At 61.5% G+C, this 115,343-nt stretch carries 91 protein-coding genes and 1 tRNA gene (2 of these 92 running past the window's edge); 42 read left to right on the plus strand and 50 right to left on the minus strand.

All coding sequences use genetic code 11. The features are described 5' to 3' along the window. The 5 genes from LC343_RS10170 to LC343_RS10190 all read right to left on the minus strand — a co-directional run. Positions 1–795: the 5' portion of an NAD(P)-dependent oxidoreductase gene (locus tag LC343_RS10170; protein ID WP_223477008.1), read on the minus strand. The gene continues 222 nt to the left of window position 1, outside the view; 795 of the gene's 1,017 nt are visible here — the first part of the coding sequence; its start codon is at positions 793–795; its stop codon lies beyond the left edge, outside the window. After that, the gene (locus tag LC343_RS10175; protein WP_428982536.1) at positions 792–1,850 is read right to left on the minus strand and encodes a carbohydrate ABC transporter permease; all 1,059 of its coding nucleotides are present in this window, start codon (positions 1,848–1,850) and stop codon (positions 792–794) included. The genes LC343_RS10170 and LC343_RS10175 overlap by 4 nt, the downstream gene beginning before the upstream one ends. A 19-nt stretch (positions 1,851–1,869) precedes the next feature. Then, a complete protein-coding gene (locus LC343_RS10180) occupies positions 1,870–2,901 on the minus strand; it encodes a carbohydrate ABC transporter permease (RefSeq protein ID WP_223477009.1) in 1,032 nt (343 codons plus the stop codon). An 84-nt stretch (positions 2,902–2,985) separates the two neighbouring features. Continuing rightward, a complete protein-coding gene (locus LC343_RS10185; protein ID WP_223477010.1) occupies positions 2,986–4,266 on the minus strand; it encodes an ABC transporter substrate-binding protein in 1,281 nt (426 codons plus the stop codon). A 68-nt stretch (positions 4,267–4,334) separates the two neighbouring features. Further along, positions 4,335–5,045, minus strand: a complete 711-nt coding sequence (locus tag LC343_RS10190; protein ID WP_223477011.1) for a GntR family transcriptional regulator — start codon at positions 5,043–5,045, stop codon at positions 4,335–4,337. Positions 5,046–5,161: 116 nt separating this feature from the next. Here LC343_RS10190 and LC343_RS10195 point away from each other — a divergent pair, with 116 nt between their 5' ends. Beyond that, entirely contained in the window at positions 5,162–6,073 is a 912-nt protein-coding gene (locus LC343_RS10195; protein WP_223477012.1) for an alpha/beta hydrolase family protein, read from the plus strand. A gap of 19 nt (positions 6,074–6,092) precedes the next feature. Here the strand turns inward: LC343_RS10195 and LC343_RS10200 are convergent, their stop codons facing one another. After that, entirely contained in the window at positions 6,093–6,833 is a 741-nt protein-coding gene (locus LC343_RS10200; RefSeq protein ID WP_223477013.1) for a glycosyltransferase family 2 protein, read from the minus strand. 277 nt (positions 6,834–7,110) lie between these two features. On the opposite strand from LC343_RS10200, the gene LC343_RS10205 reads away from it, so the two are divergent. Further along, entirely contained in the window at positions 7,111–7,761 is a 651-nt protein-coding gene (locus tag LC343_RS10205) for a LuxR C-terminal-related transcriptional regulator (protein ID WP_223477014.1), read from the plus strand. A gap of 30 nt (positions 7,762–7,791) precedes the next feature. On the opposite strand, the gene LC343_RS10210 is transcribed toward LC343_RS10205, so the two are convergent. Then, entirely contained in the window at positions 7,792–9,996 is a 2,205-nt protein-coding gene (locus LC343_RS10210; protein ID WP_223477015.1) for an ATP-binding protein, read from the minus strand. Positions 9,997–10,207: 211 nt separating this feature from the next. On the opposite strand from LC343_RS10210, the gene LC343_RS10215 reads away from it, so the two are divergent. Further along, on the plus strand, positions 10,208–11,761 hold the full coding sequence (locus tag LC343_RS10215) for an FAD-dependent monooxygenase (RefSeq protein WP_223477016.1): 1,554 nt from the start codon (positions 10,208–10,210) through the stop codon (positions 11,759–11,761). A 19-nt stretch (positions 11,762–11,780) separates the two neighbouring features. Here the strand turns inward: LC343_RS10215 and LC343_RS10220 are convergent, their stop codons facing one another. After that, the gene (locus tag LC343_RS10220) at positions 11,781–12,503 is read right to left on the minus strand and encodes a sulfite exporter TauE/SafE family protein (RefSeq protein WP_223477017.1); all 723 of its coding nucleotides are present in this window, start codon (positions 12,501–12,503) and stop codon (positions 11,781–11,783) included. A gap of 187 nt (positions 12,504–12,690) precedes the next feature. Here LC343_RS10220 and LC343_RS10225 point away from each other — a divergent pair, with 187 nt between their 5' ends. Both LC343_RS10225 and LC343_RS10230 read left to right on the plus strand, forming a co-directional pair. Then, positions 12,691–14,139, plus strand: a complete 1,449-nt coding sequence (locus tag LC343_RS10225) for an aldehyde dehydrogenase family protein (RefSeq protein WP_223477018.1) — start codon at positions 12,691–12,693, stop codon at positions 14,137–14,139. After that, entirely contained in the window at positions 14,139–15,254 is a 1,116-nt protein-coding gene (locus LC343_RS10230) for an iron-containing alcohol dehydrogenase (protein ID WP_223477019.1), read from the plus strand. The genes LC343_RS10225 and LC343_RS10230 overlap by 1 nt, the downstream gene beginning before the upstream one ends. Positions 15,255–15,278: 24 nt before the next feature. Here the strand turns inward: LC343_RS10230 and LC343_RS10235 are convergent, their stop codons facing one another. After that, complete coding sequence (locus tag LC343_RS10235; protein ID WP_223477020.1) at positions 15,279–16,157, minus strand: LysR family transcriptional regulator; 879 nt, start codon at positions 16,155–16,157, stop codon at positions 15,279–15,281. 265 nt (positions 16,158–16,422) lie between these two features. Between LC343_RS10235 and LC343_RS10240 the strand changes: the two genes are divergently transcribed. The 5 genes from LC343_RS10240 (at position 16,423) to LC343_RS10260 (ending at position 24,175) form a co-directional block, all read left to right on the plus strand. Then, positions 16,423–19,299: a molybdopterin oxidoreductase family protein gene (locus tag LC343_RS10240; protein ID WP_223477021.1), complete on the plus strand. Its 2,877-nt coding sequence runs from the start codon at positions 16,423–16,425 to the stop codon at positions 19,297–19,299. Further along, positions 19,296–20,045, plus strand: a complete 750-nt coding sequence (locus LC343_RS10245) for a 4Fe-4S dicluster domain-containing protein (protein WP_223477022.1) — start codon at positions 19,296–19,298, stop codon at positions 20,043–20,045. The genes LC343_RS10240 and LC343_RS10245 overlap by 4 nt, the downstream gene beginning before the upstream one ends. A 5-nt stretch (positions 20,046–20,050) precedes the next feature. Beyond that, positions 20,051–20,965 carry a dimethyl sulfoxide reductase anchor subunit family protein gene (locus LC343_RS10250; protein WP_223477023.1) on the plus strand — a complete coding sequence of 305 codons (915 nt, stop codon included), beginning with the start codon at positions 20,051–20,053 and terminating at the stop codon, positions 20,963–20,965. A 388-nt stretch (positions 20,966–21,353) separates the two neighbouring features. Continuing rightward, positions 21,354–23,132 carry a sulfoacetaldehyde acetyltransferase gene (gene xsc, locus LC343_RS10255; RefSeq protein ID WP_223477024.1) on the plus strand — a complete coding sequence of 593 codons (1,779 nt, stop codon included), beginning with the start codon at positions 21,354–21,356 and terminating at the stop codon, positions 23,130–23,132. Between the two features lie 236 nt (positions 23,133–23,368). Then, positions 23,369–24,175, plus strand: a complete 807-nt coding sequence (locus LC343_RS10260; RefSeq protein ID WP_223477025.1) for an IclR family transcriptional regulator — start codon at positions 23,369–23,371, stop codon at positions 24,173–24,175. Between the two features lie 8 nt (positions 24,176–24,183). Here LC343_RS10260 and LC343_RS10265 read toward each other — a convergent pair whose 3' ends face one another. From LC343_RS10265 to LC343_RS10280, 4 genes are all read right to left on the minus strand, one after another. Further along, positions 24,184–25,098, minus strand: coding sequence for an NAD-dependent epimerase/dehydratase family protein (locus LC343_RS10265; RefSeq protein ID WP_223477026.1), 915 nt, complete (start codon positions 25,096–25,098; stop codon positions 24,184–24,186). After that, positions 25,095–26,594, minus strand: a complete 1,500-nt coding sequence (locus tag LC343_RS10270) for a tripartite tricarboxylate transporter permease (protein WP_223477279.1) — start codon at positions 26,592–26,594, stop codon at positions 25,095–25,097. Before LC343_RS10270 ends, LC343_RS10265 begins: the two co-directional genes overlap by 4 nt. A gap of 43 nt (positions 26,595–26,637) precedes the next feature. Continuing rightward, positions 26,638–27,078 (minus strand): tripartite tricarboxylate transporter TctB family protein, encoded by a 441-nt coding sequence (locus LC343_RS10275; protein WP_223477280.1) that lies wholly within the window; start codon positions 27,076–27,078, stop codon positions 26,638–26,640. 111 nt (positions 27,079–27,189) lie between these two features. Continuing rightward, positions 27,190–28,143: a Bug family tripartite tricarboxylate transporter substrate binding protein gene (locus LC343_RS10280; protein ID WP_223477027.1), complete on the minus strand. Its 954-nt coding sequence runs from the start codon at positions 28,141–28,143 to the stop codon at positions 27,190–27,192. Positions 28,144–28,352: 209 nt separating this feature from the next. Here LC343_RS10280 and LC343_RS10285 point away from each other — a divergent pair, with 209 nt between their 5' ends. From LC343_RS10285 to LC343_RS10295, 3 genes are read left to right on the plus strand one after another with little or no spacing between them, the layout of a single operon-like run. Next, positions 28,353–29,150 carry a phytanoyl-CoA dioxygenase family protein gene (locus LC343_RS10285; protein WP_223477028.1) on the plus strand — a complete coding sequence of 266 codons (798 nt, stop codon included), beginning with the start codon at positions 28,353–28,355 and terminating at the stop codon, positions 29,148–29,150. A 27-nt stretch (positions 29,151–29,177) separates the two neighbouring features. Beyond that, positions 29,178–30,869, plus strand: coding sequence for a thiamine pyrophosphate-binding protein (locus LC343_RS10290; protein ID WP_223477029.1), 1,692 nt, complete (start codon positions 29,178–29,180; stop codon positions 30,867–30,869). Further along, positions 30,856–31,629 carry an SDR family NAD(P)-dependent oxidoreductase gene (locus tag LC343_RS10295; RefSeq protein WP_223477030.1) on the plus strand — a complete coding sequence of 258 codons (774 nt, stop codon included), beginning with the start codon at positions 30,856–30,858 and terminating at the stop codon, positions 31,627–31,629. Before LC343_RS10290 ends, LC343_RS10295 begins: the two co-directional genes overlap by 14 nt. A gap of 380 nt (positions 31,630–32,009) precedes the next feature. Here LC343_RS10295 and LC343_RS10305 read toward each other — a convergent pair whose 3' ends face one another. From LC343_RS10305 to LC343_RS10350, 10 genes are all read right to left on the minus strand, one after another. Continuing rightward, positions 32,010–32,918: an SMP-30/gluconolactonase/LRE family protein gene (locus LC343_RS10305; protein ID WP_223477031.1), complete on the minus strand. Its 909-nt coding sequence runs from the start codon at positions 32,916–32,918 to the stop codon at positions 32,010–32,012. A gap of 26 nt (positions 32,919–32,944) precedes the next feature. Continuing rightward, entirely contained in the window at positions 32,945–34,447 is a 1,503-nt protein-coding gene (locus LC343_RS10310; protein WP_223477032.1) for an aldehyde dehydrogenase family protein, read from the minus strand. A 25-nt stretch (positions 34,448–34,472) separates the two neighbouring features. After that, positions 34,473–35,954, minus strand: coding sequence for an aldehyde dehydrogenase (locus LC343_RS10315; RefSeq protein WP_428982537.1), 1,482 nt, complete (start codon positions 35,952–35,954; stop codon positions 34,473–34,475). Positions 35,955–35,956: 2 nt separating this feature from the next. Then, a complete protein-coding gene (locus tag LC343_RS10320; protein WP_223477033.1) occupies positions 35,957–36,334 on the minus strand; it encodes a carboxymuconolactone decarboxylase family protein in 378 nt (125 codons plus the stop codon). Positions 36,335–36,371: 37 nt separating this feature from the next. Further along, the gene (locus LC343_RS10325) at positions 36,372–36,785 is read right to left on the minus strand and encodes a hypothetical protein (protein ID WP_223477034.1); all 414 of its coding nucleotides are present in this window, start codon (positions 36,783–36,785) and stop codon (positions 36,372–36,374) included. A gap of 1 nt (position 36,786) precedes the next feature. Continuing rightward, positions 36,787–38,451 (minus strand): GMC family oxidoreductase, encoded by a 1,665-nt coding sequence (locus LC343_RS10330; protein WP_223477035.1) that lies wholly within the window; start codon positions 38,449–38,451, stop codon positions 36,787–36,789. Positions 38,452–38,489: 38 nt separating this feature from the next. Then, positions 38,490–39,458, minus strand: a complete 969-nt coding sequence (locus LC343_RS10335) for an ABC transporter permease (RefSeq protein WP_223477036.1) — start codon at positions 39,456–39,458, stop codon at positions 38,490–38,492. Further along, complete coding sequence (locus LC343_RS10340) at positions 39,455–40,411, minus strand: ABC transporter permease (protein ID WP_223477037.1); 957 nt, start codon at positions 40,409–40,411, stop codon at positions 39,455–39,457. The genes LC343_RS10335 and LC343_RS10340 overlap by 4 nt, the downstream gene beginning before the upstream one ends. After that, the gene (locus LC343_RS10345; protein ID WP_223477038.1) at positions 40,408–41,946 is read right to left on the minus strand and encodes a sugar ABC transporter ATP-binding protein; all 1,539 of its coding nucleotides are present in this window, start codon (positions 41,944–41,946) and stop codon (positions 40,408–40,410) included. The genes LC343_RS10340 and LC343_RS10345 overlap by 4 nt, the downstream gene beginning before the upstream one ends. A gap of 72 nt (positions 41,947–42,018) precedes the next feature. Continuing rightward, on the minus strand, positions 42,019–43,194 hold the full coding sequence (locus LC343_RS10350) for a substrate-binding domain-containing protein (protein ID WP_223477039.1): 1,176 nt from the start codon (positions 43,192–43,194) through the stop codon (positions 42,019–42,021). A 289-nt stretch (positions 43,195–43,483) separates the two neighbouring features. Between LC343_RS10350 and LC343_RS10355 the strand changes: the two genes are divergently transcribed. From LC343_RS10355 to LC343_RS10375, 5 genes are read left to right on the plus strand one after another with little or no spacing between them, the layout of a single operon-like run. Next, positions 43,484–44,236, plus strand: a complete 753-nt coding sequence (locus tag LC343_RS10355; protein WP_223477040.1) for an electron transfer flavoprotein subunit beta/FixA family protein — start codon at positions 43,484–43,486, stop codon at positions 44,234–44,236. Between the two features lie 2 nt (positions 44,237–44,238). After that, the gene (locus LC343_RS10360) at positions 44,239–45,207 is read left to right on the plus strand and encodes an electron transfer flavoprotein subunit alpha/FixB family protein (RefSeq protein ID WP_223477041.1); all 969 of its coding nucleotides are present in this window, start codon (positions 44,239–44,241) and stop codon (positions 45,205–45,207) included. Between the two features lie 6 nt (positions 45,208–45,213). After that, entirely contained in the window at positions 45,214–47,223 is a 2,010-nt protein-coding gene (locus LC343_RS10365; RefSeq protein ID WP_223477042.1) for a (Fe-S)-binding protein, read from the plus strand. Next, positions 47,223–48,146, plus strand: coding sequence for an NAD(P)-dependent oxidoreductase (locus tag LC343_RS10370; RefSeq protein ID WP_223477043.1), 924 nt, complete (start codon positions 47,223–47,225; stop codon positions 48,144–48,146). Before LC343_RS10365 ends, LC343_RS10370 begins: the two co-directional genes overlap by 1 nt. Beyond that, positions 48,146–48,940 carry an N-acyl homoserine lactonase family protein gene (locus LC343_RS10375; protein WP_223477044.1) on the plus strand — a complete coding sequence of 265 codons (795 nt, stop codon included), beginning with the start codon at positions 48,146–48,148 and terminating at the stop codon, positions 48,938–48,940. The genes LC343_RS10370 and LC343_RS10375 overlap by 1 nt, the downstream gene beginning before the upstream one ends. Positions 48,941–48,943: 3 nt before the next feature. Here the strand turns inward: LC343_RS10375 and LC343_RS10380 are convergent, their stop codons facing one another. The 6 genes from LC343_RS10380 to LC343_RS10405 form a co-directional block, all read right to left on the minus strand. Beyond that, on the minus strand, positions 48,944–49,843 hold the full coding sequence (locus tag LC343_RS10380; protein ID WP_238484244.1) for a LysR family transcriptional regulator: 900 nt from the start codon (positions 49,841–49,843) through the stop codon (positions 48,944–48,946). Between the two features lie 711 nt (positions 49,844–50,554). Further along, positions 50,555–51,235 carry an SGNH/GDSL hydrolase family protein gene (locus tag LC343_RS10385; RefSeq protein ID WP_223477046.1) on the minus strand — a complete coding sequence of 227 codons (681 nt, stop codon included), beginning with the start codon at positions 51,233–51,235 and terminating at the stop codon, positions 50,555–50,557. A gap of 28 nt (positions 51,236–51,263) precedes the next feature. Next, positions 51,264–52,220: an ABC transporter permease gene (locus tag LC343_RS10390; RefSeq protein ID WP_223477047.1), complete on the minus strand. Its 957-nt coding sequence runs from the start codon at positions 52,218–52,220 to the stop codon at positions 51,264–51,266. Between the two features lies 1 nt (position 52,221). Further along, positions 52,222–53,160: an ABC transporter permease gene (locus tag LC343_RS10395; protein ID WP_223477048.1), complete on the minus strand. Its 939-nt coding sequence runs from the start codon at positions 53,158–53,160 to the stop codon at positions 52,222–52,224. A 50-nt stretch (positions 53,161–53,210) separates the two neighbouring features. Then, positions 53,211–54,704 (minus strand): sugar ABC transporter ATP-binding protein, encoded by a 1,494-nt coding sequence (locus tag LC343_RS10400; RefSeq protein WP_223477049.1) that lies wholly within the window; start codon positions 54,702–54,704, stop codon positions 53,211–53,213. Between the two features lie 91 nt (positions 54,705–54,795). Further along, on the minus strand, positions 54,796–55,866 hold the full coding sequence (locus LC343_RS10405) for a substrate-binding domain-containing protein (RefSeq protein ID WP_223477050.1): 1,071 nt from the start codon (positions 55,864–55,866) through the stop codon (positions 54,796–54,798). A gap of 378 nt (positions 55,867–56,244) precedes the next feature. Here LC343_RS10405 and LC343_RS10410 point away from each other — a divergent pair, with 378 nt between their 5' ends. Both LC343_RS10410 and LC343_RS10415 read left to right on the plus strand, forming a co-directional pair. Then, positions 56,245–56,889 (plus strand): SGNH/GDSL hydrolase family protein, encoded by a 645-nt coding sequence (locus LC343_RS10410; protein ID WP_338018585.1) that lies wholly within the window; start codon positions 56,245–56,247, stop codon positions 56,887–56,889. A gap of 48 nt (positions 56,890–56,937) precedes the next feature. Next, positions 56,938–58,029: an ROK family transcriptional regulator gene (locus tag LC343_RS10415; protein WP_223477052.1), complete on the plus strand. Its 1,092-nt coding sequence runs from the start codon at positions 56,938–56,940 to the stop codon at positions 58,027–58,029. A gap of 519 nt (positions 58,030–58,548) precedes the next feature. Here LC343_RS10415 and LC343_RS10420 read toward each other — a convergent pair. Then, a tRNA-Ser gene (locus LC343_RS10420) sits at positions 58,549–58,638 on the minus strand. A gap of 294 nt (positions 58,639–58,932) precedes the next feature. Between LC343_RS10420 and LC343_RS10425 the strand changes: the two genes are divergently transcribed. From LC343_RS10425 to LC343_RS10440, 4 genes are all read left to right on the plus strand, one after another. Beyond that, entirely contained in the window at positions 58,933–60,039 is a 1,107-nt protein-coding gene (locus LC343_RS10425) for a pyridoxal phosphate-dependent aminotransferase (protein WP_223477282.1), read from the plus strand. 32 nt (positions 60,040–60,071) lie between these two features. Then, positions 60,072–60,740, plus strand: coding sequence for a YitT family protein (locus tag LC343_RS10430; protein ID WP_223477053.1), 669 nt, complete (start codon positions 60,072–60,074; stop codon positions 60,738–60,740). 440 nt (positions 60,741–61,180) lie between these two features. Beyond that, positions 61,181–63,139 carry an ice-binding family protein gene (locus tag LC343_RS10435; RefSeq protein ID WP_223477054.1) on the plus strand — a complete coding sequence of 653 codons (1,959 nt, stop codon included), beginning with the start codon at positions 61,181–61,183 and terminating at the stop codon, positions 63,137–63,139. Positions 63,140–63,248: 109 nt separating this feature from the next. Then, positions 63,249–63,776 carry a L,D-transpeptidase gene (locus LC343_RS10440; RefSeq protein WP_223477055.1) on the plus strand — a complete coding sequence of 176 codons (528 nt, stop codon included), beginning with the start codon at positions 63,249–63,251 and terminating at the stop codon, positions 63,774–63,776. A 146-nt stretch (positions 63,777–63,922) separates the two neighbouring features. On the opposite strand, the gene LC343_RS10445 is transcribed toward LC343_RS10440, so the two are convergent. Both LC343_RS10445 and LC343_RS10450 read right to left on the minus strand, forming a co-directional pair. Next, positions 63,923–64,981 (minus strand): peptidoglycan-binding protein, encoded by a 1,059-nt coding sequence (locus LC343_RS10445; RefSeq protein ID WP_223477056.1) that lies wholly within the window; start codon positions 64,979–64,981, stop codon positions 63,923–63,925. 217 nt (positions 64,982–65,198) lie between these two features. Beyond that, the gene (locus LC343_RS10450) at positions 65,199–65,465 is read right to left on the minus strand and encodes a sel1 repeat family protein (RefSeq protein ID WP_223477057.1); all 267 of its coding nucleotides are present in this window, start codon (positions 65,463–65,465) and stop codon (positions 65,199–65,201) included. Between the two features lie 413 nt (positions 65,466–65,878). On the opposite strand from LC343_RS10450, the gene LC343_RS10455 reads away from it, so the two are divergent. From LC343_RS10455 to LC343_RS10475, 4 genes are all read left to right on the plus strand, one after another. Beyond that, complete coding sequence (locus tag LC343_RS10455) at positions 65,879–66,220, plus strand: DUF2147 domain-containing protein (protein ID WP_223477058.1); 342 nt, start codon at positions 65,879–65,881, stop codon at positions 66,218–66,220. Between the two features lie 485 nt (positions 66,221–66,705). Then, a complete protein-coding gene (locus LC343_RS10460; RefSeq protein ID WP_223477059.1) occupies positions 66,706–66,882 on the plus strand; it encodes a hypothetical protein in 177 nt (58 codons plus the stop codon). A gap of 82 nt (positions 66,883–66,964) precedes the next feature. Next, positions 66,965–67,624, plus strand: coding sequence for a DUF805 domain-containing protein (locus tag LC343_RS25255; protein WP_338018583.1), 660 nt, complete (start codon positions 66,965–66,967; stop codon positions 67,622–67,624). A 133-nt stretch (positions 67,625–67,757) separates the two neighbouring features. Next, positions 67,758–69,215, plus strand: a complete 1,458-nt coding sequence (locus LC343_RS10475) for an AMP nucleosidase (protein ID WP_223477284.1) — start codon at positions 67,758–67,760, stop codon at positions 69,213–69,215. Between the two features lie 25 nt (positions 69,216–69,240). Here LC343_RS10475 and LC343_RS10480 read toward each other — a convergent pair whose 3' ends face one another. Continuing rightward, on the minus strand, positions 69,241–69,840 hold the full coding sequence (locus tag LC343_RS10480) for a cupin domain-containing protein (protein ID WP_223477060.1): 600 nt from the start codon (positions 69,838–69,840) through the stop codon (positions 69,241–69,243). Positions 69,841–69,956: 116 nt separating this feature from the next. On the opposite strand from LC343_RS10480, the gene LC343_RS10485 reads away from it, so the two are divergent. Further along, positions 69,957–71,930 carry a BTAD domain-containing putative transcriptional regulator gene (locus LC343_RS10485; RefSeq protein WP_223477061.1) on the plus strand — a complete coding sequence of 658 codons (1,974 nt, stop codon included), beginning with the start codon at positions 69,957–69,959 and terminating at the stop codon, positions 71,928–71,930. Between the two features lie 4 nt (positions 71,931–71,934). Here LC343_RS10485 and LC343_RS10490 read toward each other — a convergent pair whose 3' ends face one another. Together LC343_RS10490 and LC343_RS10495 are read right to left on the minus strand one after the other, a co-directional pair. Next, complete coding sequence (locus LC343_RS10490) at positions 71,935–72,168, minus strand: hypothetical protein (RefSeq protein WP_223477062.1); 234 nt, start codon at positions 72,166–72,168, stop codon at positions 71,935–71,937. Positions 72,169–72,279: 111 nt separating this feature from the next. Beyond that, positions 72,280–73,272: an acyltransferase family protein gene (locus tag LC343_RS10495; protein WP_223477063.1), complete on the minus strand. Its 993-nt coding sequence runs from the start codon at positions 73,270–73,272 to the stop codon at positions 72,280–72,282. Between the two features lie 204 nt (positions 73,273–73,476). Between LC343_RS10495 and LC343_RS10500 the strand changes: the two genes are divergently transcribed. From LC343_RS10500 to LC343_RS10510, 3 genes are all read left to right on the plus strand, one after another. Then, complete coding sequence (locus LC343_RS10500) at positions 73,477–74,763, plus strand: MFS transporter (RefSeq protein ID WP_223477064.1); 1,287 nt, start codon at positions 73,477–73,479, stop codon at positions 74,761–74,763. Between the two features lie 274 nt (positions 74,764–75,037). Further along, positions 75,038–78,214: a hypothetical protein gene (locus LC343_RS10505; RefSeq protein WP_223477065.1), complete on the plus strand. Its 3,177-nt coding sequence runs from the start codon at positions 75,038–75,040 to the stop codon at positions 78,212–78,214. Positions 78,215–78,216: 2 nt separating this feature from the next. Further along, positions 78,217–79,134, plus strand: coding sequence for an EH signature domain-containing protein (locus tag LC343_RS10510; RefSeq protein WP_223477066.1), 918 nt, complete (start codon positions 78,217–78,219; stop codon positions 79,132–79,134). 24 nt (positions 79,135–79,158) lie between these two features. Here the strand turns inward: LC343_RS10510 and LC343_RS10515 are convergent, their stop codons facing one another. Further along, positions 79,159–81,861 (minus strand): hypothetical protein, encoded by a 2,703-nt coding sequence (locus tag LC343_RS10515; RefSeq protein ID WP_223477067.1) that lies wholly within the window; start codon positions 81,859–81,861, stop codon positions 79,159–79,161. Positions 81,862–82,347: 486 nt separating this feature from the next. Between LC343_RS10515 and LC343_RS10520 the strand changes: the two genes are divergently transcribed. Both LC343_RS10520 and LC343_RS10525 read left to right on the plus strand, forming a co-directional pair. Beyond that, positions 82,348–83,331 carry an efflux RND transporter periplasmic adaptor subunit gene (locus LC343_RS10520; protein WP_223477068.1) on the plus strand — a complete coding sequence of 328 codons (984 nt, stop codon included), beginning with the start codon at positions 82,348–82,350 and terminating at the stop codon, positions 83,329–83,331. Then, entirely contained in the window at positions 83,324–86,533 is a 3,210-nt protein-coding gene (locus LC343_RS10525; protein WP_223477069.1) for an efflux RND transporter permease subunit, read from the plus strand. The genes LC343_RS10520 and LC343_RS10525 overlap by 8 nt, the downstream gene beginning before the upstream one ends. Positions 86,534–86,604: 71 nt before the next feature. Here the strand turns inward: LC343_RS10525 and LC343_RS10530 are convergent, their stop codons facing one another. Continuing rightward, a complete protein-coding gene (locus LC343_RS10530) occupies positions 86,605–87,051 on the minus strand; it encodes a CreA family protein (protein ID WP_223477285.1) in 447 nt (148 codons plus the stop codon). 208 nt (positions 87,052–87,259) lie between these two features. On the opposite strand from LC343_RS10530, the gene LC343_RS10535 reads away from it, so the two are divergent. Then, positions 87,260–88,111: a polyphosphate kinase 2 family protein gene (locus LC343_RS10535; protein ID WP_223477070.1), complete on the plus strand. Its 852-nt coding sequence runs from the start codon at positions 87,260–87,262 to the stop codon at positions 88,109–88,111. A 13-nt stretch (positions 88,112–88,124) separates the two neighbouring features. On the opposite strand, the gene LC343_RS10540 is transcribed toward LC343_RS10535, so the two are convergent. Further along, positions 88,125–89,057, minus strand: a complete 933-nt coding sequence (locus tag LC343_RS10540; protein ID WP_223477071.1) for a cation diffusion facilitator family transporter — start codon at positions 89,055–89,057, stop codon at positions 88,125–88,127. 127 nt (positions 89,058–89,184) lie between these two features. Here LC343_RS10540 and LC343_RS10545 point away from each other — a divergent pair, with 127 nt between their 5' ends. Then, entirely contained in the window at positions 89,185–90,087 is a 903-nt protein-coding gene (locus LC343_RS10545; protein WP_223477072.1) for an NAD-dependent epimerase/dehydratase family protein, read from the plus strand. A 36-nt stretch (positions 90,088–90,123) separates the two neighbouring features. Here LC343_RS10545 and LC343_RS10550 read toward each other — a convergent pair whose 3' ends face one another. Next, on the minus strand, positions 90,124–90,267 hold the full coding sequence (locus LC343_RS10550) for a hypothetical protein (RefSeq protein ID WP_223477073.1): 144 nt from the start codon (positions 90,265–90,267) through the stop codon (positions 90,124–90,126). Between the two features lie 336 nt (positions 90,268–90,603). Between LC343_RS10550 and LC343_RS10555 the strand changes: the two genes are divergently transcribed. Continuing rightward, positions 90,604–91,359 (plus strand): endonuclease/exonuclease/phosphatase family protein, encoded by a 756-nt coding sequence (locus LC343_RS10555; RefSeq protein WP_223477074.1) that lies wholly within the window; start codon positions 90,604–90,606, stop codon positions 91,357–91,359. A gap of 9 nt (positions 91,360–91,368) precedes the next feature. On the opposite strand, the gene LC343_RS10560 is transcribed toward LC343_RS10555, so the two are convergent. Further along, complete coding sequence (locus LC343_RS10560; RefSeq protein WP_223477286.1) at positions 91,369–93,063, minus strand: electron transfer flavoprotein-ubiquinone oxidoreductase; 1,695 nt, start codon at positions 93,061–93,063, stop codon at positions 91,369–91,371. A gap of 276 nt (positions 93,064–93,339) precedes the next feature. Here LC343_RS10560 and LC343_RS10565 point away from each other — a divergent pair, with 276 nt between their 5' ends. Beyond that, positions 93,340–94,158: a uracil-DNA glycosylase gene (locus LC343_RS10565; RefSeq protein WP_223477075.1), complete on the plus strand. Its 819-nt coding sequence runs from the start codon at positions 93,340–93,342 to the stop codon at positions 94,156–94,158. A gap of 91 nt (positions 94,159–94,249) precedes the next feature. Next, the gene (locus LC343_RS10570; protein ID WP_223477076.1) at positions 94,250–95,497 is read left to right on the plus strand and encodes an MFS transporter; all 1,248 of its coding nucleotides are present in this window, start codon (positions 94,250–94,252) and stop codon (positions 95,495–95,497) included. Positions 95,498–95,505: 8 nt separating this feature from the next. On the opposite strand, the gene LC343_RS10575 is transcribed toward LC343_RS10570, so the two are convergent. From LC343_RS10575 to LC343_RS10585, 3 genes are all read right to left on the minus strand, one after another. After that, complete coding sequence (locus LC343_RS10575; RefSeq protein WP_238484245.1) at positions 95,506–96,372, minus strand: DMT family transporter; 867 nt, start codon at positions 96,370–96,372, stop codon at positions 95,506–95,508. Positions 96,373–96,516: 144 nt separating this feature from the next. Then, a complete protein-coding gene (locus tag LC343_RS10580; RefSeq protein WP_223477078.1) occupies positions 96,517–97,866 on the minus strand; it encodes a mechanosensitive ion channel family protein in 1,350 nt (449 codons plus the stop codon). A gap of 199 nt (positions 97,867–98,065) precedes the next feature. Next, a complete protein-coding gene (locus LC343_RS10585; RefSeq protein ID WP_223477079.1) occupies positions 98,066–99,163 on the minus strand; it encodes a CaiB/BaiF CoA transferase family protein in 1,098 nt (365 codons plus the stop codon). A 302-nt stretch (positions 99,164–99,465) separates the two neighbouring features. Between LC343_RS10585 and LC343_RS10590 the strand changes: the two genes are divergently transcribed. Beyond that, positions 99,466–100,554 (plus strand): GGDEF domain-containing protein, encoded by a 1,089-nt coding sequence (locus tag LC343_RS10590; RefSeq protein ID WP_223477080.1) that lies wholly within the window; start codon positions 99,466–99,468, stop codon positions 100,552–100,554. A 91-nt stretch (positions 100,555–100,645) separates the two neighbouring features. Here LC343_RS10590 and dtd read toward each other — a convergent pair whose 3' ends face one another. Both dtd and LC343_RS10600 read right to left on the minus strand, forming a co-directional pair. Then, positions 100,646–101,089 (minus strand): D-aminoacyl-tRNA deacylase, encoded by a 444-nt coding sequence (gene dtd, locus LC343_RS10595; protein WP_223477081.1) that lies wholly within the window; start codon positions 101,087–101,089, stop codon positions 100,646–100,648. A gap of 16 nt (positions 101,090–101,105) precedes the next feature. After that, positions 101,106–103,412, minus strand: a complete 2,307-nt coding sequence (locus LC343_RS10600; RefSeq protein WP_223477287.1) for a xanthine dehydrogenase family protein molybdopterin-binding subunit — start codon at positions 103,410–103,412, stop codon at positions 101,106–101,108. A gap of 181 nt (positions 103,413–103,593) precedes the next feature. On the opposite strand from LC343_RS10600, the gene pepN reads away from it, so the two are divergent. Together pepN and LC343_RS10610 are read left to right on the plus strand one after the other, a co-directional pair. Next, positions 103,594–106,233 carry an aminopeptidase N gene (pepN, locus tag LC343_RS10605; protein ID WP_223477082.1) on the plus strand — a complete coding sequence of 880 codons (2,640 nt, stop codon included), beginning with the start codon at positions 103,594–103,596 and terminating at the stop codon, positions 106,231–106,233. A 216-nt stretch (positions 106,234–106,449) separates the two neighbouring features. Beyond that, on the plus strand, positions 106,450–108,744 hold the full coding sequence (locus tag LC343_RS10610; RefSeq protein WP_223477083.1) for a PAS domain-containing sensor histidine kinase: 2,295 nt from the start codon (positions 106,450–106,452) through the stop codon (positions 108,742–108,744). Positions 108,745–108,771: 27 nt separating this feature from the next. Here LC343_RS10610 and LC343_RS10615 read toward each other — a convergent pair whose 3' ends face one another. The 5 genes from LC343_RS10615 to LC343_RS10635 form a co-directional block, all read right to left on the minus strand. Then, positions 108,772–109,533 carry an EF-hand domain-containing protein gene (locus tag LC343_RS10615; protein WP_223477084.1) on the minus strand — a complete coding sequence of 254 codons (762 nt, stop codon included), beginning with the start codon at positions 109,531–109,533 and terminating at the stop codon, positions 108,772–108,774. 63 nt (positions 109,534–109,596) lie between these two features. Then, entirely contained in the window at positions 109,597–112,557 is a 2,961-nt protein-coding gene (locus tag LC343_RS10620) for a bifunctional [glutamine synthetase] adenylyltransferase/[glutamine synthetase]-adenylyl-L-tyrosine phosphorylase (RefSeq protein WP_223477085.1), read from the minus strand. 82 nt (positions 112,558–112,639) lie between these two features. Further along, positions 112,640–114,049 carry a sensor histidine kinase gene (locus LC343_RS10625; protein ID WP_223477086.1) on the minus strand — a complete coding sequence of 470 codons (1,410 nt, stop codon included), beginning with the start codon at positions 114,047–114,049 and terminating at the stop codon, positions 112,640–112,642. 10 nt (positions 114,050–114,059) lie between these two features. Beyond that, a complete protein-coding gene (locus LC343_RS10630) occupies positions 114,060–114,731 on the minus strand; it encodes a response regulator transcription factor (protein ID WP_223477087.1) in 672 nt (223 codons plus the stop codon). A gap of 151 nt (positions 114,732–114,882) precedes the next feature. Beyond that, positions 114,883–115,343 carry the 3' end of a Do family serine endopeptidase gene (locus LC343_RS10635; protein WP_223477088.1) on the minus strand. Its footprint extends 1,069 nt past the window's final position, so the window shows 461 of its 1,530 coding nt (coding positions 1,070–1,530); the start codon falls outside the window, past its right edge; the stop codon is at positions 114,883–114,885.

A 115,343-nucleotide genomic window follows, 5' to 3' on the forward strand; every position in this document is an offset into this window, starting at 1 on the left:
CGCACGGAAACGCCCCGCACCTGCCATCGAGACAAAAGCATCGAAGTCCACGACCTCGGCGCGAGAGCCAAGGATGACCGAGGCGTCATCGGGGATCAGATCGAGCTTCGTACGATCGAGGAAGCCTTCGTTTTCGCTGGTGACGCCCGCCAGGATAAACAGGAAGCGGCTCCCGGCAAGGACATCCTCCAGCGTTGCCGGAATGAGACCTTCCGTCTCCAGGTAGCGGTCGGACAGCCACGGATCGTGGACCGCGATGCGGCAGCCGAATGGCCGCAGGAGCGGCGCGAGCGCGCGACCGAGATTGCCATAGCCGATGAGGCCGACCGGCGCGTCATACAGACTGTAGGCGCGCCCGTTGCCGGCGATCCCGTATTTCTCCGCCGCGGCTCGAAACAGGACGTTTGCAGCGGAGAACCCGCGCGCCAGCGCAATGGCTTGACCGATGCAATACTCAGCGACAGCAGGGGCCATGGCCGGTGCGGCGGACAGCACGTGGATGCCGCGTTTCTGGCATTCGCCATAGTCGATATTCGGCTCCCAGTTCGCCTTGACGTTGAGTATCGCCTTCAGCTTCGGCGCACGGTCGAGGCGGTCCTTTCCCATCGCGGTCTGACCGACGATGATTTCGACATCGGCCAGCACGCTTTCGACGAGATCATCCGGCGCTCGCGCGCCGAAATGCGTGACGAGTGTCGACACACGACCGAGTTCCTCCGCAACATCGGGCGTGAAGACCATCGCCTCGTTGCGCGGATAGGGATCGAACAGGATGACGGGCTTCGTGTGGATCATTTCATTCCGCTCGAGGCTATGCCCGTCGTGATGAAGCGTTGCAGGAAGGCGAAGACGAGCGTGACCGGGATCAGCGCGACCACAGTCATCGCCAGCACGTAGTGCCACTGCACGTCCAGTTCGCCCTGGAAGGCGTTGAGGCCGATTTGCAGCGTGTAGACCTCGGAGCGGTTGAGAACGATCAGCGGCCAGAGGAAGTCGTTCCAGCGCCACATCACGGAGAAGATCGCCAGCACCGCGATCGCCGGCAGGGACAGCGGCAGGACGATGCGCCAGTAGATCGACCATTCCGACGCCTTGTCCATGCGCGCGGCCTCAATCAGGTCGCGGGGGATGGTCAGCATGTACTGGCGCAACAGGAAGACGCCTGTCGGCGTCGCCGCCCCCGGCAGGATGACGGCCCACAGGCTGTTGACCATGCCCAGTTGCGTGACCACGAGATAGGCCGGCACGAGAATGATGGTAATCGGAATCATCAGCGTACCGATGACGAACAGCATCACGGCGCTACGGCCTCGGAACTCGTAGATCGCGAGACCGAAGGCGGCCATCGAGTTGATAAGAAGGGTCACCAGCGTCGCGGCGGTGGTCACAATCACCGAATTGTTGAGATAGGTCAGGAAGTTGAAGCGTTCGAGCGGCTTCGTGTAGTTTTCCCATGCGACGCGGAATTCACGGATCGGCTTGCGATTGGCGATCGGCACCTTGATCGTCTCGCCGGGATCGTCCGGATCGACCATCTGCGCGATGATACCGATACGGCGCACCTGCGCGAGTTCGCGCACGGAGCCGTCCTCCATCGTCACCTCGAACATCGGCAGCGGATCGTCATAGCCCTCCACCTGGCGCTCGATCTGTCCGAGCGGCAGGAGGGTCGGCGGAAATTCTTGCAGGCCGGCCGGCGTCTTGAAAGAAGACAATGCCAGCCAGACCACCGGGCCGAACATCAATGCCACGCCCAGCGCGAGATAGATGTAGGAGAAGACATCCGTCCAGTGCATCGACGCGCCGCCACGACGCGCCGTCAGGAACCGTGTGACCGAGCGGTCGTTCATTGTACTCGTCCCGGCCATGTCAGCCCTCGTCCTTTCGCCGCGAGGCGGCGAGTTGCAGCAGGGTCAGCACGAAGAGCACCACGCCGAGCACAACCGAGGCGGCGGCGGCCAGACCGAAGTTCTGGATCTGATTGGCGAAGCCGGTCGTGTAGATGTACTGGACGACGAATTGCGTGGCAGTGCCCGGCCCGCCCCCGGTCAGCACGAAGACCTCGTCGAAAATCTGCACCGCCTTGATCAAGGCAAGCACAATGACGACCAGCATGTTCGGCCACAGCAACGGTAGCGTGATGCGGAAGAACACGCGCTCGCGCTTCGTTCCGTCCATTTCGGCGGCTTCGTAGAGATCGGGTGGAATCGCCTGCAAACCGGCGAGCAGGATCAGCGTGTAGAAGCCCATATGCGCCCACACGGAGACGAAAATCGCCCAGAACATCGCCCAGGCCGGCGAGACGAAGAACAGGATCGGGTCGAGGCCCATCGAGACAAGGAACGCGTTCAGCACGCCGTCGCGCAGCAGGATCCACTTCCAGATCAGGGCGACGACGACCGGCGAAAGCAGCACCGGAAAGAAGAAGGCCGCGCGGAAAAAGCCGCGCCCACGAATTTCCCGGTTCAGGATAAGCGCCGTGACGAGCGAAAAAAGCACCATCAGGCTGACCTGGAAGAAGACGAAGGTGAAGGTGTTGTAGACACCGCGCCAGAAACGGTCTTCGCGGCAAGTCGACGGATCGAGGTAATTGCCGCAATCGAACAGGAAGCCATATTGCTCCCCGCCGACATAGGGCCGATTTTCCATGAAGAGATTGGTGCCGCCGGTGACCGAATAAGCGAAATTGATGAACAGCGGAACGACGACGAAAAGGCCAAAAAAGGCCAGATTCGGCAGGATGAAGAAATAAGGCATCGAGCCGATGCCGAGCAGGCGCTGCAGGGCGCGAAACGGTACGTCGAGAATGCCGAACAGCACGCGTACCGGCCACGCGGCAATCGCGTTGAGCCGGGACGTGCCGGTTTCGGCCTCGGGCTTTATCGTTTCGTCAAGCGCCATGGGTCCGCGTCACGCCGATGGGTTGGAGAGTAGCCGGGCGCGGAGGAACTGCGCCCGGGGATTTGTCAGTTGCCTCGAAAGCAATCAGCCACCGCGCTTCTTCTCGGCGATCTGCTGCTCGACATCCTGCGTCATGCGCTCGAAAGCCTGGTCGAGCGTCAGTTCGCCGACGATAGCTTCGCCCAGACGCGATATGAGCGCGCCGAACATGACGTAGTTGTAGGGATAGCCCTGGGTTTCGAACGCGATCGGCGAGATCGACGGGACGGCGCCCGCGAACGTGCTCAAGGCATGCTTGGCGCGTTCATCATCGGTGTCGAAGTCGATCCCCTTTTCCGCCAGTCCGAGATGTCCCGGAATGAACAGGGTGCGGCTGTAGAACTCGGCAAGATTCTCCTCCTGAGCGAGGTAATCCATCACCATCGCGACCTCTTCGGGATGTTCCGTGTCCTTGATCGCGACGAGTGCCGCGCCGCCAGGCATGCCTGTGCAGGCCGCCGGACCGCATGGCGCAGGGACCGCCCACCAGTCGAATGCGTCGCCAATCGTTTCGGCGAATTGCGGAATCTGCCAGGAGCCGGACATGTAGAGGACGACATTGGCGTTGGCGAAATCCTCGTTGGCGCCGAGATATTGCGACCCGGAGACCGAGCCCCAGAGCTCCTTGGCCATCGTGCCGTCCTGGTGCCAGTCATAGAGCTTCGTGGCCATCATTTTCAGGCCGTCATCGACCAGGGCAGGTTCGCCGTTCTCGTCGAACATCTTGGCGCCCATCGAGATCGCCGGTCCGGCAACGCGGTGGCCGGAGCGGTCCCAGGCCATCGGGATCGGAATATCGAGCTTGTCGGCGACTTCCTTCGACGCGGCCGCCCAGTCATCCCAGGTTGCGCCCTCGCCCGGCATCTCGACGCCGGCCTGCTCGAACAGTGTCTTGTTGACATAAGGCCCGGTCACCGTGAGCTGCGTCATGAAGCCGGAAATCGCGTCGCTGTCGGGCGCGAGCCACTTCAGGAACGGTCCGAAATTCGTGCGCCAGTAATCGGCATCCGAGAGATATGGCGTCAGGTCCAGATAGTATTGCGACAGGCCGCCGAGATCGGTGACGCGGGCCATGTCCGGCCCCTCGCCCGCGGCGAGCTGAACGCCGATACCGTCGCGAACGGCGGCATAAGGCACGACATCCAGAACCACCTTGATATCCGGATTGGCTTCCTCGAAACGGTCAAGCAGGTCACGCATGACCTCGCCTTCATTGCCGTCATTGTACCAGGTCATGCGCAGCTCGGTTTCGGCAAGCGCGTTGCCGGCCATCAGGCCGAGCGCCGCAACACCGAGAAGGAGCGTCTTGTTCAGTCGATGTGTCATTGCATTTCCTCCCTTTGTAACTTGTATACTAGTACACTAATGAATGCCGAGCAAGGCTCGACATTCGTTCATTCATGATTTTTTCCGTTCACCTCCCCGGTTTCAAAAACGGAGTCGACATGCGCGCGGATAACCGCTGCAGCGCCTTCCGGATCGCCGGCGCGAATCCGTTCCAGAAGGGCAACATGATCGCGATAGGCCTGCATCGACCGGCCCTTGATCGACGACATCAGCTTCAGCCGCCGGCGGTCGACATGCGCCTTGACCGATTGCACGAGATGCCACGAATTCGGCACACCGGCCATCCGGGCAAGCGCCTCGTGAAACTGCTCGTCATGGCGGAAGAAGGCCATGTAGTCGTCGCGTTCCCCGGCCCGCCGCTGCGCCTCGAGAATCGGCGCGAGTTCGTCTTCGTCGAGGCCGGTCTCGGCCAGCTTGCGCGCGACCGCCTCCTCGATCGCGCATCGGATGAACACCGACTCTCGCAAACGCGCCTCGTTGTGAGGCGCCACGACGGATCCCACCTGCGGACGTACGATGATCAGCCCCTCGCCGGACAATTGCTGGAGCGCGGCACGCAGTGGCGTCCGCGAAATATCGCAGAAACGCGCGATTTCGCTCTCGCTTAGCGCCGCGCCCGGCGGAAGGCGATTGTCGACGATACGGGCACGCAGGGCGTCGTAAATCTGGGGCGCGATGGAGCGCGACCGATCGATCTCGATATCGTCAAGTGCGGGACCCGGATCGAACCGTTCGGCTTCAGCGCTCAGGCGGGGCATGAATGGCCCGCCACGCGCCCGGACGGCGCCGGGAATGCGCAAAAAGGGAAACTCGGCAATTGCTCCTCCGAAAGTGCCGAAGTACTAGTATACCAGCTTATCGCGGAATCCCTCGAATGCAAGCATCAACGTTAAAACCGGTCATCGACGTGTCGCAGTTGTGGATGCTTCTCGGCATTCCTGAAGGACCGGAACGCTGCCGCGGTGGAACCGTAACCGACAGCACGGCGCAAGACGGCCATATCGAAGAGGAAATCCGCCTGGAAACGGCGGGCGGCCCGGTTCCGGGGACAATGTTCCGGCCTTCGGGCCCCGGTCCCCACCCTGCGATTCTCTACTGCCACGCGCATGGCAATCGTCACGACATCGGCAGGCGCGAATTGCGGGAAGGCCGCACTGCCCTGCCCGGCGGAGCCTATGGCCCGTTGCTCGCCGACAGAGGGTATGCCGTTTTCTGCATCGACATGCCCGGTTTCGGCGACCGGCAGACCGAGGGAAGCGAGAGCGCGCTGGCGAAGGCCGCGCATTGGAAAGGACAAACACTGTTCGGCCTGATGCTCGCGGACCTGTCCGCAGCTCTGGATTATCTCACCGAACGGCCGGACATCGATGCCGGACGGATCGCCACATTCGGCATTTCCATGGGCGCCACGCATGCCTACTGGCTTGCAGCGCTCGACGCCCGTGTCGCGCGGACGGCGCATCTCTGCGCCTTCTCCAACATCGCCGGGCTGATCGAGGCCGGTACGCATGACCTGCACGGCTCCTATATGACCGTGCCGGGACTGCTTGCCCGTTGCGACATGGGCGATATCGCCGCGATGATTGCACCGAGGCCGCAGTTCATCGGCGCGGGCGGGACGGACCCGCTGACGCCGCCCGCAGGCCTGCGGCCCGCGGTCGAAACCGTGCGCGATGCTTATGAAAGGGTCCGCGCAAACGATCGGTTGACCGTTCTCGTGTCACCCGAAACCGGGCATGTCGAAACGCCGGAAATGCGCAGAGCCATCCTCCATTTTTTTACGTAACCGGCGATCGTCTCCGAGATCACTCCGGACGGATATCCTTGTAATCCTTCGTGAAGGGCCGGCCGCGAACGGCGACCCAGACGTAGTTGATCGCGTAGCGAAGTCCGACCGTCACGAGCCCCTCGCCCTTCATGCGGCGCGCGGAAGAATAGATCGGCAGGCGGAATGTCCATTTGACCCGCCCTTCCCGGCTCACCCGGCGAGCCACGTCGGTGTCCTCGCCATAGAATTCAATCGTCGTGTCGTAGCCGCCGATCTTGTCCAGGACATCGCGCCGAACGATGAAATTGCCGCCCTGTATCATCGCACCGGCATGCAGAACGTGATGCATGACGAGGTAAACGAGATACCCGACAGCATAGAATGACCGCACCATCAGGCGGCCGATGCGGGACATGTCGTAATAGATCAGGGGACCGGACAATGCGGCGAGATCGGGATCGCGTTCGAACTCGCGCAGCACGGTCTTTACCCACCCCTCGGGCAGACGCGTGTCGGAATCGATGTTGGCGATCAATTCGCCTCTTGCCGCGACATAGCCCGCCTGACGCGCCCGGACGATACCTTTCCTGGGCTCGTAGACAACCTTGACCCCAGGCACGGCCAAGGCGCGCTCCCGCGTTTGATCGGTGGACGCATTGTTGACGACGATGACTTCGGCCTCGCATTCAACCGTCGCGAGTTCGCGCATGACGCTTTCGAGGCACGGACCGATGAAGTCCTGTTCGTTGAAGGCAGGAATTACAAAGGAGAGTTTCATGCAGGCCGCCGGCTCCGCTGGAACGCCGGTGTCCGCTCGCCGGGCACCTGCTTGCGTGCCATAGCCGACTCGACGCGCAGATGAAATCCCCGGAATTCCGATGCGACGCTGGAGCGCGCGCCGCGCCCGGGCAGTTGCTATCAGGCGACGGCCCGTAATCGGGGGTATGTCGCGGCAATCCCCGCGAACAGGGGGTGACACCGCGTGTCGGTGTGCGTTTACTTGACGCCGGCTTCGGGGGCGAAGAAAACCCCCGTCAGATTTCCGGTGGCCAGGCTTGAAACGAATACTGATACTTGAAGACGTCGCGGAGACACGGCGATGGCTTTCCCAGATCGCCTGCGCGGCATTTCCCGGCGCAAGCGTCGTCGAAGCGGACAACCTGCGCGCCGGACTTGCCGCGGCGAATGACGCGCCGGATCTGGCGCTTATCGACCTGCGCCTGCCTGACGGCTCCGGGCTCGAATTGTTGCGGCTCCTGCAATCTCGGAGTCCTCAAACCGTCTGCGTGATCACGACAGTCATGGGTGATGACGCCAATGTCGTCGCCGCACTGTCGCAGGGCGCGGAAGGCTACCTGCTCAAGGACCAGGACGAAGCGGTGCTGATCTACCAGCTTGGCCAGATCAGCCACGGCATCCCTGCCCTGTCGCCGGTCATCGCTCGCCGGATCATGAACCACTTCCGCGATACCGGCCCGGTGATCGACGAAGTGCAGCTTACCCGCCGGGAAACCGACGTGCTGGCGCTCATCGCGCGCGGCTTGCGCAACGCCGAAGTAGCCGCCGAACTCGATATCGCCGAGAACACGGTCTCCGGCTATATCAAGGAAATCTATCGCAAGCTGGGAATTTCATCGCGAGCCGAAGCGTCCTGGCACGCGACACGGCTCGGCCTGCGCGCGCAGGCCAAAGACGGTGACGGGTGACGGACGCCGGATGCCGGCGCTATCTTCGACTTATGTGGACGCGTCGGGCATAGCAATCGGGAGCGCGACCCGGATAGTTGTGCCCGAGGGGCCGGTGTCCAGCCCATATTCGCCCAGCAATGTACGCACACGCGTTTCCATGCCGGATAGCCCGACGCCTGTCGTCTCCAATGCCCGATCGAAGCCTTTGCCGTCGTCGGTGACCTCGATGTGCGCCGTGCCGTCGCAAAAGCCGATCGTGACTGTCGCACTTGACGCGCCGGCGTGGCGGATGATGTTGCTCACCGACTCGCGGACAATCGAGCGGATCGACTGAACCGTGGAGTTCGGCAGTTCTGCGAACTCGCCCTCCTCCAGCCGCCAGTCCAGACTCAACCCTGCCGCCGAGAGACGATCCGCGGTCTCGCGACGAAGTTCGGCGAGCATATCCTCGGCCGTTCTCGGTGCGCCGGCCGACGAGTTGATGATGTCGCGCAGATCGGAGATCGCCTCGCGGATCATCGCATCCTTGCGTTTCGGCTCGCTCCCATGCAGCGCACTCAGGAGCTTCGCGCCGATATTGTCATGGGCGTCACGGGCGATGCGCGCGCGTTCCTCGGCCGCGCCCTTTTCCTGGGCAAGCCGGCTTTCATATGCGTGAGCAAGCATCTGCAGAAGTTCGTCCGCGAGTTCCGTGTCGCGCCCGGAGAACAGGCGCCGTCCACCTCGTGCGTAACCGACCCTCACGGGCGCAACCACACCATACCCGGGCACGCGCAGGAAAAGGCCGTTCTCGGCAATCACCGGCTCCGCGCATTCCCCGGTCGGTTCGACGGACAGCGGGTCAAACGCCTGACGCAAGAGCCCTGTCCAGCGGTCGTTCCGGATATCGCGATCCGGTGTCAGCGCGATATCGACCACCTTCTCGAAAAAACGGGTTCGGTTCGGTTCCGGTGGCGTGAGCTGACGGGCAAGCGCATCGCGAAGCGGCAGGTAAAGCAAGGCGATCATCGCGAGCGCCAGTCCGAATGCAGGCAGGTAGTCGAGCGCGATGGTCGTGACGAGAAACAGGTCGAAAGCCACGAAGGCCAGCGCTCCGGCGACATAGGACAGGATGCGAAACGTCCATCGATCGAGATCGAAAAGCCGGTACTGGAGTATGGAAAGCGCCAGTCCCGCATAGACGATCAGCGCCAGGGTGTAGGCAAAAGCCTCGGGCGCAAAGCTCGGTTTACCGGTCAGGATCGGCACGGAATAGAAGATCACAAAGATACCGGTCGCGACCGCCAGCGACAGAGCGAACCAGCGCAGCCCGGCGCGAATCCGGGGATCGTCGCCAGCGCGCCAATATTGAACGCCGGCGGTGACAAACGAGGCGACGGCGAGCGCGCTGACGGGCAGGTATCGCCCTATATCGGGACCGGAAAACAGGTGCAGAATATCCAGCAGCCACCATGCCGCGGTCCCACATGCGATCACGATCGGAACAACAGCCGGAACGATCTTCCGGGGATAGACGAGGAACAGGATGCACAATGCGGCGACATAGGCCATGGAACCGAACGGATTAACCGTATTCAGAAGCCGGAAGAGCGGTTCCGGCAGCGCCAGTTCACGGGTCAGGTAGATCGCCGACGGATATGTCGAAAGCACCAGCGCAACGCTGCTGATGCCGAGCATGCGGGCACCGGCCATGTAAGGCCGAAGCGCCCAGACCGCGATGCCTATCACCAAGCCAGCGAAACCGACCGCAATCTGAAGCCAGTAGTCCGCCGACAACATCGAAAGCGGACGTCTTTGCGCCGGGACGATGGCCGTCCGCGTGCCATCGCGCAGGGTCATGAGGACGCGGCCAGAACGCATAATGTCCGCGATCCGGCCCTGGCGTTCGAAGAAGCGGTCCAGCGCCTCGTAGCTGGCCACGCCGTCGGGCTCCTCGACAAGGTCGCCGGCTTCGAGCATCATGATGCCGCCGTCCGGCGCGCTTGCCTTGAGGGCAATCGTCCCGCCTTCGGCGCCGGTGATCCGTACGATTACTGCGCCGCGAGACAGATGAGTCGCAGGCCCCCCCGGCGACACGTCGGCAACTTCCAGGCCCGGGCCGGATTGCGGAGCCTTCAGGGTCAGACCGAGCCAGGGCTGATCGACGGCGACAAAGGTCGCAATCGCCGCCAGAACCAGCGCCGCCGCGGCCGCCACCGTGACGATCAGCGCCGGCGCCAGCCGCGGACCAGTCCCGGCATCGTCAATCGTCATTCATCGCATCCTTGCGCACGAAATCCTCGCGTACCGATCGTCTCACCAATCTTTCTTCTCATATTGCCATTGCGCGCAATTGCGAAATGCCCCGAACGGGGCGGCACATCCATATGTGCGGCGCCCGGCTTCCAGGGCGGGGAAGAAAACCTTGTTCACAATACTGACTTGCAACTATTGATGCGTGACCGACAATCCTGGGAGGGGAAGAATGGAAACGGCGGAAGTGGCGATCGTCGGCGGCGGTCCGGTGGGTCTCGGACTAGCCATCGATCTCGGCCAGCGCGGCATCAATGTCGTCCTCTTCGAGAAATACGAAACCATTCAGCCGATCCCCAAGGGCCAGAATCTCACACAGCGCACCGGCGAACACTTTCAGGCATGGGGGATATTCGAACGGATCAAGAGCACGATCAAACTGCCACCGAAACACGGCAGCGGCGGCGCAACCGCCTATGGCTCCCTTCTCGGAGATTATCACTATGACTGGCTCGTGCGAAGCGACGTACAGCAGTATTATACGGCCTCGAACTTGCGGATCCCGCAATATGATCAGGAGGCGGTGCTGCGCGAGCGCGCAGCGGAGCTCGACACTGTAACAGTTCATTTCAATCACAGGGTCGAGCGGGTCGAGCAGACGCAAGATGGCGTTCATCTTGATGTCATCGACGACTCCGGCGCAACGCGGCGGGTCAGCGCCCTCTACGTCGTCGGCTGCGACGGCGCCCGCTCGATGGTACGCGAAAGCGCCGGTTTGACCCAATCCGTGAGGTCGAACTACCGCAGAATGGTGCTCGCAGTGTTCCGTTCCGACGACCTTCTTTCGATCCTCGAACGCTTTCCCGGCAAGTCCTATTTCAACGCGCTCAGCCCCGACAAGGAAGGCTACTGGCAGTTCTTCGGCAGCGTCGATCTCGGTCGGTGGTTCTTTCACACGCCGGTGCCGGAGGATTCGACGGAGGAAACGCTCGACCTCTCCTACCACCTCGCGCAAGCGGTCGGCCGTGAAATCGAGTTCGAGACGGAGTATCTCGGATTCTGGGATCTCCGTATCGCCATAGCCGACCACTACCGCAATGGCCGGATATTCATCGCCGGAGACGCCGCGCACAGCCATCCGCCCTATGGCGGCTATGGCGTGAATAATGGCTACGAAGACATTCGCAATCTCGCCTGGAAGCTGGAAGCGTCGCTACGCGGATGGGGCAGCAATGCACTTCTGGACAGCTATTCCCAAGAACGTCAGCCGGTCTTCGATTCCACCGCCGACGACTTCATTGCGCAGATGATCGAAAGCGACCGCGCGTTCGTCGCCGAATACAGTCCCGAAAAGGACAAGGCCGCTTTCGAGAAAGCGTGGGCCGAGCGCGCGGAACTTACGAAGCGTGACGTCGAACAATACTGCCCGAATTATGCGGGCTCTCCCATCGTGACCGGCGGCTCCGGAAAGACGAGCGCGGTCGGCCAACATAGCCATACCGCGCGGCCGGGATATCTCCTGTCGCCGAAGGGCGACGTCACGGAGCGCCTCGGCTCGCATTTCAATCTCGTGACCGTCGGCAGCCACCCGGAAGCGGTTGCCGCCTTCCGGTCGCGTGCCGACGAGCTCGGCATTCCACTCGACGTGGTCGAAATGCCGGCGACCGAGGAAACCCGCGAATGGGAAGCGGATCTGATCCTATTGCGACCGGACCGCTATATCGCCGCTTGCGGAACAGGGCCGGCGGACGCTGACGCGTTGGCGACCGCAATCGCCCGGACGTAGCCCTTCCCCCCGCCGGCAGCTACATGACCCAACCCTTGTAGATCAGACGCAGCGCAATCAGCGACACCAGGATACGGAACAGTTTCCGGAACAGCTCTTCGGAAACGTGGTGCGTTACCCGCTTGCCGGCCCAGGTTCCCGCGAAACCCGCAATCGTCGCGAGCACGATATGCGGAACATAGTCGAAATAGCTGAAGCCCAGGCTGACATAGCCGGCGACCTTCATCACATCCAGAGAGATCAGGCATGCCGCCAGCGTGCCGGTAATCTGGAGTTTCACGAGAGTCGTGCGCAGCATGACCGGCTGCAGCACGCCGCCGACCCCGAAAAGCGCGCCAAGATAGCTGTGCGCGATGCCGACGAAGAAGAACGGGTGCTTTAAGCGCAGCTTCAGATTTCCTGTCGGCATCCAGATGAGCACCAGCAGGAGACAGCCGAGCAGCATCGAGATCGTGGCTTCCGGCAGGCTGGCGAAGGTTCGCGTGCCGAGATAGACGCCAAAAAGGCAGCCGAAGACGAAGACACCGACGATGCGCCACTGGATATGGTGCCAGAAATATCCGATGCGCGCGGCAAGAGACCCGGCCGCGAAAGCGGACTGGAGCGGCACAGCCGCCGATACGGGCAACACCCAGACGCTGACCAGAAGCATGATGTAGACGCCGCCGGTCGCGAAGGCCCCATTCACGAAAGAGGCGACGAAACTGCCCAGCGTTATGGCCAGGAGCACGTAATCGATCATCGGAAACGGTCCTCGGGATCCGAACGACTGGTGATCGTCCGATTGGAAAGGCCCTTGGTCTACTCAAGGAACAGCTTCGCGGACAAGCCCCGGCGCGGACGTAACCACATGTGCCCATATCAGCGCTTTGCATCAAGGCGTGTCCGCGCTACCTGTCACGCCTGTACGTTGCATTCGGAGGGGACGCATGTCGGCGAATAAAGCTCATCATTACATCAATGGGGAATGGTTGGCGGATGCGCCGAACGGATTCTGCGACAGTATCAATCCGGCGACCGGAGACGTGATCGGATCAGCGCCGAACGGATCGGTTTCCCTTGCCGAACAGGCCGTGACGGCGGCGCGTGACGCCTTCGAAACGTCGGAATGGGCCAGCAATCCAAGGCTGCGGGCAAAGGTGCTGCTCGATTTCGCCAACAGGCTGGAGGCAAACAAGGACAGGATCGCCACCTTGATGGCGACGGAAAACGGCAAGGTGCTCACCCAGGCCAAGCACGAGGTCGCAGCGGGTTTCGGCGAAGCCCGCTATTATGCCGGCGTCGCGCGCAATGTCTTCGGACGCACCTATGAGAGCGGTCCCGGCAAGATGTCGCTGATGACGCGCGAACCGTCCGGCGTGGTCTCGGTGATCGTGCCATGGAATGCGCCGGTGACGCTTCTGGTCCGCTCCATCGCGCCGGCACTTGCCGCGGGGTGCACCGTCGTTATCAAGCCGGCGCCGCAGACCCCTTTCACCAATGCCGCCGTGATGGAGTGTTTCGCCGCGCTCGATGCCCTGCCCAAGGGCGTCGTCAATTCGGTCAACGAATACGGAACCGAGGTCGGCACCGTGCTTTCGACGCATCCAGAGATCGACGTCATCTCGTTCACGGGCTCGTCGCGAACCGGCAAGATCATCATGGCCAATGCCGCAGACACCGTGAAACACGTCTCGCTTGAACTCGGCGGCAAGGCCCCGGCGATCGTCTTCGACGATGCGGATCTCGACACTGCCGTCGCCGAGATCAAGCGCGGTTCACTGGCGCTGAACGGGCAGATGTGCACCTGCGTCAGCAGGATCCTGGTGCAGGACAGTGTGTATGACACCATGAAGGACCGCATGGCCGAGGCCTATGAGAAGGTAAGAACCGGCGACCCGATGACCGATGGGGTCGAACTCGGACCGCTGATCGACCGGCCGAACCAGGAGCGCATCCTCGGCATCATCGAACGCGCGGACGTCGAGGCGAACATGGTGGTCCGTGGCGAAGCGCCGAAGGGCGACCTCGCACAGGGATGCTATGTCACGCCGACGATGTTCGAGATCGACGACGTTTCGAGCGACCTCGTGCAGGATGAATTGTTCGGCCCGATCGTGTCGTTCGAACGGTTTACCGACGAGGCGGATGCGCTCCACAAAGCAAATGCAACCCGCTATGGGCTCGCCGCGTCCGTCTATACAAACGAATTGAAACGCGCGATGCGCATGAGCCGCAAACTGAAATTCGGCACCGTCTGGCTGAACAGTCACAACCGGCTGCTCGCCGAGGTGGAGACCGGCGGTTACCGCGAAAGCGGCGTAGGACGGCTGCACGGCATCGAGGCGATGAACGACTTCCTCGAAACCAAGCATGTCTATTACGAGGCAGAGAACTGATGCCACTGATCCAGTACCTGTCGCGAATCCCGTTCGATTTCGGCGCGATCTCCTGCCTGGGCGAAGAGATCGGTCGCCTCGGACTGAAGCGGCCCTTGCTGGTAACGGACAAGGGTGTCGCAAACGCCGGAATTCTTGAAAAGGCGCTCGCGGCGGCCTCTCCTTACACGCCTGTGGTCTATGACGGCACAAGCGAGAATCCGACCGAGGCATCGTTGCTGGAATGCCTCGATATCTGGGCCGACAAGGGGTGCGACGGTGTCATCGCGCTGGGTGGAGGATCGGCGATCGATCTGGCGAAAGCCATCGCGCTGATAAGCAGCCATGGGGGCAAGCTGGCGGATTACGACGTCAAGACAGGCGGATCAGGCGCGATCGGCAAGGTCTCACCGCAAATCGCCATCCCCACGGCGGCAGGCACCGGAGCGGAGGTCGGGCGCGCCTGTGTGATGAGCCTGCTGGACGGGCGCAAGATGGCGGTCGTGAATCTCAACATGGTCGCCGACACCGTGATCTGCGATCCCGAACTCACGATCAGCCTGCCGGCTCGCCTGACCGCCGCGACGGGGATCGACGCACTCAGCCACGGCATCGAGACGACGATGAGCACAATGGTCAATCCGCCGGCTGCCGCGATCGCCCTGGATTGTATCGCCCGGGCCGCGAAATGGCTGCCGGTGGCTGTCGAGGACGGGTCGAACCGCGAGGCCCGCTGGGAAATGATGATGGCGGCGCTGGAAGGCGGAATGTGCCTGCAAAAATCGCTCGGCGGCGCGCATGCCATGGCGACACCGCTTGGTGAATTGCATCTGCGTCACGGCACACTGATCGGCGTCTTGCTTCCGCATATTCTCCGCTTCAACAAGGAACACGCAGTCGGAGAAATCGCGCGCATCCGCACCGCGGCCGGAATGCCGCCAGAGGTCGAGGCGCATGACTGGATGCGCGACTTCATTTCTTCGATCGGCTTGCCTGCGAAACTGAGCGAACTCGGTGTGGACCCTGCCCTGCTGCCGGGCATTGCCGAAAAAGCCGCTGGCGACCACCTCTCGGCGACAAATCCGCGACCGGCCGGGGCCGAGGATTACCTTCAGCTTCTCAAGGACGCGATGTAACGGCACGTGGTGGGCGATACGCCGTCAACGTCCGGACAGCGCATCGATCAATGCGCGCTGCGCGGGCGTCAGCGCCCGTTCGGAGTGTCGGATCAGGGCGAATTCGCGTTCCGGGAGATCTACGGGAACGGCGCGCAGCCGCCCTGCCTCGATCGATGCTGCGGCCACCTGTTCGGATATGATCGTCACGCCTGCGCCGGCCTCCACGGCCTCGCGCACCGCCTCGTTGCTCGGCAGAACGAGCACGATGCGCAAGGCATCGAAGCGCACGCCCGTCCGCTCGCAGAGTTCCTCCAGCACATGACGCGTTCCCGACCCCTCCTCGCGAATCACCCACGGCAGGCTCGTCATGTCCATTCGTCCGCCCGGTGCGATCTGCGCGGAAGAGCTGGATGAAACGACAAGCATCGGTCGGTCAGTGTCGATGACCTGGCGGATCAGTACACCATGGCCGGTCGGACCCTCGACAAGGCCGATATCCACACGACCGGCCATGACCGCATTCTCGATGCCCTGAGTGTTCCCGATGGTGATGTCGAGGCGAATACCGGGATAGGCCTCGTGATAGGTGGCGAGCCGCCTCGGAAGCCAGTGATTGGCGATGGTCTGGCTGGCGCCGACGGAAACAGTTCCCCGTGCAATGCCCGAAGCCTGTTCGAGCACGGCACCGGCGATTTTGGCGCGTTCCAGGACTTTCCGCGCTTCCGGGAGGAAACGCCGGCCCGCTTCCGTCAGTTCAATTCCGCGGCCAACCCGATTGAAGAGCCGCACGCCCGATTGGCGCTCCAGCGATGAAATCGCGGCCGATGTCGCCGATTGCGTCATCCCGATCGCCCGCGCCGCGCGCGTCACATGGGATCGTTCCGCGACCGCCACAAAGACTCTGAGTTGATCGAGTGTCATCCGTTCTCTCGCAATCAATCACTTTCTTCGATTGAACCTACCAAAATTATTCGCTTGTTCAATGAAATAGAAGCCGCCATCCTGATTCAGGAAAGGTGCTCAACGTGTCGAAAAAGAAGGGGAAATCGGGTTTGTTCGTGCGCCTAGGACTTTGGTTCGGCAGAGCATGGTCGTCCCTCACGATGAGAAACCGGTATCGGCCGGAGCTACATTACATGCGCGGCCGCCCCGCCGACCGGACCGACAAGAACGGGCAGCATCGTCCATGAGTCTGGACGAACCACCCGGGCAGCAACCGGCTCCATCTACAGCCAGACTTGACCCCTCGCCGAAAGTCGCCGACGAGATCGCGAAAACCACATGCTACATGTGTGCCTGCCGGTGCGGCATCGATGTTTTCCTGCGCAAGGACGCCGATGGCACCAAAAAAGTGAGCTACATCCAGGGAAATCGCGATCACCCGAAGAATCGCGGCGTGCTTTGCGCCAAGGGTTCGGCGGGGATCATGCAGCATTACTCCCCCGCACGGCTGCGGAAGCCTCTGCTGCGGACCGGCCCGCGCGGATCGGGCGAGTTCAAGGAGATTTCCTGGGACGAAGCGCTGTCGATCGCGACCAAATGGCTGGGCGAGGTTCGAAGCAGGGATCCGAAACGACTGGCCTTCTTCACAGGCCGCGACCAGTCTCAGTCGCTGACCTCCTGGTGGGCGCAGCAGTTCGGTACGCCGAATTACGCGGCTCATGGCGGATTCTGTTCGGTGAACATGGCAGCGGCCGGCATCTACACGATGGGCGGCGCGTTCTGGGAGTTCGGCACGCCGGACTGGGAACGCACGAAGATGTTCATGATCTTCGGCGTCGCCGAGGACCATGACTCCAATCCGATCAAGCTTGGCCTCAGCCGACTGAAGGAGCGCGGCGTCAAGATCGTCGGCGTCAACCCGGTACGCACGGGGTATAATGCGGTGGCGGACGAATGGGTCGGCATCACGCCAGGAACGGACGGGCTTTTCGTCATTGCCCTGATCCACGAATTGCTGCGCACCGGTTCGGTCGATATCGCCTATCTCGCCCGCTACACCAATGCGGGATGGCTGGTCATCGATGCGCCCGGAACGGCGGAAAACGGCCTGTTCGCGCGAGACGAGGAAGGGCGCACGCTCATCTTCGACCGCAAGAGCCATACTGTTCGACCGAGCGACGACGTCGATGCGGTCCCGGAATTCGACACCGAGGTCGAACTACCCGACGGCCGCAAGGCGCGGCCGGTGTTCCGCATCATGGCGGAGACCTATCTCGACCCTGCCAACGCGCCCGATCGGGTGGCCAAACGGTGTGGCATCGACGCGGGGACGATCCGCCGGTTGGCCGCCGAACTGGCCAGCACCGCCTTCGAGGAGGAGATCGTCGTCGAGCAGCCATGGACCGACTGGCTCGGGCGCAGGCACGAGACGATGATCGGGCGGCCGGTCAGTTTCCATGCCATGCGGGGCATATCGGCCCATTCCAACGGCTTCCAGACCTGCCGCGCGATCCATCTGCTGCAGATATTGCTCGGCTCCGTCGAATGCCCGGGGGGATTCCGGTTCAAACCGCCCTACCCCAAGCCAGTCGACGCGCACCCCAAGCCGCATGCGGGCTGCAAACCGGACTCGCCGCTGGACGGGCCGCATCTGGGCTACGTGCTCGGCCCGGAAGACCTGCTGATCGACGAAGAAAACCAGGCGCTGCGCATCGACAAGGCCTATTCATGGGACGCGCCGCTGGCCGCCCACGGACTGATGCACATGGTGATCTCCAACGCCGTCGCGGCCGATCCCTATCCGGTCGATGTCCTGTTCCTCTACATGGCGAACATGGCGTGGAATTCGTCCATGAACACCGGCGGCGTCATGGAGATGCTGACGCGCACGGACGAGAATGGCGAGTATGTGATCCCGAAGATCATCTATTCGGACGCCTATTCCTCCGAAACCGTCGCCTTTGCGGACCTCGTCCTGCCGGATACGACCTATCTGGAACGCCACGACTGCATCAGCCTGCTCGACCGGCCGATCTCCGAACCGGACAGCCTCGCCGACGCGATCCGCTGGCCGGTGATCGAACCGGACCGCGATGTGCGCGGCTTTCAAAGCGCGCTGATCGACCTCGGTGCGCGGCTGGGCCTCCCGGGCTTCGTTACCGAGGACGGCACCGCGACATATCGCGACTATGCCGACTATATCGCCAATCACGAGCGCCGGCCGGGTGTTGGGCCGCTCGCCGGATGGCGCGGAAACGGCGACAGCCACGGGCGCGGCCCTGCCAATCCGGAACAGGTCGATCGCTACCGTGAAAACGGCGGTTTCTTCGAGACGCATATTCCGGAGGAAGCGCAGTTCTTCAAACCTTGGAACGCCGCCTACCAGGACTGGGCCGTTGAAATGGGCCTGTATGACAAGCCCGCGCCATATCTCTTCCAGCTCTACAGCGAACCGTTGCAGAAATTCCGGCTGGCGGCGGAGGGTTTTGGCGACAGGCAGCCGCCGGAGCATGCGCGCGAACGGATCGCGACCTGCTTCACGCCGCTGCCGCAGTGGTACGCGCCGCTGGAAGAAGCAGCGCTCGATACTGATGAATTTCCATTGCACGCGATCACGCAACGCCCGGCCGCGATGTATCACAGTTGGGGTTCGCAGAACGCCTGGCTGCGCCAGATCCATGGCGAAAACCCGCTCTACGTACCCGAAAGCGTGGCCGATTCCGCCGGCCTTGCGGACGGCGACTGGGCTTGGGTGATTTCGCATCACGGGCGTATCTGCGTGCCGATACGGCGCATGGCTGCGGTCAACGGCAAGACGCTCTGGACGTGGAACGCGATCGGCAAGCGCAAGGGCGCGTGGGCCTTGCAACCGGACGCACCGGAGGCGAAGCGCGGATTCCTGCTCAATCATCTGATCCATGAGTTGCTGCCGCCGAAGGGTGACGGTCTGCGCTGGTCGAATTCCGACCCGATCACCGGGCAGGCCGCGTGGTTCGACCTTCGCGTCCGTATCGAGAAAGCGGATGCGCCGCCCGATGTCAGCCAACCCGATACGGGTACGCAGAAATCGCCGGTCGGCACGGGGCCGGACGCCCTCGCCTACGGAAAGGCATGGACATGACCAGCCTTCCCCAACCCGGCGCAAAGAAGCTCGGCCTCGTCATTGATCTCGATATCTGCGTTGGCTGCCACGCCTGTGCGGTCGCCTGCAAGGAATGGAACACGAGCGCCTATGGCGCGCCGCTTTCGGACCAGGATCCCTATGGCGGCCAACCCGAAGGCACGTGGCTCAACCGCATCCACTCCTACGAGGTGAAACCAGAGGGAGAGCCCGCGCAGCTGGTGCATTTTCCCCGGAGTTGCCTGCATTGCGAGGATGCGCCCTGCGTCACCGTCTGCCCGACCGGCGCGAGCTACAAGCGCGGCGAGGACGGCATCGTGCTCGTCGATGAAAGCATGTGCATGGGCTGCGGATTGTGCGCCTGGGCCTGCCCCTATGGCGCGCGCGAAATGGACATGGCCGAAGGGGTGATGAAGAAATGCACCCTGTGTGTCGACCGCATCTACAATGAGAACCTTCCGGAAGAAGACCGGGAGCCGGCCTGTGTTCGGACATGCCCGGCCAAGGCGCGTCATTTCGGCGATCTCGGCGACCCGGATAGCGCTGTCTCCAGAATGGTGGCCGAACGGGACGGATACGACCTGATGCCCGACCAGGCGACGAAACCGGTGAACAAATATCTTCCGCCCCGCCCGAAGACCGGCTGTGACAACGGCGCGGCACCCGACAATCTGGCGCAACTGGCCACGGTGGAGCCGTCCGGCCTGCTCGGCTGGGTCGACAAAGCCCTGGCAATGCTGGAGTAGACCGCATGCATCCCGCCGTCTCGCTTCTGCTTTTCACCACCCTTTCCGGCGCCGGATTCGGCCTGATCGCCTGGACGGGCCTCGGTTTCGGGCCGACAGGCACGTGGTTCGCATGGCTGGACGCCTTCGTGGCGGGACTTCTGGTCACTGCCGGACTGTCCGCATCGGCGATGCACCTGAGACGTCCGGACCGGGCCTGGCGCGCCTTTTCGCAATGGCGGTCTTCGTGGCTGTCGCGCGAAGCCGTGCTCGCAGCCGCGACATCGGCCGTCTTCGGGGCCTATGCACTGATCTGGATATTCACCGGTGCGCGTCTGCTTCCGCTCGGCATTATCGCCGCGCTGCTTTCCGCGATCACGGTGTACGCGACGTCGATGATCTACACGCAGTTGCGCACGGTACCGCGCTGGGCGACGCCACTGACACCGGCTGTCTTCCTGGCCTTCGCGGCGGCCGGCGGTGCGCTGGTGCTTTCGGTGCTCGAGGGGGGACGCAGTTCCCCGATCGCTGCCATCGCCCTGGTCGCGCTGGTCCTCGCCTGGATCGTCAAGGTGGCATGGTGGCAACGCGCCATGAAAACGACGCGCGCGAGTGCCGGCGCATCGCCGGAGCAAGCCACCGGGCTCGGCAATATCGGTGCCGTGAGCCGGTTCGAACTGCCGCATACAGGCTCGAACTACCTGCTTCGCGAAATGGTTTTCCAGGTCGCACGCAGACGCGCCCGCGCGGTCACGCGGCTCGCTGTTCTTTTCGGTGCGTTGGTACCGGCGGTGCTTCTGCTCATCTTCCTCTCTTTTGCCCCAAGCCCGGCCTTGCCGGTTCTCGCCCTCGTCTCGCATTTCGCGGGCCTGCTTTGCGAGCGCTGGTTGTTTTTTGCGGAAGCGGAGCATGCCGTTGGCGCCTATTACGGCGCGCGCTGACGATCGCGCTCGGTGCACGGCGTTCCGGATTGTACGAGAATTCGCTTCGCCAGCCGCGCTTGAAGCCGGAAAAGCGCCTCGTTCCCGCAAAGTAGTTGCAGACATCGAATATCCGCGATTGAAACCGCGTCCGACTTCTCATAAAAATGGAATTGAATTTCAAATTGGGAGGAATACCGCCGAATGCGGAGAACGGTGCCAAAATAGTCGCGATCAAAGATCGCTGCTTGATATGGCGCGATCCTGCCATCTGCCCGCCATCTGGTAAGCCACGCGAAACGGGAGCGGCCAATTCCTGCACGGCGCGTCATGCCGACATCGGTGAGACCGCCTGGCGACGGAGCCGCCGCCCAGAGCTACACATCTCAAAGACGGGGAATACGAAACAATGAAAATGACCACGGAAGAAGCATTCGTAAAAACACTCCAGAAGGCCGGGATCCGGCATGCCTTCGGGATCATCGGTTCGGCCATGATGCCGATTTCCGATCTTTTCCCGAAAGCCGGCATCACCTTCTGGGACTGTGCGCATGAAGGCAGCGCCGGCATGATGGCCGACGGATACACGCGCGCAACCGGCAAGATGTCGATGATGATCGCCCAGAACGGACCCGGCATCACCAACTTCGTGACGGCCGTGAAGACCGCCTATTGGAACCACACCCCGTTGCTGCTGGTCACGCCCCAGGCCGCCAACAAGACGATAGGCCAGGGCGGATTCCAGGAAGTCGAACAGATGAAGCTGTTCGAGGACATGGTGGCCTACCAGGAAGAAGTGCGCGACCCGACCCGCGTGGCAGAGGTGCTGGCCAGGGTCATTTCCAAGGCAAAGGCACTCTCGGCGCCGGCGCAATTGAACATTCCCCGCGATTTCTGGACCCAGATCGTGGATATCGACATCCCGGCCCCGCTCGAGTTCGAACGCAGCTCCGGCGGAGAGAACTCGGTCGAGCAGGCGGCGGCGCTGCTGTCGAAGGCCAGGAACCCGGTCATCCTGAACGGCGCAGGCGTCGTGCTTTCGAAAGGCGGCATCGATGCTTCGAAGGCGCTCGCCGAACGCCTCGATGCGCCGGTCTGTGTCGGCTATCAGCACAATGACGCCTTCCCAGGCTCGCATCCGCTTTTCGCCGGACCGCTTGGCTACAACGGCTCCAAGGCCGCGATGGAACTGATCAGGGAGGCCGACGTCGTGCTCTGCCTCGGCACCCGGCTCAATCCGTTCTCGACCCTGCCCGGATACGGGCTCGAATACTGGCCCGCAGACGCGGAGATCATCCAGGTGGATATCAATCCCGACCGTATCGGCCTGACCAAGAAGGTCAGCGTCGGGATTGTCGGCGACGCGGCGAAGGTCGCGAATGGCATCCTCGCAAGGCTGGCGGACAATGCGGGCGACGTGGGCCGCGACGAGCGCAAGGCGCATATCGCGATGACAAAGAGCCGCTGGGCGCAGCAGCTTTCCAGCATGAACCACGAGGATGACGATCCCGGCACGACCTGGAACGAACGCGCCCGCGCCGACAAGCCGGAATGGATGAGCCCGCGCATGGCCTGGCGCGCTATCCAGACAGCATTGCCCAAGGATGCCATCATATCCTCCGACATCGGCAACAACTGCGCCATCGGCAACGCCTATCCGAGCTTCGAAACGGGCCGGAAATATCTCGCTCCGGGCCTGTTCGGCCCCTGCGGCTACGGCCTGCCGGCCATCGTCGGCGCGAAGATCGGCTGTCCGGATGTACCGGTAGTCGGCTTCTCGGGCGACGGGGCCTTCGGCATCGCGGTCAACGAACTGACCGCAATCGGCCGCGGCGAATGGCCGGCGATCACGCAGATCGTTTTCCGCAATTACCAGTGGGGTGCGGAAAAACGGAACTCGACGCTTTGGTTCGATGACAATTTTGTCGGCACCGAGCTCGACGAGGACGTCAGCTATGCCGGGATTGCCAATGCATGCGGCCTCAAGGGCGTCGTCGCGCGGACGATGGACGAACTGACCGCGGCGCTGGCGACGGCAATCGAAGACCAGATGAACAATGGCGTGACCACGCTGATCGAAGCGATGATCAACCAGGAGCTGGGTGAACCGTTCCGCCGCGACGCGATGAAGAAGCCCGTCGTCGTGGCCGGCATCGACCCGGCGGACATGGCCGATCAGACAGCCTGATCCCGGCACCGACCCGCAGCAGAACGGCGTCCGGCGGGAGTTCCGCCGGACGCTTGTCGTTTCGCCTGTGTTTCCGCTCTTCCCGTTCCGCCGACAGATTGCTCCCTTGCTCCCGAAAGGCTAGACACGCCCGGCTTGGCGGAGTTGTCCGCCCCGCATTTGTGGCAAATCCACAAAACAGATGAAGCTACAGCGTTTTGTTATTAGTATCGCTGCGAAAAGACCGGGAAACACACGTGGCAAGACGCAAAACCGAGCAGGACCTGGCAGACGGCGACAAGGATTATCGCTTCAACACCTCACTGGCACGCGGCCTCTCGGTGCTGAAGGCATTCGGACCCGACAACCGCCCCATCGGCAATGCGGAAATCGCGAAACGCGTCGATTTGCCGAAGGCGACGGTGTCGCGCCTGACTTTCACGCTGACGGAACTCGGCTACCTCACCTATGACGACGATATCGGGCGTTATTCGCTCGGGCCGGCCGTTCTGTCGCTCGGCTATGACGTGCTGGCGCAGATGGAAATCGGGGACATCGCGCGACCGTTCATGCAGGAACTGGCCGAATATGCCGACGGGTCGGTTTTTCTTGGCATGCCGAGCGGGACCGAACTGGTCTATATCCAGGCCTGCCGCTCACCGGTTTCGATGACGATCCGGCTGGGTATCGGCTCTCGCATTCCGATGGCGAAGACGGGGATGGGGCGGTCTTATCTGGCGGCACTGCCGGAGGATGATCGCGCGGCGCTTCTGGAACGTATGGCTCACGATTTCGGGGACGAATGGCCGGAAATCGAACGGAAACTCCAGACCGCGATAGAGGACGCCACGGCGCGGGGCTTCGCCATCGCGGAAGGCGACTGGATCACCGAATCCAATTCGGCCGGCGTCGCCATCAAGAACGCGGCCGGCTACCCTGTCTATGCCGTCAATGTCGGTGGCCTTCGCTCGATCATCACGCGCGAGCGCCTCGAGGTCGATCTGGGTCCGCGCCTCCTTGCCGTCGCACGGCAGATCGAACACGCCGCACGCGCGGTGATGTAACGTGGACGTCAGCCGGCGAGAGCGTTTCGCCGGAAGATTTCGACGGTTTCGGCGACCCCCTTCTCCAGCGAGGTATCGGGCAGCGGGCCGATGATCCGCTGTAATGGCTCCGTCTCGAACCCCGCCACGGGCGACAGCCGGCTATCATCGGCCAATGTGATGCGCGCATCCGGAACGACGCTCGTAATCGCGGAGAGGATATCCGACGTGGTCTCAACCCGAGACGTCAGGTCGGACAACAGCGCACCCTCCCAGTCGGACGCAGCGGCCCGAACAAACATCTCGGCGACGTCGCCGGCATATTGAAAGCAGCTCTCCGTCCGGAATGGCATCTCGTAAGCTTCGCCCGACGCGGCGGCGCGGATCGCCGTCGTGATCGCCGAGGTTTCGCCCTGATCCCGACCCACGCCATAGACGATATGCGGCCGCAGACCGAGGCTCGGAACACCATGATCCTCCCAGTAGAGGCGCGCGATCTCCTCGTCCGTTTTTTTGTAGACGCCGTAGAGATTGGCCGGCGCATTAGCCTCGCCACGCGGTTTGGCGGCGATCGAGCTCGTATAGATGACGCGCCGCACGCCTTGAATGCGCGCCGCCTCCATTATATTCAGGTGGCCGATGATGTTGACCTTCGCGCCGAGGACCGGATTGCCCCGGCACTGGGGTATCTGCAGTGCGGCGAGGTGAATGATGGCGGAGGGGCCGGTTTCCGACACGATCGCCTCGACAGCGCCCCCGTCTGTCACGTCGCAACTGCGCCATGCCATGCGGTCCATCGGCGGATCGGGTAGCAGCGCTTTCAGGCGGCTGAAGTCGCGGTCGATATCCGTGGCGACAACATCATGGCCGGCGGCGACAAGCCGGGCAATGATCCATGCACCCAGAAACCCGTTGGATCCCGTGAGAAGAACAGGGCCGGTCATTGAGGGTTCTCCCGTGATGCGCGGTGACGTTCCTTCAGCCATCGCAGGATCGGCCAAAGCACCATTGTGGCTGTGAGCAGGAACAATCCGAGCGCGATGGGCCGTTCGAAAAAGGCGAGAAAGCTGCCGCGGGTCAGAAGCAGCCCTTGCCGCAGGGAGTTCTCGATCGTCTCGCTCAGCACCATGCCGATTACCAGCGGCGCAAGCGGAAAACCTCCGCGCCTGAGCAGGAAGCCCCCTACTCCACCGAGAAACGCGATCACCAGATCGAGCGGATTGCCGCGCACGCCGTAGGCGCCGACGATGGCGATCACCACGACCATGGTCATCAGCAGCGGTTCGGGAATGCGCAACGCCCGCGTGAACAGTTGCGCGCCCAATGCGCCGCAGAAGAACATCATGATGTTGACCACGACCAGGATGGCGAAAATCGCGTAGACGAGGTCGAGATGATGCAGGAAGAGCTGCGGGCCCGGCGTCAGACCGTGGACGATGAAGGTACCGAGCATCACGGCGGTGACCGGATCGCCCGGAATACCGAGTGCAAGCGTCGGCACCATGGCCGAACCCGTCACGGCGTTGTTCGCACTCTCCGCCGCGATGATGCCGGACGGCTCACCCTTGCCAAAATTCTCGCGGAAGCGAGAACTGCGCCTCGCCTCGGAGTAGCTGATGAATGCTGACGTGGTCGCGCCGGTGCCAGGCAAGGCACCGACGAAAGAACCGATCATGCAGGATTTCAGAAGCGTCCCAAGACGTGGCTTCCATTCCGCGAGAGGCGGCAGCCGAAAGCCCACATTGTGAACGACCTGTGGCTTCGGTTTGTGGTTATCCGCGACACGCGTGAAGACCTCGGAAAGCGCAAACACACCGACAATGGCCGGGATCAAAGAGATACCGGCGCTCATCTCGAAGCTGCCGAAGGTGAACCGCATGTCGCCGGTCACGTGGTCCGCGCCGACCGTCGCCAGAAACAATCCGATCGCCCCGGTCAGAAGTCCTTTCGCCATGGCGCCGCGCGAAACATTCGCGATACAGATCAGCGCAAAGACGCCGAGCGCGAAGAACTCGATGGCGGTGAAATTCAGCGAAAAGGCCGCCAATTGCGGCGCGGCGAGGATGAGTACAGCAACGGAAAAGAGACCGCCAATGGTCGAGGCCGCGGTCGCCCAGCCGATCGCCAAATCGGCCTCTCCGCGTTGCGCCATGGGAAACCCGTCCAGAGCCGTCGCGGCCGCCTGCGGTGTTCCCGGCGTGTTGATGGCTATGGCGGTGATCGAACCGCCATAAACCGAGCCGCAATAGATGCCGAGCATCAACGCCAGGGCGGGTATCTGATCCATGGAATAGGTGAAGGGCAAAACCATCGTGATACCGATAACCGAGCCCAGGCCGGGCAACACGCCGACCATCACGCCGAGCACGGTCCCGGCGAGCATCGCAAAAAATGTGGCCAGGGTCAGGACGTGGCCGAGACCTTGCGCGAACAGTTCCATCAATCAGATCTCCGGTCGCGGCAGAAGCGTTTCTTTTCCATGTTCAGAAAGTATCGAACCACGGTGATGACGGCAGGATGATCAGGAAGACTTCCTCGAATACGTACCAAACAGCGAAGGTGTAGATGACAGCCAGCCCCAGTATGATCGGCACGCGCCGGTAACCCATGATCCAGGGAAGCACCACGGTGAAAGCCAATGTCGAAATGACGAAGCCGATACGCGTTATCGCCAGCGTGTAGAGCCCTGTCGCCACGAGCGCCGCGATCGTCCAGCCATAAGGGCCGGGCTCCTCCTCGTCGCGGCTTTCGGCGCGTGCCTGAACGAGCACGATGATCGACAACAGCAATACCGCCCACAGGATGATCCGTGGATAGAAGACAGGTCCTCGCCCAGCAGTCATGAACGATGTCTCATACGCCGGATCGAAAGTATGCCAGACAAGAAAAATCCCGGCGAAGAGAATCCCCGCCGCCGTGAACATCGCCACCGATAAGCCGCTTTTTTGCACGTCTCGCCTCGTCCCAGGAAAGGTCCCCGACTCAACCGGCGGATGCTGCCTCAGAGACGCACCCGCCGGTTGGCCCGAAACGTTTTACTTGCCGAGACCGGCACCAACGAGGAGTTTTTCGTTCTTGTCGAATTCCGAACGAACGAACGCCTCGAATTCCTCGCTGCCCATGAAGGCAACCGGTTGGCGAAGCGTTTTCATGCGCTCGGTGAACGCGTCCGAATGAATACCCTCTTCGCAGGCCGATTCGAGCGCTGCACGGGCCTCGTCCGGAATGCCCTTCGGCGCAACGATTCCGCCCCAGATCGGGAAGTCCATCGGAACGCCCTGATCACCGGATGTCGGAAGATCCTCGGCGCCATCGACACGCTCGGAACTGAACATCGCCAACGAGCGCACCTGATCGCCATTCTGCGTCAGGAACGAAATATGGGCGACGAACATGTCCACCGATCCATCCAGCATCGCCTTAAAGGTCGGCGCGCTTCCCTTGTAGGGAATGAAAGTGAATTCAGCGCCCGTCGCCTCGGCAAGTCCGAGACCCGCAACATGCGGAATGGAACCGACCGCCTGGACGCCATAGTTCAGTTCGCCCGGATGCTCCTTCGCGTAAGCGATCATGTCCTGAAGGTCCTCGAAGGGCGAATCCTTGCGCACGACCAGCGACGACGGCGCTGTATAGGCGAGGCAGATATAGTCGAAACTGTCGGGATTATAGGGCAGTTCGCGCAAATGCGGCTGGGTGGTCATCGGGCCGACAGGCATCATGCCGACCGTATATCCGTCCGGCCGCGCGCGGGCCGTTTCCGCGGCTCCGATGGTGCCGCCCGCGCCGGCCGTGTTCTTCACGACGATCTCGCCTCCCAGCGCCGCGGCCATCGGCTCGGCAAGGGTGCGTGTGGTGATGTCGGTACCACCGCCGGCGGCGAAAGGCACGATAATGGTCACAGGTTTCGCCGGGAAATCCGCCGCATGCGCGGACAGGCCCGTACCGACGGCGGCAACAAGCGCCGCGAGCGTAGTCAAAACAGTCTTCATTTCATTTCCTCCCTTTGGTCGTCTGCCGGCCTGTTTTCGTGGCCGCTGCCGGGGCGGTTGGCTCCGCTCCTTCTTGCTTCCACCTGACGTTAAGGCGGAATCGGATTTTTTCAAAACATAATTTCAAAAAAATTTGAAATTGAATTCCAAAAGTCGTAACGCTGGATATCAGGACGCGTTTTCCGCGCCCGACTTGGGAGGAAAATCTGATGCTGAACCAACAGGAACTTGACACTTATCACGAGGACGGACTCGTGATGGCGGACTACCGCCTTCCCACTGATGTGCTGGACAATCTGCGGGGTGCCGTGGACAAACTGATCCACGATCATCCGAATGTCCGTCCGGAACAGCTTTCAGGGCCGCACAACCCCTGGGGACAATCCGCGCAGCTGATGGGGAATGTCGACTTCCTCGAATTCTGCCAGCACCCCGATATCCTCGATATGGTCGAGCAGGTTATCGGACCGGACATCATCCTCTGGGGTTCGATGCTGTTCGCCAAACCGGCCGGAGACGGCAAGGCCGTGCCGTGGCATCAGGACGGACGCTACTGGCCGATCGAGCCGCTGGAAACGGTGACCGTGCGCGTGGCCATAGACGGATCCGACCTTGAAAACGGCTGCATGCAGTACATTCCGGGCTCGCACAAATCGCGCTCGCTGGAGTTGCACGAGATCGACATCCGCGACGACATGGCACTGGGCCAGCGCATGGCGGAAGTGGACGATTCCAAGGCTGCCGACTGCATTCTCGCCCCCGGCCAGATTTCGCTGCACGATGTCTACACCGTACACGGTTCGGCACATAACCGCTCGACCAAGCGGCGTGCCGACTATGCGATTCGCTACATGCCGGCGACCTCGCTCTACGACCGGTCGGACGATCATCCGGCGACCGTCTACGCCCGAGAGAACTCGCCCAACATGAACTACACGAAGCGCCCGATCTGGCTGGTTCGCGGACAGGATCGCGCCGGCAACGACTTCAGCGTCGGCAAGGGCTGAGGCCCATCGCAAGGAAAAAGAACAGCAATGACAAAGACAAATGAAGCTGTGGTCCGGACTCTGGTCGAGTCCGGCGTCAACCGCGCCTTTACGCTGCCGGGCCTGGGCATCACATGGTCCCTGCCCGCATTCCACGACGCCAAGGCCGATTTCGATGTGGTTCTGACCCGCAACGAGTGGATCGCTTCCATCATGGCGCAGGTCACCGGCCGCCTGACCGGCAGGCCGGCGGTTCTGATGGGACAAGGTCCCTGGGTTACGACGATCGGCGGCATAGGAATACTCGAGGCGCACTTCTCGGGGTCGCCCATGGTCGTCCTGACAGAGACCTCGGACTATGACGGCTACGGTCAGATGGGCGTCTACCAGACGATGACCGGAGATTACGGCGGCGCAGACGCGATGGCTTCGCTAAAGCCAATCACGAAATACTGCACCTATGCGACGACGCCCGAGGAAGCCGTCTACGGCACACAGATGGCGGTCAAACACGCGGTCCTGCCCCGACAGGGGCCGGCCGCAGTGGTCATGAAGACACCGATCATCCGTGCCGAAATGCCGGAGACCTCGAAACCGAAGCTCTATCCGTCGCAGGGATATTACGCATACACGCCGTCGCGGCCCGATACCGGCGCCGTTTCGCGGTTGGCCGAGATGATCGACAAGGCCGAGCGTCCGCTGATCATCGCGGGCAACGGCGTGCTTTCGTCAGGTTGCGGCGCGGCATTGCAGGAACTGGCCGAAGCGGCCGGCGTCGGCATCGCCACGAGCTACAACGCCAAGGGCGTAATATCCGAAAACTCCGACATCTGTGTCGGCATGATGGGAACCTGGGGACACCGCGCAGCCAACCGCGCGGTCGCTCAAGCCGACCTCGTGGTCATGCTGGGCGCCTCGATGGGGCCGGACTACACGCGATTCCGCGAGGAAGGATTGATCCGACCCGGCGACCAGACGCTGGTGCAGGTGGATATCGATCCACGCAATGCGGGTTGGGTCTATCCTGTCGATCTCGCCATCACAGGCGACGCGAGCGACGTCGTTGCGATGCTGGCCGAACAGGGCCTGTCGGGAGCAAGGCGCGAAACACGCGTAGGAGCGCTGACCGACGGGAAGAAACGCAACGGCTATTTCGATCTGCCCGACCTGCCGTCAGCACAGGGCACGGTACATCACTCCGATGTCGTGCGCGGCCTGCAATCCTTTCTCGGGCCGGACGACCTTCTGGCGCTCGACGCCGGGTCGAACCGGATCTGGGCGACGTTCGGGCTCAGAATGCCCTATCCCGGCCAGCTCCTTGTGCCCGGCGGTACCGGCGCGATGGGCTGGGGCGGACCGGCCGCGGCGGCGGCGAAGCTCGCCCTGCCCGAAAAGCGCGTTACCTGCCTTGCCGGCGACGGTGGTTTCATGATGACGGTTCAGGTGATCCCCACCTGCGTCCAGCAGAACCTGGACGTGGTGTTTCTGGTCTCGAACAATTCCGGCCTCGGCATGGTTCGCGACAATCTGGGCGACAAGCGTCTCGCGGTCGATTTCAACGAAGTGGACTTCGTCAAGGTTGCCGAGGGCATGGGCGGCAAGGGACTGGCCGTCTACCATCCCGACGAAATCCGTGATGCACTCGATGAGGCGCACAAGATGGGCGGACCCGTCGTCGTCGACGTGAAGGTCGATCCCGATGCCAGCCACCATCCGGCGGTCGACAATGAACCGCTTTAAGAACCAAACCGCCCTGGTCACCGCCGCTGCAAGCGGCGTTGGCCGCGGCGTGGCCCTCCGGCTCGCGCTCGAGGGCGCGAAGGTCACGGTCTGGGACCGCGACACGGCGAAGCTCGACGACCTTTCGGGCGAAGTCGCCGCCGCCGGACTTCCGGTAACCGCCGAGGTGGTGGACATGACGGATGGCGATGCTGTCGTTGACGCCGTCGCGCGGATGGCCGACCGCAACGGCAGGATCGACGTGCTGGTGAACAATATCGGCGGTTCGCTGCACACGCCCTTCCATTTCCTCGAACAGAGCGACGAGGACTGGGCGCGGGTCATGGACGTAAACGTGTCCGCATGCGTGCGCACGACGCGGGCTGTTCTTCCGCACATGATCGAGGCGGGATATGGACGCATCATCAATATGGGGTCGAAGGCGGGCCGCTTCGGCAGCCTGTTCGCCGGAGCGAACTACAGCGCCTCCAAAGGCGCGATGCAGGCCTTCACGCTGCAGATCGCCCAGGAATTCGGGCCGCACGGCATAACCTGCAACACGCTGTGTCCCGGTGCGATCATTACGGAGCGCGTCGAGCGGTTGCTCGCCGAAAGGCAAAGCGCAGAGGAGCGCGCGCGCGTTCTGGAGAGCATTCCGGTCCGCCGCCACGGTCGCGTGGAGGATGTCGCCGCGGCGATCGCCTATCTCGCATCCGAGGAAGCCGGTTTCGTCAACGGCGCTTCTCTCGACCTGAATGGCGGGCAAGCGATGGTCATCTGACGGCTGGCCGCCCGTAAGGTTCCGCCCAAAGGCCGGAAACGTGCAGTAAGCTGCTTCCGCAGAGGATGCGCCGTGTTGGGTCCTCAGGATGCCGGAAAGCAGTTTAGCAAACCGATCCCGACGTCGTTCCGTTCCGTCGCGAAATGACCCGCATCGAAGACCCGCGCGGACTAAGAGGGCGAACTGGTTCGGGCGCTATGGCTAAAGGCGCATCCACTGGCTGCTTGAGCAGGACGGCTGGTCTGTCCGTCTCAAGCACGTGAAGCGCATTTGGCGGCGTGAAGGGCTCAGAATCCGCATAAACGGCCTAAGCGGGGAAGGTTCTGGTTCAATGGCGGCTCTCTGGCCATTGGAAGGCCAGGCAGGATGGGCAGCGCCGATCAGGACGGATATGGCAGGCCGGTCGTGTTCAAAAACACCGAATAGATCCCGGTCGTCGCCGTTATGAACAACCTGTTGTTGCGCGCGCCGCCAAAAGTGACGTTTGCGACAACTTCGGGAACCAGGATTTTTCCGATCAGTTCGCCCGAGGGTGTCAGACAGTGAACGCCGTCCCAAGCGCTGACCCAGAGATTACCGGCTGTATCGACCCGGAACCCGTCCGGAATTCCGGGTGCGATTTCCGCCAGGACCCAGGACGTGCCAAGTTTGTCGCCGTCAACCTCGAATGCCCTGATGTGATGCGGTGCGCTCCGATCCGTCAGCCAGCCGGAATCGGCGATGTAGAGCAAGCTTTCGTCGGGCGAAAACGCCAGACCGTTCGGCATATCGAAATCGTCGGCGACGACCGTCACGTCGCCGCTGTCGGGGTCGATCCGGTAAACGTTGCAGGTCTCTTGTTCCTGCGCCGCCTTTCGCCCGACATAGTCGGAGATGATGCCGTAGTTCGGATCGGTGAACCATATGGATCCGTCCGATTTGACGACGACATCATTGGGGGAGTTCAGCCTCGCCCCGTGGGCACTGTCGGCCAGCACGGTGACATGGCCATCATGCTCCGTGCGGACAACACGCCGTCCGCCCTGCTCGCAGGTCACCAGGCGCCCTTCCCGGTCGCGCGTCGACCCGTTCGGATTGGACACTCCGGCACGGAAAACGGAAACCGCGCCGGTCTCCTCCTCCCATTTCAGCATTCGGTCATTGGGAATGTCGCTCCAGATCAGGCAACGCAAATCCGCGAACCAGACCGGCCCTTCCGCCCATCGGTTTTCGCCGTGGAGCTTTTCGAGAAACGCCACCGGGTCGATGAGCGAATTGAATCTCGGATCGATGATCTCGTAGCAGTTCATGCCGTCCTCCCTTTCGCACCTGCCGGTTACGGCAGGCGCATCGCGACTGTCTTCGTCTCCGTGTAGAGATCGAGGGCCTGGGCGCCGAGGTCGCGGCCCCATCCCGACTGCTTGAAGCCGCCGAACGGCATCGTGACGTCGTTGAAGTTGTGCGTATTGACCCACACGGTCCCGGCCTTGATCTTTGCCGCCAGGCGGTGAGCCTTGCTCAGATCGTTGGTCCAGATCGCCGAGGCGAGGCCGTATTCGGTATCGTTGGCCGCACGCGCCACCTCGTCGAGACCATCATCGTCGAAGGGAATGGCGCAGACGACCGGGCCGAAGACCTCTTCGCGCATGACGGCCATGCTGGAACGCACATTGCCGACAATGGTCGGCGAGACGAAATAGCCTTCCCGGTTGGGAGCGAAGCCGCCGCAGACGATCTCCGCGCCGTCGTCCCTGCCCTCTTCGAGAATGCGGAAGATGCGCGACTGTTGCTTTTTCGAGACGACCGGGCCGAGTTGCGTGGCGGGATCGATACCCGCGCCCATCTGCATGGCCGCACCCTGCTCCGCGACACCTTCGACCACGCGGTCATAGACATCGCGGTGGACGTAAAGCCGGGTTCCGGCCCCGCAACTCTGGCCGGCATTGAAAAAGGAACCGCTCGCCGCGCCGGCAATCGCCATATCCAGATCCGCATCGGGGAGAATGATGGTCGGTGCCTTGCCGCCGAGTTCCAGGCTCACCTTTTTCAGGTTGCCGATGGCCGCCGTGGCGATGGCCCGGCCGGTCGCCGTCGAGCCGGTGAACGCAATCTTGTCGACGCCCGGATGCGCAGACAGCGCCGCTCCGGCCGTCGCGCCATATCCCGTCACAACGTTGAGCACGCCTTCCGGCAGGCCCGCTTCCATTGCAAGCTCGGCCAGCCGCAGAGCGCCGATGGGCGTCTGCTCCGCCGGCTTCAGCACGATGGTGCACCCTGTCGCCAGCGCGGGCGCCACCTTCCAGGCCAGCATCGCCAGCGGGAAGTTCCAGGGAATGATCTGCGCGGTGACGCCAATCGGCTCGCGGCGGGTATAGGTGTGCCAGTTGCCGGGCGCAGAAACCGTCATGGTCTCGCCGTTGAGCTTGGTCGCCCAGCCGGCGTAGTAGCGAAACACATCGGCGGTGAATGGCACTTCGCCGTTCAGGCTGTCGCCGATCGGCTTGCCGTTTTCCAGCGTGTTGATCGTCGCCAGTTCGCCGGCATGATCCAGGATCAGGTCGGCCAGGCGCCAGATGATCCGGCTGCGCTCCGACGGCGACATCTCGCTCCACGGACCTTCGAAGGCGCGCCGCGCCGCCATGACCGCGGCATCGACATCGGCCTTGTCGCCTTCCGCGACGCGGCCCAGGACTTCGCCGCTGGACGGGTCCTCCACATCCAGCATCTGCCCGGACACCGGCGGTACTTGTTTCCCGCCAATGAACAGCATGTGGTCGCGGCGGACAAAAGCCTCCCCGTCGCCCGACTGGCCGGGCGCTGCAACGTCTTGAATTATCATCGTTATCTCCCTTGGGCTTACGGCCCTAGCGTTGAACGAACGGCGCAGGAATCGAGTTTTCCATGTCGATCCAGACCGATTTCTCCTGCAGATATTCGCGAATGGCCGTTTGGCCGTTTTCCCTGCCGAAGCCCGATTGCTTCATCCCGCCGAACGGCGACAGGGGACTGGTGGCGCGGTACATGTTCACCCATACGGTGCCCGCGACGAGCCGCTTCGGCAGGCGCAACGCGCGCCCGACATCCTGCGTCCACACACCGGCCGCGAGGCCGAAAATGGTGTCGTTGGCAATGCGCACCGCATCGTCCTCGTCCTCGAACGGGATAATGGAGAGTACCGGCCCGAAGACCTCTTCCTGGGCGATCCGCATTTGCGGGCTGACATCGCCGAAGATCGTCGGCTGGACGAACCAGCCATTGCCCTCCGGAACGCCGCCGCCGAGCAGGCATGTCGCGCCTTCCGACTTGGCGATGTCGATATAGTCGAGCACCTTCTTGCGCTGCGGTTCGGTCGTGATCGGCCCGACCTGGGTGTCCTCCAGCAGCGGATCGCCGATCCGCGCCGTCCGGGCAAAGCCGACGAGCCGCTCAACCACCTCGTCATAGACGGAGCGTTGAACCAGCGCGCGCGAGCCCGCGATGCAGGTCTGTCCGGACGCCGCGAAAATACCCGACACGATGCCTGGTACGGCGCTGTCCATCTTCGCGTCGGCGAACACGATGTTGGCCGACTTGCCGCCGAGTTCCAGCGTCACCTTCTTCAGCCCCTCGGCCGCGCCGCCATAGACCTTGCGGCCGGACGCGTCACCGCCGGTGAACGCCACTTTGGCCACCTTGGGATGCTTGACCAGCGCCTCGCCGATCTCGTGGCCGAAACCAGTGACGATGTTGACGACGCCGTCGGGAAATCCTGCCTTCTCGAACAACCGGCCAAAGGCCAGCGCCGAAACAGAGGAATACTCAGACGGTTTCCAGACCACCGTATTGCCGGCGGCCAGCGCCGGCGCCAGCTTCCATGTCGCCAGCATCAGCGGCGAATTCCACGGCGTGATTGCGGCGATCACGCCAAGCGGCTCTTCCAGCGTGTAGTTGAACACGCCGGGCTTATCGATCGGGATGACCCGGCCCTCGATCTTGTCGGCCAAGCCACCGAAGTATCGGAACCATTGCGGCATGTAATTGAGCTGCATCCGCATTTCGCTGATCAGCTTGCCGTTGTCGCGGGTCTCAAGCCTGGCCAGGTTTTCGGCTTCCTCGGCCAGCAGATCGGCGAAGCGGCACAGCAACAGCCCACGCTTCGACGCCGTCATCGACCGCCACTCACCCTGAAAAGCCACCTCGGCGGCTTCCACCGCGTCGGCGACATCGTCGGCCGAAGAACGCGGGACACGCGCCCACGTCTCCCCGGTATAGGGATCGTGGCTGTCGAAGGTGCGCTCTGTGCGGGAGCCGGTCCACCGGCCCCCGACAAGCATGTCGTAACGTTCGACAGGCAGTTGCTCACGCATGGTCAGGCTTCCAACTCGGCCAGCGCCTCTTTGGCGGTGCGGAAGCTGTCGACGCCCGCCGGTACGCCGGCATAGATCACGACCTGAAGCAGCACTTCGCGAATTTCTTCCTTGGTGACGCCGTTACGGATCGCGCCTTTGACATGCATCGTAAGCTCATGCTTGCGATTGAGCGCGCTGAGCATCGCGATGTTCAGCATCGAACGCGTCTTCTTGTCGAGCGTGTCCCGGCCCCAAACGGCGCCCCAGCAATACTCTGTGACAAGCTCCTGGAGCGGAAGATTGAAATCATCCGCGCTGGCAATCGACTTCTCGACGAATTCCGCGCCTAGCACGGATTTGCGGATTTCGAGGCCCTTCTCGAAGGTTTCCTTGCTCATGTCGTTTGTCTTCCTTTCAATGTGTCGGAGATGAAATTCAAAGCCCCGGGGTGGGGCGATAGGTCTGGCCGCGGGCGATCACTTTCGCCAGCGATCCGTCCACGAGGTAGGGTTGCGTCGCTTTGGAATCGTAGGTGACGCTTTCCTGGCCGGGATAGCCGATCAGTTCGCGAACCTTCTGGTCCATGTAGTAGGTACAGACCGCCACGGTGCTGAGCGCGTTGAACGCCTCCGCATCGCCTTCGGCCATCTTCTCAAGCGCGCCTTCGGCGCCATCCTTCAAATCGACGGCGACGGCGCGCTCGAAGCCTTCCTTGAGGTCGATGCGAAAATCCAGTGCGGCCAGCGCAGTGTCATAGGTGCAGACCTCCGAATAGGCCGGCATGTCGCCATGTCGCGGGATCAGGAAATCCGCCAGCGCGAGAAAGGTATCGCCATGTTGCTCACTCATGTCATGCCACCTTCTGGTTGCGCCGCTCGGCAATCATGCGGCGGGTGTTTCGCAATGCGACGGCCATGATGGTCGCAGTCGGATTGGTCGCGCCCGATGTCGGGAAGGTCGATGCATCCATCACGTAGAGATTCGGGACGTCATGGGTTGCCCCCCACTGGTCCACCACCGACTTGCGCGGGTCGTCGCCCATCACGGTGGTTCCGATCAGATGCCAACCGCTTTCCCGGACCGGCGTGCTGACCAGCGTCTCGATCGCGCCGGCCGCATTCACGCTCTCGAGGCACCGCTCGATGTTGAAGTTCAGCAACCGGTTGGAGTTTTCGTTGACCTGATACTTGATCTGGGGTGCCGGCAGGCCGTCGCTATCGACGAGATCCTTCGACAGCACCACCTGGTTATCTTCCTCTGGCAGGTCTTCGCCCACGATGCCCCAGATCAGCGAATGTCCGAAACGCCGGGCAACGTTTTCATGCAGGTTCTTGCCCCAGAAATCGCGGAAATCTCCATCTTCGGACACATAAACCTTCGACCCGATCGCGCCGGAGACCCCAACAGGTCCTCCGGAGGGCATGCAGTTCCACTTCGATCCCCGGAGGAATCCCCGGCTCTCGTCGGTTTCGTAGAATTCGAGCGAGTAGATCTGCTGGCCAAACGGCCCCCGCCAGCTGTCGAGCGGATCCTCGAACGAGGCGAGCACGCTTGCGAACGGGTGCATCATCAGCCGCTTGCCGACAAGGCCGGAGGAGTTGGCGAGACCGTCCTCGCCGCCCGACATCAGCAGCAGCCGCGGTGTTCCGACACCGTTCGCGCACAGAATGACGACCTTGGCCTTCTGGCGCCGAGTCCGCCCGTTGCCGTCGATATAGACGACGCCAGTGGCAAGGCCGTCGGCATCGGTCTCGATCTCGCTGACGCGCGCATTCGTTACAAGAGTGGCGCCAGCCTTCAGCGCCAACGGCCAATGCGACCGGTCGGTGGTCGATTTCGCCCCTTCGGGACAGCCGGTCAGGCAAGTGCCCCTGCGCACACACGGATTGAGCTGACCGAACGATTCCGACGGGATGGCGTTGGACCCGGGCCACCAGTGCCAACCCATCTCTTCCTGACCCATGATTCCGCGATGCCCTACGCTGCCCATCGGCAGGGCGGGAAACGGATACGGGCCGCGTGGTGGATAGGCGGGGTCTCCGGACAGACCGGACACACCGACCTGGCGTTCGATTTCGAGCTGGAAGGGCAGAAGATCCTCATAGGTGAACGGCCAGTCGTCGGCCACGCCATCCATGCTTCGAACCTTGAAATCGGACGGGAGGAAATGCATCCACTGCGCGCCATAGAGGTTCGCGCTTCCCCCCACGCCGGCATACATGAGCGGATTGATATCGGTCGTCGAGGTATCGACGGGATAGTCGCGCGGATTGTCGCGCACATTCGGATTGGGGTGCCAGAGCTTGGTCGCCACCAGCTCGTGCTCCGGGCGCGCACCGGTATAATCATCGTAGTCGGGCCAATCGCCCTGCTCCAGCACGACGACCGAGATACCGGCCCGCGCCAGTTCGAGCGCAGCCACGGATCCCGACGGCCCCGCCCCGACGATGACGACGTCAACCTCCTCGTCGCGCCGCGGGCGGCTTCGTCTCGGCTCCAGTTTTTCGACAGACATCGAAAGTCTCCTCCAGTTCAGGTTTGTTTCGGCGGCGGTTACATCAGCCGCTGACGATAGAAGGCGGCCGCCCCGATGATGATGACGCCCTTGATGACCTCCTGCATCTCGATCGGAAAACCGAGCAGCAATACGAGGTTGCTGATAACGACAAGTACGACGACGCCGAGAAGCGCACCGACGATCGTCCCGCGACCGCCGGAAAGCGCGACGCCGCCCATGACCGCGGCCACGATGGAGTCGAGCTCATAACCCTGCCCCACCCAGTTCGAGACAGTTCCGACATAGCCGAGCAGGAACAGCCCACCGATCCCGGCGCAAACCGAACTGAGAACGTAACAAAGGATCGTGATCCGCTCGGGAGAGGTTCCGTTCAGGAATGCGGCACGGGGATTGGTGCCGACCATGTAGATCTGACGCCCGATGCGCGAACGGTGCAACAACACGCCGGCGAATACGGCAAGGATCCCCAAGGCGAGCAGATTGACCGGGATTCCGAATACGCGGCCTGACGCCAGCCATGCCATCCCCGGTGGCAAAGTAGAGATGGGCGCGCCGCCGGTGTAGGCGAACCGGGCGCCTTGCAAGATGATCATCGTGGCAAGTGTCGCCAGGAACGGGCTCACACCGCGCTTCGCAATCAGCCATCCATTCAGCAAGCCGACCATGGCCGAGAGGATGATGGCGGCCACGAAAATCAAAGGAATGACGCTGTCGTCGGTGGCCTTGAACGCCGTGGCGAGGACCGCAACCGTAGCCATGAGAGAGGCGACCGAAAGATCCAGGCCGCGGACCAGAATTGCAAAAGTCTGGCCAATGACGACCATCCCCAGGGGAGCCGCGATGGTCAACACGTTTACGAGATTCTGAGGCCCGAGAAATGCCGGCGAAGTGACCGCGGCAATTATCAGGAGCAGAGCCAGGAAGACAATCAGCCCGTATTTCTCGAACATGCCGGCCATCGACATGCCTTCGCGCCTGATCGCGGCGTTATCTACCTCGGTCATCCGCCCCTCCTGTCGGACCGGTAAATGCCGACTGCAATAATGATGATCAGGCCTTGAACAACCCACTGCCAGTAGGATGAAACACCAGCGAAGTTCAGAAGGTTGTTAAGGATCGAAACCAGAAGGACGCCCAGAAACGTTCCGAACACGCCGCCACGACCGCCGGCGAGAATGGTGCCGCCCACGATTACGGGTGTGATGGACTGCAGCGTCAACGGCAGACCGATGCGCGGATCGCCTACCCCGGTCTTGGCCACCAGGAACAACGCGGCAAGCGACGTGCAAAAACCGGCGAGCGCATAAGCGAGTATCTTCACGCGCCTGACCGGAACGCCATTGAGGCGTGCCGCTTCCTCATCGCCGCCGACGAAATAGAGCATCCGTCCCGTCCCCGTGCGTTGCAGCCAGACCCCCGCGATCGCGAACGCGGCAACCAGCGCATAGGCGGTTATCGGGATGCCCATGAAGTTATTGTATGCGATATCCTCGAACACGATCGGTACAGAGCCGCCTGGCTGCTTGCGGTACATCAGCGTCAGTCCGAAAATGACGGACGACATTCCCAGCGTGACGATGAGAGGATGCACCCGGAGGAAAACGGACAACGTGCCGTTGATGGCCCCGATCCCCGCGCCGAGCATCATTGCTACTGGCACCGCAACCCATATCAGGTCCGGCCGCCAATCCAGGAAGGATGCGACAAAGACGGTAATGGCTCCGGCCAATGCGCCGATCGAAAGATCAATGCCGCCGATCAGAATGGTGAATGTCTGGCCAAGGCTGACAAGACCGAGAACGACCATCTGCTGAAACAGGAAGGAGAAATTGCGGACAGTGAGAAAGCGATCGGAGATCAGCGTGCCCGCCACGATTATGATCGCCAGCAAGAGCAGGACGACCATATAGTTGGGAAGCAGACGATTCCTCCGCATTGTCGCGACTATAGCGCTCATGCTGCCGCCTCCCGTTCCGCGTCGCTCGCCCTATTGGGCGCGGCGACGGCGAAATGCATGATGCTGTCTTCCGTGATCTCGTCGCCTGCGACCTCCCCGGTCACTTCGCCATGCGCCATGACGACGACCCGGTCGGACATACCCACGACCTCGGGCAACTCCGAACTGATCATCAAGATCGCCAGTCCGCGTTCCGCCAGTTCCCTGATGATCCGGTAGATTTCAACCTTGGCGCCGACATCGACGCCCCGGGTCGGTTCGTCGAGGATTAGCAGTCGGTCCGCAATGCGTGTCCAGCGGGAAAACAGGATCTTTTGCTGATTGCCACCCGACAGGGCTCCGACGCGCGTGGACACGGTCGGGGTCGCGACCGAGAAAGCCTTGACCTGGCCTTCCGCCATTTCCCTTTCGCGCCCGTTGTCCACGAGCATACCTTTACTGACGTCGCTCAGTGCGGGCGCGAAGATGTTCGCCGCCACGGACATGTCCAGGAAAAGCCCCGAACCTTTCCTGTCCTCGGTCAGGTAGCCGATGCCGCGCCCAATGGACACGGACGGCCGGTGACCGGCGATGCGCGAGCCGTCGAGCTCTATACTGCCGTGATCGATTGGTGCGATTCCGAAAATGGCGTCGGCGACCTCGGTGCGCCCGGACCCGACCATACCCGCGAGACCGACGATCTCGCCGGCGCGTACGTCGAGGCTGACATCGCGAACCCGCTTTCCCGACGCCAGATTGCGCACACGCAAGACCGGCCCTTCCGCAGCTTCGGTGTTGGCGCTCGCCTTCGCCGGAAAAATCTGCGTGATCTCGCGGCCGACCATCATGTTGATCATGCGGCTTCTCGTGAGTTCCTCCACGGGAGCCGAACCGACAAGCTTGCCGTCCTTCAACACGGTCACACGATCCGCGATATCGAAGATTTCCTCGAGGCGGTGCGAGATATAGACGATTCCGATTCCCTGCGAGCGGAGATGGCGCATCCGGTCGAAAAGCAGATCGACCTCCTTGCCGGAAATGACCGCAGTCGGCTCGTCGAGAATGAGTAGCTTGACCTCGCCGACGAGCGCCTTGGCGATCTCGACCATCTGCTGGTCCGCCAGGGCAAGTTCGTCGATGCGGGCAGACGGATCGATGCTGATGCCAAGAGACTTGAGGATGGTCTTCGCTTGCCTCGTCCGCTCCCGCGCTGACAGCAGTCCGAGCCGCCCACGCGGCTGATGATCGACGAGAATATTTTCCGCGACGGTCAGTTCGGGAAAGAGCGCGAGTTCCTGATGAATGACATGAATTCCAGCGTCGCGCGCTTCCCTGGGATTACGCCATTCCACTTCCCTGCCCTGATATTTGATAGTTCCACCGTTTGGCCTGATCGCACCACCGATCACATTGGTGAGCGTCGATTTGCCGGCTCCGTTCTCGCCCAAAAGCGCATGAACTTCTCCTGGCACGACGTCAAAGCTAACCCGATCCAGCGGCTTGACGCCCGGATAGATCTTTTCGATCAGAGTCAACTCGAGTACAGGCTCGACCATTTTCGACTTTCCCGCAAAATTGTCCCGGTTGTCCTTCCGGCGAAACGCCGGAAGGATTCGACCGAATTTTGCTTACTTCGGATACTCGGGATCGAACGTCGCGGGATTGTATCCCTCGGGCAAACCGTTGCTCGGCGAGAGGTCACCCGGATCATCCATGCTCACATGATCGAGCAGGTAGCGGTCGGCCTTGACGGAGGCTGTTTCCGCATCGGGCGACGTGACAATCTGCATGTTGACCTCGACACGGGACGGCACCGGCACGCCGTTGAGCACATCGAGCGCGGTTTCGACACCGGTAATGCCCATTGATGTCGGATAGTCGATCCCCATCATCGGCACGTCGTATTCGTGCGCGAGTTGGTACATGCGCGCCACATCGCCACCGGTCATCGGAGGGATTTCGCCCTTGCCGTAACCCGCGTCCAGATAGGCTTCGATGGCGCCGTATCCCTGCAGAGCGCTGTCTGCGAGCACGCCATCGATCTTGTCGCCGTACTTCTGGATCAAGGCGGCCATGGTCGCCTTGCCGGTCGCCGGGTTCCAGTCGGTATATTGCATTTCCAGAACGTTGATGCCCGGATACTTCGAAAAGACCTCCTTGTTGGCCTTGATCCGGATTTCGGCCGGGCTGGCGCCGGCGATGCCGGGGAGCATCACGATGTCGCCTTCCCCGTTCAAATACTCGGCCATCCACTGGGCTTCCATCCGGCCCACAACGGTGTCGGATGCCGTCACGAAGGTAATGTAATTTTCGGGGCTCGACACCTTCCGGTCCACCATCACCACGGGGATGCCTTGTCGCATCGCACGACCCACGACGCTGTCCAGAGCTTCCTCGGTCGCCGGTGCGATAAGAAGCAGATCGACTCCCTGGCTGATCAGGTCCTGAATATCGGAAATCTGCTTGGCCGGATCATCATTTGCGTCCGTTACCAGGAAGCGTTCGATCTGGTCGGAATTCTGCCCGGCAGACCAGAGAATACCGTGTTGAAACGCGACGCGCCAAGCGTTCGATATGGAGGCGTTGGAGAAGCCGATGGTATACGGACCTTCCTTCTTCCACTTCGCCGTATCGACCATCTCGTTGAAGTTCGGGTTCCAAAGCCACGTCCGCGGAACGCCCTCATAGCCTTTTCGCCCAGCGTCCTGTGCAGACGCCGGAACCACTGCCAGCACTCCCGCGACCAATACGCCGGCGATACCTGCGGCGAAGACCGCTTTTGTCTTATGACGAATTGAATTCATTGATTTTTCTCCTCCCGGAAATCCGGTTCTCATGAATATCGGCAGCGTCAGACCGCCTCAAAATCCGAAGATCTCTGACATTCCTCCAAAGATGTGGAGCGACGCCTGGGCAACGCCTCACAGGCAAAAAATAGCTATCGATACCCGCATCAGGTCAATCTGCAATCCGGTAATATCCGGTATTACCCGACGCCTGCTGGTCGCGGCGGAAAACCGCGTTTAGCCTCCCGAGGAAAAGGCATTGCATTCGCTCTTTCGGCGTTTGCGGCCAGGAATTTGGGAGGAAGAAATGAGGATTCTCGTCATCCTTCGGATGATGCCTGATCCGGCGTCCGAACTGGAATTGAATGAGGACGGTCTGACCCTGGACCGGGAGTGGCTCGACTTCAAACTGAACGATTTCGACGACCAGGCCCTAGAGGAAGCAATCCTTCTGAAAGAGGCCACCGGTGCCGAGGTGACGGCGGTTGGTGTCGGGGAAGGCTCCCGCAGGACATTGCAGATGGCGCTCGCGCGCGGCGCCGATCGGGCCATCGAGGTCGAAACGGACCCGGATGCGATGATCTGTTCGCGCACCATCGCGAAGGGGATCGTGAAGATCATCCGGGATGAAAACGCCGACCTGGTGCTGACAGGCGTTCAGACCCCGGAAGACCTCTACGGCCAGCTGGCGCCGTATCTCGCAGCGTTTCTGGACTGGCCGTCCCTTTCGGGCACGAGCCACGCCGCGCTGTCGGGAAATTCGCTTTCCGTCGCCCAGGAACGCGGAGGCGGACGCACCGCAAACTACGAAATCGCACTTCCCGCCGTTCTCGGCGTTCAAACGGCATCCAAGGCGCCCCGCTACGTTTCGGGAAGTAAGCTGCGTGAAGCTGCCAAGACGCCTATCGAAAGCGCTGAGATCGAAGCTCCGCCGCTTGCTCCCTCCGGGCAACTGGTCGAACTCGCGGCGCCTCAAAGCAATGGCGGCGGCATATCGCTTGGCAGCACGGCAGATGAAGCCGCAGCCCGCCTGATCGATATTCTCGCCACGGAAGCATGACCATGAAAATCCTTGTAGTCGCAGAAACCCTTGACGACGGAATCGATCCGGTCAGCCTGGAACTGCTCACAGCGGCGCGCACTGTTGCCGAAACGACCGATGAGGTCGTCGCAATTGCGTTCGCCGAAACGTCCTCCACTCCCGCAGAATCTCTTGGAAGCGCGGATCGGTTGATCTGCGTCGAGGGCGCGAACACGGATACGCTGACGCCGGAAGCGATCCAGAGCCATGTGCTGGAGATCCTCGAGTGCGAAACGCCGGAGCTTGTTCTTGTCGCCTATTCCGCGATGGGCCTCGACTTGGCGTCGTGGCTTGCGGCGCGCGCAGAGATGGGTCTCACCGCCTACGTCAACGCATTGGAGCACGAGGAGGGCGGCAAGATCGTCGCGCACTCCCAGCTCTATGGCGGCAAAATGCTCGCGCGTACCGAATTGGCATTGCCGAACGTCTTGTCGATTACGCCCGGCAATTTCCCGGAAGCACCCAGAACCGCCGCTGAGAAGGTCGAAGCCTTTGAGCCAAAGCCCCTCGAAAACTGCCAAATCCAGCTGAAATCTCTGCAATCGCCCGAACTTGAGGGCGTGAACCTGACGACGTCGGATCGGATCCTCTGCATCGGCCGGGGCATTTCCGACGAAAACGGCGTCGAACAGGCGCGGCAACTGGCGACGCTTCTGTCGGCGGATCTCGCCGGAAGCAGACCTGTCGTGGACGGCGGCCTGCTTGAGAAGCGCCGTCAGGTCGGCAAATCGGGACAGAAGGTGAAGCCCAAGCTCTACATCGCACTTGGTGTATCGGGCGCACCGGAACACCTTGAGGGCATGGCGGGTTCCGAAAAGATAGTCGCCGTCAACACCGATCCGGATGCCCCGATCTTCAATGTCGCCCATTATTCGGTGAATTGCGACCTGTTCGATTTCATGCAGGCACTCGGCGACAGGCTCGAGGAAAGTCCGGCGGAAACTGGGTAACCGGGCATGCGCGACACTGCAATCCTGTGGGCTCTGACCGGCTCCGCTGTTGCCATCACACTTTGGCGAAGCCGGTTTCTGATCGCTCCTCTCGTCGCTGCCGGCAGGCCGGTCGAAGACCGCACCGGTCATCCCGGCAGGCGCTTATCCGGCGTCCTGGCTGCGGTCGGACTTCATCGCAAACTTCTGCAACGCCCGGTTTCCGGCGTGCTTCACGCGATGATCTTCTCGTCCTTTCTGGTCCTGCTGACGGCGATCGTTCAGGCGTTCGGGAGCAAGCTCTTCCCCGGTTTCTCGCTTGCTGCGGTGGGCGGGGAAACCTGGTTCCGGCTGATGCAGGATATCTTCGGAGTCGTGATGCTGCTGGGCGTCACCCTGGCCATCTGGCACCGCTACTATCTGAGGCCCGCGAGATTCAGGGGCTCCAACAATGCCGACGCGACCTGGATCTACGTATTGATCGCGGCAATCGTCGGCTCGATGTTCATGGAAAGCGCGTTTGCGATCCAGGCCCACGGATCGACTGCCTGGCGGCCCGTCTCAGGTCTGATCGCTCAGGCACTCGGTGCCGCCGGTTTGAACTGGCCGGCCGGCGAAGCCTTTTTCTACTGGGCGCATGTTATCGCGATCCTCGCCTTCCTCGTTTACATCCCCGGCTCGAAACACCGGCACATGTTTCTGGCGGCGCCGAATATCTTCCTGCGGAACCTTGAACCGAAAGGCATGTCGCCGGCGGTCCCCGCCGATCGCGAGCAGCCGGGGGTCAATCACTTTTCCGATTTCGGCTGGAAGCATAATCTCGACCTCCTGACATGTACGGAGTGCGGACGTTGCCAGGCGGCCTGCCCGGCCTATGCGGCCGGTTTGCCGCTAAGCCCGAAATTGCTGATCACCGATCTGCGCGACGCGATGATCGACCCGTCATGCACGCACGAGCCGATCGTTGGCGGCGCGATTTCACCGGAAACGCTCTGGGCATGCACGACATGCCGTGCCTGTGTGGAAGCCTGCCCCGTCGAGATCGAGCACCTGCCGAAGATAATCGATCTCCGCCGCACCCTCGTCGAAGCCGGTACGATCAATCCCGGCATGCAGGACGCCTTCACCAATCTGGGCAATCTCGGCAATTCCCTGGGACAGCCGTCGCGCCAGCGCGCACGCTGGACCAAAGGCCTGCCCTTCAAGGTGAAGGATGCGCGAAAAGAGCCGGTGGATGTCCTCTGGTTCGTCGGCGACTACGCGTCTTACGATCCAAGAGTGCAGGAGGTCACCCGCAAGATCGCGATGCTCCTCCATTCGGCCGGCGTCGACTTCGGCATTCTCTATGACGCCGAACAAAACAGCGGCAACGACGTCCGGCGCGCAGGCGAAGAAGGTCTCTTCGAAATGCTCGCTCAATCGAATATCGACGCGCTAGAAGCGGCCGACTTCAATCGCATCATGACCACGGATCCGCACACGCTGAATGCATTGCGGAACGAGTACCGGTATCTCGGCGCAAACTATGATGTCGTTCACTACACCACCCTGCTCGCCGAACTCGCGGAAACCGGTAGCCTCCGGATCAAGAAGACCGCGGAAGGCGGGACAGCGACATATCACGATCCTTGCTACCTCGGACGCTATAACGGCGAGTTCGATGCTCCGCGCACGCTGATAACTTCAGTCGGCCTGAAACTGCACGACATGCCTCGATGCCGCGAAAACAGCTTCTGCTGCGGCGCCGGCGGCGGCCGCATCTGGCAGGATGACGAAGGTGTCGTGGAACGCCCAAGCGAGAACCGAATTCGCGAGGCGCTGGATATAGAAGGCGTTTCGGTCTTCGTCACCTCCTGTCCGAAAGACAAAGTGATGTATTCGGCCGCGGTCGACGCGCTGGGCGTCGGAGATCGCATCATCGTTCGCGACATCGCGGAAATCCTGGAAATCGAAACGGATAATAACACAGCACCGTCTGCAGATGCGCACGGCGGAAACGAACGGCGCGTGGCGCGGGATAGGAAGGAGACATCTTAATGAGCAGCAAGAAGATCGGTTTTGTCGGCGTGGGGAAAATGGGAGCGCCGATGGCTCTGCGCCTTATCGCTGCCGGCCACGAGTTGGTGATTCACGACAAGAATCTGGCCGCAGTCGAGATGGTGACCGAAAGCGGGGCAAAAGCAGTCGATTCTCCGAAGGCCGTCGCAGACGAATGCGAGATCGTCATCGTCAGCCTCCCCAACCCGCAGATACTGGAAACCGTTGCGCTGGGCGCCGACGGTCTCGCGCACGGGAAGACGATACGAATTCTCATCGATCTCTCGACGACTGGTCCGAAAACAGCCGCGCACATCGCCAACAACCTCTCCGAAAACGGCGTCAAAATGATCGATTCACCCGTCAGCGGCGGCTTGAAGGGTGCGCGCGAGGGGACGCTCGCTGTCATGAATTCGGGACCGCAATCCGCGTATCAGGAAGTGAAGCCGGTTCTGGAAACCTTCGGCCGGCTGTTTTATCTCGGCGAGATCGCGGGTGCCGCGCAGACCATGAAGCTCGCCAACAATCTACTCGCCGCCTCCGCTCTCGCCGTCTCCTGCGAGGCCGTCGTCATGGGCGTCAAGGCGGGCCTGGATCCGAAGATCATGCTCGACATCATCAATGCGGGAAGCGGCCGCAACAGCGCCACCGAGGACAAGTTTCCCAAATCCATCCTCCCCAGGACTTTCGACTTCGGCTTCGCGACAGGCCTGTCGTTCAAAGACGTGCGCCTTTGCGTCGATGAAGCCGAGGCCATGGGGGTTCCCATGGTCGTCGGCAGCGCGGTCCGGCAGATGCTCAGCATGACCAACCAGGTCTATGGGCCTGACAGTGATTTCACCTCGATGATAAAGATCGTCGAAGGTTGGGCCCATGTCGAGGTCGGAGAAGCGCAACCGGAAAGGACCGAGGTCCAGGGCTGATGGGTCAAGAACACTACGAGATCTATGCCGTCCGTTATGGTCATGATGGACGGCGGTCTTCGCAAAACTTCCTGGGCGGAGATCCCCACGACACCGATATGCCGCTGGACTACTTCGTCTGGGTGATCGCATCGCCAAAGCGCAAGATCGTGCTGGACACCGGCTATTCACCCGAATCGGGCGAGAAGCGCGGCCGCAAGACCATTCGTCCGGTCAATGAGGGCCTTGCCGCGATCGGATGCGACCACACGGCCGTCACGGACGTGATCATCTCGCATCTCCATTACGACCACGCGGGCAATCAGGATCTTTTTCCTGAAGCGACATTCCACCTGCAGGACGCCGAGATGGGATACGCGACGGGGCGCTGCATGTGCCACCACGCGATCAACCACCCCTTCGACGTCGACGACGTCACCGCCATGGTAAAACGTGTCTACCGGGGAAAGGTCTGCTTCCACGAAGGCGACGAGGAGTTCGCGCCCGGCATTAGCTTGCACCACGTCGGCGGTCATTCGCAGGGGCTGCAGATCGTCCGGGTCGAGACCGCGCGCGGACCCGTTGTGCTCGGATCCGATGCCGCGCATTTCTATGCGAACATGGAACGCGGGATACCGTTCCCGGTATGCGACAGCCCGGCCGACGTGCTGGAAGGCGTTACACGCATGCGCAAGCTTGCAGCCAGTGACGACCACATCATTCCCGGGCACGATCCGCTCGTCACGGCCCGGTATCCTTCCGTGTCCGCCGACCTGCCGGATATCGTGAGGCTGGACCTGCCACCGGAGAAATAGCAGTCACGGCCGCCACGGGAAGGTGGATATGATATCCCGGATTTCCTGGCGGACCGTGCGCATCAGCGCACGAAAGGTCGGAGACATCGGTTTGCCGGTGCTCGTCGCCAGAAGCAGTTTCCGGGTCATTGCGGGCTCGAATCGCCATACCCTGACCTTGTCTGCCTGGACCAGCGAATGCACGGTCGCATAGGGGAGTATCGTATAGCCCTCCCCCTCCTCCACCAACAGCAGCGTCGAAGGCATTGCTTCCAGCTCCAGCTCGATCTGGGCAACGATGCCTTCCTTCGCGATCGCGCTGTCGATAAGACGGCGCAAACCGTGCGGACGGCTGGGTAAAATCATCGGAAGCCTTTGGAGGACGTCGAGCTTCACCGTTTGGCCCTCGGGGCCATCCTTGGATTGAAACGGGCCGATCAGGCAGAGCTCGTCCTCGACGAGCGGCTCGGTGACGACCGACGGGATCGTGGGCGGATTATAGAGAACAGCCGCATCGATACGCCCTGCAGTGAGCCATTCCAGAATATGTCCCGAGAAGCCCTCGATCACGCGAGGCGTCACATTCGGGAACTCGTTCTTGATTTTCTTGACGAGAGGAACGGTCAGCACTGTTCCGACCGATGGCGGCACGCCCAATACGAGCTTGCCTTGCGGGGATTTTTGCATCGCCGAGACGATGTTCTTGGCATCCGCCGTCCTGTCGAGAATTTCATCGACGAACTCCTTCATCAGGACGCCCGCCTCCGTCAGCAAGACGCCCCGCCCTGTCCGATAGAACAGCTCTACGCCGAGCTCTTCCTCCAATTGCCGGATGTACCGCGTAACCATCGGTTGAGTGACTGACATTTCAAGGGCGGCCTGCGAAAGGCTGCCAACCCTGGCGACCACCTGAAAAGCAGTCATTTGTCGAAGTTCCATAGTTCTATTCTAGCACCCAACCCCTTGAAAGGGAAAGGAATTTTCCAGAAAACACCAGAGGTACACATCTACTCTCTCGCTGCATCAGACGCAGGAAAACAACTATCAAATTGCAGTAAATGCGTTATCGCCAAGGATTGGAATTTACGTTGGGTCAATTTGACCTTGTTTGTTCAGCGTCAAGCACCTCAAGCGTTGGGAAACGCGACTTTCTTACAGCGATTCCTGGCAATCATCACTTGCCGCCAGCACACAGAAAAACCGTGTTCACTTCGATTGGTGATGACGCATCGAAAATAGAATGAAGGCTGTGGAATGAATGCTGCAAATCGCTGGGCTCATTGAAGCCACCATGTGACGATTGCCGTGATTGTGATTGCGGCCATTAAGACGTTAGCGCGCCTGTCATAACGCGTGGCAATGCGCCGCCAGCTCTTGAGGTTTGTGAACACATCCTCGATTGTAGAGAGTTGTTTGTATTAGGTTTTACAAGACGCTGCAGGCCATCTTTCAAGACACAGATGACGTCCGAAATGATCCGGCGCTCATCCACCCGCGCCACCCTGTGCGACTTCGGGAAGAATGGCACGATCTTCGACATCCGGCGGGCGAAAGCAGAAATGAATCAGGGTGGCAAACTCCTTTGCCACCCTGATCCACACAACGCCAATCAACGCCGATTAATGGGGCCTGAGCCTACACGGCCTCGGCTGGAGTCCTGGCGAAAATCTCCTTCACCTTCGAAGCAATCGCCACGCCGAGATCGATATTGTTTTGCGTCGTGAAATGAATCCCGTCGCAGCCATCGGTCGTGATGAAGTCGCTCGCGTCGACGAAATCGATTTTCATGAAATCAGCCATGGCCCGATATTGCTGGCCGAGCTCGGCCGTCTTCTCATGTCCGCCGCCGAACATTCCCTGGAAGTATGGATGAGGCATGGGCGTCAGCGGTGGTGGCGCGATCACGAGGCATTTGGGCGCAGGATATGTTGTGCCGACACCGCCGCCGCCTGTCAGCACCTGGCCGACCAGCTTCGCCATGCCATAGGCGATGTCATAGGGGGTTCGGTTGAAGAACGGCTTGGTGTCGTTGGTGCCGAGCATGATGATCACCAGGTCGAGCGGCAGATGACTGGCAATGGCCGACGGCAGATACTGGCTGCCGTTGAGGCGTGGATCGTTCGGATCGTCGGCGCTGGTCGTGCGCGCGCTCAACCCTTCCTCGATGATGTGGTAGCCTTGTCCGAGTTCCGCTGCCATCGCCCCTGTCCACCGCTTTTCGTAGGGATAGCGCAAGGTAGGCGATCCCTCCACGACCGGGATCCAGCCCCAGGTCAGAGAGTCGCCAAAACACAATACGGATTTCTTGTCGGACATTGTTTCCTCCTCGTTTCAAAACATCTGGTCAGTTGGATCTGGCGGTTCTCACGCCGTAGAAAATGGCGGCGAGCAGGATGATCAGCCCCTGCGCGATCAGTTTTCCGGGCTCGTCTATGCCGAAGGTGGTCATCACGACGAATAACAGCGCGAATGACAGGACGCCGAAGAACGGCCCCCAGACGCCTCCCTCCCCGCGCCCGAAGACAACGCCGCCAAGGATTGTCGCGGCGACCGCGAGGATCGGCAGGTCGAGCCCGACGCGCACGCTGCCGACCGCGATCGAGGCGGTCTGAACCAATGCGGCAATGGCGGCGATGAAGCCGGCGATCATGTGGGCGAGGATCACCGTGCGCTCGACGGGAACCCCGGCAAAGTGCGCCGCCTCCGCGTTTTCGCCGACCGAGGTCACGTAGCGGCCAAACACCGTCTTCGACAGGAACAGCGCCATGATGGCGGTGAGGAACACCCAGAAGATAACCGGTGTCGGCACCGGCCCCAGCTTGGTGTTGTAGATGTCGTTGAACACGGAAGGCACGTCGCCCGGCGGCTTGCCGCTCGACAGGAACTGCACGAACCCGACCAGGATGATGCTGACGGCCAGCGTCACGATCACCGCCGAAACGCGGCGCTTCGCGACCATCACGCCGTTGAAGAGTCCGATCAGCGTGCCGGTCGCCAGCGCCAGCGCGACGAAAAAGGCGACTGATGCGCCGGGAAACAGGCCGGACGATATGAAGTAGTTGACGAGCAGGATCACCCCGCCCCCCGAAAGATCGATGCTCTTGACCCGCATCACCAGCAGCTGCCCGAGAACCAGAACGCCGAGCGGCGCGACCTGGCGGATGAAGATGCCCAAGATGTTGGCGTTGAGCATATGCGGACGAGCGATCCACAGGATGATCATCAGAATCGCGAAGACGAAATAGGCGGGCGGAATCCGCGTGACTCGCTGGACGACGGCGTTGTTCAGGGCAGCAGCCATGTCAGAGCCCCATCTTCTTGCGCGATTGCAGGCCGACGACGAGCAGCAACAGGCTGCCCTTGATCGCCGTCTGGATGAAGGGTGAGACGTTGGTCAGGTTCATGCCGTTGGAAAGAAGCGCCAACACCGCCGCGCCGATCACGGTTCCCTGCAGGCTGCCTATGCCGCCGGAAAGCTGGGTGCCGCCAATGGCGACCGCGGTGATTGCGTCGAGTTCAAACAGCAAGCCGACATTCGGATCGCCGGACACGATCCGGCCGGCGAGAAACACGCCGGCAAGCGCGGCGAAACAGGACGAACACACATAGGCGAGCACGACCGTGCGCTTGTCGGCGACGCCGAAATTGCGCGCGGCGTCCTGGACCCCCGAGGCGATACCGCCGCCGATCGCAAACAGATGCAGGCCGAACCGCGAACCATGCAGCAGTTTCCAGGCAACCAGAATGACGAAGAGACCCCAGTAGACCGGCATCGGAACTCCGAGGAAGGTTTCCGACACCGCCCAGATGACGACATCCGGCACGGTCCCGCCTGAAACCGGCCGCAGGATCCGGGTGATGCCGAGGATGATGTACTGCATCGCCAGCGTCGCGATGATGGGGTGGACATTCAGCCGCGTGACGACGAAGCCGTTGGTCGCACCGACAAGCGCGGCGAGGATGAAGACCGCGGGAATGAGAACATAGCCGGGCCCGTCAAGCGCCAGGATCGCGGTGGTGAAGCTGATCAGCGACCCGACTGACAGGTCGAGCCCCCCGACGACGACGACGAACATCTGGCCGATGGCCGTGATGACCAGCGGCATCGCCTGCGCGACGAGATTGAGCAGGTTTTCCGGATTGGCGAATTGCTCCGTCCGTACGGCGAGAAAAACGCAAATAATGACCGCGAGGACCAGCGGCAGCATCCACATGCCCTGCCGGCTCTGACTTCCGGTCATCAGTCTTCTTATACTCCGGCTCATACTTCTCCTGCCCGGTCTTGCCGCCGTCACGCGCTTAGCGCGGCGTCGAGGATGTCGTGCTCGGTCGCCGATGCCGCCGGCATTTCCGAAACGACGGTATTGTCGTGGATGACGTAGATGCGGTCGCACAGTCCGATCAGCTCGATCGTCTCGCGCGAAAGGACGAGCACCGCACCACCCTTGTTTGCGAAGTCGCGCAGCAGCCCGTAGATTTCGGACTTCGCGCCGATATCGACGCCGCGCGTCGGCTCCTCGATCAGGAGAATGTCCATGTCCGCGGCGAGATAGCGCCCGAGCAGGACCTTCTGCTGGTTGCCGCCGGAAAGCGAGCCGACGATGGCCGACGGACCGTCCGCCTTGACGTTCATGCTGGCCATGACATCGGCGACTGTGTTGCGATGCCCTTTTGCGACCGACAACTCACGCGCCCTGGCATGCAGCCCGATGGCGATGTTGTGCTCCACCGGCAACCCGAGGAAGAGGCCTTCCTCCTTGCGGTCTTCAGGAACGAAACCCACGCCGGCCGCCTGCAGCTGGCGAATGCCGCCCTCTTGTCCGACCGGCAGGGAAAGCCCCTTGCCCTTGATCGTGACGGTGCCGCCGAAGGGCTGGAACTGGCCAACCAACGCGCGCAGGAATTTCTGCTGGCCCTGCCCCTCAAGCCCGGCAAGCGCGACGATCTCGCCCTTCGAAACATGCAGCGAAAAGGCTTTCGAGGCCGTGTCGATCCTGAAATTTTCGACGGACAGGATTTCATCTCCGGCCGCCTTCTCGCGCGGCGGAAACAGGTCCTGCAACTCGCGACCGACCATCATTGCGATGAGCGACGCCGGCGTCATTTCGGAGAGCGGCCGGGTGCCGATGAGCTTGCCGTCCTTCAGGACGGTCACCGCGTCGCAAATGGCGAATATCTCGTCCATCCGGTGGGAAATGTAGACGACCGCCTTGCCCTCGTCGCGCAAACGCCGAATGTGGCGGTTCAGAACCTCGACGTCGGCGGCGTTCAGAGCGGCCGTTGGCTCGTCGAGAATGAAGATCGAGGCGTCTGCCTTGATTCCATGTGCGATTTCAACGAATTGCCGCTCCGCGATCGACAGTTCCGAGACAAGCGTTTCCGGATCGAGTGTCAGGCCGAGTTCGCCGAGCGCGTTGCGCGTCTCCGCGTTCATCCTGCGGTAGTCCACCGTACCGAACCGCGTCACCGGCTCGCGGCCAAGGAACATGTTCTCGGCGATCGTCAAGTTGGCGAGAAGCGATAATTCCTGGAAAACAGTGGAGATGCCGGATTCGAGCGCCTCGCCAGGGCTGGCGAAGGCGATTTCGAGACCATCCTTGCGGATCGAGCCGCGGTCAGGCTGATGGACGCCTGCGAGAATCTTCATCAGAGTGGACTTGCCGGCACCGTTCTCGCCCATCAGCGCGTGAACGCTTCCCGGCAGTAGTTCGAGCGATACCCGATCGACAGCAAGGTTGCCGCCGAACGACTTCGATATGTTCGACATCTCGATTAGATTGACCAACACCGGCCTCCCCGGAAAACTCGTCCATGCCCCGCGATCGCGACCGCCGGACCCGAAAGTCCGGCAGCCACCATCTCCCGGGAGGAGACTATTACTTGCCGTAGAGTTCCTGCAGCTTTTCTTCAGAGAGCTCGGTCGGCCACCACACATTCGCCGAGAGGTCGGGACGGTAGTATTCCTTCGCCTTCTCGACAGTCCAGCCATCGGGGTTGTAGTCGTAGTGCTTGTACAGCTCCTTGCCTTCCAGCAAAGCAACAGCCGCACGGACACCCGCGGCGCCCTGGGCCGGAGCATATTCCGCCGAGATCGAATCAAAACCGTCGGCGATCCACTGGCCGAAATAGCCATTGTTGCCCTCGCCCGAAATCGGCGGGATCGGCGTGCCGAACTGCTTGAAGACATCGACGCAGGCGCGCGTCATATCCGCGCCCGAAGACCAGATACCGTCGACACTCGGATTGTTCAGATAAAGGGTCTCGCAGAGCTTCTTGGCCTTGTCGTACTGCCAGTCGCCGTGCTCCTCGGCGAGAATTTCGATATCCGTTCCCTCCAGAGACTGCTTCAGCCCGTTGTAGCGATTGGTGTCCTCCGGATGCCCGGCAAGACCGCGAAGAACCCAGATTTTGCCGTCGTTTCCGACCTTTTCGACAAGCCAGTCGCCCATCACCTTGCCAAAATGCTCCGCGCCACCCTGAATTTCGGTGGTGAATGCGTCGCTCTCGATACGGCCTGTATGCAGTACGACCGGAATTCCCGCGGCGACGGCCTTCTCGATCGATGCGTTCGCGGATGTCGAGGTCACCGGCTGGACAATGATCGCGTCCACTTTCTGGGCGATCAGGTCCTCGATATCGGCAACCTGCTTTTTCTGGTCGAAGGCAGCGTCAAGCAGGATGAACTTGTTGATACAGGAGTTCTTGGCGGCAGCTTCTTCGGATTCATGAGCGACCTGAACCGTCCAGGTGTTGGCGTTGACGCCGAAGTGGCTCATGCCGATGACCCAGCCGCAATCCTTCTTGTATTTCCCGCCCTCGACCATCGGATTATCGCCGGCGCGCGGCGTGACGCCGTCCATCAGGTTGACATCCTCGGCCAGAGCCGCGCCGGAAAGAAATGTCGCGGCGAGAAGCGCTATCGCCGCCGCTGTTTTATTGAGTCTCATAAGGTCTTCCTCCACATTTCAGGCTCCATCAGATCGCCTTTCGAAAGCCGCTGACGCCCGATAACTCAGCCGGCTCGCGTCGCGGACGCCTTGCCAAGGCAAGTCGCCACACATCGATTGCGGGTTGGGGCCACAAGACAAAGAGCTTCCCCGCCGCGGCAATACCGTCGCCGCGGTTTGGACTTGCACCGAGTGAATTGGGACCTCCCCCGGCCCTCATTCAACACGTTCCGGCTTGCGTGTCAATAATTAGTCAGATTGAATGATTATCTGTGAAGCTTGTCTCGAAAGCGATGCGATGTCATGAATGCAATCCTCGAGGCAGGCCGGACTTTCGGCGAACCTGTTGCTTTTTTTAATCTTTTCAGGGCGATACGCATCATGCGAACAGTTCTGTGTTACGGCGATTCCAACACGCATGGCCAAGCACCTGGCGGAACGCCGCTCGACCGTTACCCTCTTTCGAAGCGTTGGCCCGGTGTTTTGGCACGCGAGCTCGGCGCCGAATGGTACGTCATCGAAGAAGGCCTGAGCGGCCGCACGACCGTTCACGATGATCCGATCGAAGGAGCAATAAAGAATGGCCGGACTTATCTTCGACCCTGCCTGATGAGCCACGCCCCGGTGGATCTCGTGATCATCATGCTGGGGACCAACGACCTGAAAGCGCGCTTCGGCCAGCCGGCCTCGGAAGTCGCCATGGGAATCGGATGCCTGATCCACGATATTCGCGAACTGGCGCCGGGACCGCATGGCCGGACGCCGGAAATCATGGTCGTTGCCCCTCCCCCGATGCTCGACGACATCAAGGAATGGGAGCAGATATTCAAGAACGCGCAGCCGAAATCCAGGGAGCTCAACCTGCAGTTCGAGATCATGGCCGACTCACTGGAGGTCCATTTCTTCGACGCTGGGTCTGTCTGCGAATGCGATCCCCTGGACGGTTTCCACATCAACGATTCTGCGCATCTGGCACTCGGTGAGGCGCTTGCGCGTGAAGTGGAGGCAATCGGCTGGAAATGATCGGTTCGAACATCAGGTTTTCGGAAGCGAAAGAAACGGTGTGCGGCCATGCCTGACATGCGCTTCGCTCCCCCCAATCCTTTGCGTATCGCCGACCGCGCGACCGGCCTGAATGCCGTCAGCGTACGCAGTTACAACGAGCGTCTGGTGCTTTCGCTTCTGCTTCAGAACCAATCGGTGACCCGGCTCGAAATAGGCGAACGGACCGGCCTTTCCGCGCAGACAGTCTCCGTGCTTGTGCGCTCTCTGGAGCAGGAAGGGCTTGTCGCCAAGGGCGAGGCGCAGAAGGGCCGTGTCGGACCGCCGACCGTGCCGATTTCACTCAATCCGGAAGGCGCGTTTTCAGTCGGCATCAGCGTGGGCAATCGCCAGACCGATGTCGTGCTGATCGACTTCATCGGCGCGGTCCGTTTTCACGCCACATTGCCCAATCCGGAACCAGGGGCAGGCAGCAATCACTCGGAATTTCTGGACACGATTCGGAATGCTGTTTCCATGTTGCCCGCAACCGCGCGTGTGCGGCTCGCAGGCGTCGGGCTGGCACTGCCGCAAAGCGTCTCGAAAGGGCGCGACGAAGAACCCTATTTCCGGGCGCTTCAGGAAGAGATCGAGGCAACGCTCGGCATTTCGGTTTTCGTCCAGAACGACATCACCTCCGCCGCAAGCGGCGAAAGCATGTTCGGCGTTGCCAAGCAGCTCACCGACTACATGTTTTTCTATCTAGGGGCCCGCTTGCACGGCCGGCTCGTCCTCAACCATCAAATACATGCCGGCAATTCCCCGATCAGCTTCGATGTGGGGATCGCTTCACTCGAGAAGGTATTGTCCGAACACGGGGAACCCCTCGAGCCACTGTGGGAACGTGCTGGTCAGTGGCCCGATTATGGCGGGCTTGTCAGCGCATGGGAGGAACAATTGATCGAGCAGTTGCGGCAGTCCCTCGCCGCTGTGAGCCAGTTCGTCGAATTGGAGACTGTTGTCCTTTCTTCCTACGCACCGAAGAGCGTTTGCGAGGACATCTGCCGCAAGCTGCAGGACGCGGTGCCAGGTGTCAGAGCCATTGCCGGCACCCTCACGCCTTCTCCTAAAGCTGTCGGTGCTGCCAGCTTGCCGTATAGTTCGCGATTCATGGTCGAGTGAATCGCGGCTACATTTTTCGGCTAAACATCCCTGTTCCCGAAATTCGAGACCCGGGCGCTTGGTCGGCTGAACTGCACCGTCACCCGCGATCATCGAAGATAAAAACGAATTCGCGGCGCCGCGTGCTCGCCATCCTCGTCCGGGCAACGATCACATAACCACTTCGAGATGTCCGTTTTCTGCCCGACCCCCATTCGCTCGGCTCGCACCGCAAGCAAATAGTGCGATTGCCATTTGTGATCTCTCTCGAAAGGAGATTCTCGCGATAGCGGCGTTACAAGTGCCAGATTTAAAGTGAAGGTGGCCAGTACTCGAGGACAGTTCTCGTATTCAGGATATGGAAGCACATAACGTCCTCACGGCATCAGGGCCGCGGCCCTCGTCCGAAGTACGCTTGTTTTCCAAGCTTGCTCATGAGCTGCCTATTGACCCTGCTTACGGCAGTTGGAGTTCGCACTCCTAACGACAATCGAGGGAAAATTAATCTGTCAGAGAACTACATAAACCAAGGCAAAAAAATGGCGGAGAGGAAGGGATTCGAACCCTCGAGACGGGTTACCGCCTACTCCCTTAGCAGGGGAGCGCCTTCGACCACTCGGCCACCTCTCCATGCCATGAAATCCCTCAGGATTTCGGCCTGACCGACTCGATTGCATCGTGACCGCAAGGCCGCGCGGCAACGCTATCGGTGGCAGGCTCTTTGCCACGTCCGCAGCGGGACTGCAACACCTGATCGGCTGGCCGACGCGACGCTTTTTCGCCGGCCTTTCCTGTACCATCGAGGAAAACCGGACGTTTCCATCGCAACGCAGCGTCATCGGGGCAGAAGGGGCCGGCCTGCGCATGCCAACTGCGCTTGACAGATGCCGAAAGTCCGGTTTGCTGGCGGGATTGAAACCGGAGATGTGCATGCCGAAAGCCAATCCGCTGGTTGCTTCCCTCCCCGCAAGCACACCATTTGTCGGGCCGGAGCGGCTCGAACGCCAGAACGGACGCCTGTTCAAGGCCCGCATCGGCGCAAACGAATGCAATTTCGGAGCCTCCCCGAAAGCCATTGAGGCGATGGACCGCGCGGCGCGCGAGGATGTCTGGAAATATTGCGACCCGGAGAACTGGGACCTGCGCCAGGCGCTCGCCGCCCATTGCGGCGTCACACCCGATGAGATCGTGGTCGGCGCAGGTATCGATAATCTGCTCGGCACCACCGTGCGCATCTTTTCCGATGTCGGCGATGCGATCATCAATTCCGACGGCGCCTATCCGACATTCAACTATCACGTAAACGGTTACGGAAGGCGGCTCGTCACGGTGCCCTATCGCCATGACAAGGAGGATCTGCTTGCCCTTTCGGAGGCCGCGCGGCGCGAAAACGCGAAGATCGTCTATCTCTCCAACCCCGACAATCCGATGGGGACGTGGTGGGACGCAGCCGCGATCGAGGGTTTCATTGCCGGGTTCCCATCCGAAACGCTGCTGATCCTCGACGAAGCCTATGGCGAACTGGCCCCGCCGGGTGTCCTGCCGCAGATCGATACCGGACAGGCGAATGTCATCCGCATGCGCACCTTTTCCAAGGCCTATGGACTGGCCGGACTGCGCGTCGGCTATGCGATCGGGCCTGCCGAACTGTGCACGGAATATCACAAGGTGCGCGACCACTTCGGCGTCAACGTGATGGCGCAAAAGGCCGCGCTCGCCGCGCTGGCGGATACGGAATGGCTGGCTCAACTGACCACGCAGTTCGAGGCTGCGCGCAGGCATATCGAACGGATCGGCGTCGCCAACGGTCTCGTGCCAATCCCCTCGGCGACGAACTTCGTGACGCTCGATTGCGGCCGTGACGGCGATTTTGCGATGCGCCTGCTGCAAGAGCTCAACGCGCGGGACGTGTTCATCCGCAAGCCGATGGGACCGGGTATCGACCGATGCATCCGGGTGAGTTGCGGACTTCCGCACGAACTCGACTATCTGGAGGCCGCCCTGCCCGAAGCATTGCAGGCGGCGGGCTAGCGCGCGGGGCGATTGCGGTCTACTTTGCTGCAATGCAAAAAACACCCGAAAACGCGAATTCCGCCGCACCCGAGACGCAGAATCCCGCCCTAGCAGGTTTCCGGAAATCGCGACACAGCCTCGCCGAGGACGTATTCGCGATCGCCATCGGCACAGCGCTCGTTTCTTTCGGTGTCTTTCTCTATCAGCAGTCGTCGCTGGTGCTTGGCGGGCTCGCCGGTGTCTCGCTCATCCTGGACTATCTCACACCGTTCGGCTTCGGCGTCATCTTCTTCGCGATCAATCTGCCGTTCTGTCTCTTCGGCGTCGGGCGGCTCGGATGGGGCTACATCATCCGCACCTTCGCCGCCGTCACCGCCATGTCGTTGATGGTGCGGTTTCTCCCCCAGGGTATCGATATCTCCGGCGTTCATCCGCTGGTCGCATCGACGATGGGCGGCGCGATGATCGGGCTGGGGCTGCTCGCCCTGTTCCGGCACGGCGCGGGGCTCGGCGGCGTCAATATCCTCGTCGCCTTCCTGCAGGAAAGGTTCAATCTGCGGGCCGGCTATGTGCAACTCGGCATCGACCTGGCGATCCTCGCTGCAGGCAGCCTTGTCGTATCGCCGGTGCAATTGCTCTGGTCGATCGCCGGAGCGGTCATTTTCAACATGATCCTCGGCGTCAACCACAAGCCGGGCCGCTACATGGCCTTCAGTTAGGCCTGCCCTGCCTCTCAGTCCCCACGGCCTCGATCCCTCCGTGAAGTCATGCCGCGGGATCCAGAGACATTCAACATCGCGGCCGGGCATTCCGATGCGTCCAGGCGACTCTCGCGCGCCTCGGGGGCCGCCGAAACAACGTGACTGGTCAGCCGTAATTAAATAAAAAGCAGATCTGTTTTCGGTTGCGCAATTAACAGCTGCGCTCTATCGTAATTTTTTTCTACCCAAGAAAATATTTTTGGATAAATACTAGGCGGTTCACCTCTTCTTCCGCCTTTTTAATTTTATCGATTCTTCTTTTTTGTCTCCATGATTTCACGTGCTTTCTTCTAAAAGACGTACTCTAACTCATTCAGGACAAAATCATGAACATTATTTGGGCCTTAGACTCCTCGGCAGATGCCCTGTTCAGGAGATGCGACCGAGTTGAGTCCGGGGTGAGCGCACCATCCGCGCTGCGAGATGTCGGAGATTTCGAGGCGCGTTTCCGACGCATGCGTTTCGCGGCGGGCGCGATAGCGGCTCTGGTTCCGTTTTCGGCGTTCAACGTCCCCGGCGCGCAAGCGCAGGATCTGGACAGTTTCGCGATCCTTGCCGGCTCGGGGATCACGAATACCGGTGCGACAACCATTTACGGAAACATCGGCTCCAGTCCGACCGGCAGCTACACCGGATCCGGAAGCGTGACGCAGACGGGCTCCGTATATCTGGCAAACGCCGTCGCCGCGCTGGCGCAAAACGAACTGACCACACTCTACAACTATCTCGAGGGACAGCCGACCTCATTGGGTGGAGACCTCACCGGTCAGGAACTCGGCGGCATGACCCTGCTTCCAGGCGCATATAATTTCGACAGCTCGGCCGGCCTTTCGGCGGGCCAGACGCTGACGCTCGACGGCAATGGTGATCCAGATGCCACGTTCGTCATCAATATCGGGTCGACGCTCACCGCCGGAAGCGGATCGACGGTTCTGCTTCAAAACGGTGCGCAAGGCGGAAACGTGTTCTTCCGGGTCGGAAGCTCTGCAACACTGGATACATCAGCCAATTTCGTCGGGCAGATTGTTGCCTATACAAGCATCACGCTCAACACATCGGCGGACATACTGTGTGGCGCGGCCCTCGCCCGCAATGGAGCGGTTGCCCTGGATTCCAATACGATCGGGATCTGTGTCCTGACGTCGGGAACCTTCGTAGACTCGCTGGACGATATGGACGATTCGACGGAGACGAGCGGCAATGCCACGAGCGTTGCCGACGCGCTGGACGACTATGTCTCGAATGGCGGAATCCTTCCTCAAAGCTTCACCATTCTTGCCGCACTCATGACGCCCCAGGAACTCGCCGACGCTCTCGAGCAAATGGCCGGTGAAACAGCCACCGGCGTGGCCCCTACGGGCATGCAGGCCATGGATTCCTTTCTCGATGTCGCCCTCAACCACCGAAGCTTTCCAACAGCGCCCGCGACTCCGGCTGCACCGACGGGTCCGGCGACTGTAAGCGTTCTGGGCTACGTATCCCCTACCGACACTGCTTCGGACCAGCCGTTTCGTTCCATCGACGCCGACCGTCCGCCGCCAAGCTTGTCGACCTGGGCGGGCGGCTACGGCGGTTACCGCGAAGCCGGAGGCGACGCGGTGGCAGGTACACATGAGCGCACTTCGCGCGACTACGGGCTGGCGCTGGGCGTCGATTATCACTTCGACAACAACACGACGATCGGCATTGCCGTCGCAGCAGGCCGGTCGAGTTTCGAAATTGGAGAACTCGGCAGCGGGAACGCGGACACCTATCATGTGGCGCTTCACGCCCGTACCGAAACCGATGCCGTTTATCTCGTCGGCGCGGTTGCCTATGGCTACAGCGACGTTGACACCAACCGGACCGTCACGATCGCCGGAACAGACAGCTTTAACGCCAATTTCGCGGCAAATGACGTGGCCGGGCACATCGAGGCGGGTTACACGCTCGGCTGGATTACCCCCTATGCCGCGCTTCGCGCCCAAACCTTCCGAACGCCCGCCTATAGCGAAGTGACGGTTGCCGGCGTTTCGACCTACGCTCTCGACTACGAAGCGCGCACCGCGACCTCCATTCGCAGCGAACTGGGCGTCGGTGTGGAATGGTCCCCCGACACGACGCTGACGCTCAGCGCGCGGGCCGCATGGGTTCACGAATACGGATCGGACACGGACGTCGCCGCCCAGTTCCAATCGATCGCGGGAGCCGGCTTTGACGTCGCAGGTGCCGAGTCCGACACAGATTCCGTGCAGGTTTCCGCCGGAGCGGACGTGGGTCTGTACGAAGGCCTGTTTCTTGCCTCGTCGATTGGCGGCAGGTTCGGCGTCAATGCCCAGGCATATTCGGGCAATATCAAGCTCGGCTACAACTGGTAGGTTCCGCAGCGGGCGCCCATCACACGCGCCCGGGCTGACAGTCAGGAACAAGCGTTCAGAGCAATGCGCCGGATCGGGTGACCGATGGGCCGGACAACGAGGTTATGTCATGCGTACAGTCCGCCAAAGCATCGGCGCGCCGGCACTATCCGGCGTTCTCGGAATGGTGCTGAGTCTCGCTCTTCCGCCCCTCGCCGCAGCCGGCGTGCAGGTCGCCTTCGAGGACAATGTCAAATCGGGCACGATCGTTATCCGCACGCGAGAGCGTCGGCTTTATCTCGTGCTCGGCGGCGGTCGCGCCATTCGCTATGTGGTCGGCGTCGGGCGCAAAGGCTCGCAATGGGCGGGAAAGTCGGCCATCGAGGGCAAATTCATACGTCCCAACTGGGCTCCCCCGGAATCCATCCGCCGCGAGCACCCCAACCTGCCTAAACTGATCGCCAGCGGTTCTCCTTCCAATCCCATGGGTGCCGCAGCGATGACGCTTTCCGGCGGCTCCTATGCGATCCATGGCACCAACTCGCCGAAATCGATCGGCGGCTTCGTGTCACATGGATGCATCCGTATGTACAATGCGGATATCATGGATCTGCTCGACCGGGTCCGGGTTGGAACGCCGGTGCTCGTGACACGCTGAATGTGCGCATTCCGTGCGTGCGCGGGCCGGCTCGGTGCCATTGCTCTGGTCGATAGCCGGCCGGTGCGGTCATCTTCAACATGATCCTCGGCGTCAACCACAAGCCGGGGCGCTATATGGCCTTCAGTTAGGCCTGCCCTGCCCCATCAGTCCACGGGAAACTTTTCTCGGTAAGCGGCCAGGACTATCGGCGCGGTCAGGACTGTCAGGTTCTCGGGAAACTCCCTGCCCGTAAACTCCCGGCATTCGAGAGCGGCGGTACGGGTCTTTTCACCGGCAATACCGTCGACGGGCCCGGCGTTGCATCCGAGCGCATTCAGATGCGCCTGCAACTCGCGAATGACCTCCCTGTCGTCGGGGCCATAAAGGCTGACGCCGCTATCGATTTCGATATTGCGCATCATGAGCGTGATGCCCTCCGGCTGAATGTCGGTGAACTGCGACAGCTTTCCGAATTTCTTCCATTCCGGTCCAAAGCCCGCCATGACCGGACCCAGCGCAAAGAGGAATTTCTCCGGGTGTTTCTCCACGTTCGGTTCGCACTGGTTGGTGATGTAGCAGTGCGGCGCCTGGTTTGTCGCCAGCCCCTCCGCCAGGTGGATCGTTTTGCCGTTGCAGGCGACGCGTATCCAGCCCCGGTCGTCATCCGCCCAGCGGATCTTCATCGAGAAACTGTTCCATTCGCCGAAACGGTCGGGTCCGAAGCATGTTTGGTCGAGGAAATAGGCTCCGCGCAGGCTGTCCAGCTTCAGCATGTAGATGAAGTTGTGCAGCAACGGCCCCTCCCAGGAGGCGATGCGCAGACGGCTGTCATGGTTTTGCAGCGGCCATGTCTGGCCGACGCCGAGGAACCCCCATGCGTGCGGGTTTTCGTAGCCGCGATAGCGGAATTCCTTCTCGACGAAGATATCGAAACGATACTCGACCGTGTCGCCAAGCCGTTCGGAAAAGCCACGCGATAGGATCGAACGCACATTGCCATTGTGGCAATCGGTCTCGCCGCGCCCGTCGCCATAGGGCACGTCGCTGCATTTCCTGTCGAAGATACGAAAGGTGGTGACGCCGTCTTCCGTCACCGGATCGACCGGATTGAACTTGTGGTCCTGCAACCCCGCCGGGTGCGGATCCGCGACCGTACCGACGCAAACCGCCAGCAACGAGAAAATCACCGGCACGATCCGGTAGAGGACCGACTTCATTCCCATCGCAACATTGCTCCGCACGCTTCCGGTGCGTCGCAAACTAAGGCGCTTTCCCGTGGGAGATCAACGCCTTCTGCGGCAGAGTCATTCACGTTTTTCCCGATACCATGAACGAGGCGGCGCGGACCGCAGTCCATCCCCATGAGCCTGCGGCCCGCCCCGTCCCGATGCACTGTCCGGGAACGTCGCCGCAACCTGCGGCGATGGCATCAGTATCCGCTCAGTGGCAGGTCATCCACTCGCGCGCTTCGCGCAAGGCGGCCGCGAGGTCCGGCTTCGACATCGTTTCCGCGATTTCCGCGCGCAAAGCGGCGGCGCGGGCGCAGCCCTTGATCGCGGCGATATTGAACCACTTGTGTGCAGCGATCATGTCGACCTCGCATTCGCGGCCGGTCGCATACATGAGACCCATTTCAAAAAGAATGTCGGCATTGTTGGCGGCGCCAAGAGCCGCCATGTCTGCATTTTCCATTTCGATGCGTGCCATTGTCTTTGTCCCCGTTCATTCCTGTTTCAACTCCCGAGACCGCTTTTTTCGTTTGATGTCGCGGGTCGGTGCGATAGGCCCAAGAATGACGCTGCCGGCTGAATCGCTCGCTAAAAAGCGTGCTTAATTTCGGGCAAACAAAGTTCAAACTCTTCGTAAACTTGACTCTACGTTAACGCACTAACCTGCTGTTTTTATTTGTTTTAGAGGAAATATTATCGGCAATTTCCACCTGCGCGCTAAAGGCTTTGTTCACCGTGAAGGACGAAGCGCCAGGCGAATCTACACTAGCCGGCCGGTGGAACGCGTGGGCGCCAACGGCAAAAACCGCGCCTTGAATTCGGAATTACTTTTACGTAATGGTAAGCGACTTTGGCGCGGCATCGGGCCGGCCAGGTTTTCGGGAGGAAACAATGATCCGACAAATCTTTCTTGCCGGCGCCATCGCCGGGCTAATCGCCACGCCGGCACTTTCCGCTGAGGCCATCGAGGGAACGTGGCTGCGCCCGAGCACAGGAACGCTGGTGAAGTTCGCGCCTTGCGGCAGCGCCTATTGCGGCACCGTGCTCAACGGAAGTTACAAGGGCAAGTCGATCGGTAAGCTGTCCGGTTCAGGTGGCAACTACAAGGGCAAGATCACCGATCTGGCCGCCGGGAAAACCTATACCGGCAAGGCGAAGGTGAGCGGCAACACGATGGACCTGAAGGGCTGCGTCCTCGCCTTCTGCAGAGGCGAAAAGTGGAACCGTAAGTAACCCGAAACTCGACCGATTTGCGCAGGGCGGCCTTCCAGTCGGAACGCCGCCTTTTTCTTTGCCATGTGTCATTAGTCCAGGACAGCCTTCCACAGGTTGGCCGGGCAACGAAGTGTCAATCATCTTGAACCGCACATGAACGACGCCGTCAGCGACCATTCAGCGTCGTGAGGCGATCATCTCCCGAAATCATCATTCGGGGGGCCGATCCATGCTTATGCGCCGATTTACCGTCATATGTTTCCTGGCCGCGTTCGCGGGCGGAGGGCTGGCGATGCTGATACAGGAAACCGGACGCTCTCCCTATAGCTGGCGCGCGGAAACGGCACGCGTCTGTCCGCTGGGTTTCACACCGGATTGCCTGCGCCTGATCAATTGAAGTCTCTGGCGACGGTCTCGCAGATGAATGCACGCTGAACGGCTGTCTCAGCACAGGTTCAGCGGTGATCGTTCATAGTCGCGTCAACGATTGAAGGGACACGACCATGACCACCAGACGCAACCGCTACCAGGCACTCCGAATCGCCGCCCGCGCCGGTATTCTTGCGCTCGCGCTGATCGGCCCGCTCGCCGGTTTCGCGGCCGCGCAGGACGACGGATTTCACCGCGGCAACTCGGGCGCCGGTTTCGTGCTTTACGTCTCGCTGATGCGCAACGCCTGACGCGCGGCGCTTTACGCTTTCGCGCGATCCGACTACCCTTGCAACAGGCTCCATGGGGGACATGGAGGGAGCGAGGCATCCTATGACAGAGAAAATCTGGTTCTACGCGATCAACGGCGAACAAAAGGGCCCGATCGACGGCGCCGAACTCGATCTCTTGACCGGCGTCTCGACCATCGGGCCGGATACGCTCGTGTGGCGCGATGGCATGACCGACTGGCAACCCGCCTCCGAGGTTCTGCCAGACATCCATATTCCGGAAGGCTGGCCGAAACGCGCGGCCCCTCCTCCGCCACCACCGCCTTCCGCGGCGCCGGCTCCAACGGACATGCCCGCATCCGAAGGCGCGCCATCCTACGAGGAATGGACGGCCACGGACCATCCGACCGAATTCATGGATTGCGTGAAGACCTGCTTCAACAAATACGCGCATTTCCGCGGACGCGCCCGGCGTCCGGAACTCTGGTACTTCGTCCTCTTCAACTTTCTTGTCAGTATCGGGCTGAACATCGTCGATGGGATGATCTTCGGCTTTGGCAGCGACGTTTCGCTGTTCGGCGGTCTCTATTCACTTGCCGTGCTGGTGCCGTCTCTCGCCGTCGGCGCGCGCCGCCTGCACGATATCGGCCGGTCAGGCTGGTGGCTGTTGGTCGCCCTCATACCGCTCATCGGCTGGATCATCCTGATCATCTGGTATGCCAGCCGCGGCGATGACCGAGACAATGAATATGGACCGGCCTGAGCGGCAGGGCGTCGAAACGCATTCGATCGACAATCGCCATTTTCCTGTAGTGATTTCGCCTTTATAAGGCGACATGACCATACAGACTCTTGAAACACTTCCGCAAAATCCCGTCTCGAGCGCTGGCTGCGACATGCCGCCCGCCCAGGAGACGCAATCCTTCACCAACGCAAAAGATGCCGTTGCGGCGCTGCAGGCGCTTTACGAGCGCAACACGGCCTTTCTGCGCGCCCGCTTCGAGGCGGTCACGCGCGGCGAGGAACAATCCGCCCGCGTTCGCGCCTTCTATCCGATGCTCGAATTCGAGACCGATAGCTATTCCAACGTCGATTCGCGTCTCGCCTACGGCCATGTCGTCGCGCCGGGGCGCTATATCGGCACGATCACCCGACCGGATCTCTTCGACAACTATCTCGAGACGCAAATCGCCCTGATCATGCGCAATCACAACGTGCCGGTGAAAGTCGGTGAATCGGATACGCCGATCCCGCTGCACTTCGCCTTCCTCGAAGGCACTTATGTCGAACAGGGCGACGCCAACGCCTCCAAGCCGTTGCGCGACACGTTCGACGTGCCGGACCTGAACACGACGAATGACGAGATCGTCAACGGCGATTTCGAACCGCAGCCGGGCCACCCATTACCGCTCGCGCCGTTCACCGCGCAACGCGTCGACTACTCCCTGCACCGCCTTTCGCACTACACAGCGACCAGCCCGTCACATTTCCAGAACTTCGTCCTGTTCACCAACTACCAGTTCTACATGGACGAGTTCTGCCAGTATGCGCGCGATATCATCGCCAAGGGCGAAGGCGGCTACACGGCGTTCGTGGAGCCCGGCAATCTCGTCACGCAAGCGGGCGATAAAGAGCCCGTTTCCGGTGTCAATCCGGCACGCATGCCGCAAATGCCGGCCTATCATCTGAAGAAGGCCGACAATTCCGGCATCACCATGGTCAATATCGGCGTCGGCCCCTCCAACGCCAAGACCATTACCGACCATATCGCCGTTCTGCGCCCGCATGCATGGCTCATGCTCGGCCACTGCGCCGGATTGCGCAATTCCCAGGCGCTCGGCGACTATGTTCTGGCGCATGCCTATGTCCGCGAGGACAATGTGCTGAACGAGGACATCCCGCTTTCCGTCCCTGTCCCACCGCTTGCAGAGGTGCAGGTGGCGCTGGAGCAGGCTGTTGAGGAAGTGACTGGATATACCGGCTACGAACTGAAGAGGATCATGCGCACGGGAACGGTCGCGACGATCGACAATCGCAACTGGGAACTGCGTGACCAGCGCGGTCCGGTCCGCCGCCTGTCGCAGTCGCGGGCCATCGCGCTCGACATGGAGTCGGCGACCATCGCGGCCAACGGCTTCCGCTTCCGGGTCCCCTACGGCACGCTGCTATGCGTTTCGGACAAGCCGCTGCACGGGGAACTGAAACTGCCGGGCATGGCGACGGATTTCTACAAGCGCCAGGTTGCCCAGCACCTGATCATCGGCATCCGCGCGATGGAAAAGCTCGCCCAGATGCCGCCTGAGAGGCTGCATTCACGCAAGCTCAGGAGCTTCAACGAGACGGCCTTCCAGTAAGCCGGAAATGCGAGAGTGTCGGGCTCTATTTGAGCCCGGCCAACCGCGCGATCTTGCTGGCGCCGCGGTCGATCAGGTTCAGCAAATAACGCGGCGGACGCCGGTTGAACGCAATCTTGCGAATATAGCGAGGAACCTCCCAAACCGCCGATGTCCCGGCGGGGAAGAAAATGCTGACGCCGGGCTCGGCGCGAAAGACGTTCCCCTCATCATCCGTGATGATGGCTTCTCCTTCGAGAAAGAGCACTGTCTCATCCCATCCGTAGTTCCAGCGGAACCGACCGGCAGTGCATGACCAGTGTGCGCTGTTGGCGCCGCCAAGCGTGCCCTGCGAGAGATATTCACAACGCGCCTTCGGCTCACCTTCCAGAATCCATTCCGGGCGGATCGGAGACGATTTCAGCGCTGCCTTGTCGAGCGTCGCAGCCTGAATGGCAGGCTTTCCCGCGCGGACTGGCGAAGCCAGTTTCAGCTTATTGGCCGGTGCGCTGACGAAGCCGCGAATTACTGTCGGCATGTTTCGATCCCCCAATCGATTTCCGTGAAATCTTACTGCACCGACCTCGCCTAATTCGGCGTCAAGAACATTGGTAAATTGCAATTTAACGACGGGATGACATGACATCGGCGAGGCTGCCGCCCGCAGCTCCGGACGGGGCGCCCTTCCCGCCGAGTCAATATGCTGCTTTAATGCCGTAAGGTAAGATCGGGGCAGTAACGATTTACGGGGTGCGAGGCCGCATGACGTTGACCATGCAGTTTCTCGGAAGCTTCAAGGCCGAGACCGGCGGCAAGCATCTCCATATCGCATCCAAACGTGGCCGCGCCCTGCTCGCGTCATTGGTGCTCGCACCGGAGATGAGGTTGTCGCGTCAGAGCCTGACGGCCCTTCTTTGGCCCGACAGGGACGAAGCGCAGGCGCGCGCCTCGCTGCGACAAGAGCTTTCGACGCTGAAGAAAGCGCTGGGCCCCACGGGCAGCGAAATACTTACATCCGATACCGACTCCGTTTCGATCGCGACCGGCGCTCAGGTCGATTGCGATCTGTGGACGATTCTGAAGGACGATGCCGCGCCGGAAAACGCGATGACGCTCTTTCGCGGCGAGCTGCTGGACGATGTCGACCTGCCGCTGGAGAATTTCGAGGAATGGCTCGCAAGCCAGCGCCGCGTCCTACGCACCAGGCTAATCGAACTCGCGGAACGGCACCTGAAGGCAACTGTCGGCAGCGCGGACTGGCCAGCTTCCGAAGCCTGCGCAACTCGACTTCTCGAGATCGACCCATTCAACGAAACGGCGCTTGAGGCCCTGATGCGGGCCGCGGCGGCGAATGGCAGGCGCGCACAGGCGCTCTCCCTGTTCGAGGATTTCTCAGCCCGGCTGGACGACGACTTGCAAGCCAAGCCCGGCGCGGCTGTCGCCCGTCTGCGCTCGGAGATTGCCGGCGGAGACGCCCCCGGCCCGACTGCAGAAAATGCACCACCGGCGAGCCCGACCGCGTTTGCCGACAGACCGGCAGTGCTGGTGATCGCCGTCGACTGCCTTTCGACCAGCGAAGACGACCGGATGCTGGCCGACGGCCTGACCGAGGAAATCCGTACGACGCTCAGTTATTGGCGCTGGTTTCCGGTGATCGGACCTGAGAGCATCGGATGGAAAACCGCGCGAAACACGGATATCCGCGAAGCCGCGAGAACGGTCAGGGCTTCTTACGCGGTCACGGGAAGCCTGCGGCGACACGGTGACCGCGCGCGGATCACGGTCAGTCTGATCGACACGACCTCCGGCCAGTCGATATGGTCTCAGAATTTCGATGGCGATCTGGAAGATGTTTTTTCCTTCCAGGAAGATGTCTGCCGTTCGGTGGTCGCTCAGATCGAGCCGCAAATCGCCCATGCCGAGGCGGAGCGCGTCACCCGGACACCGCCGGCGGACCTTGCGGCATGGCATCTGGTCGCCAAGGCCGATGAAATCGACCGTCTCGGCGGGCCGGGATACGGGACGCCGGAAAGCAATGCCGCGCAGTTGCCGCTACTCCTGAAGGCCACGGAACTCGAGCCCGGCTATGCCCGGGCCTGGTCTCGAATTGCAAGATACCACTGGCGCAATTTCATCATGGGCTGGCGCAGCGATCGCGAAGCCTGTGCCGCAGAATCGGGAGAAGCCTCACAACGCGCCATCGCGCTCGACCCGGCCAACTGGGAGGCGCATGCCTTCCAGGCTCTCGTGCAAGTCTTTGCCTACAAGAACTACAAAGCCGGCGAGTATCATTGCCTCGAAGCGGTTCGCCTCAATCCGTCTGCTGCGCTCGCGCGCCAGGTAACCGGTTGTACGATGGAATGGCTCGGACGCCCGCGTATCGCTCTCGACAATCTGGAAATGATCTTCCGGCTCGATCCCGATCCGAGCGCCAAAGCCGCGATCTATGGCGACATGGCCACATGCTACATGCTGAACGGTGACACCGAGCAATCCGTCGAAGTCGCGAAGCGGCTGCTGGAAATCGGCGGCAGTTACTCACGCGGACTGCAGCGATGCGCCGCAACTTTCGGCCATGCCGGAGAAATGGAATTGGCCGCTGCGACTGTGGCGAAGTTGCGGGCAGCGCACCCTGACTTTAGCGAAGACTATGTGCGCTCGACCTACCCATTCAGCAGAACGGAGGACCTCGAATTCTTCATCGAGGGCCTCCGGAAGGCGGGCTGCTGGTCCTGAGAGATCAATCGGCGCTGCGAGGCGTGAACTGGCGCAGGAATGCGTCGTCCTGCTGGCGTTTCGTGATGCCCATGTCGCGCAATTGTTCCGCGGTCAGATCCTTGAACCGGAAGTAGCCGATGAAGGCTGCGTTGAGATCGCGAAGCCAGCGGAACGGCGACGGGATAATGGGCTGGATGCGGCCGTTTTCGGTCTTGGCGATTGAGGTATCGATGGTGGAAAGCGTGTTGGTCTGCATCGGTTCTCTCCTTGCTGGAACTGGACCCAGCTTCGTGCAGGACCGCAAATCCCGCGCAAAAACGAACCGGTACAGACGCCGCGCAAGCGCAAAAAACGCGTAAAAAAGCGATCAGGCTGCGGTAGCGGCGGGTCGGGCGCGCCACCACTGCGTCAACGGGCGCTCCAGATAGTGCCAGGACAGCGCCGCAGCGGCGACGCTTGCGATCGAGACGACGATTGCGAGGGGCAGCGGATCGAAATAGTCGTGCAGCGCCAGTTCCCAAGGCGACTGCCAGAGATAGATGCCGTAGGAGATCGTCCCGAGATAGACCATGGGTCGTGCGGACAATGTTCGCGAGATCGCGGATTGCTCCGCCAAGAGATGCAGGATCAGGACCGCCGTGGTGACCTCGACGATGGTCACGCCCAGGATCATCGCGACGGTCACCGAGGAATTGATGCTGAGTTGCACCGCGAGTGCGATGGCGCATCCGATGACAAGTGCCCTGCCCGGTCGCCAGTCGACGAAGGAGATCAACGCCCCAAGGACAAGGCCGGTGAGCCGGTCGTCGAACCGGAAATAGGTGCGGGTTGTATCTTCGAACATGAGCATGTCGGCGACACGCCAGCCCCACAAGGCCATGAATACCGCAGCCAATATCAGGACGGCCGCGCGATCGCGTTTTCCGGCAAGCCAGACGGCGACGAATGGCCAAAAGAGATAGAATTTCATCTCCACGGCGAGCGACCATGTGTGTCCGAAAGTCTTTTCCGCAAAGCCTGTCGCCGCAACGTAGTCCATCAAATAGGCGGCCGAGTACGCCGCGCCCCGGTACTCGGTATGCCCCAGGAAAATCTGCTGGACCGCCATAACGACCAGCAACATGGCAAAAAGCGCGGGCACCAACCGGACGATACGCTTTCCCAGAAAGCCCGCGAAATCGAAGGAACCGTTCGCGCGCTGTGCCTGCACGATGATGCTTGTGATCAGAAAACCGCTCAGGACGAAAAAGACATCCACCCCGTAAGACCCGCCCCACGCCATGGGCAGCTTGCAGTGGTACGCGATGACCGCGAAGGCGGCCACGGCACGCAGACCGTCAAGTGCAGGGTTGTATTTCAAAGGCGTTTTCCGGTTGCAGCTTGCGGACCTGCTGGTATCGGCGGCAGGAGAGACCCGCCCGGCGGAACCTCGCACAAACCGGTAAACATCTCGCTACAATCGCAGATTGTATTTTCGCGACACCGAAAGGGCGGTGTATTCCGGACGCTTCAAATTGCGCAAACCACGTTCTAGGGTGGCGCAAATCAATCGCCGGACACAGTCATGCCTTTCCTGCCCCGCGCCGTCTATCCGCTCATGATCGGTTCAGCCCTGCTGATGTTCGCGGGCGGCGTGAACGGTCTGATCCTGCCGTTGCGCGGCAGCCAGGAGGGGTTTTCCTCCTTTGCGCTCGGCCTGCTCGGTACGGGATGGGCGATGGGCTACATCCTGGGCTGCCTCGTCATGCCGCGAACCGTTGCCCGCGTCGGTCATATCCGTGCATTCGGCGCCATGACGGCACTCGCCGTGGTCTCGGTGCTGGCCTCGCTGCTCGTAATACAATCCTGGGCCTGGGTTCCCTTGCGCGGGGTCGCCGGATTCGCCTTCGCCGGTGCGGCGATGATCGTGGAAAGCTGGCTGAACGAGCGCGCCGAATCCGCCTCGCGCGGCAGGGTTTTCGGGCTTTACACGATGGTCAATCTCGCCGCGACGACGCTTGGCCAGCTTTCCCTGACGCTCGGACCGACATCGACCCATCTGTTCTTCGTGCTCGCCGCCATTTTCTATGCGCTCGCGCTGCTTCCAAGTGGGCTTTATGCCAGCCATCAGCCCAATCCGCTGGTCGGTGCATCGCTCGATCTGCCGACGCTCTGGCGCAACTCGCCCGTTGCCGTCGTCTCGGTCATCCTTGTCGGCGTTTCCAATTCGGCTTTCGGGACACTCGGCGCCGTCTATGCCGACCGGATCGATCTCGATATCGCGACGATCGCCTTCTTCATGAGCCTCGCGATCCTCGCCGGCGCGGGCGCCCAGATTCCGATCGGCTACCTCTCCGACCGGATGGACCGCCGTCTCGTTCTCGTCGCGATTGCCGGCGTCGCATTTCTGGTCGACCTGTTCCTGATCGTCGTCCAGCCCTCCAGCGTGCCGATGGCGCTCGCCGCTTCGGCCGTGTTCGGCGCATGTATCTTCTCCATGTATCCGGTCATCGTCGCGCATGCGAACGACCACGCTCCGGAGAATTATTTCCTGCGTACGTCCGGCGGCCTGCTGCTGCTGTTCGGCGTCGGTTCGATCGCGGGTCCGCTGCTCGCCGGCGTGATCATGTCGGCAGCCGGCCCGTCGGGATTGTTCATCACGACGGCCCTGACCCATGTCACGCTGATTGGCTATGCGCTCTGGCGTATCCGCCAACGCGCTGCACCGACCCAGGAGAACAAGACCGACTTCGTGCCGGTGACATCGGCGCGTTATTCGACGATGGAAACGGCTTCACTCGACCCTCGCGCCGAAGAAGAGGAGATAGAAGAGCAGCGTGTGGAGACGCCCACGGAAGACGAGAATGGCTAGTCGTGCGAACAAACGTTCGCGCTGCCCGGAAACCACGGGTCGGAGCTTGCGTACTCTCCCTGCGCGCCACAGGGCATGTGAGCAGTGTGCGCAAGAGCACGGACAAGCCATAAATCCGCCGCGGCGCACTGTTTTTCGTTAAAATTGTGGGCTATACGCGCCATATTTTCAAAGGGCGGTAATACGGTGGGCAAGTCGGGCGATTCTGTTCGATGCTCTCTGCAGGGAGGTATTTGATGAACAGGGCTGGGGTGGCTTCATGCTGAATTGGACGATGAGTTCCGGCTTTGACATCGTGATCGTAATTCTCGCCATCGTGGCCGGCCTTGGGCTCACCGGGTGGATCGTCAGACGGGCCGCGCGTGATGTCGATGACCTGGAAAAGGCCGCCTCCGTCATTCTGTCCGCCTCCCAGGAGGAATTGCCTCCCAGGGAAGCTTTTTCCGCCCAGTTCGAAACAGTTCATGAGAAGCTGAAGACAAACGATACGATCGGAAGGGCGTGGCAGCGCTTCTCATCGACGATCGTGCCTCTCGAAGCCGATGACGGCATCGAGAAGGAAAAGACCCTGGTCTCGCGGTCCACATCCCCTGCCCGCTATTTCACGCTGGAAAGCCTCGGGCTCGAGAACACTTCCGTCAACATGGTACCGGCGGCCTTTTTGGCAGTCTTCGCGCTGATCGCCGGCGTGGGGCTGGCAGGCGCGCTTGGCGGCATCGCGGCAGCCTTCGCACCGGCCGGTGCGGATGCCGGCGTTTCCGGCGAAATGATGCGCGCGGCAATCGGCAGCGCAGGGGTGAAGCTCTTCTTCATCGCCATCGTGATCGCGCTGTTCATGGCGCTCAGACTGGCCGTGTCATGGTCTCGCAACGCCAAGGCGAGCGCGGTCCAGCATTTTTGCGACGCCCTGCTCGACCGCATCTATTTCGAGAATGCCGAATCCGCCGGTACGAGACGGCAAGATGCGATGCACTTTCAGACCAAGAGCCTGCAAAGGTTGGGCGAAAAGCTTGCGACGTCGATCGGCGGAACCACACGCGACGCCATTGTCGAAGGCTATATGGACGTGGTCTCGCGCATGGAAACACTGACCAAGCGCTACGACGATCTCGTCTCGGCGGCGCAAAAAGGCGCGAAGGAGGCGGTCACCAAGGCTTTCGACGAGTCCGTCGAAACCAGCGCCGATATCGTGGTCAAGCGGATGGAAGCGGTCGCAGAGCATCTGTCGGCCATTCCCGAGCGAATGGAGCAGGCATCGCGCTCACTCGAAACCGCCGGCGCGAATATCTCGTCGGAGCAGCAGCGCTTCGCCGCAGATCTCCAGGCGACCGCGAACCAGAGCGTCGCTTCGGCTGCGAGCGCGGTTGCCGGCAATGTCGAGGAAACCATCCGCGGCGTGTTGGCGGAGACCCACGAGGTGTCGGCCGCGGTTTCGGAACGCCTCGGACGTCTCCCGGACCGTATCGAAGAGGCCGCCCGTACATTCGAAACGGCGTCGAGCCAGATGATCGAAGTCCAGGGCACGGTCGCGGAAGAAACGCAGGCACGCACCAAGCAGGCCGTCGAGGCCGTGACGGGGATGATTTCCGATGCCGTGGGTGAAGTCGCGAAAGCGGTTGACGAAACCATCGCGAATTCGCTGCTGCAGACGACGCAGACGTTGCGCGCCGTCGGCGAGGACATGACGCTGTTGCCCGACCGGCTTTCCGGTGTTGCACGGGCACTCGAACAATCCAGCGACCGCATCGCCGAAACGCACGCCCAGATCCTTGCGGACCTCAAGATGGGTGCGCGCGAGATGACAACGACAGCGGCCGACACGATCATCGAGCGGGTCAACGAGAACACGACCGGGTTTATAGACAAACTCTACGAGGCAAACGACGCGTTCGAAGCCCGCACGGAATCGCTTTCCGGCCTGTTCGCCGCTATCGAGCGGACCAGCGACCAGATCGCGCAAACCCATGCCCAAACGCTTGCCGACTTCAAGACCAGCGCCAGCGAGATCACCGCTGTTACCGCCGACGCCATCGCCGCGCGCGTCAATGAAAACACGGATACATTCGTCCAGAGACTGAACGAGTCCAATGACGCGTTCGAGGCGCGCGCCGAACGGCTATCCAGCCTGTTCGCCGCTATCGAGCGCACCAGCGACCAGATCGCGCAAACCCATGCCCGGACGATTGCTGACTTCAAGACCAGCGCCAGCGAGATCACCGCGGTGACGGCCGACGCCATCGCCGCGCGCGTCAATGAAAACACGGATACATTCGTTCAGAGACTGAACGAGTCCAATGACGCGTTCGAGGCGCGCGCAGAACGGCTATCCGGACTCTATTCGACGCTGGAGCAGGCCAACGAACGGATCGCGGAAACGCACACCCGTTTCATGGCGCAGATGCAGCAATCAACGCGCGACATGACAGCCGCAACGGCCCAATCGGTGTCGCGCCATATCAACGAGAACACGGAAGCCTTCCTCGCGAAGCTCAACGAATCCAATACCGTGTTCGAGGAACGGGCCCAGGCGCTCACCGGGCTTTTCGCGACCCTTCAAACGGCCAGCGACAGGATCGCGGCGACGCATACGGGCTTCATGGAGCGCATGCATGAGGGCGCGCGCGAACTGACCGAGGCCACTGCCGATACGCTTGCACGTCATGTCAACGAGAACACGCTCGGCTTTGTCGACAAGCTCAATGAATCCAACGCCGCCTTCGAGGAACGCGCACAGGCGCTGACGGGGCTGTTCGCGACGCTTCAGAAGGCCAGCGACCGGATTGCCGAAACCCATACGCGCTTCATGGGTGAAATGCAGGACAGCACCCGCGACGTCATCGCGAAGACGACGAGCACGATCGCAGCCGAAATCCAGAAAAACACCGCGGATGTGGTTTCGCGGCTGCGCGAATCCGACGATTTCTTCGCATCGCGCGTCGAGGCGCTGGCATCGGTGCTGCCGCAGATCGATCAGACCGGGCGGGCGCTTGCGGAAATCATGGAGCGGGTCTCGGCTGAAAACGGGCGCGTCGGCGTAGAATTGACGGAACTGGCCGGCTCGCTGCGGGACGCGACGGGCAGTATCAAGCAGTCCGCAGACCGGTTCTCGAACAACCTGCTCGAGGTCCAGCAGTCGCTCGACGATTTCCAGAAGCTCTCGAAAGAGACCGTCGAAACGGTTGGCACGTCGCAGCGGAACTTCAAGGAATCCATCGGCATGCAGGCCGAGCTCTGGCAGCGCCATGTCGAGCGGTTCGACGATGTCGACCGGAAACTCGGCGACGTCTTTGCCGAAATGGCTTCGCAGATCGATACGCAGACACGGCTGATGCGCGACCAGGTGGCTGAAATGGACAGTTCACTGGCTACGGCCGTGACACATCTCGGCGAACTCGTGGAAGAGCTCAACGAAACGCGTTCGGGCTCGGGTGAAACCGGGACCTATCGCTGACCATGGCCAACTTCACCGGACTGAGAGAGCGGCTGGATAAACACCTCGGCCAGACAGTGCCGGGAGGGCAAACAGCGGCTCCCATTCCCGGTCGTGTGAAGGATGTGGCCAAGAGATGGGCGCGCAAGCGTGCGGCAGCCCGCATTCCCGAGCAGGGCCGCAGGCGGCGCCTGCGCGAGACGGCGCGGAAACTCAAGGAAGGACTGGGCGCGGAAATTCCGCTGAGCGACATCCGGCTTTCCCTGTTTCACATGCGTGACGAGGACGCCTTCACGTCGAGTACCATTGCGCGGCACCGGCTTGTCACCGAAGCGATGACGCGGCCGGGCAAGACACCCGTCAACGTCCTCTTCAACGCCTTCTTCCATATTTTCGAACGGGGCAGCCCCGAGACCGATCGGATCTACCAGCACCTGCGCAAGAACCAGGCGTCGCTGCGGATCAGTTCGCGGGAGTTCGTGGAGAAAACGAAGTTTTTCGACGGCGGTTATGGTCTGGACACAATCATCGACAGTGTCGATCTGAGGAACCCCGTTCGTTCGCTTGCCCGCTCGGGCCTTAAAGACGACGTGCAGGATTCATTGTACGGACTGGCGATCAAATGCGCCCTGATCGAACGGACGCTCGCGCATGTCGATCTCGACGCACAGCCGCTCAAGACCATTCTGGGATGGATCGAACTGGGCGAACGCAGGCGCCCGGACCTTGAATGCGCCTATTACGAAATCCTGCTTTCGCCTTTCGTCGCCCGAGACCCCTCGCCCGATGTGAAGAGAACGATCAGCCGTTTCCTGCTCGGCCATTTCGGCGACCCGCGTTCGGTCTCGTGGCCGAAACTGAGAGAGGATACGGGTCGCCTCAAGCGGGACGCTTGCATGAGCGTAATGGTTCGGTGGCTCGACACGGGAATCCTGCGCTAGACGAACACGCGAGCCGGCAGAAGCCTAGATGGGCCGGTCCGGCGGAATCGGCACAATGTCCGGGATAATCGGGCGTCCGGGCTCCGCGTCAGCGACGGCTGCAGTTTCAGGCACCTCTTCAGCTGACGTATCCGCGGGCGCTTCGGAAGGCGCAATGGCGAGTTCGGGTTCTGCAGCCGGCTGCTCTGCCGGTGCGGGCGCAGGTTCCGGCGCAGCAGCTTGAACCGCGGCTTCTTCGCCCCAGGCTTCAGTGGCCGAACGGAACACCTCGCCGCCCGTCGCGCCGGTCACGAGACGCAGTGTCGAACGCCGTCCGCTGAAATAGACAAACGGTATCTCGATCAGATCGGGATTGCTCATCAAGCTGGCGTGCAATTCGCGCGCCGCGGGAACATCCGCGAGAGCGAACAGGAAGATATTGTCGGCGATCTTGACGATGGAACCCACCAGAGGCTGGCTCCGGTCCTGCCCGCTCTGTACGAAGGTAATGCCTTCGACAGAAGAAATCTCGCTGCTGGAAACACTGTCAGCCGGCGCGAAGACCAGTTCAAACAGGTGCGAAGCTGGTAGCGTTTCATCGAGATTGCGCCGCAAGGTCAGCGTCGCGCGCAGGCCCTCGCCCGGTATCGTGATCTCGCCGCGAATGGCAGGCTCCGCCGCAGCACCGGGACTCGGCGCTGACTGGATCAACGACCAGACGACATTGCCGGTGGCAACCGGTTGCTGCCCACCCGAGGTGGCGAACAGGAACGCCTTCTCGCCATCGATGGCGGCCACCGCCGGTTCGGCGGCAGGTTGTTCCGCGGTCTCTTCCTGTGCGACCGCAGCGGCTTCCGCCGTGTCCGTTTCGGAAACTGTTTCAGTTTCAGCGACTTGCGTCCCGGCGGATTCGTCGGCGAGCGCCGGTTCTCCCACCGCATCGCCTTCGCCGGCATCCGTCGTTGCGCTGCGCAATGAATCGGAGGATTCACCGGCAAGCCCGGCGACAAACTCGACGACCCATCCGGCAGTGGACTTGGCCTTCGCCGCATAGCGCGACGTCATGTCGGGAAGCGCAAAGGCGGTCGCGATCACTCCTACGATCAGCAAGACCAGCAATATGGCAAACATCCGGCCCGACCCGCCACGTCGGCGGGGCCTGTCGTCTTTCGCACGGACCTGCTGGGCAGCTACCGGACCGGCCGGTTCATCCATCGCGAATTCCTGATCGAAGGCATCTTCCGGCAATTCGAAGGAATCATCCATCGCCCAACGATCGACCTCCGCGGGCGCGGGGTTCGCGCGGCCGTGATCGGCGTAGTTCTCATCCGTATCATCGTCGTCATACTCGACGCGTTCACGACGTGCGGGGCGCTGCGGTTTCTTCGCCGGCTTGCTGCGAATCTGGTGCCGGGAGGTGTCCGCAGCGATCAGATCCTGTACGGCCTCCTCGACTTCATCGTCTATCGAGCGCGGTGCAACGAGGTCTTCCTCGGGAAAATCGAAGTCCAGTTCTATGTCGTCTTCGGGAACAGTGAGTTCCTGGACGGCTTCCTCGACCTCGTCGGCAATCGTGCGTTCCAGATCGAATTTCTCGGGCATTGGCGGCGCGGCCGGGCGCACCGGTTTCTCGACCTTGCGAACCTGTGGCTGCTCGTCATCCGCGGACCAGATATCTTCCAGTTCACTGATGAAGCCGCCCTTATCGGCACTGTCAGTTGCGGCGTCTGTATCGACGGCCTTGGACGACTGTTCCGACTCGACCTCGCGAATCGCCTGGTTGAGCCTTTCGATATGCCCGTGAACGGTATCGAAGTCCGGTTGGGGCGACAAAGCCTTGAGATAGCGGACCAACGCGTTGCGTGCTCTGCGATAGATGATCTCGCGCGTCGCCGAGTCGCGCATGTCCTCATTGCTGACAGCCTTGAGCAGCATGAGTTTGACGTCGAATTCCGGCTTCTCCGACTTCGTTTGCGCTACACCGGCGGGCTCCGGCGCCGATTCAGGTTGCGGAGCGGGTTCGGGTTGTGGAGCCGGTTCAGGTTGCGGAGCTGCAGCCGTCTGCTCCTGCTTCGGTTCTTCAACGGGTTCCGGATCCGGCGTCGCAGCCGATTTTGTTTGCTGCTCTTCCTCAGGCGTGATCGGAAGCGCCAATTCGGCCGTCAATGCGGACTGGAATTCCGCAAGCGGATCGCTTTCGCCGGCTTCCACCTTGAGAGCCTGGCTGGCGGAGCCGCCGATCGCGGTCGTGCGCTGCGGCGTGTATTGCGGCTTTTCGTTGGTTGTGTTCGCGACCGGCGCCTCGGGTGCCGATGGTGTCTTCGCGACTTCGGGATGCGGCGCAGACGGGGCCGTATCGGCCGGCGTCGGCTCATTCGCGCTGGCGGCGACAACAGGCTCCCTGCCGGCGGGCTCCGGATTCTTTCGGATAATCGGCGTTACGTTGCTTTCCGGCGTATAGGCCGGTTTTACAGCGGAAGGCTCGGGTCGTGCAGGTGGTTCCGGCTGTGCGGCGGGCGCAGGCGGCGCCGGTTTCGCCGGGACCATGAGTTGCTCCGCCTCAAGGTCCAGAATGGCGTTTTCCAGCTCCTCCATCGTGTCGTAAATTTCGGCTTCGCCGGCCGAACGGGCGTCGAGTTGGCGCCTTATCGTCTTGCGCACTTTCTCATAGGCCGATGCCCGCGACAGCGGGGTATTTTCAGAAAGCCCCTGAATAGCGACGCGAATGTAATTGGCAAAATCCGACACGGAAATCCGATTCTCCGTTTCATGTCAGACATACAACGGAAACCCCGGAATTACCCGAACCGCGTACACCCGTTAAAATACAAGGCAAGCCCGCCCGTACCGATGATTACGCCATCTGGACCAAACGATCAAGAAACGGCCGGGCTCGCATAACAATAGGGAACCGCGTCCAGAATCATTCCGAAACCGCGACTCCAATCGCGGGGACACTAGCTCTTTTCATTTGCCGCAACAAGATTCGGGAATATCGAGGCTTTTTTGGGGTTTGACCGCGTTTTTTCTGGCCGCACGCTGATTTCGTCCACAAAGCATGTGGATTTGATGCCGTCTCCTTGATCGCGGTCATGGACCGCGTTCCGTTCGCGCGTTCTTTTGGCCCCCACTTGAAATGCGAAGCAGCAACATATATTGAAGTTCGCAAATATACTAAATCAGGAATGTTTTCATACCCGTCAGGGCGTGACAACCAGAAAGCAGGACTTGAACATGCGCGCGACACTTGCCGCCATCACATCCGCAATGGCGCTGGCTTTGATGCTTCCGCCCGTCGCGGGAGCCGAAACCTTCACGCTCGAACCAACCGACGTGACCGAATGGAAGGCTGTCTATGCCCGCATCGAGGCGCGAGACCGTATCCCCGCCCGCGCAAGGCTCGGCGGCACGCTTGTCGAACTCTCGGTGACCGAGGGCGATCTCGTCGAATCGGGGCAGAAACTCGCGCGGATCGTCGATGAGAAGCTCGACTTCCAGATGAATGCGATCGACGCGCAGCTTCAGGCACTTAATTCGCAGCTCGTCAACGCACAGTCCGAACTCTCCCGGGGCGAGGAATTGCTTCAGCGCGGCGTTACCACCGTGCAGCGGCTCGACGGTCTGCGCACCCAGGTCGAGGTGCTGACCAACCAGATCGAGGCGACGCGTGCCGAACGGCGGGTGCTCGAGCAGCAGGTTTCCGAAGGTACCGTGCTCGCACCATTGTCCGGTCGGGCGCTGGACGTGCCTGTCGCAGCCGGAGCGGTCGTGGCGCCCGGCGAATCCATTGCCACCATTGGCGGCGGAGGTTTCTTCCTGCGTTTGGCCGTGCCGGAGCGCCATGCAGGAAGCTTCCGCGAAGGCGATACGATCCAGATCGAGACTGACGAGACGGTCGAAGGCAAGCTGGCGCGCGTCTACCCGCAGATCGAGAATGGCCGCGTGATCGCCGATGTCGAAGTCGAGGGCCTCGACGATGCGTTCGTCGATGCACGCGTGCTGGTGCGTCTCCCGGTCGACACGCGCCCTGCCCTGCTGGTGCCGCAAGACGCGGTCGAAACCGTCTCAGGGCTCGATTTCGTGACGATCACGGAGGGCGGTGAACCCGTCAGGCGCACCGTAATAACCGGCATTCATCACATGGTGGATGGCAAGGACATGGTCGAGATCGTCACCGGTCTCGAAGGCGGCGAAGACGTGGTGACCAACGATGAGTGACGGACAATTCGACGGACGGCTCGGCATTGCCGGGCACCTCACGCGCGCGTTCATCGTCTCGCCGCTGACGCCGCTCTTCATCATCGCCGCTCTTGCGGTCGGGCTCGTCGCGCTGATTTCGCTTCCGCGCGAAGAGGAACCGCAAATCTCCGTGCCCCTGGTGGATATCCACCTGCAGGCTCCCGGCCTGAAGGCCGAGGACGCGGTGAAACTCGTCACCGAGCCGATGGAAACCATCGTCAAGGGCATCAACGGCGTCGAGCATGTCTACAGCCAGACCAGCGACGACTACGCGATGGTCACGGCCCGCTTCCTTGTCGGCACATCGTCCGACGCGGCCATTTTGCGCGTGCATGAGAAACTGCGCGCCAACATGGACCGTATTCCGGTCGGCATAGAGGAACCGCTGATCGTCGGGCGCGGCATCGATGATGTCGCCATCGTCTCGCTGACGCTCTCACCGGAACCGGGCCTCGACATCACCGCGAACGACCTGACCCGGGTCGCACGCGAACTGCGTGCCGAGGTCGCGAAGATCGAGAATGTCGGCCTGACCTATCTCGTCGGCGAGGCACCGGAAGCGATCCGTATCGCGCCCGATCCTGAGCGGCTGGCGCTTTACGGCGTCACGCTGCAGCAACTCGCCGGCAAGGTGCAGTCTGCCAACCGGACCTTCTCAACGGGCAAGCTGCGCGACAATGGCGAGCAGATCGATCTTGTCGCCGGCGAAACGCTCACCGCGCCAGCCGAGGTCGCAAACCTCCTGCTGACGTCCCGCGACGCCCGTCCGGTCTACGTGCGCGATGTGGCGACCGTCGAATATGTGTTCGACACCTCGGACCAGATCGTCGCCAACGTGACGCGCAACGAGGCAGGCGAAATACAACGCACGCCCGCCGTGACCCTGGCGGTCGCGAAACGGGCCGGCGCCAATGCCGTGGTGGTGGCTGAGGAGATCCTGCACAAGGCGGAGGAACTGGAAGGGCACCTGATTCCGGATGGCATCGAGGTGCAGGTCACCCGCGACTATGGCGAAACGGCCAACGAAAAGGCCAACGAACTGCTTTTCCACCTCGGCCTCGCCACCGTTTCGATCATCGCGCTGGTGCTGTTCACTATCGGCTGGCGGGAAAGCATCGTGGTCGCGATCGTCATCCCCGTGACCATCCTGCTGACGCTCTTTGCCGCATGGATCATGGGTTACACGCTGAACCGCGTTTCGCTGTTCGCGCTGATCTTCTCCATCGGTATCCTAGTCGACGACGCCATCGTCGTGATCGAGAACATCGCCCGGCACTGGGGAATGAGCGGCGGCAAGCACCGTGTCGCGCGCGCCATCGAGGCCGTCGCGGAAGTCGGTAACCCGACCATTGTCGCGACGCTGACCGTGGTGGCCGCATTGCTGCCAATGCTGTTCGTGTCCGGCCTGATGGGGCCGTATATGAGCCCCATCCCGGCCAACGCGTCGGCGGCGATGATCTTTTCCTTCTTCGTCGCGGTGATCGTTACCCCGTGGCTGATGGCGAAGATCGCGGGCGGCGCACCGGTTCACGATCACGAGGGCCCCGGACATCAGCCCGGCGGCAAGCTAGGCGGTCTCTACACGCGCTTTGCGCGGCCGATCCTGGCAACCAAGGGACGCAGCCTCGCATTCCTCCTGATCACGGCGGCGCTGTCCTTCGGCTCGCTCGCCCTGCTCTACACCAAGGATGTGACCGTCAAGCTGCTGCCGTTCGACAACAAGTCGGAACTGGCCGTTGTCATCGACATGCCGGAAGGCTCGTCGGTCGAAGAAACGGATGCCGTCGCCCAGGTCGTGGCGCGGACCGTCACGCAACTGCCGGAAGTGGTTTCGGTGCAGACCCACGCGGGAAGCGCCTCGCCGTTCAACTTCAACGGCCTCGTGCGTCACTACTATCTGCGCGCGCAGCCCAATTTGGGCGACCTGCAGATCAACCTGACGCCGAAAACCGAGCGAGACCGGGAAAGCCACGATATCGCGCTGGAAATCCGTGAGCGGATCAGCGAACTCGACGTACCGGAAGGCACCAGCCTGAAGACCGTCGAGCCGCCGCCCGGGCCGCCCGTGATCTCGACGCTCCTCGCCGAGGTGTATGGCCCGGATGCGGAAACCCGTCGCATGGCGGCCGCGAAAATCCGGGAGGCCTTCGAGGCCGTGCCGTTCGTGGTCGATGTCGATGACAGTTTCGGCACCCAGGCACGTCGCCTGCGCGCCACGATCAACACCGACGACTTGGAGTTCTTCCAGGTCCAGGAAAGCGACGTGTTCGACACGCTCGCAATCCTCAACGGTGGTTCGACCGTCGGTTACTCGCATCGCGGAGATGGCCGCCATCCGATCCCGATCCGTGTCGAACGGGCGAAGGGCGACCGGGTTCTCGATGAGCGATTCATGTCCACACCGATCCCGGCCAATGTTCTCCCCGGCGCTCGCGGCGTGGTGGAACTGGGCGACGTGATCGATGTCGAAGAGGAAAAAGCGTCCTATCCGGTGTTCCGCCACAACGGACGCGATGCCGAGATGGTCACGGCCGAACTCGCCGGCGACTACGAAGCGCCGCTCTATGGCATGATCTCGGTCACGGAAGAGCTGGAGAAAATCGACTGGCCCGAAGGCACCAAGCCTTTGATCAAGCTGCATGGCCAGCCGGATGACGAAAGTGTCGTGACGCTGTTGTGGGACGGCGAATGGGAAGTGACCTGGGTGACATTCCGCGACATGGGCGCCGCCTTCATGGTTGCCCTTCTCGGCATCTACATCCTCGTCGTCGCGCAGTTTGGCTCTTTCAAGCTGCCATTGGTCATCCTGACCCCGATCCCGCTGACCTTCCTGGGCATCATGGGCGGCCACTGGCTGTGGGGCGCGCCGTTCTCGGCAACATCGATGATCGGCTTCATCGCGCTTGCCGGCATCATCGTGCGCAACTCGATCCTGCTCGTCGACTTCATTCGGAATGCCGACACCGAGGGCAAGACGAAGATCGATATCCTGCTGGAAGCCGGCGCAATCCGCTTCAAGCCGATCCTCCTGACCGCGGTCGCGGCGATGATCGGCGCGGTGGTGATCCTGGCCGACCCGATCTTCCAGGGGCTGGCGCTGTCGCTGCTCTTCGGCCTGCTGTCGTCAACGCTGCTGACGGTGCTCGTGATCCCGGCGATCTATCGCGTCCTCAGGACCTGACATCGCGCCAGAACAGACGAAAAAGGCCGCCCGCTTCATCGCGGGCGGCCTTTTCAATTCCGGCGAGGAGATTACTTCTCCGCGATCGGCTCCACCTCTCCGTAGAGTGGCACGGTCGAGATGGCCATCTTCGCGGAGCCGTCCTGTACCTGGCGGGAATGCGACAGATAGATCAGCGTGTTGTTATCGCGATCGTAAATCCGCTTCACGACGAGTTTCTTCCAGATCAGCGAACGCGAGCTCTTGAAGATCTCTTCCCCGTCTTCGTCCAGGTCGATATCCCCAATCTTGATGGGGCCGGTCTGGCGGCAGGCTATGGAGGAATTGGACGGATCCTCGAACCAATTGCCCTTCTGCAGACGGTCGATCAGGCCGCGGTCGAAATAGGCAACGTGGCATGTCACGCCATCGACTTCGGGATCGGCGATCGCCTCGATGACAATATCGTTGCCGAGCCAGTCGACACCGACCTCTCCGACCTGCTCGGCGGAGGCAGCGGACGGGGCCATGACCGTCATGGCAAGGCCAAGAAACGTGTTTCGTAAAATCTTCGACATGTACGGTCTCCGGGTAATGGAATCGTCCATTATGTTTGTTCGCGCCGCCTCTCCCGCAAGGCCGAGGCGCTTCTTTGTGCCGCAGGCCCGCCATCCGGCAGTCCGTCTGCCTTGTTGCGATGCATCAAATCGGCATAGTCTCCATAGGACATAGAGAGGGCGATGGGGCATGAGCAAGAAATCCGGCGGCATGAAATCCCGGGACGGGACGCCCAGACTGGCCGATGTGGACCTTACGCTTCACCTCGGCCGATCCGCCTATGAGAACAAGCTGACCAAACTTCAGCATCTCCTCACACAGATCCAGCAAGCCTACCTCTTTTCGGGGCAGTCGGCGGTTATCCTCTTCGAGGGCTGGGATGCGGCTGGCAAGGGCGGCACGATCCGCCGTATCTCGGCGGCGCTCGATCCGCGCAGCTTCAAGGTCTGGCCTATCGGCGCGCCGCGAAAATACTATCTCGAACGCCATTTCCTGTTGCGTTTCATGGAGCGGATGCCGCCGAATGGCGCGATCACGATTTTCGACCGCTCGTGGTACGGTCGCGTTCTGGTCGAGCGCGTGGAAAACCTCACTCCCGAAAAACGCTGGAGAAGCGCCTACAAGGAGATCAACGACTTCGAGCGCATGCTCCATGACGACGACACGCGGCTGGTGAAACTGTTCTTCCACATATCGCCCGAGGAACAGCTGGCGCGGTTCGAGGAACGATTGAAAAACCCTCTGAAGCGCTGGAAGCTCTCCTACGAGGATTTCCGCAACCGCAACCGCTGGGACGACTATGCCACCGCGATCGACGAGATGTTCGAGCGGACCTCCACGGATTACGCCCCCTGGCATCTGATCCCGGCCAACGACAAGAAACACGCAAGGATCGCCGCGATGAAGACGATCACCAGCGAGTTGAGCAAAGGCGTCGACCTCGAGCCGCCATTGCTGGACGAGACCGTCCTCGACGCGGCGAAGGAGCACATGGACATCACCCCTTCCCTCATCGAAAGCCTGGCAGGCCGAACAGAATAGACGCTCCGCCGGCTTATCCGTGACCGTCGCCGATCCGATCGGGATGGTCGCAGGCATGCAGGCTGCACTCCATCTCCAGTGTCGAATGGCCGATGCCGAATTTCTCGGACAGCATCGCCTTGACCCGAAGCTTGATGTCGTCGGCGTGATCCCATGCGCCGCGATCAATCACCAGATGGGCATCGAGCGCGTTGTCATGTTCGTTCATCTGCCAGAAATGGGCGTGATGGATGCCGGCGACGCCTTCGACGGCTTCCATTTCGCCGATGACGGCATCGGTGCGGATATCCGGGGGACTGCCGAGCATCAGGATGCGGATCACGCCTCCGATCTCGGCGAATGCCTGCCAGAGGATGTATCCGGCGATCAGCAGGGTCACGAGCGGATCGATGAGCCACCAGTCGAAGAGCAGGATCAGCGTGCCCGCGACAATGACGGCAACGGAGCCCAGCGCGTCGGCGACATTGTGGAGGAAGGCTGCGCGAATGTTCACGCTCTCCTTCGACAGGGCGAAGGTGAGTGCCGCCGTAACGACATCGACGACGAGCGCGATGGCCGCAATGATCACGACGGTCCAACCCGCGACATCCTGCGGATCGAGGAACCGCATCGCCGCCTCGTAGACGAGATAGACCCCGATCACGATCAGCGTGGTGTAGTTGATCAGCGCGGCGACGATCTCCACGCGGCCATAGCCGAAGGTCATCGCCGAATCGGAGGGACGGCGGGCGATCTTGCGGGCCGCGAATGCGATGATCAGCGAAATCGCGTCGGAGAAATTGTGCAGGGCGTCGGCAATCAGGGCCAGGCTGCCGGCCAAGACGCCACCCACGACCTGCGCGACCGTCAGGGCGAGATTGACTCCGACGGCCAGCGCCACGCGCATGTCTCCCGCCTCGGGATCGACGTGATGGTGGTGATGGCCGTGCTTGTGCCCATGCGCCATGACAGACTCCTTTGGTTCCTCTGTCCCGCAGAGATAGTGTCTCTAGCGACTAGAGCTTCAAGAGGAAAAATAGACGGTTGTCCGATCACGGTTCAATGTTACGAAGATGACCGCGAAGGAGAGATTGATGTCAGCAAAGAAGCGTATCCTTTTCACCGGCGGATCGGGCAAGGCAGGCCGGCATGTCGTCCCCTACCTGCTCGACAAAGGCCATCGGGTGGTCAATGTAGACCTGACGCCGCTCGACCATCCGGGCGTCGACAACCTGACGGCCGACATCGCCGATTCCGGCCAGATGTTCAACGTGATGAGTTCCTATGCGAATTTCGACGAGCTGGAGCCCGGCAACGGCGTGCCATCGTTTGACGCGGTCGTCCATTTCGCCGCCATTCCGCGAATCCTGATTAATCCCGACAATGAGACGTTCCGCATCAATACGGTCGGCACGTACAATGTCATCGAGGCGGCGGTGAAGCTCGGCATCCGCAAGATCGTGATCGCTTCATCGGAAACGACCTACGGCATCTGCTTCGCCGACGGGAAGCGCGATCCGGTATCGCTGCCGCTCGATGAGGAATACGACGTCGATCCGATGGACAGCTACGGGCTTTCGAAGGTCGTCAACGAGAAGACCGCCCGCGCCTTTGCGCTGCGTTCCGGCTTCGATATCTACGCGCTGAGGATCGGCAACGTGGTCGAGCCGCACGAATATGAGCAGAACTTCCCGACCTATTTCGCCAATCCAGGAATGCGGAGGCGCAATGCATTCTGCTATATCGATGCGCGCGATCTCGGCCAGATCGTCGATCGCTGCCTTGCGACCGACGGTTTGGGCTTCCAGGTTTTCAACGCCGGCAACGACACCAACGGGATGAACATCCCGACAGCGGAGCTGGCCGAACGCTTCTTTCCCGGCGTGCCGCTGACCCGCGAAATGGGGGAGAACGAGGCACTGTTCTCGAACAGGAAAATCCGCGAAGTTCTCGGCTTCGAGGAAGAGCATGACTGGCGGAAATATGTGAAGGGCTGAGGCAGTACGCAGCCGCTCAGCACGTCTTCCAGACCTCTACGCGTCCCGCGCTCGCTCGGCTTCATGCCAAACGGCGGGGACCGCGCCGCCTGACGTATCGAGGCGCTGCCAATTGCCGCGCGAAAAGTCGAGAACAAGCCCCTTAAGCTCGTGTACGTGGCGCACTGCCAGTTCCGACATCCGCCCATCCAGGACCTGCCAGATGGCAGGCTACAACAATACCGTGACACTCAAGGTCGGATATTCCTACAAATTCGGACGATAGAGCGCGCCACACTGCGGTCATCGTTCCCCTGCTAATGCACGTCGGCAACAGCAAGGAAAACGGTGCGCGTGTTCAGGACAGTCTTCGTTCGGCTTTCGGCAGCTGCGGTGATATTGCTCGCCATTCCGACCGGCTTGTCACTGCTCAACCGGTTGGCTCCGCAATTCGATTCCCTCGCCCATTTCCGGCTCCATCTCGCAGCCGCGCTCACCGCCGCCGCGATACTGGCGGCATTTCTCGGCGCGCGGAGAATGGCCATGGTCGGCGGACTGACCGTTGTGGCCGCGCTGGTTCTCACCTATCCCTATCTTCCGGGTCTTTCGCCGGGCTCCTTCTCGAGCGCCAATGCGTCGCCCCGCAGTTTGCGGGTGCTGCAGTTCAATACCTTGTATGACAATACGCAGACCGATCTCGCCGCCCGGGTCATCCGCGCCGCAGACCCGGATGTTGTTTTTCTGCAGGAGGTCACGGACAGCCCCAAAGCGCTGATCAACCTGCTGAAGAACGACTATCCGGTACAACTGCGTTGTGGCGATTCGGCAATCGGCGGCGCGACGGTGATCTCGCGCCTTCCGGCAGCCAGGGACAAGATCGACTGCGTCGAAAGTTTTGCCCTGTCGGCGATCCGGCTCGACCTCGGCGGCGAACCGATAACCTTCGCGAGTTACCACGGTTTCTGGCCTTGGCCGTTCAACCAGCAAGAAGGGATCGACAAGCTGTCCGGACAACTCGCCGCCCTGCCCCATCCGCTCATTCTGGCTGGTGACTTCAATGCCACGACATGGAGCGAAGGCGTTCATCAGATTGCTCGGCTCACGGACACCGCGCCGGCTCCGGGGGTACGCGCGACCTGGCTTTCGTCGCATCTGCCGAACGCGCTGAAACCTCTGATCGGCCTGCCGATCGATCAGATCATGGTCTCGGACGAATTCACGATCACCAGCATCGAGACATTGCCGTTTGCTGGAAGCGACCACCTGCCTGTGGTCGCCGATATCGCGTTCTAAGCGCCCCTCTTACATATTCGGATAGACCGGCCCCTCGCCGCCCTGCGGCACCGTCCAGTTGATGTTCTGGTTCGGGTCCTTGATGTCACAGGTCTTGCAGTGGACGCAGTTCTGGGCGTTGATCTGGAAGCGGACCGCATCGCCCGGCTTGCGGTCAGCGTCCGCCGGGACCGAGTTGCCGTCGGCATCGATCCATTCGTACACGCCAGCCGGGCAATAACGGGCGGAAAGTCCCGCGAATTCAGCATATTCGGAGGATTTCTGAAGGTCCATGTCCTTGACCTTGAGATGGACCGGCTGATCCTCCTCATGGTTGGTGTTCGACAGGAACACCGAGGACAGTCGGTCGAAGGTCAGCACGCCGTCGGGCTTCGGATAGGCGATCGGCTTGAACTTCGACGCCTTTGCCGTGGCAGCGTAATCCGGCTTGCCGTGTTTCAGCGTACCGAGCGGCGACCAGCCGCCGGTGATCTGCGCGATCCACATGTCGATGCCGCCGATACCGACGCCGAGAGCCGTGCCGAAACGCGACCAGAGCGGCTTGACGTTGCGCACGCGTTTCAGGTCCTTGCCGATCTCGCTGTCGCGCCACTCGTTCTCATAGGCATCGAGCGCGTCGTCATTGGCCTTGCCAGCCTTGAGAGCCTCCGCCACCTTGTCGGCAGCCAGAATGCCGGACAGCACCGCGTTGTGCGAGCCCTTGATGCGCGGCACGTTCACGAAGCCGGCCGAACAGCCGATCAGAGCGCCGCCGGGGAAGGAAACCTTCGGAACGGACTGGAATCCGCCTTCGGTGATCGCGCGCGCACCGTAAGCGATGCGCTTGCCGCCCTCGAACGTGTCGCGGATGGCGGGATGTGTCTTGAAGCGCTGGAATTCCTCGAAGGGATAAAGATAAGGATTCTGGTAATTGAGGTGCAGCACGAAGCCGACCGCGACCAGATTGTCCTCAAGGTGATAGAGAAAAGAGCCGCCGCCGGTCTTCATGTCGAGCGGCCAGCCGAAAGAGTGCTGCACCAATCCCTGGCGGTGCTTCTCGGGGCGGACCTCCCAGAGTTCCTTGATGCCGATGCCGAACTTCGGATAGTCGCTTTCGGAATCGAGCTCGAACTTCGCGATCAGCTGCTTGGCAAGCGAGCCGCGCACGCCCTCGCCGATCAGCGTGTACTTGCCGTGCAGTTCCATTCCGCGCGCATACATAGGGCCGGGCGTTCCGTCCCGTTCGATGCCCATGTCGCCCGTCGCGACGCCCTTGACCGAGCCGTCCTCATTGTAGAGCACCTCAGCGGCGGCGAAGCCCGGATAGATCTCGACGCCCAGCGCTTCCGCCCTGCCCGCCAGCCAGCGGCAGACATTGCCGAGCGAGACAATGTAGTTGCCGTGATTGTTCATCAATGGCGGCATGGCGAAATTCGGCAGGCGGAGCGACCCCGCAGGGCCCAGGAACAGGAACTGGTCGTCGGTAACCTCGGTCTTGAAGGGATGATCCGGATCATCGCGCCAGTCAGGGATCAATTTGTCGATCCCGACGGGATCGACCACCGCGCCGGACAGGATATGCGCACCCACCTCGGCGCCCTTTTCCAGCACGACCACCGTCATTTCCGGGTCGGCCTGTTTCAGCCGTATCGCCGCTGCAAGTCCCGCCGGGCCCGCCCCGACGATCACCACGTCGAATTCCATGCTTTCGCGCGGTTCGTTCATCGGATTAGCGGTATCATTCATGTTCTGTCTCCACTCCATGCCGTGGCATCCGGCGCTCTTGGGCGGTCCTGCCTCGGGTCGGCGCCGAATGTATCCGCCTGATTTCCCACCGCAAGCGCCGAACAAGCCATTTTTCCGTCAATTTATTGACCTGAACGTAAACGTCAATGACGAAGACGAACGCGTTCGTGATTGCGACGAAGTCCTGTAGTCCTCAGGGCCGCTTCCGCGTAACGACCGCTTGAAGCCGCCCGCGCCGTCTGCGAAAGGTGAGGCATGGTAAAGGCGACGGACATGACGCGGGGCGAACTGGAAAGCCTGCTGCGCTTTTATGCGGAAAGCGGGCTCGATTTTCCGCTGTCCGACGACGCGCCGGATCGGTTCGAGATTTCGACGCAGGCTGCGGAACAACCCGCCCCCAGACAACAAACCGCACCGCCTCCGACGGCGCCGGCGCGACTACCGGCCATGCCGGATTCGGATGTGATCGCGCTCGCGGCCAAGGTCGCAGCCGGTGCGGAGACACTGGACGACCTGAAAAAGGCCGTCGAGGCTTTCGACGGCTGCAATCTCAAGCTCACCGCGCGCCACACGATTTTCGAGGGCGGCAACCGCGACGCGCCCATGATGATGATTTCGGATGCGCCCGGGCGAGACGACGATGCCAGCGGAGATGCGATCACCGGACCGGAAGGACAATTGTTTGACCGGATGCTGGCGGCCATCGGGCGGTCGCGTGACGATTGCTATCTCGGCTTTGCGGTTCCGTGGCGAGTGCCTGGCAACAGCGCGCCTTCTCCGCTGCAATCCGCGATCTGCAAGCCGTTCGTGGAGCGCCAGATCGAACTCGCCCGCCCCGCCTTCCTGGTCCTGCTCGGAAACGGCGCAGCGCGGATCATGCTCGGCGCGTCGGCGGATATCCTCAATTTGCGCGGCGTGTGGAAAGCGGTGCGGACGGCTGGCGGGTTCGAAGTGCCGGCGATCGCCACGCTACAACCGCGCTACCTGCTAGAACAAACCGCACAGAAACGCTATGCTTGGGCCGATCTCCTGAAGATACGGGACCGGCTCGAAACGGCAACGCCGGATTCATGACGGCGTATTCGAGGCATCATTCGTCGCCTCTCTTTCATGCGCCTTTCACCCATCCGCGTTAGGCGTGCATCGGACAAGCCGGAGACTCACAATGCTTCAACTCGTCGGTCCGGTCGCGGGACTGCTGACATCGACATTTCTGCTTCTCGCCGGCAACGGGCTTGTCGGCGTGCTGCTGCCGATCCGCGCCGCGATCGAGGGCTGGAGTCCGTTCGTCATCGGCTGGATCGGCTTCGGCTATGCGCTCTGCTTCACGGCGGGCTGCCTGTTCGTGCCGCGCATGGTGCTGCGCGTCGGTCATGTGCGCGTCTATGCGGTCCTGGCAGCGGCCCTCGCCATGTCGATCCTGATGCATGCGCTGGTCGTCCACCCCGTCGCGTGGATTATCACGCGGGGCATCGGCGGTTTCGCGCTTGCCGGCACCTACATGATCGTCGAGAGCTGGCTGAACGAGAAAGCGCCGAATGAAGAGCGCGGAAAGATATTCTCGGTCTACATGGTGGTGACCATGATCGGCCTGATGAGCGGGCAATTCCTTCTCGCGGCGGCCAATCCGGCAATGGCGACGCTGTTCATGGTTTCCGCGATGCTGTTCGCCGCGGCCGTGATCCCCACCGGACTGTCCAACGCCTCCTCGCCGAAACCGCTGGCCCAGGTCTCACTCGACCTGCGCAAGCTGTTCGCGAACTCGCCGCTCGCCTTCGTCGGGGTCGCGGTGACAGGCGCGGCTTTCGGCGCCTACAGTTTCCAGACGCCGGTCTTTCTTCAGGCGGCCGGGCTGACGCAGGCCCAGATCGCCACGACCATGGCGCTGGTCATGATCGGCGGCATGGTCTTCCAGTTTCCGATCGGGCGGTATTCCGACCGGACGGACCGCCGCCATGTCATCATCGCAACGACGACGGCCGGGGTCGTGCTGGCCACGCTTCTGGCGATGACGGCGGGGACGTCGCTGACCATGCTGTTCGTGTTGATGTTCCTGTTTGGCGGCGTGCTGATGCCGCTCTATTCGATCATCGTCGCCCATGCGAACGATCATGCCTCGCCCGACGATTTCGTCGAAGTGTCGTCGGGGCTACTGATCATCTACGGCGTCGGCTCGATGGCCGGACCGGTGATCGCCGGCGGCTTCATGAACGTGATCGGCCCGGCGGGGATTTTTGCCATGATGGCGCTTTCGTTCCTTGCCTTCACCTTCTATGCCGCTTGGCGTCTGACCCGGCGCGATGCGGTGCCGCAGGACGAAATGACCGACTTCACCTACGCGCCGCCGAACGCGTCGGCGCAAACCCCGGAAGGCATCCAGCTCGATCCGCGCGCAGAGGAAACCGTAACCTGAAATCTGCGTCAGCCCTGAGGTGTCACGGCCCGTCGCGCCTTGCCGCGCTCGAGGCCAAGCCGGTGCTCGCGATATATGATGAAGATACCGGAGCCGGTAACGATGGCCGATCCGATGATCGTCGCCCAGCCGGGCACTTCGGTGAAGACGAAATATCCGATCACGATGGAAAGGATGACCGAGGTGTATTCGAACGGCGCGATTGTCGACACCTCGCCGTGGCGATAGCTTTCGGTCAGCAGGATCTGACCGAGACCGCCAAAGAAACCTGACAGGACGAGGGAAATGGTCTGCGTGGGCGACAAGGCTTCCCAGCCGAAGGGAATCGTCACCAGCGAAAACACCGTGGCGGTGACCGAGAAATAAAGGACGATGGTCGCCGTCCTCTCGGTGTCGACCAACCGTCGCACCAGCACGGTTGCGAGGCCCGCGATACAGGCCGACGCGAAGGTCGCCAGGACCCCTATGGCTTCGTCCCCGCCAAACCCGCCATCACCGCGGAAGAGCTGAAGTTTCGGCCAAGAGATCACGAGCACGCCGACAAGGCCGGCGATGACCGCTCCCCAGCGGTAGCGGCGCACCACCTCGCCCAGCAACACGGCCCCGAGTATCACCGTCACCAGAGGGCGCGCATAGCCGATCGCCGTCGAATCCGGCAACGGCAGGCGTGTCAGGCCAATGAAGCCGAGCGCCATCGCCGTAACACCGACAAGGCCGCGCATGATGTGGCCGACGGGATGCTTCGTCTTCCATGCGCCGGCGAGTTGCCCCGCGATCACGAGATAAAGGACAATCGGCAGAATCGCGAAGAATGAACGGAAGAAAACGATCTGTCCGGCAGGCAGTTGCCCGGCATATTTGATCGCCGTCGCCATTCCCATAAATGCGCAAACGGAACCGACCTTCATACCGATGGCCAGAAGGGGGCGGGATTGTGGAAGAGAGGAACCGTCGGGTGACATTCACCACGGTTCGTAGCGCCATAAACTCCGCGATGGAAGCCGTCACATGTATCACGGCTAGCCGTTCAGTTGGTCCGGATCCTTCTCGCTGAGCAGATCACCCTTGGCGGCATGCGTTCGTTCCTCGTCGATCTTGCGGGTCACAGCCTCGTCGGGACTGGTGTCGTTCACAGCGGACGTCTCCTCGGTTTCCGCGACAGGCGTTTCCTGAGTGTCGGCGACAACGGGGGTTTTTGTCGTCGTATCCGGCGCGGACATGGTGCCCTCGCCGGCCATGCGAACCCGATAGGTCGGTTCGGGCAATGTAAAGCCATTGGCCTCGAGTTCGCGCTTGGCAAGCCGCATCGCCTCCGACCGCGCCTTCAGGAAGCTGGTCTGGTTCTGGTCTATCCAGGCGACGAATGTGAGATTGATCGTGGAGTCTCCGATCTCCTCGATCCAACCGTCCGGGCCGGGATCGCTCAAGACGAAATCGAGCGCCTTGATCCGTTTGAGGACGATCTCGAGCGCCTTGTCGGAATTGCCTTCCGGCCCGATGCCGAGCTTGAACACAAACCGCCGCTGCGGATTGCGGCTGTAGTTGGTGATGTTGCTCTTGAAGACGGCGGCGTTGGGGATCCTGATATGGTTTCCGTCGGGGTCCATCAGGATCGTGGCGCGCGAGGTCAGCGCGATGACGAACCCTTCGTAGCTCTCGATGCAGATATAGTCCTTCGGCCGGAATGGCTGGCGGACGGACAAGAGGATGCTGGCGATATAGTTCTCGACCGTATCCCGAACCGCGAAACCGATCGCCAAACCGACGATGCCGGCAGCACCCAGGATCGTTCCAAGCAGGGCCGTTGCGCCCAGGATGTCGAGCGCCATCACCGCGCCAAGCACAAAGAATGCGAGCCGGACCATCTGCCGGAGCAGTTCCGCGATGAAGGCGTTCGGCGCGATGCGGCTCCACGGCCAATCGCGCCGGGCCGCCAGCCAACCGACCATGAAGATCGCGCACCAACAGACTATGGCGACAGCGAGCAGAGGCAGATACCCGATCGCCTGCACAACGCGGTGGGCCAGCCGCTCATAAACGGGCGAAAGACGCCTCGAAAGCGAGGTCACTTCCTCGATCTGGTTCTTGACCGCGACGACACCTTTCACGCGCGAGGCTATCGCTCCTGCCTGGTCGGCAAGCGCAATTTCGCGGACCTTTCCGCGCAACGTGACGACACCCGAACGCACGGTCACGAATACGGTCTGGAGACCGTCGAGCTGGTCAAGGATCGCTTCGATCCGCGCATCGATTTCGCTGTCGCCAATCGTCTGGTCGCCCGTTTCGATGAGGCCGTTTTCCTGCCCCCAGGCAAAGGTCGCGAACAGGGAGACAAGCGCGGCGAACAGCAGAGTGATAAATTTTTGCAAGGGAGTATCCCGGAAGATCGAACCGAATCCGGGGCGACGTTATTTCGTCGCCGGCGTGTTGTCAGCCATTTTGGCGCCTGCCCAATACACAAAGCGAGGTGAGCAGTCGCGCTTTTGCGGAGAGCGAGGCGTCGCAGTTGCATTCGGCGGTTCGGCCACAGCCATGGAAGACCGGGGGGTTCTGCCGCTGGACGGGCCGCTATTGGCCGCGCAGACGTTCCAGTTCCGCCAGGATTTCCGCCGTATGCTCGCCGCGCGCAGGGCTGGGCCGAGGGCTCCATTCCGGCAAACTCGAGAAGCGCGGAGCCGGCGCGGCCTGCAAATGCCCGTCGGTCTCGTGCCAGACCGACCGGGACGCAAGATGGGGATCGCCGGCCGCCTCGCCGGGATCAAGGACCGGGGCGACACAGCAGTCCGTATCGCGAAACAGTTCGGTCCAGTGCGTTCGGGTCTCCCGAACAAAGATGGTCGACAGTCGTTCCTGAAGAGTAGGCCACAGGGTCTGGTCGAACTGGCGGACGAACTCCGGATCGTCGGCGAGGCCCATCCGATCCAGAAACTGCCCATAGAATTTCGGCTCGAGGCATTGCACCGATACGAAACCGCCGTCGGATGTGCGATACGTCCTGCTCCAATGCGGACCATCGAGCAGGCTGCCGCCGCGCTGAAGCGAGAAGACGCCGCTGCCCGAAAGCGACATGAGCAGATTCATCATATGCGCGGAACCATCGACGATCGCGGCATCGACCACTTCCCCCTCACCGGTCGATTTCGCCCGCAGCAATGCCGCAAGCATGCCGATCACGAGGTAGAGCGCCCCGCCACCGATATCGCCGACCAGCGTCGGCGGCGTGACCGGCGCTTCCCCGGGCGGTGACGCGTACCAAAGCGCGCCGGAGAGCGAGATGTAGTTCAGGTCGTGGCCTACGCGTTGCGCCAGCGGCCCCTCCTGCCCCCAACCTGTCATGCGCCCGTAGACAAGCGCCGGATTGTCGGCACGGCATTCATCGGGACCGAGCCCCAGGCGCTCCATCACGCCGGGCCTGAACCCCTCGATCAGCCCATCGGCCGAGGCGATCAGCGAGCGGGCCGTGACTATGTCTTCAGGGTCCTTCAGATCGAGCGCGATCGAGCGCTTGCCGCGATCCAGCAAATTGCGTTCCGCAGCAACCGACGCACCGGCGACATCCTTTCGATGAATCGTTACCACATCGGCGCCGAGATCCGCGAAGGTCATCGCGGCAAACGGACCTGGTCCGAGCCCTTCGATCTCTATGATCCGGATACCTTCCAGCACTCTATCCTCCCCGCTTCCCGCCATTGTTTCCGCGAGTGCGGCAAAACGAAGCGAGTGTCCCGGCAGTAACCCAACTTTAAAGTGTACGCCCTATTTCGTGGCCGGCGCAAAGGCCGTGATCCAAACGATAAAATCTGTCTTTCGTATCAGAATGTTAACATTAAACTGCAAAATTTAGCGGGTTGGTTCGGGCAACGACCGCATGATGCGGTCATTCGACGATCCTGTCGAGATCATGCCGACAATGTGCGTTTGTACCCGCGCCGCTCCCATTGCGGCCCATTCTCGCAGAAAACAGTTCCATGCTTCAGAATCCGAAACGCTCGCATGACGACAAAAGGACCGAAGATACCGGAGCACCCGCCGATCTCGAATTCGAACGGGCCGTCTCCCTTTCCAGCAGGGCGCTGCGCTATGCCGAGACCTACAAAACGCCGCCAACGCCGAAGAACTTCGACGTTTGGTACGCATTCGCCTCAGGCAGGCCCGAGGCTTTGTGCCGTGAAATCAGCGAAATCATCGAAAAGGACGGCTCAATCGACTCCTACGAGTTGAGCCAGCTCCATTCGGAATATCTCGCCACCGGCGAAACCGAACGACGCCAGCAGGAAATGCTCGGCTATCATCTCGACCGCGAGATGGACAAGGCGATGCAACGCGTGCACAGCCACCTCGCGACGAACGAGCATTATTCGGGTTCGCTTAAACGGGGAGCGAACGAGCTTTCCGCGGCCGCAACACCGGCGCAGGTTCGCAAAACCGTGGAAGTTCTGATGATGGAAAACGCGCGGATGCGCGCCGAATCCGTCAAGCTCAACCGCGATCTCGAACAGACGCGCGTTCAAGTCCGCAAGCTGCGCACGAGCCTTGAAAAATCACGCGAGAACGAGTTCCGCGATCCCCTTACCAACGTGTCGAACCGACGCTACTTCGAGCGCGCCCTGACGCGGCTCGTGACGGAAACCCGCAGCACGGGCAATCCACTCTGCCTTGTCATGGCCGATATCGACCATTTCAAACGCATCAACGACACGTTCGGGCACCAGGTCGGAGACGACGTCCTGAAATATTTCGCGGCCCTGCTGATGAAGAACGTGAAGGGCCAGGACCTTGTCGCACGCTATGGCGGCGAGGAGTTCTGCATCATTCTGCCTTCCACGACGATCGGCAATGCGCAGCGCCTCATCACGCACATCATGGCGCAACTGGACAGCGCAAACCTTGTGATGTCACGCGGCAAGGATCCGATCGGCAAGGTCACCAGTTCATTCGGCATCGCTCATCTGCAACCCGGCGAGACCGGGGATCAGTTGGTGCAGCGCGCCGATGCGCGCCTCTACCAGGCCAAGCATGCCGGCCGCAACCGGGTTATCTGCGACCCCTCCGCGTAGGCTCCCCAAGAGTACGATCCGTACTTGAACGTAGACGGCAAGGAGTTCGCCGGTTTGCGAACAAGCCGTCGAGACGCTCTTACCCCGGACCTCATTTCGAATCCGTGTCGAGCCAGATCGTCACCGGCCCGTCATTGACCAGCGCGACCTTCATGTCCGCGCCGAAGATGCCGTTGGCGACCGAAACGCCACGGCTCTCCACCTGTTCGGAGAAATGCCCGTAAAGCCGCCGACCCTCGTCGGGCGCGGCCGCGGCGGAAAAGCCAGGACGGTTGCCCTTGGTCTCGGCAGCCAGCGTGAACTGGCTGACAATCAGAGCCTCTCCGCCAATATCGAGCAGCGAGCGGTTCATGCGGTCCTGCTCGTCGCGGAAGATGCGCAGATTGACGGCCTTGCGAGCGAGCCATTCGGACTGCGCCTCCGTGTCATCACGCATGGCGCAAACGAGAACGAGCAAGCCCGTCCCGATCTCGCCCGTTACCGCACCGTCGACGGTGACGCTCGCCTGCGAAACTCTCTGGACCAACGCCCGCATGGATCAGCTCCGCCCCTTAGCCGTTCAGCGCTGCCCATACCTTCTGCGGCGATGCGGGCATGTCGATGTGTCCGATGCCTTTCGCGCGCCACAACGCGTCGGTGACCGCGCTCACCACCGCGGGCGTCGATCCGATGGTCGCCGCCTCTCCCGCGCCCTTGATGCCGAGCGCATTGGTGGTCGATGGCACGTTGCGGGTGTCGAATGCGAAATTCGGGAAAAAATCCGCGCGCGGCATGGTGTAATCCATGAAGGTTGCGGTCAGAAGCTGGCCGCTCTCGTCATAGACGGCATCCTCGTAGAGCGCCTGGCCGATACCCTGCACAACGCCGCCATGCACCTGGCCGAGCAGCAGCATCGGGTTCACGGTCAGACCGTAGTCATCGACCATCGTGAAACCGACAATCTCCACCACGCCGGTCGCCGGATCGATTTCCACCTCGCAGATGTGGCAACCATTGGGATAGGTCGCCTCATCCTGCTTGAACTCGCCATCGGCTTTCAGGTCGGCCGGGTTGGTGGCAGCCGCAGCGATATCGGCGAAGGAGACCGACTTGTCGGTTCCGGCGACGACAGCCTGGCCACCGACCAGTTCGATATCGTCGGCGGATGCTTCCAGTTCGTCCGCGGCGAGCTTGCGGATCTTTTCCGCCAGCGCCTCTCCGGCATAGTAGGCGGATACGCCGCCAAGCGGGATTGAGCGCGAGCCACCGGTACCGCCGCCCTTCGCAAGCCGGTCCGTATCTCCCTGGATCACGGTGACCTTGTCGACATCGAGTCCGAGCGTCTCGGCGACGAACTGGGCATAGGCGGTAGCGTGACCCTGGCCGTTGGACTGCGTCCCGATATCCATCGTGATGGTGCCGTCGTCGAGGAGTTGCACATAGGCGGGCTCGGACCCGGCGAAGGCGCATGCCTCGATATAGTAGGACATGCCTATGCCGCGCAGCTTGCCGTTTGCCCTTGAGGCCTCCAGCCGCTCCTCGAACGCGGCCCAGCCGGCGTTTTCCATCGCCTGCTCCATACAGGCTTCGAACTCTCCGACATCGTAGTTGCGACCACCCTGTGTCAGGTAGGGCATCTGGTCGGGCCGAATGAAGTTGCGCCGGCGCAACTCCTCGCGCGGCAGACCAAGGTCACGCGCACAGGCGTCGACGAGCTTTTCGATCAGAAAGGCGGCTTCCGGGCGTCCGGCGCCACGATAGGCATCTACGGGAGCGGTATTGGTGAAGACGCCGGTCAAGTTGAAGTCGAGTACCGGGATATCGTAGACGCCCGTCGCCATCATCGCGCCAAAATAGGGAATCGCGACGCCGAACTGGTGGGTATAGGCGCCCATGTCTGCGATCAGTTCGATGCGCAGCGCCAGGAACTTGCCATTTTCGTCCATGGCCATCTCGGCATGGACGGTGTTGTCGCGACCATGGGCATCGACGAGAAAATGCTCGGTCCGGTCACCGACCCAGCGAACCGGCTTACCCAGGCGCTTTGCCGCTTCGAGAACCAGCGGATATTCGCGATAGACGAAGCCTTTGGGTCCGAATCCTCCGCCGACATCGGGCGTGACGACGCGCAAATCGATATCGCCGCCGAAAATGCCATCGCGTATGATGTTGCGCTGGCCATGCACCCCCTGCGAACCGCAGGTCAGCGTGAAACGATTGGCGTCTTCGTCGTATTCGCCGATTGCCGCCCTCGTTTCCATGTAATTGGAGACGAGACGGTTCTGCACGAAGTCAATTGACGTGACATGGGCCGCGTTGGCGAAGGCCTTCTTCGCGGCGTCCTGATCGCCCGTCGCAAAAAGATATGCGGTGTTCGAGCCGGCTTCCGGCCAGACAAGCGGCGCACCGTCTTCCATCGCACCGGTCATCGTGGTGACCGCATCATCACTGTCGAAATCGATCTCGATCAGTTCGGCGGCATCCTTGGCCTGGTCCAGCGTGTCGGCGACCACAAAGGCGATGGCGTCGCCGACATGGCGCACGCGGTCGGAGGCCAGCACGGGAATCGGACGGTAAGGCGCCTTCGTGCCGTCGGGGCCGGGCTGCATGCCCATCGCGGTCAGCGTACCGAGATGAGATATGTCATCCGCGGTGAGGACGAGATGGACGCCGGGCGCCGATCTCGCATCCTCAACGGACGTAATACGGAACGCGGCATTGGCGATCGGCGAACGGACGACGAAGCTTTCCAGCATGCCGGGCTTGCGGATATCCGAGGTGTAGCACCCCTTCCCCCGAATGAAGGCGTCGTCCTCCTTGCGGTGGACAGCGGCTCCGATAAGCGACTTTGCTCCGAATTTGGGCGGTGCGACATTCATCTTGATTTCATCCCTCTGATCCGCCATGTCCAAGGCATCGCATGTGAACATCGGCTGATTTCGCGTTTGGGAACATATGCGATGAAACCCGAATGTCGAGCATTTGGCTCGTCACCGTTACAAGTTTCGCCGCTCGCGCCCATGGCCGGTTGCGAGAAATCCCGTCAGACAGGAATGCTGCATGCGCACCGAAACCGGAACCGTCATCCGCCTCGAGGATTATCGGCCGAGCGATTATCTCATCGAAACGACCGATCTGTCCTTCAGCCTGCAGCCGGACGCGACCGTTGTGCGCGCCAAGCTCGGCATCCGGCGCCGTGAGGGCGTGCCGGCGGATGCGCCGCTCACGCTCGACGGCGATGAACTTGTTCTGAAAGACCTGCGGATCAATGGCGAGACGCTGGCAGAGAACGGCTTCACAGTATCGCCCGACAGGCTCTCTATCGGTGAATTGCCGGAGAGCGACACGTTTACCGTCGAGATCGAAACGGCGCTCGATCCATCCGCCAACAAGCAGCTGATGGGTCTCTACCGCTCCAGCGGGACCTATTGCACGCAGTGCGAGGCGGAGGGATTTCGCCGCATCACCTATTTCCTCGACCGTCCGGATGTCCTGTCGGTCTACACGGTACGTATCGAGGCGCGCACCGAGGACGCGCCGCTTCTGCTTTCCAATGGCAACCGGATCGAGGACGGCGTCCTCGACAATGGCTGGCATTATGCCGTGTGGCACGACCCCTTCCCCAAGCCGTCCTACCTTTTCGCGCTGGTCGCGGGCAATCTCGGCGTCGTCCGCGACAGTTTCACGACCATGTCGGGTCGCGACGTGGCATTGGAAATCTATGTCGAGCACGGCAAGGAACCCCGCGCGGCCTTTGCGATGGACGCGTTGAAACGGTCGATGAAGTGGGACGAGGAGGCGTTCGGCCGGGAATACGATCTCGATGTCTTCATGATCGTCGCCGTCTCCGATTTCAACATGGGCGCGATGGAGAACAAGGGGCTCAATGTCTTCAACGACAAGTATGTCCTTGCCGATGAGCGCACCGCGACGGACGCCGACTACGCGAATATCGAAGCGATCATCGCGCATGAGTATTTCCACAATTGGACAGGCAACAGAATCACTTGCCGCGACTGGTTCCAGCTTTGCCTGAAGGAAGGGCTGACGGTTTTCCGCGATCACGAGTTCTCCGCCGACATGCGTTCGCGCACAGTCAAGCGGATCGCCGAGGTGAAACTCCTGAAGGCGCACCAGTTCCCGGAAGACGCCGGGCCACTCGCCCATCCGGTTCGGCCGCGCCGCTACTCGGAGATCAACAACTTCTACACGGCGACGGTCTACGAAAAGGGCTCCGAAGTGGTGCGCATGATCCGCACCATACTCGGGCCGGAAAAGTTCCGCGCCGGTCTCGATCTCTATTTCGACCGCCACGACGGCGAGGCTGCGACGATCGAGCAGTTCATCAAGGCGTTCGAGGACGCGAGCGGTAAGGACCTGTCGCAATTCGCGCTCTGGTACGAGCAGCCGGGCACACCGAACCTCATCGTTTCGAACAACTACGACGCGGCGGCGAAGCAATTCACGCTGACAGTCGAACAACGTCTCAAGCCGCCGGTCGAAGGCGCGCCCCACGCGCCGATGCACATACCCGTCAAGTTCGGTCTTGTCGGCGCGGGCGACATGGAATGGAATGGCGTATCGGGCGCGGATGTGACCGGCGATGTCATCCATATTACCAAGCCGAAACACGAGATCGTCTTCGAAGGGATTGCGGAACGGCCGGTGCCTTCGCTTCTTCGCGGTTTCTCCGCGCCGGTGACGATCTATCCCGAGCCGGACGATGGCGAACTCGCCTTCCTGGCCCGCAACGACCCCGACGAATATGGCCGCTGGCAGGCCCTTTCGGCGCTCATCGCACGCCAAATGAAACAGGCGGCTTTCCGGACGGACGACGATTCCGGCGACGTGCTGGATCTCGCCACCTGCGATATTCTGACTCAGATCGCGTCGGACGACAGTTACGAACACGCATTCCGCGCCTTCTGCCTGACGTTACCCGGCGAAAACGACATCGCCCGTGAAATCGGATCCGATATCGACCCGGACGCAATCCACCGGGTGCATGCCGCCGCGTCGAGGCAACTCGGCAAGGCCGGCGAACGCATATTCGCCCGCCTGTTCCATGGCCTCGAGGCCAACGGCCCCTACTCTCCCGACGCGGTCAGCGCCGGCAAACGGTCGCTGCGCAACATCGCGCTTTCCTATCTTTGCCATGCCGCCGGCGATATCGAACTCGCCGCCAAGGTCTATGGCGATGCCGACAACATGACGGACCGCGCGCACGCGCTTGCGCTGATGGTGCATCTCAAGCCCAAGGCCGACGAGACCCTGGATGCCCTGGCCGCCTTCCAGCAGGAATTCCGCGCCGAACCCATCGTGATGGACAAATGGTTCATGATTCAGGCCACGGCTCCGGGTGCGAAGACGCTCGATTCCGTCAAGGCCCTGACCGGAAATCCAGGCTTCGCCTGGGACAATCCGAACCGCGTGCGTGCATTGATCGGGGCATACTCGACGGGAAATCCGACCGGGTTCAACCGCGCGGACGGGGAAGGCTATCAATTCCTCTGCCAGGCGATCGGCCGCATCGATGGCTACAATCCGCAGGTCGCGGCACGTCTTCTGACCGCGATGCGTTCCTGGAAGAACCTCGAAGCCGGACGGCGCGAACTGGCGCGCGGTGCGATGGCCACGCTGGCTGAGCGCCAAAATCTTTCGCGCGATGTGCGGGATATTCTCGACCGGACGCTGACCTGATCGGCCGCCCCCGGCCGGGCCAGCGATAAAAATCTCCCCTACCGACTGGACAGCCCGAATCACTTTTGATTCATTATGGGTGATTCGGGAGTGCGGTATCCGGATCCTGTTTCAGGACAAGAAGTTAAAGGCGGCCTTTGTGCGGGGCTGTAACGGTAGCCTACGGCGCCGAGGGGATAAGTGTTGTCAATTGCGGGAATAGACGGCTCTACGACAATGACCGGCCATGCACGGTTTCTGGCCGGTCCCGCCTATGCGCGTCTGGAGGCGATGGAGCCGCTTCTCAAACGCTCCATCCCGATCCTCATCACGATTTTCCTGGGTGTCGTTTTCCTCGCACGCGCAATGTCACTGATCGCCGACCGATCCGAGACGATCCATGACGGCCAGCTTTACCTGTCGCTGATATCCGGTGTCGCGAATTCAGCTGTCGAGAGCGCGCGCCATTCGGGCTTCGCTCCGGAGACCGCGTCGCAGTACGAGCACATTCTTGCGCGCGCACTGCCCGAGGAAGCCACGCTCAACGGTCGGTTCATCCTCGTTACGGACACGAAAGCCACGGTCATCGCCGCACGCGGACAGGATGCCGGCTTATTGAACCAGAACCTGCGGCAGCGACTGCACGGCGAACAGGCCCTCTTCCTTTTCGGCGCGGGCGCGGGCGTGCAGCCAGTGACGCTCGACGGTGAAACCTATATCGCGGCATTCGCAAAACTCGACGGCGGCAACGCCGTCATCGCGGTCATGCAATCGCAGGGTGATCTTTTCTCGCAGTGGCGCAAGCGTGTGTCGCTCAACGTGACGCTGTTCGTCGCCAGTTCATCGATCCTGATCATCCTGCTCTATGCCTATTTCGGACAGGCCGCGCGGACCAAGGAAGCCGACGAGACCTATTGCGAAACCCAGAAGCGCGTCGATCTCGCGCTGACGCGCGGGCATTGCGGGCTGTGGGACTGGGATCTCGCGCGCGGACGCATCTACTGGTCGCGCTCGATGTTCGACATGCTCGGCTACGCGGCAAGCGAGGATATCCTGTCCTTCGGCGAAGTGAAGGATCTCATCCATCCCGAAGACATCGATCTGTTCGACCTGGCCCAGCGCGCCGCCGCGCAGGAAATCCGCAGGGTCGATCAGTTGTTCCGCATGCGCCACGCCGCCGGCCACTATCGGTGGATGCGAATCCGCACCGAACTCGTGGAGAAAGGCGGTAGCGGCGTTCACCTGATCGGAATCGCCGTCGACGTCACCGAGCAGCACCGGCTGGAAACCGAGAACGCCATCGCGAACGACAATCTGCGCGCGGCCATCGAGAGCACATCGGAATCCTTCGCGCTGTGGGACAGCGACGATCGGCTCGTGATGTGCAACACCAAGTTCCAGGAATATAACGGCCTGCCGCCGGAAGCCGTTCAACCAGGCGCAGAGCGCTCGGCTATCAATTCGATGATGCGCCAACCCGTCAGCGAAAGGCGCATTCCCAGCCCGAAGACCCAGCACCAGGCACAGACCTTCGAGCGCCAGATCGCCGACGGGCGCTGGCTGCAAGTCAACGAACGACGCACGTCGAGCGGCGGAACGATTTCGGTTGGCACCGACATCACGCAGCTCAAGCTGCATCAGGAAAGACTGATGGAGAGCGAGCGCCGCCTGATGGCGACGATCGACGATCTGTCGGTCGCGCGCAAGGCATCGCAGCAAAAGGCCGGCGAACTCGAGGAACTGAACGCGAAATATCTGGAAGCGCGCGACCGGGCGGAAGCGGCCAACAAGGCGAAGTCCGGTTTCCTCGCGAACATGTCACACGAATTGCGCACGCCGCTGAACGCGATCATCGGCTTTTCCGAAATTCTCCAGTCGGGAATGTTCGGGCCGCTCGGTTCGGACCGCTACGAAGAATATGTCAGCGACATCCACGCATCGGGCGCTTTCCTGCTCGGCGTGATCAACGACATACTCGACATGTCGAAAATCGAGGCCGGGCGGATGCAGCTCGAACCCGAGACACTCGACCTCGCGCCGCTGATCGACGAAACGCTGCACATGATCGCGATACAGGCACAAGAAAAGAACATCGCCGTTGAACAGTCCATCGGCGAGACTATCCGCATCTTCGCCGACAAGCGTGCCATGAAACAGGTGGTCATCAACCTGCTCTCGAACGCAATCAAATTCACCGGCGAAGGCGGCCGCATCCGCATTCGCGCGAAATCGGTCTCGGGAGCGGTTCAGATTTCAATCGAGGATACGGGCTGCGGCATTCCGGCATCGGCTCTCAAACGGCTCGGGCGCCCATTCGAGCAGGTCCAGAACCAGTTGACGCGCAATCACTCCGGCTCCGGGCTCGGCCTTGCGATTTCTAAATCGCTGACAGAGCTGCATGGGGGATCGCTGAAAATCCGCTCGAAGCCGAACAAGGGCACGATCGTCGCCGTCCGCATCCCCTCCGACGTCCGCGAGACGGGCGATGGAGCGAACAAAAAACAGGGGCCGCACGAGACGGCCCCTGCCTGACTGGAGATCAGGAAAACGATAGCGGGATCAGTTGCGATCCCATCCCTTGCCGCCAGACCGGTGGAACTTTCCACCGCGATCACCCCGGTGGTGATCGCCACCGCGCAAGTTCATTTCATCCTGTTCGATCGCGCCGGACTCGTCGATATCGAGACGGGAGAACATTTCCTTGCGCTGGCTTTCGATCTCGGCGGTGGAAACCTGACCGTCATTGTCAGTATCAAAGCGCTGGATCATGCGTTCGGCGCGGCGAAGCAGCATCTGGCGCTGCATCTGATCGGCCAGTTCCACGGCGGTGATGTTGCCGTCGCCGTCAGCATCCGCATCGGTGAAGGTGAACGGCGATGTCGCCGCGAATTCCTCGAGCGTCACGGTGCCGGAATTGTCCTTGTCGGCCTTCTGGAACATGATCTCGAAATTCGGGCCTTGCCGACCTTCGCCGCCGAAACCGCGACCGCCGCGATTGTCCATGCCATGGCCACGTCGACCGTTCTCATTGGAAGCCATCTGGCGGCCCCATTTGCCATGTCCCTTGCCACGGAAGTCGCCATCACGCGGCCCCATGCCCTGGGAGCCCATGGCCTGCTGACCCATGCCCTGAGGAGCCATGCCCTGCCCGCCCGGAGCGCACGGCGCATTGCCGTTGGCGCCCTGCTGAACCTGGCAGTCCTGGTTGTTGCGCGGCGCCGGCTGGTTTCCGCCTGCGTTCTGGGCGTAGGCAGTCGAAAGTGCGGTGGCGGACAGTGCAACGCCGGCCACAAGCAATACGATCTTGGAATTGGTTTTCATGACAGTCGTCCTTTGCATCGTTCGTCACCCCCGATGCGTAGAAATGCCGACCCGCGCTTCCCTTCACGGTTCGGAACGCGGATCCCCAAGGACGGAACGGAATATCTCCGCCACATTGTCTTCGGTCTCCGCAATGTGCGCCCGCAAGGTTTCCAATGTCGGAAATCCGACGGCCGCGCACAGTCGATCGATCAGTCCTTTCGGTGCGGTTTCGGGGTCGAACCCCTTCTCCGAACACAACCGGACAATCTGCATGATCGCCGTGTAATCGGAAAAGGCGCGGACAAGGAGATCCTTTGCGTTTTTGTCCAGTCCGTCATCTTCCGATGACTTAAAGATATGCGCGGCGTCGCGTCCGTTCAAATTACGATTTGGTAAGCCGGACAAGACCATGAACTGCGCGATAAAATCGACGTCCGTGAGACCGCCTTCCGCCAGCTTGACGTCCCAAGGCGAACGAGCCGGCTTCTCCTTCAAGAGACGACGACGCATGGAGACGATGTCGGATTTCAGTTTCTCGATATCGCGGGGCATCTCGAGGATTGCCGTCAACTCGGTTTCCGTCTTCTCGCGCAGGCCCGGATCGCCCGCGACGGTGCGCGCCCGGCAAAGCGCCTGGTGTTCCCACGTCCATGCGTCCTCGCGCTGATACTTCGAAAAGCCCCGGAACGATGTCGCGAGTGGCCCCATATTGCCCGACGGGCGAAGGCGGAAATCGACCTCGTAGAGAACGCCTTCGGCGGTTGGCGCGGTCAGCGCGGCCATGAGGCGCTGTGTAAGCCGCATGAAATACATCGAGGCCACGAGCGGCTTTTCGCCGTCGCTCTCCGCGTCACTGGGCGCGTCGTAGAGCAGAATTAGGTCGAGGTCGCTGCCTGCGGTCATTTCGCGCGAACCGAGACGCCCCAGTCCGATGACGCACACCTCGCCCCCCTCGATGACGCCGTGTTTCTCGGCGAGTGCGTCACGCGCCGCTTCGAGCGCATATTCGACGATCAGTTCCGCGAGATCGGCGAGAGCCTGTCCGGCCCGCAAGGGCTCCAGGCTGCCAGTCAGAAGCCGTACCCCGATCAGGAAGCGCTGCTCGGAGGCGAAGATACGCAAACGGTCCAGCGTTTCCTCGTAGGCGCGCGCCTCGCCCAGAAAGTCTTCAAGTCGCCCGCGCAGATCCTCCTTCGCGGGAACCCCCGTGAAGAACGCCGGATCGAGCATGCCATCGAAAACCAGCGGCTTTGCGGCGATGATCGCTCCGAGCCGTGGCGCCGCCGACAGGATCAGCGCCATCAGATGGATCAGCCGGGGGTTGGATTGCAGCATGGAGAAGACCTGGATACCGGCGGGAAGCCCGGACAGAAACCGGTCAAAGCCGATCACCACATCGTCGGGCTGGCCGCTTTCGGCGAAGGTCTTCAGAAGAAGCGGCGTGATCTCGGTCAGCCGGGAGCGAGCCCGCTCGGATTGAACCGCCCGATACCGGCCCATATGCCACTGGCTGACGACCCGCCAGATGTCGCCGGGGCGCGAATAGCCCATGCGGGAAAGTGTCTCGACCGTATCCGGGTCCGACTCGCCGCCGGTAAAGACGAGATTGCCTTCCGAGCCGAGTTCGGCCTCGTGTTCGAACAAGGCCGCATAGTGGGTCTCGACCGTTCGCAGCGTTTCCAGCAAGTCCGCACGAAACGTTTCTGCGTCCTCATATCCCAGCATCCGGGCGACACGCTCCACGCCCGCCGGGTCATCCGGGAGCTTGTGGGTCTGTTCGTCGGCGATCATCTGGATCGCGTGCTCGACACGGCGCAGGAAGACGTAGCACCGGCCAAGCACCTCGGCCGCCTGCTGTTCTATGCAGCCATGCTCGGCGAGCGCATCGAGCATGGCGATCGTGCCGCGCCCGCGAAGCTCCGGCACCCTGCCCCCGAAGATGAGCTGCTGGGTCTGGACGAAGAACTCGATCTCGCGGATACCGCCGCGCCCCAGCTTGACGTTATGCCCCTCGATCGCGATCGACCCATGTCCCTTGTGGGCATGGATCTGCCGCTTGATCGAGTGGACATCGGCGATGGCTGCGTAGTCCAGATGCTTGCGCCAGACGAAAGGACGCAATTCGTAGAGGAAACGCTCCGCGGCGTCGATATCGCCGGCGGCGGGTTTCGCCTTGATCATGGCCGCGCGTTCCCAGTTCTGGCCGCGCGCCTCGTAATAGACGAGCGCCGCCTCGACCGGGATCGCCAGCGGGGTGGAGCCGGGATCCGGCCTCAGCCTGAGGTCCGTGCGGAAAACGTAACCGTCGCCCGTGCGCTCCTGCATGATCCGCACGAGACGCCGCGTCATCCGCCCCATGGTTTCGCCGATCATGTAACGGTCGGGCCAGGACAGCCCCGCCGGATCGGGGTCGAACAGCGCGATCAGATCGATATCCGAGGAATAATTCAGCTCATGGGCTCCAAGCTTTCCCATCGAAAGCATGATCCATCCCGAGCCGGCCTCCGGCTCATCGGGATCAGACAGGGTCAGCTTGCCGGTATTGTGGGCATCGCGCAGGATGAAGGCGATGGCAGCGCCCAATGCCGTTTCCGCAAACCGTGACAGCCATGTGGTCGTTTCACGGACATGCAGCGCGCCGGCGATGTCGCCAAGCGCGAGCAGAAGATGGAGCACCGCCTTCTCGCGGCGCAAAGCAGTCATGGTTTCGGCTTCGCTCGATGCGATCCCTTCTCCATGGCGCATCGTTTCGGTGCGCCTGAGTATCGCCTCCAGGGCCTCGGTCAGGGGAACATCGAACAGGCTTTCAAGAACGTCCGTCTGCCGCTCGATCTGATGACCGAGGAAGGGAGACAGCACCATGACCGCGACGAGGAACTCGGACAATGCGCCGCCATCACGAACAGCCTCGCCCAATCGGACAGCATCCGCTTTCTCGCAAGCTGCGAGAAGGATGCCCTGCGCTTTCTCAGCCGCCGCCGCATCGCCGGGATGAATCGTCTTCGCCGGTTTTCCAAACCAGGCCGTGCCGTCGTCCGCCAAGCGCCCCTCCGCAATATCACGAGTCTCGTCAACGGTTTGGAGGACGAAGCCGCGAAACCGATTCAAGTCTGTGGGGACCGGTCTAAGACCTTGCGACGGGGAATGACAAGATGACTTTCAGTCCGGGCTCGCCATCTTTCAGGTCGAGCGATCCGCCATGCAGGCTCATGATCGCGGAAACGAGACTGAGGCCCAGCCCGGAGCCGGGCTTGGTGCGGCTTTCGTCGAGACGCACGAACCGGCCCTTGACCCGTTCCTTGTCCTCGTCGGCAACACCCGCCCCCTGGTCAGCGACGGAAAGTCGGACCGTGTTCGTCGCCTTGTCCACGGATGCCGAAATAATGATCTTGCCCCCGGCCTTAGCACCATATTTGATGGCGTTGTCGATCAGGTTGGTCACGGCCTGTCCGATCAATTCCCGGTTTCCGGGGATCGGCAATGGCCCCTCGACCTCGTTGACCAGCGCCATGCCGGCGTCCTCGACAAGCGGTTCGTAAAGCTCACACACCTCACCGGCAATTGCCGCCAGATCGACTTCATCCAGCTTCTGTTTCGAAAATCCGGCCTCGACACGACTGATCAGCAGCAAGGCGTTGAACACCTTGATGAGCTGGTCCGCCTCTCCGATCATGTCCTCGAGGACGGTCCGATATTTCACATCATCGCCATCACGGGCCAACGCGGCCTCGGCCCGGTTGCGCAGGCGGGTCAACGGCGTTTTCAGGTCGTGGGCGATGGAATCCGAGACATCCCGCAAGCCGTCATTCAACTTCGAGATCTTCTCGATCATGGTGTTGAGACTGGCCGAAAGCCGGTCGAACTCGTCATTGGCCCCGGTTACCGGCAGGCGGCCCGACAGATCGCCCGCCACGATGCGCGCGCTTGCCTCCGAAACACGGTCAATGCGCTGCAGGGCGCGCCGCCCGACGAAGAACCAGATCAGGAACCCGCCGAGCGCCATGACGCCGAGCGCCGTGATCAATGCCTGCCGCACGATTTCACGGAATCGCTGCGGTTCGCCAAGATCGCGACCGACGAGGATGCGCATGCCATTGTTGACGACGATTACCTGGGCCAAGGCGTGCGGCGCCTTTTCCCTGTCCTCGATTACATCGACATCATCGCCGAAACGCGCATAGACGAAGGGGTTTTCGGTCCACCCCTCCTTGTCCAGGACGCCGGGCTCCAGCGCGATCACGTTGCCGGAAAGGATGCGACCGGTGTTGTCGGCGATTATGTAGAGATTGGCGCCGGGGCGGCGCGACCGGCGGTCGATTTCGCGCACGAGAACGCGGAGTCCTGCCCTGCGATAAACCTGGCCGAGATCACGCACCTCATCGACGACCGCATTTTGCGTCTCGTTGACGAGAAAGCGTGCCGCCGAACCGGTCATGTAGAAGACGAGAAATACCGCGCAGGCGGTGAAAAGAACGAGATAGAGCGCCGAAAGGCGCGCCGCTGTGGTGTTGAAGACTGCGAGCAGGCGTTTCATCGCGGCGGGCTCAGTCGCGCATCATGTAGCCCGCACCGCGGATCGTATGCAGGAGCGGCTTGTCGAAACCCTTTTCGATTTTCGAGCGCAGGCGCGAGATGTGCACGTCGATGACGTTGGTCTGCGGATCGAAATGGTAATCCCAGACATTCTCCAGCAGCATCGTGCGGGTGACCACCTGGCCGGAATGACGCATGAGATATTCCAGCAGCCTGTATTCGCGCGGCTGCAGGACAATCACCTGGTCGGATCGCTGAACCTCGTGGGAAAGCCTGTTCAAAACGAGATCGCCGACCTGGTAGCGCGTTTCATGCTCGACGCCATTCTGACGCCGCAACAAGACCTCGAGACGGGCGAGCAGTTCAGAGAAGGCGTAAGGCTTTGTGAGATAATCATCGCCACCGGCGCGCAGTCCGGTAACCCGGTCATCGACTTCCCCGAGCGCGGACAGGACGAGCGCGGGGGTCATGTCGCCCTTGGCGCGCAGCGACGAAATAACGGAAAGCCCGTCGCGCTTCGGCAGCATCCTGTCGACCACGAGCGCGTCATAGGTTCCGGTATCGGCCATCGCATAGCCGTCATCGCCATTGTGGGCGACATCGGCCGTATGGCCGGCCTCGTCCATCGCCTTCTTCAGGTAGGCGGCGGCCTCGGTGTCGTCTTCTATGATCAGGACTTTCATGGGACGTTTATCGCGCGGTGCGACGGCAAAGAAAAGCCGGGGCGTAAGGAGAGGGTTGGCGACGGCAGGTTGAGGGGGAAGGCCTGCCGCCGCCAGTGTTGTCTGCCCGGGGGGATGACATGGTTCGTCCGGGCAGCCAAACAGTTTGGGATCAGCCGCGGCCGATCGGCATGGCGACAAACCGGGTGGTGTCGTCACGTTCCAGCAAAATCAAGGCCGCCTTGCGTCCCGAGTTCGCGACGTCGTCGAGGGCGTCTTCGATCTCCGACGCGGTCGTGACCGCCTCGTTGTTGACCTCGACGATCTTCTCGCCGGCGCGGATGCCGGCATCGGCTGCCGCGCTGTCCGGATCGACATCGGTGACCACAACGCCGTTGCCGTCCTCGGCCGGCGCAACCGTCAGACCGAAATCGGCAAGCGCGGTTTCGGACGCCTGATCGGGTGTGGACGGCGCTGCCGCAGCGGTCTTGGCGCCAGGCAGTTCACCGAGTTCGACGGATACGGTACGTTCCTTGCCGCCGCGAATGATCGTCACTTCGACTTTCGTGCCCGGATCGAAACCGGCGATCTGGCGCGCCAGTTCGCGCGGACCTTCGACCTCGTTCCCGTTCA

The sequence above is a fragment of the Oricola indica genome (assembly GCF_019966595.1).
Taxonomy (GTDB): Bacteria; Pseudomonadota; Alphaproteobacteria; order Rhizobiales; family Rhizobiaceae; genus Oricola; species Oricola indica.

What these genes read in the sequence shown, in the direction of transcription:
- LC343_RS10475 (WP_223477284.1), top strand. Translation starts at nt 67,758, where the DNA reads ATGCCGCCCGCCCAGGAGACGCAATCCTTCACCAACGCAAAAGATGCC.
- LC343_RS10225 (WP_223477018.1), top strand. Translation starts at nt 12,691, where the DNA reads ATGTCGGCGAATAAAGCTCATCATTACATCAATGGGGAATGGTTGGCG.
- LC343_RS10250 (WP_223477023.1), top strand. Translation starts at nt 20,051, where the DNA reads ATGCATCCCGCCGTCTCGCTTCTGCTTTTCACCACCCTTTCCGGCGCC.
- LC343_RS10240 (WP_223477021.1), top strand. Translation starts at nt 16,423, where the DNA reads ATGAGTCTGGACGAACCACCCGGGCAGCAACCGGCTCCATCTACAGCC.
- LC343_RS10425 (WP_223477282.1), top strand. Translation starts at nt 58,933, where the DNA reads ATGTGCATGCCGAAAGCCAATCCGCTGGTTGCTTCCCTCCCCGCAAGC.
- LC343_RS10555 (WP_223477074.1), top strand. Translation starts at nt 90,604, where the DNA reads ATGGCCATGGTCGGCGGACTGACCGTTGTGGCCGCGCTGGTTCTCACC.
- LC343_RS10190 (WP_223477011.1), bottom strand. Translation starts at nt 5,045, where the DNA reads ATGCCCCGCCTGAGCGCTGAAGCCGAACGGTTCGATCCGGGTCCCGCA.
- LC343_RS10525 (WP_223477069.1), top strand. Translation starts at nt 83,324, where the DNA reads ATGAGTGACGGACAATTCGACGGACGGCTCGGCATTGCCGGGCACCTC.
- LC343_RS10395 (WP_223477048.1), bottom strand. Translation starts at nt 53,160, where the DNA reads ATGACCGGAAGTCAGAGCCGGCAGGGCATGTGGATGCTGCCGCTGGTC.
- LC343_RS10540 (WP_223477071.1), bottom strand. Translation starts at nt 89,057, where the DNA reads ATGGCGCATGGGCACAAGCACGGCCATCACCACCATCACGTCGATCCC.
- LC343_RS10375 (WP_223477044.1), top strand. Translation starts at nt 48,146, where the DNA reads ATGGGTCAAGAACACTACGAGATCTATGCCGTCCGTTATGGTCATGAT.
- LC343_RS10290 (WP_223477029.1), top strand. Translation starts at nt 29,178, where the DNA reads ATGACAAAGACAAATGAAGCTGTGGTCCGGACTCTGGTCGAGTCCGGC.
- LC343_RS10630 (WP_223477087.1), bottom strand. Translation starts at nt 114,731, where the DNA reads ATGAAAGTCCTGATCATAGAAGACGACACCGAGGCCGCCGCCTACCTG.
- LC343_RS10415 (WP_223477052.1), top strand. Translation starts at nt 56,938, where the DNA reads ATGCCTGACATGCGCTTCGCTCCCCCCAATCCTTTGCGTATCGCCGAC.
- LC343_RS10270 (WP_223477279.1), bottom strand. Translation starts at nt 26,594, where the DNA reads ATGGAACTGTTCGCGCAAGGTCTCGGCCACGTCCTGACCCTGGCCACA.
- LC343_RS10520 (WP_223477068.1), top strand. Translation starts at nt 82,348, where the DNA reads ATGCGCGCGACACTTGCCGCCATCACATCCGCAATGGCGCTGGCTTTG.
- LC343_RS10500 (WP_223477064.1), top strand. Translation starts at nt 73,477, where the DNA reads ATGCCTTTCCTGCCCCGCGCCGTCTATCCGCTCATGATCGGTTCAGCC.
- LC343_RS10305 (WP_223477031.1), bottom strand. Translation starts at nt 32,918, where the DNA reads ATGAACTGCTACGAGATCATCGATCCGAGATTCAATTCGCTCATCGAC.
- LC343_RS10510 (WP_223477066.1), top strand. Translation starts at nt 78,217, where the DNA reads ATGGCCAACTTCACCGGACTGAGAGAGCGGCTGGATAAACACCTCGGC.
- LC343_RS10545 (WP_223477072.1), top strand. Translation starts at nt 89,185, where the DNA reads ATGTCAGCAAAGAAGCGTATCCTTTTCACCGGCGGATCGGGCAAGGCA.
- LC343_RS10295 (WP_223477030.1), top strand. Translation starts at nt 30,856, where the DNA reads ATGAACCGCTTTAAGAACCAAACCGCCCTGGTCACCGCCGCTGCAAGC.
- LC343_RS10235 (WP_223477020.1), bottom strand. Translation starts at nt 16,157, where the DNA reads ATGACACTCGATCAACTCAGAGTCTTTGTGGCGGTCGCGGAACGATCC.
- LC343_RS10275 (WP_223477280.1), bottom strand. Translation starts at nt 27,078, where the DNA reads ATGTTCACGGCGGCGGGGATTCTCTTCGCCGGGATTTTTCTTGTCTGG.
- LC343_RS10180 (WP_223477009.1), bottom strand. Translation starts at nt 2,901, where the DNA reads ATGGCGCTTGACGAAACGATAAAGCCCGAGGCCGAAACCGGCACGTCC.
- LC343_RS10480 (WP_223477060.1), bottom strand. Translation starts at nt 69,840, where the DNA reads ATGTCATGTCATCCCGTCGTTAAATTGCAATTTACCAATGTTCTTGAC.
- LC343_RS25255 (WP_338018583.1), top strand. Translation starts at nt 66,965, where the DNA reads ATGACAGAGAAAATCTGGTTCTACGCGATCAACGGCGAACAAAAGGGC.
- LC343_RS10370 (WP_223477043.1), top strand. Translation starts at nt 47,223, where the DNA reads ATGAGCAGCAAGAAGATCGGTTTTGTCGGCGTGGGGAAAATGGGAGCG.
- LC343_RS10535 (WP_223477070.1), top strand. Translation starts at nt 87,260, where the DNA reads ATGAGCAAGAAATCCGGCGGCATGAAATCCCGGGACGGGACGCCCAGA.
- LC343_RS10360 (WP_223477041.1), top strand. Translation starts at nt 44,239, where the DNA reads ATGAAAATCCTTGTAGTCGCAGAAACCCTTGACGACGGAATCGATCCG.
- LC343_RS10285 (WP_223477028.1), top strand. Translation starts at nt 28,353, where the DNA reads ATGCTGAACCAACAGGAACTTGACACTTATCACGAGGACGGACTCGTG.
- LC343_RS10350 (WP_223477039.1), bottom strand. Translation starts at nt 43,194, where the DNA reads ATGAATTCAATTCGTCATAAGACAAAAGCGGTCTTCGCCGCAGGTATC.
- LC343_RS10230 (WP_223477019.1), top strand. Translation starts at nt 14,139, where the DNA reads ATGCCACTGATCCAGTACCTGTCGCGAATCCCGTTCGATTTCGGCGCG.
- LC343_RS10315 (WP_428982537.1), bottom strand. Translation starts at nt 35,954, where the DNA reads ATGCGTGAGCAACTGCCTGTCGAACGTTACGACATGCTTGTCGGGGGC.
- LC343_RS10185 (WP_223477010.1), bottom strand. Translation starts at nt 4,266, where the DNA reads ATGACACATCGACTGAACAAGACGCTCCTTCTCGGTGTTGCGGCGCTC.
- LC343_RS10455 (WP_223477058.1), top strand. Translation starts at nt 65,879, where the DNA reads ATGATCCGACAAATCTTTCTTGCCGGCGCCATCGCCGGGCTAATCGCC.
- LC343_RS10505 (WP_223477065.1), top strand. Translation starts at nt 75,038, where the DNA reads ATGAGTTCCGGCTTTGACATCGTGATCGTAATTCTCGCCATCGTGGCC.
- LC343_RS10390 (WP_223477047.1), bottom strand. Translation starts at nt 52,220, where the DNA reads ATGGCTGCTGCCCTGAACAACGCCGTCGTCCAGCGAGTCACGCGGATT.
- LC343_RS10325 (WP_223477034.1), bottom strand. Translation starts at nt 36,785, where the DNA reads ATGAGTGAGCAACATGGCGATACCTTTCTCGCGCTGGCGGATTTCCTG.
- LC343_RS10345 (WP_223477038.1), bottom strand. Translation starts at nt 41,946, where the DNA reads ATGGTCGAGCCTGTACTCGAGTTGACTCTGATCGAAAAGATCTATCCG.
- LC343_RS10220 (WP_223477017.1), bottom strand. Translation starts at nt 12,503, where the DNA reads ATGATCGATTACGTGCTCCTGGCCATAACGCTGGGCAGTTTCGTCGCC.
- LC343_RS10385 (WP_223477046.1), bottom strand. Translation starts at nt 51,235, where the DNA reads ATGTCCGACAAGAAATCCGTATTGTGTTTTGGCGACTCTCTGACCTGG.
- LC343_RS10450 (WP_223477057.1), bottom strand. Translation starts at nt 65,465, where the DNA reads ATGGCACGCATCGAAATGGAAAATGCAGACATGGCGGCTCTTGGCGCC.
- LC343_RS10405 (WP_223477050.1), bottom strand. Translation starts at nt 55,866, where the DNA reads ATGAGACTCAATAAAACAGCGGCGGCGATAGCGCTTCTCGCCGCGACA.
- LC343_RS10625 (WP_223477086.1), bottom strand. Translation starts at nt 114,049, where the DNA reads ATGAAACGCCTGCTCGCAGTCTTCAACACCACAGCGGCGCGCCTTTCG.
- LC343_RS10430 (WP_223477053.1), top strand. Translation starts at nt 60,072, where the DNA reads ATGCAAAAAACACCCGAAAACGCGAATTCCGCCGCACCCGAGACGCAG.
- LC343_RS10575 (WP_238484245.1), bottom strand. Translation starts at nt 96,372, where the DNA reads ATGGCGACGGCGATCAAATATGCCGGGCAACTGCCTGCCGGACAGATC.
- LC343_RS10175 (WP_428982536.1), bottom strand. Translation starts at nt 1,850, where the DNA reads ATGAACGACCGCTCGGTCACACGGTTCCTGACGGCGCGTCGTGGCGGC.
- LC343_RS10195 (WP_223477012.1), top strand. Translation starts at nt 5,162, where the DNA reads ATGCAAGCATCAACGTTAAAACCGGTCATCGACGTGTCGCAGTTGTGG.
- pepN (WP_223477082.1), top strand. Translation starts at nt 103,594, where the DNA reads ATGCGCACCGAAACCGGAACCGTCATCCGCCTCGAGGATTATCGGCCG.
- LC343_RS10280 (WP_223477027.1), bottom strand. Translation starts at nt 28,143, where the DNA reads ATGAAGACTGTTTTGACTACGCTCGCGGCGCTTGTTGCCGCCGTCGGT.
- LC343_RS10365 (WP_223477042.1), top strand. Translation starts at nt 45,214, where the DNA reads ATGCGCGACACTGCAATCCTGTGGGCTCTGACCGGCTCCGCTGTTGCC.
- LC343_RS10570 (WP_223477076.1), top strand. Translation starts at nt 94,250, where the DNA reads ATGCTTCAACTCGTCGGTCCGGTCGCGGGACTGCTGACATCGACATTT.
- LC343_RS10200 (WP_223477013.1), bottom strand. Translation starts at nt 6,833, where the DNA reads ATGAAACTCTCCTTTGTAATTCCTGCCTTCAACGAACAGGACTTCATC.
- LC343_RS10215 (WP_223477016.1), top strand. Translation starts at nt 10,208, where the DNA reads ATGGAAACGGCGGAAGTGGCGATCGTCGGCGGCGGTCCGGTGGGTCTC.
- xsc (WP_223477024.1), top strand. Translation starts at nt 21,354, where the DNA reads ATGAAAATGACCACGGAAGAAGCATTCGTAAAAACACTCCAGAAGGCC.
- dtd (WP_223477081.1), bottom strand. Translation starts at nt 101,089, where the DNA reads ATGCGGGCGTTGGTCCAGAGAGTTTCGCAGGCGAGCGTCACCGTCGAC.
- LC343_RS10210 (WP_223477015.1), bottom strand. Translation starts at nt 9,996, where the DNA reads ATGACGATTGACGATGCCGGGACTGGTCCGCGGCTGGCGCCGGCGCTG.
- LC343_RS10560 (WP_223477286.1), bottom strand. Translation starts at nt 93,063, where the DNA reads ATGAACGAACCGCGCGAAAGCATGGAATTCGACGTGGTGATCGTCGGG.
- LC343_RS10600 (WP_223477287.1), bottom strand. Translation starts at nt 103,412, where the DNA reads ATGAATGTCGCACCGCCCAAATTCGGAGCAAAGTCGCTTATCGGAGCC.
- LC343_RS10330 (WP_223477035.1), bottom strand. Translation starts at nt 38,451, where the DNA reads ATGTCTGTCGAAAAACTGGAGCCGAGACGAAGCCGCCCGCGGCGCGAC.
- LC343_RS10340 (WP_223477037.1), bottom strand. Translation starts at nt 40,411, where the DNA reads ATGAGCGCTATAGTCGCGACAATGCGGAGGAATCGTCTGCTTCCCAAC.
- LC343_RS10490 (WP_223477062.1), bottom strand. Translation starts at nt 72,168, where the DNA reads ATGCAGACCAACACGCTTTCCACCATCGATACCTCAATCGCCAAGACC.
- LC343_RS10615 (WP_223477084.1), bottom strand. Translation starts at nt 109,533, where the DNA reads ATGAAAACCAATTCCAAGATCGTATTGCTTGTGGCCGGCGTTGCACTG.
- LC343_RS10590 (WP_223477080.1), top strand. Translation starts at nt 99,466, where the DNA reads ATGCTTCAGAATCCGAAACGCTCGCATGACGACAAAAGGACCGAAGAT.
- LC343_RS10485 (WP_223477061.1), top strand. Translation starts at nt 69,957, where the DNA reads ATGACGTTGACCATGCAGTTTCTCGGAAGCTTCAAGGCCGAGACCGGC.
- LC343_RS10355 (WP_223477040.1), top strand. Translation starts at nt 43,484, where the DNA reads ATGAGGATTCTCGTCATCCTTCGGATGATGCCTGATCCGGCGTCCGAA.
- LC343_RS10245 (WP_223477022.1), top strand. Translation starts at nt 19,296, where the DNA reads ATGACCAGCCTTCCCCAACCCGGCGCAAAGAAGCTCGGCCTCGTCATT.
- LC343_RS10380 (WP_238484244.1), bottom strand. Translation starts at nt 49,843, where the DNA reads ATGACTGCTTTTCAGGTGGTCGCCAGGGTTGGCAGCCTTTCGCAGGCC.
- LC343_RS10335 (WP_223477036.1), bottom strand. Translation starts at nt 39,458, where the DNA reads ATGACCGAGGTAGATAACGCCGCGATCAGGCGCGAAGGCATGTCGATG.
- LC343_RS10310 (WP_223477032.1), bottom strand. Translation starts at nt 34,447, where the DNA reads ATGATAATTCAAGACGTTGCAGCGCCCGGCCAGTCGGGCGACGGGGAG.
- LC343_RS10445 (WP_223477056.1), bottom strand. Translation starts at nt 64,981, where the DNA reads ATGGGAATGAAGTCGGTCCTCTACCGGATCGTGCCGGTGATTTTCTCG.
- LC343_RS10610 (WP_223477083.1), top strand. Translation starts at nt 106,450, where the DNA reads ATGACCGGCCATGCACGGTTTCTGGCCGGTCCCGCCTATGCGCGTCTG.
- LC343_RS10320 (WP_223477033.1), bottom strand. Translation starts at nt 36,334, where the DNA reads ATGAGCAAGGAAACCTTCGAGAAGGGCCTCGAAATCCGCAAATCCGTG.
- LC343_RS10565 (WP_223477075.1), top strand. Translation starts at nt 93,340, where the DNA reads ATGGTAAAGGCGACGGACATGACGCGGGGCGAACTGGAAAGCCTGCTG.
- LC343_RS10460 (WP_223477059.1), top strand. Translation starts at nt 66,706, where the DNA reads ATGACCACCAGACGCAACCGCTACCAGGCACTCCGAATCGCCGCCCGC.
- LC343_RS10530 (WP_223477285.1), bottom strand. Translation starts at nt 87,051, where the DNA reads ATGACGGTCATGGCCCCGTCCGCTGCCTCCGCCGAGCAGGTCGGAGAG.
- LC343_RS10440 (WP_223477055.1), top strand. Translation starts at nt 63,249, where the DNA reads ATGCGTACAGTCCGCCAAAGCATCGGCGCGCCGGCACTATCCGGCGTT.
- LC343_RS10550 (WP_223477073.1), bottom strand. Translation starts at nt 90,267, where the DNA reads ATGTCGGAACTGGCAGTGCGCCACGTACACGAGCTTAAGGGGCTTGTT.
- LC343_RS10265 (WP_223477026.1), bottom strand. Translation starts at nt 25,098, where the DNA reads ATGACCGGCCCTGTTCTTCTCACGGGATCCAACGGGTTTCTGGGTGCA.